The sequence below is a fragment of the Dermacoccus barathri genome (assembly GCF_015070805.1).
Classification (GTDB): Bacteria; Actinomycetota; Actinomycetes; order Actinomycetales; family Dermatophilaceae; genus Dermacoccus; species Dermacoccus abyssi.
This window is the reverse complement of sequence record NZ_JADCTK010000003.1, coordinates 1-114080: the sequence shown is the minus strand read 5'-3', so window position 1 is coordinate 114080 and position 114080 is coordinate 1. Positions and strand designations below refer to the sequence as shown.

Annotated in this window: 102 protein-coding genes, 4 tRNA genes and 1 riboswitch (1 of these 107 running past the window's edge); of the genes, 67 read left to right on the top strand and 39 right to left on the bottom strand. The window is 69.1% G+C overall.

Annotation, left to right across the window (positions count from 1 at the left end; all coding sequences use genetic code 11):
• Positions 1-689, top strand: partial view of a phosphatase PAP2 family protein gene (locus tag IM689_RS06205; RefSeq protein WP_193643324.1) — the 3' portion only. Its footprint begins 244 nt before the window's first position; 689 of the gene's 933 nt are visible here — the last part of the coding sequence; its start codon lies off the left edge, out of view; its stop codon occupies positions 687-689.
• On the opposite strand, the gene IM689_RS06200 is transcribed toward IM689_RS06205, so the two are convergent.
• From IM689_RS06200 to IM689_RS06175, 6 genes are read right to left on the bottom strand one after another with little or no spacing between them, the layout of a single operon-like run.
• Complete coding sequence (locus IM689_RS06200; protein WP_193643323.1) at positions 649-1413, bottom strand: SDR family NAD(P)-dependent oxidoreductase; 765 nt, start codon at positions 1411-1413, stop codon at positions 649-651. The two genes, IM689_RS06205 and IM689_RS06200, sit on opposite strands and share 41 nt — an antisense overlap.
• A 60-nt stretch (positions 1414-1473) precedes the next feature.
• The gene (locus tag IM689_RS06195; RefSeq protein WP_193643322.1) at positions 1474-2544 is read right to left on the bottom strand and encodes an ABC transporter ATP-binding protein; all 1071 of its coding nucleotides are present in this window, start codon (positions 2542-2544) and stop codon (positions 1474-1476) included.
• Complete coding sequence (gene modB / locus IM689_RS06190) at positions 2541-3386, bottom strand: molybdate ABC transporter permease subunit (RefSeq protein WP_193643321.1); 846 nt, start codon at positions 3384-3386, stop codon at positions 2541-2543. The genes IM689_RS06195 and modB overlap by 4 nt, the downstream gene beginning before the upstream one ends.
• A 5-nt stretch (positions 3387-3391) precedes the next feature.
• Complete coding sequence (gene modA, locus IM689_RS06185) at positions 3392-4144, bottom strand: molybdate ABC transporter substrate-binding protein (protein ID WP_227484566.1); 753 nt, start codon at positions 4142-4144, stop codon at positions 3392-3394.
• Positions 4141-5013 carry an SGNH/GDSL hydrolase family protein gene (locus IM689_RS06180; protein ID WP_193643320.1) on the bottom strand — a complete coding sequence of 291 codons (873 nt, stop codon included), beginning with the start codon at positions 5011-5013 and terminating at the stop codon, positions 4141-4143. Before IM689_RS06180 ends, modA begins: the two co-directional genes overlap by 4 nt.
• Complete coding sequence (locus tag IM689_RS06175) at positions 5010-5684, bottom strand: uracil-DNA glycosylase (RefSeq protein WP_193643319.1); 675 nt, start codon at positions 5682-5684, stop codon at positions 5010-5012. Before IM689_RS06175 ends, IM689_RS06180 begins: the two co-directional genes overlap by 4 nt.
• Positions 5685-5886: 202 nt before the next feature.
• Between IM689_RS06175 and IM689_RS06170 the strand changes: the two genes are divergently transcribed.
• The 8 genes from IM689_RS06170 to IM689_RS06135 all read left to right on the top strand — a co-directional run bounded on the left by IM689_RS06170 (position 5887) and on the right by IM689_RS06135 (position 16237).
• Positions 5887-6165 (top strand): DUF3263 domain-containing protein, encoded by a 279-nt coding sequence (locus tag IM689_RS06170; RefSeq protein WP_047312307.1) that lies wholly within the window; start codon positions 5887-5889, stop codon positions 6163-6165.
• A 244-nt stretch (positions 6166-6409) separates the two neighbouring features.
• Entirely contained in the window at positions 6410-8047 is a 1638-nt protein-coding gene (groL, locus tag IM689_RS06165; RefSeq protein ID WP_047312306.1) for a chaperonin GroEL, read from the top strand.
• 398 nt (positions 8048-8445) lie between these two features.
• On the top strand, positions 8446-10071 hold the full coding sequence (locus tag IM689_RS06160) for an ABC transporter substrate-binding protein (RefSeq protein WP_193643318.1): 1626 nt from the start codon (positions 8446-8448) through the stop codon (positions 10069-10071).
• A 4-nt stretch (positions 10072-10075) separates the two neighbouring features.
• The gene (locus tag IM689_RS06155) at positions 10076-11080 is read left to right on the top strand and encodes an ABC transporter permease (RefSeq protein WP_118913488.1); all 1005 of its coding nucleotides are present in this window, start codon (positions 10076-10078) and stop codon (positions 11078-11080) included.
• Positions 11077-12738, top strand: coding sequence for an ATP-binding cassette domain-containing protein (locus tag IM689_RS06150; protein ID WP_193643317.1), 1662 nt, complete (start codon positions 11077-11079; stop codon positions 12736-12738). The genes IM689_RS06155 and IM689_RS06150 overlap by 4 nt, the downstream gene beginning before the upstream one ends.
• Positions 12735-13379 carry an ATP-binding cassette domain-containing protein gene (locus IM689_RS06145; RefSeq protein WP_193643316.1) on the top strand — a complete coding sequence of 215 codons (645 nt, stop codon included), beginning with the start codon at positions 12735-12737 and terminating at the stop codon, positions 13377-13379. Before IM689_RS06150 ends, IM689_RS06145 begins: the two co-directional genes overlap by 4 nt.
• 84 nt (positions 13380-13463) lie before the next feature.
• Positions 13464-14090 carry a PadR family transcriptional regulator gene (locus IM689_RS06140; RefSeq protein ID WP_193643315.1) on the top strand — a complete coding sequence of 209 codons (627 nt, stop codon included), beginning with the start codon at positions 13464-13466 and terminating at the stop codon, positions 14088-14090.
• Positions 14087-16237: an NADPH-dependent 2,4-dienoyl-CoA reductase gene (locus IM689_RS06135; RefSeq protein WP_193643314.1), complete on the top strand. Its 2151-nt coding sequence runs from the start codon at positions 14087-14089 to the stop codon at positions 16235-16237. Before IM689_RS06140 ends, IM689_RS06135 begins: the two co-directional genes overlap by 4 nt.
• A 92-nt stretch (positions 16238-16329) precedes the next feature.
• On the opposite strand, the gene IM689_RS06130 is transcribed toward IM689_RS06135, so the two are convergent.
• Positions 16330-16626, bottom strand: coding sequence for a WXG100 family type VII secretion target (locus IM689_RS06130; protein WP_047312300.1), 297 nt, complete (start codon positions 16624-16626; stop codon positions 16330-16332).
• 280 nt (positions 16627-16906) lie between these two features.
• On the opposite strand from IM689_RS06130, the gene IM689_RS06125 reads away from it, so the two are divergent.
• The 3 genes from IM689_RS06125 to IM689_RS14620 all read left to right on the top strand — a co-directional run bounded on the left by IM689_RS06125 (position 16907) and on the right by IM689_RS14620 (position 20475).
• Positions 16907-17656: an ABC transporter ATP-binding protein gene (locus IM689_RS06125; protein WP_193643313.1), complete on the top strand. Its 750-nt coding sequence runs from the start codon at positions 16907-16909 to the stop codon at positions 17654-17656.
• Positions 17657-17658: 2 nt separating this feature from the next.
• Positions 17659-20199 (top strand): ABC transporter permease, encoded by a 2541-nt coding sequence (locus tag IM689_RS06120; protein WP_193643312.1) that lies wholly within the window; start codon positions 17659-17661, stop codon positions 20197-20199.
• Between the two features lie 72 nt (positions 20200-20271).
• Entirely contained in the window at positions 20272-20475 is a 204-nt protein-coding gene (locus tag IM689_RS14620) for a cupin domain-containing protein (RefSeq protein WP_319803820.1), read from the top strand.
• A gap of 82 nt (positions 20476-20557) precedes the next feature.
• On the opposite strand, the gene IM689_RS06110 is transcribed toward IM689_RS14620, so the two are convergent.
• The 4 genes from IM689_RS06110 to IM689_RS06095 form a co-directional block, all read right to left on the bottom strand.
• A complete protein-coding gene (locus IM689_RS06110; RefSeq protein WP_193643311.1) occupies positions 20558-22699 on the bottom strand; it encodes a HelD family protein in 2142 nt (713 codons plus the stop codon).
• Positions 22700-22839: 140 nt separating this feature from the next.
• Complete coding sequence (locus IM689_RS06105) at positions 22840-24399, bottom strand: S1C family serine protease (RefSeq protein ID WP_227484565.1); 1560 nt, start codon at positions 24397-24399, stop codon at positions 22840-22842.
• A gap of 42 nt (positions 24400-24441) precedes the next feature.
• Positions 24442-25893 (bottom strand): sensor histidine kinase, encoded by a 1452-nt coding sequence (locus IM689_RS06100; protein WP_193643310.1) that lies wholly within the window; start codon positions 25891-25893, stop codon positions 24442-24444.
• 166 nt (positions 25894-26059) lie between these two features.
• Positions 26060-26755 (bottom strand): response regulator transcription factor, encoded by a 696-nt coding sequence (locus tag IM689_RS06095; RefSeq protein WP_193643309.1) that lies wholly within the window; start codon positions 26753-26755, stop codon positions 26060-26062.
• A 131-nt stretch (positions 26756-26886) separates the two neighbouring features.
• Between IM689_RS06095 and IM689_RS06090 the strand changes: the two genes are divergently transcribed.
• Positions 26887-27774: a hypothetical protein gene (locus IM689_RS06090; RefSeq protein ID WP_193643308.1), complete on the top strand. Its 888-nt coding sequence runs from the start codon at positions 26887-26889 to the stop codon at positions 27772-27774.
• 95 nt (positions 27775-27869) lie between these two features.
• Positions 27870-29210 (top strand): MFS transporter, encoded by a 1341-nt coding sequence (locus IM689_RS06085; protein WP_193643307.1) that lies wholly within the window; start codon positions 27870-27872, stop codon positions 29208-29210.
• A gap of 87 nt (positions 29211-29297) precedes the next feature.
• Here IM689_RS06085 and pepN read toward each other — a convergent pair whose 3' ends face one another.
• On the bottom strand, positions 29298-31880 hold the full coding sequence (gene pepN, locus IM689_RS06080) for an aminopeptidase N (protein WP_193643306.1): 2583 nt from the start codon (positions 31878-31880) through the stop codon (positions 29298-29300).
• Between the two features lie 74 nt (positions 31881-31954).
• Positions 31955-33091, bottom strand: coding sequence for a phosphoserine transaminase (gene serC / locus IM689_RS06075; RefSeq protein WP_319803819.1), 1137 nt, complete (start codon positions 33089-33091; stop codon positions 31955-31957).
• Between the two features lie 37 nt (positions 33092-33128).
• Here serC and pdxH point away from each other — a divergent pair, with 37 nt between their 5' ends.
• On the top strand, positions 33129-33806 hold the full coding sequence (gene pdxH, locus IM689_RS06070) for a pyridoxamine 5'-phosphate oxidase (RefSeq protein WP_047312295.1): 678 nt from the start codon (positions 33129-33131) through the stop codon (positions 33804-33806).
• A 241-nt stretch (positions 33807-34047) separates the two neighbouring features.
• Here the strand turns inward: pdxH and IM689_RS06065 are convergent, their stop codons facing one another.
• Positions 34048-34806, bottom strand: a complete 759-nt coding sequence (locus IM689_RS06065) for a DUF305 domain-containing protein (RefSeq protein ID WP_193643304.1) — start codon at positions 34804-34806, stop codon at positions 34048-34050.
• A gap of 14 nt (positions 34807-34820) precedes the next feature.
• On the bottom strand, positions 34821-35474 hold the full coding sequence (locus tag IM689_RS06060) for a DUF3105 domain-containing protein (protein ID WP_047312294.1): 654 nt from the start codon (positions 35472-35474) through the stop codon (positions 34821-34823).
• Between the two features lie 107 nt (positions 35475-35581).
• On the opposite strand from IM689_RS06060, the gene IM689_RS06055 reads away from it, so the two are divergent.
• A complete protein-coding gene (locus tag IM689_RS06055) occupies positions 35582-36283 on the top strand; it encodes a metal-dependent transcriptional regulator (RefSeq protein WP_193643303.1) in 702 nt (233 codons plus the stop codon).
• A 216-nt stretch (positions 36284-36499) separates the two neighbouring features.
• Positions 36500-36673, top strand: a riboswitch (cyclic di-AMP (ydaO/yuaA leader).
• 1 nt (position 36674) lies between these two features.
• Positions 36675-37622 (top strand): C40 family peptidase, encoded by a 948-nt coding sequence (locus IM689_RS06050; RefSeq protein ID WP_193643302.1) that lies wholly within the window; start codon positions 36675-36677, stop codon positions 37620-37622.
• A gap of 74 nt (positions 37623-37696) precedes the next feature.
• On the opposite strand, the gene IM689_RS06045 is transcribed toward IM689_RS06050, so the two are convergent.
• Positions 37697-38461: a hypothetical protein gene (locus tag IM689_RS06045; protein WP_193643301.1), complete on the bottom strand. Its 765-nt coding sequence runs from the start codon at positions 38459-38461 to the stop codon at positions 37697-37699.
• Positions 38462-38770: 309 nt separating this feature from the next.
• Between IM689_RS06045 and IM689_RS06040 the strand changes: the two genes are divergently transcribed.
• Positions 38771-39346, top strand: a complete 576-nt coding sequence (locus tag IM689_RS06040; RefSeq protein ID WP_118913507.1) for a hypothetical protein — start codon at positions 38771-38773, stop codon at positions 39344-39346.
• Here the strand turns inward: IM689_RS06040 and IM689_RS06035 are convergent.
• Together IM689_RS06035 and IM689_RS06030 are read right to left on the bottom strand one after the other, a co-directional pair.
• The gene (locus IM689_RS06035; protein WP_193643300.1) at positions 39330-40535 is read right to left on the bottom strand and encodes an MFS transporter; all 1206 of its coding nucleotides are present in this window, start codon (positions 40533-40535) and stop codon (positions 39330-39332) included. The two genes, IM689_RS06040 and IM689_RS06035, sit on opposite strands and share 17 nt — an antisense overlap.
• 271 nt (positions 40536-40806) lie before the next feature.
• Entirely contained in the window at positions 40807-41316 is a 510-nt protein-coding gene (locus tag IM689_RS06030) for an FBP domain-containing protein (protein WP_193643299.1), read from the bottom strand.
• Between the two features lie 257 nt (positions 41317-41573).
• Between IM689_RS06030 and IM689_RS06025 the strand changes: the two genes are divergently transcribed.
• Together IM689_RS06025 and IM689_RS06020 are read left to right on the top strand one after the other, a co-directional pair.
• A tRNA-Arg gene (locus IM689_RS06025) sits at positions 41574-41646 on the top strand.
• Positions 41647-41739: 93 nt separating this feature from the next.
• Positions 41740-42717: a zinc-binding dehydrogenase gene (locus tag IM689_RS06020; RefSeq protein ID WP_193643298.1), complete on the top strand. Its 978-nt coding sequence runs from the start codon at positions 41740-41742 to the stop codon at positions 42715-42717.
• 22 nt (positions 42718-42739) lie between these two features.
• Here IM689_RS06020 and IM689_RS15015 read toward each other — a convergent pair whose 3' ends face one another.
• Entirely contained in the window at positions 42740-42886 is a 147-nt protein-coding gene (locus tag IM689_RS15015; protein ID WP_319803818.1) for a hypothetical protein, read from the bottom strand.
• Positions 42847-43305: a maltose acetyltransferase domain-containing protein gene (locus IM689_RS06010; RefSeq protein WP_193643297.1), complete on the bottom strand. Its 459-nt coding sequence runs from the start codon at positions 43303-43305 to the stop codon at positions 42847-42849. The genes IM689_RS15015 and IM689_RS06010 overlap by 40 nt, the downstream gene beginning before the upstream one ends.
• Positions 43306-43407: 102 nt before the next feature.
• Between IM689_RS06010 and IM689_RS06005 the strand changes: the two genes are divergently transcribed.
• On the top strand, positions 43408-44043 hold the full coding sequence (locus IM689_RS06005) for an endonuclease (protein ID WP_193643296.1): 636 nt from the start codon (positions 43408-43410) through the stop codon (positions 44041-44043).
• Between the two features lie 15 nt (positions 44044-44058).
• On the opposite strand, the gene IM689_RS06000 is transcribed toward IM689_RS06005, so the two are convergent.
• Positions 44059-44694 (bottom strand): hypothetical protein, encoded by a 636-nt coding sequence (locus tag IM689_RS06000; protein ID WP_147362652.1) that lies wholly within the window; start codon positions 44692-44694, stop codon positions 44059-44061.
• A 562-nt stretch (positions 44695-45256) separates the two neighbouring features.
• Between IM689_RS06000 and IM689_RS05995 the strand changes: the two genes are divergently transcribed.
• The 11 genes from IM689_RS05995 to IM689_RS05945 all read left to right on the top strand — a co-directional run bounded on the left by IM689_RS05995 (position 45257) and on the right by IM689_RS05945 (position 60221).
• Positions 45257-45841, top strand: a complete 585-nt coding sequence (locus tag IM689_RS05995) for a hypothetical protein (protein WP_193643295.1) — start codon at positions 45257-45259, stop codon at positions 45839-45841.
• A complete protein-coding gene (locus tag IM689_RS05990; RefSeq protein ID WP_193643294.1) occupies positions 45838-46167 on the top strand; it encodes a hypothetical protein in 330 nt (109 codons plus the stop codon). The genes IM689_RS05995 and IM689_RS05990 overlap by 4 nt, the downstream gene beginning before the upstream one ends.
• Complete coding sequence (locus IM689_RS05985) at positions 46164-47342, top strand: GNAT family N-acetyltransferase (protein WP_193643293.1); 1179 nt, start codon at positions 46164-46166, stop codon at positions 47340-47342. Before IM689_RS05990 ends, IM689_RS05985 begins: the two co-directional genes overlap by 4 nt.
• A gap of 248 nt (positions 47343-47590) precedes the next feature.
• Positions 47591-48994, top strand: coding sequence for a sugar transferase (locus IM689_RS05980; RefSeq protein WP_193643292.1), 1404 nt, complete (start codon positions 47591-47593; stop codon positions 48992-48994).
• On the top strand, positions 48969-51095 hold the full coding sequence (locus IM689_RS05975) for a glycosyltransferase (protein WP_193643291.1): 2127 nt from the start codon (positions 48969-48971) through the stop codon (positions 51093-51095). The genes IM689_RS05980 and IM689_RS05975 overlap by 26 nt, the downstream gene beginning before the upstream one ends.
• Positions 51092-52537, top strand: a complete 1446-nt coding sequence (locus IM689_RS05970) for an oligosaccharide flippase family protein (protein WP_129665671.1) — start codon at positions 51092-51094, stop codon at positions 52535-52537. The genes IM689_RS05975 and IM689_RS05970 overlap by 4 nt, the downstream gene beginning before the upstream one ends.
• Positions 52534-53799: an O-antigen ligase family protein gene (locus IM689_RS05965; RefSeq protein WP_193643290.1), complete on the top strand. Its 1266-nt coding sequence runs from the start codon at positions 52534-52536 to the stop codon at positions 53797-53799. Before IM689_RS05970 ends, IM689_RS05965 begins: the two co-directional genes overlap by 4 nt.
• A complete protein-coding gene (locus tag IM689_RS05960; protein ID WP_193643289.1) occupies positions 53796-54428 on the top strand; it encodes a hypothetical protein in 633 nt (210 codons plus the stop codon). Before IM689_RS05965 ends, IM689_RS05960 begins: the two co-directional genes overlap by 4 nt.
• Positions 54425-55204, top strand: coding sequence for a polysaccharide deacetylase family protein (locus IM689_RS05955; RefSeq protein ID WP_193643288.1), 780 nt, complete (start codon positions 54425-54427; stop codon positions 55202-55204). The genes IM689_RS05960 and IM689_RS05955 overlap by 4 nt, the downstream gene beginning before the upstream one ends.
• Positions 55201-56232: a glycosyltransferase family 4 protein gene (locus IM689_RS05950; protein ID WP_193643287.1), complete on the top strand. Its 1032-nt coding sequence runs from the start codon at positions 55201-55203 to the stop codon at positions 56230-56232. Before IM689_RS05955 ends, IM689_RS05950 begins: the two co-directional genes overlap by 4 nt.
• Before the next feature lie 62 nt (positions 56233-56294).
• On the top strand, positions 56295-60221 hold the full coding sequence (locus IM689_RS05945) for an AAA domain-containing protein (RefSeq protein WP_193643286.1): 3927 nt from the start codon (positions 56295-56297) through the stop codon (positions 60219-60221).
• A 441-nt stretch (positions 60222-60662) separates the two neighbouring features.
• Here the strand turns inward: IM689_RS05945 and IM689_RS05940 are convergent, their stop codons facing one another.
• From IM689_RS05940 to IM689_RS05925, 4 genes are all read right to left on the bottom strand, one after another.
• Complete coding sequence (locus tag IM689_RS05940) at positions 60663-61022, bottom strand: MscL family protein (RefSeq protein WP_047312278.1); 360 nt, start codon at positions 61020-61022, stop codon at positions 60663-60665.
• 712 nt (positions 61023-61734) lie between these two features.
• Positions 61735-61953 carry an FmdB family zinc ribbon protein gene (locus IM689_RS05935; protein ID WP_047312570.1) on the bottom strand — a complete coding sequence of 73 codons (219 nt, stop codon included), beginning with the start codon at positions 61951-61953 and terminating at the stop codon, positions 61735-61737.
• 93 nt (positions 61954-62046) lie between these two features.
• On the bottom strand, positions 62047-63606 hold the full coding sequence (locus IM689_RS05930; RefSeq protein WP_193643285.1) for a potassium/proton antiporter: 1560 nt from the start codon (positions 63604-63606) through the stop codon (positions 62047-62049).
• 44 nt (positions 63607-63650) lie between these two features.
• A complete protein-coding gene (locus IM689_RS05925; protein WP_193643284.1) occupies positions 63651-64238 on the bottom strand; it encodes a 5-formyltetrahydrofolate cyclo-ligase in 588 nt (195 codons plus the stop codon).
• 19 nt (positions 64239-64257) lie between these two features.
• On the opposite strand from IM689_RS05925, the gene galU reads away from it, so the two are divergent.
• The 7 genes from galU (at position 64258) to IM689_RS05890 (ending at position 69656) form a co-directional block, all read left to right on the top strand.
• Entirely contained in the window at positions 64258-65205 is a 948-nt protein-coding gene (gene galU / locus IM689_RS05920; RefSeq protein WP_193643283.1) for a UTP--glucose-1-phosphate uridylyltransferase GalU, read from the top strand.
• A gap of 102 nt (positions 65206-65307) precedes the next feature.
• Positions 65308-66516: a molybdopterin molybdotransferase MoeA gene (locus tag IM689_RS05915; protein ID WP_193643282.1), complete on the top strand. Its 1209-nt coding sequence runs from the start codon at positions 65308-65310 to the stop codon at positions 66514-66516.
• A 1-nt stretch (position 66517) separates the two neighbouring features.
• Positions 66518-66985, top strand: coding sequence for a cyclic pyranopterin monophosphate synthase MoaC (moaC, locus tag IM689_RS05910; RefSeq protein ID WP_129665692.1), 468 nt, complete (start codon positions 66518-66520; stop codon positions 66983-66985).
• Positions 66978-67472 (top strand): MogA/MoaB family molybdenum cofactor biosynthesis protein, encoded by a 495-nt coding sequence (locus tag IM689_RS05905; protein ID WP_193643281.1) that lies wholly within the window; start codon positions 66978-66980, stop codon positions 67470-67472. The genes moaC and IM689_RS05905 overlap by 8 nt, the downstream gene beginning before the upstream one ends.
• On the top strand, positions 67469-68071 hold the full coding sequence (locus tag IM689_RS05900; RefSeq protein ID WP_193643280.1) for a GNAT family N-acetyltransferase: 603 nt from the start codon (positions 67469-67471) through the stop codon (positions 68069-68071). Before IM689_RS05905 ends, IM689_RS05900 begins: the two co-directional genes overlap by 4 nt.
• Before the next feature lie 84 nt (positions 68072-68155).
• The gene (locus tag IM689_RS05895) at positions 68156-69106 is read left to right on the top strand and encodes a hypothetical protein (RefSeq protein WP_193643279.1); all 951 of its coding nucleotides are present in this window, start codon (positions 68156-68158) and stop codon (positions 69104-69106) included.
• A 265-nt stretch (positions 69107-69371) separates the two neighbouring features.
• Positions 69372-69656, top strand: coding sequence for a hypothetical protein (locus IM689_RS05890; RefSeq protein WP_193643278.1), 285 nt, complete (start codon positions 69372-69374; stop codon positions 69654-69656).
• 410 nt (positions 69657-70066) lie between these two features.
• Here IM689_RS05890 and IM689_RS05885 read toward each other — a convergent pair.
• From IM689_RS05885 to IM689_RS05875, 3 genes are all read right to left on the bottom strand, one after another.
• Positions 70067-70142, bottom strand: a tRNA-Ala gene (locus IM689_RS05885).
• Between the two features lie 135 nt (positions 70143-70277).
• A complete protein-coding gene (locus tag IM689_RS05880) occupies positions 70278-71735 on the bottom strand; it encodes an amino acid permease (RefSeq protein ID WP_193643277.1) in 1458 nt (485 codons plus the stop codon).
• A gap of 105 nt (positions 71736-71840) precedes the next feature.
• A complete protein-coding gene (locus IM689_RS05875; RefSeq protein WP_082128857.1) occupies positions 71841-73532 on the bottom strand; it encodes a dolichyl-phosphate-mannose--protein mannosyltransferase in 1692 nt (563 codons plus the stop codon).
• Between the two features lie 121 nt (positions 73533-73653).
• Between IM689_RS05875 and rsmI the strand changes: the two genes are divergently transcribed.
• The gene (gene rsmI, locus IM689_RS05870) at positions 73654-74490 is read left to right on the top strand and encodes a 16S rRNA (cytidine(1402)-2'-O)-methyltransferase (RefSeq protein WP_193643584.1); all 837 of its coding nucleotides are present in this window, start codon (positions 73654-73656) and stop codon (positions 74488-74490) included.
• On the opposite strand, the gene IM689_RS05865 is transcribed toward rsmI, so the two are convergent.
• The 3 genes from IM689_RS05865 to IM689_RS05855 form a co-directional block, all read right to left on the bottom strand.
• Positions 74491-74895 carry a hypothetical protein gene (locus tag IM689_RS05865; RefSeq protein WP_193643276.1) on the bottom strand — a complete coding sequence of 135 codons (405 nt, stop codon included), beginning with the start codon at positions 74893-74895 and terminating at the stop codon, positions 74491-74493.
• Between the two features lie 2 nt (positions 74896-74897).
• Positions 74898-75506, bottom strand: coding sequence for a DUF4126 domain-containing protein (locus tag IM689_RS05860; RefSeq protein WP_193643275.1), 609 nt, complete (start codon positions 75504-75506; stop codon positions 74898-74900).
• 106 nt (positions 75507-75612) lie between these two features.
• A complete protein-coding gene (locus tag IM689_RS05855; protein ID WP_193643274.1) occupies positions 75613-76584 on the bottom strand; it encodes a PDDEXK family nuclease in 972 nt (323 codons plus the stop codon).
• A 160-nt stretch (positions 76585-76744) separates the two neighbouring features.
• Between IM689_RS05855 and metG the strand changes: the two genes are divergently transcribed.
• From metG to IM689_RS05815, 8 genes are all read left to right on the top strand, one after another.
• A complete protein-coding gene (gene metG / locus IM689_RS05850; RefSeq protein ID WP_193643273.1) occupies positions 76745-78670 on the top strand; it encodes a methionine--tRNA ligase in 1926 nt (641 codons plus the stop codon).
• Between the two features lie 31 nt (positions 78671-78701).
• A complete protein-coding gene (locus IM689_RS05845; RefSeq protein WP_047312261.1) occupies positions 78702-79553 on the top strand; it encodes a TatD family hydrolase in 852 nt (283 codons plus the stop codon).
• Between the two features lie 327 nt (positions 79554-79880).
• The gene (locus tag IM689_RS15010; protein ID WP_193643272.1) at positions 79881-80744 is read left to right on the top strand and encodes a resuscitation-promoting factor; all 864 of its coding nucleotides are present in this window, start codon (positions 79881-79883) and stop codon (positions 80742-80744) included.
• 77 nt (positions 80745-80821) lie between these two features.
• A complete protein-coding gene (gene rsmA, locus IM689_RS05835) occupies positions 80822-81730 on the top strand; it encodes a 16S rRNA (adenine(1518)-N(6)/adenine(1519)-N(6))-dimethyltransferase RsmA (RefSeq protein WP_193643271.1) in 909 nt (302 codons plus the stop codon).
• A 9-nt stretch (positions 81731-81739) separates the two neighbouring features.
• Positions 81740-82666: a 4-(cytidine 5'-diphospho)-2-C-methyl-D-erythritol kinase gene (locus tag IM689_RS05830; protein ID WP_193643270.1), complete on the top strand. Its 927-nt coding sequence runs from the start codon at positions 81740-81742 to the stop codon at positions 82664-82666.
• Positions 82667-82717: 51 nt separating this feature from the next.
• Positions 82718-84541, top strand: coding sequence for an ABC-F family ATP-binding cassette domain-containing protein (locus IM689_RS05825; protein WP_193643269.1), 1824 nt, complete (start codon positions 82718-82720; stop codon positions 84539-84541).
• Positions 84542-84650: 109 nt separating this feature from the next.
• Complete coding sequence (locus tag IM689_RS05820; protein WP_193643268.1) at positions 84651-85316, top strand: TetR/AcrR family transcriptional regulator; 666 nt, start codon at positions 84651-84653, stop codon at positions 85314-85316.
• A complete protein-coding gene (locus IM689_RS05815) occupies positions 85313-86242 on the top strand; it encodes a TIGR01777 family oxidoreductase (RefSeq protein ID WP_193643267.1) in 930 nt (309 codons plus the stop codon). The genes IM689_RS05820 and IM689_RS05815 overlap by 4 nt, the downstream gene beginning before the upstream one ends.
• A gap of 10 nt (positions 86243-86252) precedes the next feature.
• On the opposite strand, the gene IM689_RS05810 is transcribed toward IM689_RS05815, so the two are convergent.
• The 3 genes from IM689_RS05810 to IM689_RS05800 form a co-directional block, all read right to left on the bottom strand.
• On the bottom strand, positions 86253-86657 hold the full coding sequence (locus IM689_RS05810; RefSeq protein WP_193643266.1) for an MmcQ/YjbR family DNA-binding protein: 405 nt from the start codon (positions 86655-86657) through the stop codon (positions 86253-86255).
• 2 nt (positions 86658-86659) lie between these two features.
• A complete protein-coding gene (locus tag IM689_RS05805; protein WP_193643265.1) occupies positions 86660-87181 on the bottom strand; it encodes a MarR family winged helix-turn-helix transcriptional regulator in 522 nt (173 codons plus the stop codon).
• A 76-nt stretch (positions 87182-87257) separates the two neighbouring features.
• A complete protein-coding gene (locus IM689_RS05800; protein WP_227484564.1) occupies positions 87258-87977 on the bottom strand; it encodes a TetR/AcrR family transcriptional regulator in 720 nt (239 codons plus the stop codon).
• A 113-nt stretch (positions 87978-88090) separates the two neighbouring features.
• Between IM689_RS05800 and IM689_RS05795 the strand changes: the two genes are divergently transcribed.
• A tRNA-Gln gene (locus tag IM689_RS05795) sits at positions 88091-88169 on the top strand.
• Between the two features lie 597 nt (positions 88170-88766).
• Here the strand turns inward: IM689_RS05795 and IM689_RS05790 are convergent.
• The gene (locus IM689_RS05790; protein ID WP_193643264.1) at positions 88767-89552 is read right to left on the bottom strand and encodes a hypothetical protein; all 786 of its coding nucleotides are present in this window, start codon (positions 89550-89552) and stop codon (positions 88767-88769) included.
• Positions 89553-89728: 176 nt separating this feature from the next.
• On the opposite strand from IM689_RS05790, the gene IM689_RS05785 reads away from it, so the two are divergent.
• The 3 genes from IM689_RS05785 to IM689_RS05775 all read left to right on the top strand — a co-directional run bounded on the left by IM689_RS05785 (position 89729) and on the right by IM689_RS05775 (position 93723).
• A complete protein-coding gene (locus IM689_RS05785) occupies positions 89729-90583 on the top strand; it encodes a hypothetical protein (protein WP_193643263.1) in 855 nt (284 codons plus the stop codon).
• Positions 90580-90945 carry a GntR family transcriptional regulator gene (locus tag IM689_RS05780; protein ID WP_193643262.1) on the top strand — a complete coding sequence of 122 codons (366 nt, stop codon included), beginning with the start codon at positions 90580-90582 and terminating at the stop codon, positions 90943-90945. Before IM689_RS05785 ends, IM689_RS05780 begins: the two co-directional genes overlap by 4 nt.
• A 219-nt stretch (positions 90946-91164) precedes the next feature.
• Positions 91165-93723: a glycogen/starch/alpha-glucan phosphorylase gene (locus tag IM689_RS05775; RefSeq protein WP_193643261.1), complete on the top strand. Its 2559-nt coding sequence runs from the start codon at positions 91165-91167 to the stop codon at positions 93721-93723.
• A gap of 23 nt (positions 93724-93746) precedes the next feature.
• On the opposite strand, the gene IM689_RS15005 is transcribed toward IM689_RS05775, so the two are convergent.
• The 3 genes from IM689_RS15005 to IM689_RS05760 form a co-directional block, all read right to left on the bottom strand.
• Positions 93747-94475 carry a LuxR C-terminal-related transcriptional regulator gene (locus IM689_RS15005; RefSeq protein ID WP_193643260.1) on the bottom strand — a complete coding sequence of 243 codons (729 nt, stop codon included), beginning with the start codon at positions 94473-94475 and terminating at the stop codon, positions 93747-93749.
• A 147-nt stretch (positions 94476-94622) separates the two neighbouring features.
• The gene (locus tag IM689_RS05765; RefSeq protein ID WP_193643259.1) at positions 94623-95489 is read right to left on the bottom strand and encodes an alpha/beta fold hydrolase; all 867 of its coding nucleotides are present in this window, start codon (positions 95487-95489) and stop codon (positions 94623-94625) included.
• Between the two features lie 186 nt (positions 95490-95675).
• Positions 95676-96014, bottom strand: coding sequence for a hypothetical protein (locus IM689_RS05760; RefSeq protein WP_193643258.1), 339 nt, complete (start codon positions 96012-96014; stop codon positions 95676-95678).
• A 241-nt stretch (positions 96015-96255) separates the two neighbouring features.
• On the opposite strand from IM689_RS05760, the gene glmU reads away from it, so the two are divergent.
• The 15 genes from glmU (at position 96256) to IM689_RS05685 (ending at position 112294) form a co-directional block, all read left to right on the top strand.
• The gene (gene glmU / locus IM689_RS05755) at positions 96256-97776 is read left to right on the top strand and encodes a bifunctional UDP-N-acetylglucosamine diphosphorylase/glucosamine-1-phosphate N-acetyltransferase GlmU (RefSeq protein WP_193643257.1); all 1521 of its coding nucleotides are present in this window, start codon (positions 96256-96258) and stop codon (positions 97774-97776) included.
• A gap of 8 nt (positions 97777-97784) precedes the next feature.
• Positions 97785-98756 (top strand): ribose-phosphate diphosphokinase, encoded by a 972-nt coding sequence (locus IM689_RS05750; RefSeq protein WP_047312561.1) that lies wholly within the window; start codon positions 97785-97787, stop codon positions 98754-98756.
• Between the two features lie 320 nt (positions 98757-99076).
• Positions 99077-99778 carry a 50S ribosomal protein L25/general stress protein Ctc gene (locus IM689_RS05745; protein ID WP_193643256.1) on the top strand — a complete coding sequence of 234 codons (702 nt, stop codon included), beginning with the start codon at positions 99077-99079 and terminating at the stop codon, positions 99776-99778.
• A gap of 113 nt (positions 99779-99891) precedes the next feature.
• The gene (gene pth, locus IM689_RS05740; protein ID WP_193643255.1) at positions 99892-100482 is read left to right on the top strand and encodes an aminoacyl-tRNA hydrolase; all 591 of its coding nucleotides are present in this window, start codon (positions 99892-99894) and stop codon (positions 100480-100482) included.
• Positions 100472-102052, top strand: coding sequence for a hypothetical protein (locus IM689_RS05735; RefSeq protein ID WP_193643254.1), 1581 nt, complete (start codon positions 100472-100474; stop codon positions 102050-102052). The genes pth and IM689_RS05735 overlap by 11 nt, the downstream gene beginning before the upstream one ends.
• A 137-nt stretch (positions 102053-102189) precedes the next feature.
• A complete protein-coding gene (mfd, locus tag IM689_RS05730) occupies positions 102190-105816 on the top strand; it encodes a transcription-repair coupling factor (RefSeq protein WP_193643253.1) in 3627 nt (1208 codons plus the stop codon).
• Positions 105813-106817 (top strand): MazG family protein, encoded by a 1005-nt coding sequence (locus IM689_RS05725; protein WP_227484563.1) that lies wholly within the window; start codon positions 105813-105815, stop codon positions 106815-106817. Before mfd ends, IM689_RS05725 begins: the two co-directional genes overlap by 4 nt.
• A 131-nt stretch (positions 106818-106948) precedes the next feature.
• Positions 106949-108232: a phosphopyruvate hydratase gene (gene eno / locus IM689_RS05720; RefSeq protein WP_193643252.1), complete on the top strand. Its 1284-nt coding sequence runs from the start codon at positions 106949-106951 to the stop codon at positions 108230-108232.
• A gap of 5 nt (positions 108233-108237) precedes the next feature.
• Positions 108238-108819 carry an FtsB family cell division protein gene (locus IM689_RS05715; RefSeq protein WP_193643251.1) on the top strand — a complete coding sequence of 194 codons (582 nt, stop codon included), beginning with the start codon at positions 108238-108240 and terminating at the stop codon, positions 108817-108819.
• Positions 108816-109340, top strand: a complete 525-nt coding sequence (locus IM689_RS05710) for a DUF501 domain-containing protein (protein ID WP_193643250.1) — start codon at positions 108816-108818, stop codon at positions 109338-109340. Before IM689_RS05715 ends, IM689_RS05710 begins: the two co-directional genes overlap by 4 nt.
• Positions 109341-109342: 2 nt before the next feature.
• A complete protein-coding gene (locus IM689_RS05705; protein ID WP_193643582.1) occupies positions 109343-110281 on the top strand; it encodes a Ppx/GppA phosphatase family protein in 939 nt (312 codons plus the stop codon).
• 131 nt (positions 110282-110412) lie between these two features.
• Positions 110413-110488 (top strand) — tRNA-Leu (locus IM689_RS05700).
• Positions 110489-110511: 23 nt separating this feature from the next.
• On the top strand, positions 110512-111432 hold the full coding sequence (locus tag IM689_RS05695; RefSeq protein ID WP_193643249.1) for a Bax inhibitor-1/YccA family protein: 921 nt from the start codon (positions 110512-110514) through the stop codon (positions 111430-111432).
• Positions 111425-111748 (top strand): hypothetical protein, encoded by a 324-nt coding sequence (locus IM689_RS05690; RefSeq protein WP_047312238.1) that lies wholly within the window; start codon positions 111425-111427, stop codon positions 111746-111748. The genes IM689_RS05695 and IM689_RS05690 overlap by 8 nt, the downstream gene beginning before the upstream one ends.
• A gap of 123 nt (positions 111749-111871) precedes the next feature.
• Entirely contained in the window at positions 111872-112294 is a 423-nt protein-coding gene (locus IM689_RS05685; RefSeq protein ID WP_193643248.1) for a VOC family protein, read from the top strand.
• 71 nt (positions 112295-112365) lie between these two features.
• Here the strand turns inward: IM689_RS05685 and IM689_RS05680 are convergent, their stop codons facing one another.
• Positions 112366-113589: an acetyl-CoA C-acetyltransferase gene (locus IM689_RS05680; RefSeq protein WP_193643247.1), complete on the bottom strand. Its 1224-nt coding sequence runs from the start codon at positions 113587-113589 to the stop codon at positions 112366-112368.
• Between the last annotated feature and the right edge of the window lie 491 nt (positions 113590-114080).

Below are 114080 nucleotides of genomic sequence, written 5' to 3'. Positions count from 1 at the left end.
CGCACGAACTGTTCGATCTGGAGAAGGCGCTCCACATCGACGTCGAACTGTGGCTCAACGAGGGCCTCGCCGCAGTGCCGCCGCTCGCCATCGCGGCTGGCTACTACTACGGCATGGTGCTCGCCACCGTGCCCATCACGTTGGCGCTCGTGTGGTGGTTCAACCCCCGGGGTTTCCGGCGACTGCGGCGCCTGCTCATCGCGACGACGCTGCCGAGCCTGCTCGTCTTCTGGCTCCTGCCGATGGCGCCCCCGCGCTTCGCCGTGGCAGGCATCGTCGACATCAACGCCGTCTACAACATCCTCGGGGGAGCGCTCGCGCGCGATCCGTCACGCTCGGCGAACCTCTACGCGGCCATGCCCAGCCTGCACTGTGCGTGGTCGACGTGGGTGGCCTACGCGCTGTGGAGCACGTGGCGTCACACCCGTCCGACGTGGGCGTGCCTCGCGTGGCTGTTCCCGGCCATGACCTACTGGAACGTCATGGCCACGGGCAACCACTTCGTGCTCGACATCGTCGGCGGCGTCGCGCTGTTCCTCATCGCCCTCGTCATCGTCCGGGTGGTCAAGGGCGCCGAGGAGCGCATCTGGCAGCACGAATCGGACGGCCCCGCCAGTTCGCGCGCGACAGTCGCCGCCTCCGACTTCCTTACTTCGGGGGCATCCGCAGAGCCCCGTCGAGGCGGATGACCTCGCCGTTGAGCAGTCCGTTATCGACGATGTGGGCCACGAGCGAGGCGTACTCGTCCGGGCGACCCAGACGCGACGGGTGCGGCACGGCCTGACCGAGCACCTCACGTGCAGCCTCTGGGAGTCCGGCGAGCATCGGCGTCTCCATCGTGCCGGGAGCGATCGTCATGACGCGCACGCCGAGATCGGCGAGGTCGCGCGCTGCCGGCAGCGTGAGGCCGACGACGCCGCCCTTGCTCGAGGCGTAGGCGGCCTGGCCGATCTGCCCGTCGTAGGCGGCCGCGCTGGCCGTCATGACGACGACGCCGCGGTCGCCGTCGACCGGCTCGTTCGTCGCCATCGCCTCCGCGCAGAGGCGAAGCACGTTGAACGTGCCGACGAGGTTGATGTCGATGACCGTCTTGTACTGCTCGAGTGCGTGCACACCCTTGCGGCCCAGGATGCGGCCCGGCGTGGCCACGCCGGCGCAGGACACGGTGATGCGGAGTTCCCCGAGCTCCGTGGCTGCGGTGACAGCGGCCTGTACCTGGGCCTCGTCGCGTACGTCGGCGGCGACGAAGCGGGCGCGCTCGCCCAATTCTGCGGCGAGTGCTTCGCCCTTCGACGAGGGCAGGTCGACGATGACGACGCCCGCTCCGGCGTCGTGCAGGCGGCGGGCGGTGGCCTCCCCGAGGCCCGAGCCGCCACCGGTGACGAGGGCGACGGTGTTCTGCGTGATGTTCATGCCTCGAACCCTATCGACTGGCGAAGCGGCTTTGTGGGCTGCGTCACGCCCGCCCGAACCTCAGTGGTAGAGGGTCACCTCGGTGGCCTTCACCGTGGCGTGGACGGGTACTCCGGGTGCGAGTGAGAGGTCGGCGACGGCGTCGAGCGTCACGTCCGCGACGAGGTCCGCGTCCCCCGTGAGGTGCACGCGCGCCGAGGTGCCGGTGTGCTCGATCTGCGCGACGCGCACCGCCCACGTGTTGCGCGGGGAACCCTCGGGACGGCTCGGCCACAGAGACACGGAGCTCGGCGCGAATGCGGCGAGGTGCTCAAGAACGCCTGCCGGGGGGTGCTCGCCCCCGGCGGCCGTGATGCGTGCACCGTCAGCGGTGACGAGCGTCGCGCCGTCGACGACGTGCCCACGCCACAGGTTGAGCCCCACGAGGCGCGCAGCGAACGGGCTGCGCGGACGGCGTACGACCTCGCTCGGCGTGCCGCCGTCGCTGAGGTGACCGCCGTCGAGGAAGACGAGGCGATCGGCGAGGGTGAGCGCTTCGACGGCGTCGTGCGTGACGAGAAGGGTCACGACATCCTGTTGGTCGCGCAGACGCTCGCCGAGGAGCGCCCGTAGGTCGTCGCGGCCCCGTGCGTCGATGGCGGACAGCGGTTCGTCGAGCAGGAGGACGCTCGGGTCGAGCGCCAGAGCACGCGCGAGCGCGACTCGCTGGGCTTGGCCGGAGGAGAGTACGTCCGGACGTCGCCCGGCGAGGTCAGCGGCAAGGCCGACGCGGCTGAGTTCTTCACGCGCTCTTGCTCGCGCAGCCTCTTTCGAGGCCCCGCGGGCCCGCAGCCCGAACGCGACGTTGTCGAGGGCGCTGAGGTGGGGGAACAGGTCACCGCGAGCCGTCATCATCCCGACGCGGCGGGCGCGTGGCGGCAGGTGCCGTGCGCCGTCGTCCCAACGCTCGCCGCCGACGTGGAGGGCGCCCTCGGCGAGGGGCGTGAGTCCGGCGAGCACCTCGAGCAGCGTCGTCTTGCCGCTGCCGTTCGGCCCGAGAACGCCGATGACCTCACCGGGTGCGGCGTCGAGCGCAGCGTGGAGGACGAAGTTGCCGCGACGGGTGGTGCCGGCAAGCGAGAGGCCGGTCATCGGCGCTCACCTCCCGCGCCCACCCAGTGACCCCGCAGCAGGGCGAGCAGGACAACGCAGAGGGCGAGCATGAGCGCCGCGAGCGCCGTCGCGGCGTCCTGGCTGATGTCGAGGGCTTGGTAGACGGCGAGCGGCCCCGTCTGAGTGCGCCCGGGGTAACTGCCCGCAAACGTGATCGTGGCCCCGAACTCGCCGAACGCGCGTGCCCACGCGAGCGTCAGTCCGGCGAGGAGGCCGGGCAGCGTCATCGGCACGAGGACGTGGCGCAGCGTGAACCAGCGGGAGGCGCCGAGCACTTCGGCGGTGCGGCTCCAGCGCGCGTCGAGGCCGCGGAACGCGCCCTCGGCGGCGAGGACGAAGAACGGCATCGCGACGAACGTTTCCGCCATGACGACGCGGACCCACGAATAGGGCACCGGCTCGCCCGTCACAGCCGTCACGGCGCGTCCGAGCAGCCCCGAGCGCCCCCACGCGTCGAGCAAGGCAACGCCCGCGACCACCGGCGGCAAGACGAGGGGCACGGTGACGACGGCCCGCGTCCAGGCGGCGGCGCGGCCACGCAGGCGGGAGAGCCACCAGGCGAGCGGAGTGCCGAAGAAGGCAGCGAGCAGCGCCGACGTCACGGTGGTGCGCAGCGAAAGCCACAAAGCCTCGCGGGCACCGGCAGTCGTGAGGTCGTCGAGGAGGCTGCCCCAGCGCACCTGCGCGAGCAGCGCGACGAGGGGCAGAACGATGAAGAGCAGAGCGACGACGGCGAGTGTCACGAGCACGACCCCGCCGCGGTCACCCGTGCCTGCGCTCCTGCGTGCAGGCGGGGGAGCGCTTGCAGTCTCGTCGCTCATCGTCGTCAGCCGGGCAGGCCGAAGCCGTTGCCCTGCAGGACTCGTCGCCCTTCGTCGCCACGCACGAACTGCGCGAATCCCTTCGCGTCGGCAGTGTCGCTCCACGCCGTGATCGGCAGTGTCGTCGTGGCGTTCGAGGCCGTCGGTACCTCGACGCCGCTCACCTTCGAGCCTGCGCTCGAGGCGTCGGTGGCGTACACGAGCGCCGCCTCCGCGTCACCGGCGACGACCTTGGCGAGCGTCGCCTTGACGTCCTTCTCGTAGCTGACGACGTGTGGCGCGACCCTCGCCTTGGTGAGGGCCTTGTGGGCAGCGCGACCGCACGGCACCTCCTTGGCGCACAGGACGGTGTCGACCTTCGCGAGGTCGGCGAGACCCGTGACGTGGGCGGGGTTCCCGCGGGGCGTGACGATCTCGAGACGGTTCGTGGCGAACGGCGTCCACGTCTTGCCCTCGGCCACGTCCTTCGGCAGCTTCTTCGGTGCCTCGGTGTCGGCGAGAGCCACCACGTCGGCCGGGGCGTCGTGGGAGAGCTGGGTGACGATCGTCGAACTGGCCGCGAAGCTCACCTCGACGTGGGTGCCGGGGTGGACCTTCTCGTAGGCGCGCGCCAACGTCGTGAACGACTCCGTGAGCGACGCGGCGGCAAGCACCGTGACGGTCTTGTCGTCGCCCTCTGACGCGCCGCAGCCGCCGGCACCCATGGCCAGCGCTGCTGCAACCGGCACACTCATGAGGCGCCATGCCCGTGCCGTCATGCCTCGTCGTCGACCATCAACGAGCGGGCCGTCAGAAGATCCACGGGCGTGAGTTCGGGACGCTTCGGGAGGCGACCGTCACCGGAACTCGTGCCCTTGATACGACGTTCCACCCACGGAGCGAAGTACTGGCGCGCCCACTCGGCGTCCTCGGCGACGCGCTGGCGCACCGGCTTCGGAGCCTGCGCCGGCAGGTGGGCGAGCCACTCGCCGGTCGTCGGAAGCCCGAGCGTCCATGCCGCCTGCTGCGCGACGCGCTTGTGGCCTTCGGCGGAAAGGTGCAGACGGTCGACGGACCACATGCGCGGATCGCGCAAGGGGGTCATCGACCACAGATCGAGCACGTAGCAGTCGTGCCGCTGCGCGATACCCCACAGGTTCGCAAGGTGCCACGTGATGCGCGGGCGCAGGCGCGTCATGATCTTCGACGCGGCGGGGTTGACGAGCGTCGCCAGCAGGACGTCGGAGCCCGCCTCCTTGAGGCGGACGACGGCGTCCTCGATGCCGGCCGCGAGATCGTCGAGGTTGACCGACGGGCGCATGATGTCGTTGCCGCCGCCCACCATGCTTACGAGGTCGGGCTTCATCGCGAGGGCCGCGTCGAGCTGGGGGCCGATGACGTCCGCGAGTAGTCTGCCGCGCACCGCGAGGTTGGCGTACTCGAGCTTCGCGCCCCGCTCCTCCTGCTGCATCGCGATGTCGACGGCGAGGCGATCAGCCCACCCGAGGTAGGCGTCGTCTTCGCGGGGGTCGTGGTCGCTCATGCCCTCGGTGAAGGAGTCACCGATGGCGACGTACCGGTGCCAGAGCAGACCGTGGTGCGTCTGTTCGGATGCCTGAGCCCCGGGCGCGGGGAGGTCGTTCGTCATGCAATACGCCAATCGATCGTGTGGGTTCCGAGCTGCTCCAACAGCTCGTTCGTGCGGCTGAAGGGCTTGCTTCCGAAGAAGCCGCTGCGCGCGGAAAGCGGTGAGGGATGCGCGGATTCGACGGTCGGGGTGTCGCCGAGGTGCGGGGCGAGTGAGCGGGCGTCGCGACCCCAGAGGATGGCGACGAGGGGCTGCTTGCGCTCGACGAGCGCCGTGATGGCCTGCGCCGTGACGTTCTCCCAGCCGTGACCGCGGTGGCTTGCGGGCTTGCCGGGCTGAACGGTGAGGCAGCGGTTGAGCAGGAGCACGCCCTGGTCGGTCCACGCGCTCAGGTCACCGTGTTCGGGCGGCTCGATGCCGAGGTCGTCCTTGAGTTCTGCGTTGATGTTCTGCAGGCTGCGCGGGATCGGGCGGACGTGCGCATCGACGGCGAAGCTGAGCCCGATCGGGTGCCCCGGCGTCGGGTACGGGTCCTGGCCGACGATGAGGACGCGCACGTCCTCGAACGGCTGGGTGAACGCTCGCAGGACGTTCTCGCCCGCCGGCAGGTACCCGCGCCCGGCGGCCACTTCGTCGCGCAGGAACTGCCCGGCAGTGGCGATGTGGTCGGCGACCGGCGCGAGGGGTTCCACCCAGCTGGGATGTACGAGTTCGTCATACGACTGCGGCATGCCGCCAAATCTATCGCGAGTCGATTCACCGCGCGGCGTGCTCCGAACGGGCCAGAGCTCGAGCGTCTTGCACGTGGATGGTCGGTTTGGGTGAAGATGCGCGCGACGTCGGCGTCATCTTCAGCCAAACCCGCCATCCACGCGCCTTTGTCCAAGGCCCTCGTGTTCGGGCGGGCAGGAGGCGACGATCTACCCTGGTCGCATGCCCGTCATCGAGACCCCTGCAGGTGCCCGCGTCCCCGGTGACGACGAGGCGCCCGGGCTGAGTGAACGAGACCGCGCCATGCTCGCCTTCGAGCGCGAGTGGTGGAAGCTGCCCGGCGCTAAGGAAGCCGCCATCAAGGAGCGCTTCGGCATGAGCGCGACGCAGTACTACCAGCAACTCAACGCCCTCGCCGACACGGCCGAGGCGCTCGCGGCCGACCCTCTACTCGTCAAGCGCATCCAGCGCCGTCGCGCCTCACGCCGTCGCACGAGCTGAGCGCCCACCCCGACGTGCGTCTGCCGCTGTGAGCGAACACGGCGGTCGCAGCCCCGTCGCCGTTTGCACTCGCAGGGGGCGAGTGCTAATCATGGCCTTAGCACTCTGAACATGAGAGTGACAAAGACCTGACTGCATGAGTGAGGGTTCGGGGCTCGCGCGACATGACCGCGCGAACGATCGGGCTCGTCCGTCGCGGGCGCTGGTGCGGTCACTACGTACGTCACGTGGAGGAGCCACGCACATGGCCAAGACCATTGCTTTCGACGAGGAGGCCCGTCGCGGCCTCGAGCGCGGCATGAACACCCTTGCCGACGCGGTGAAGGTGACGCTCGGCCCCAAGGGCCGCAACGTCGTCCTCGAGAAGAAGTGGGGCGCACCCACGATCACCAACGACGGTGTCTCCATCGCCAAGGAGATCGAGCTCGACGACCCGTACGAGAAGATCGGCGCGGAGCTCGTCAAGGAGGTCGCCAAGAAGACCGACGACGTCGCCGGTGACGGCACGACGACGGCCACCGTCCTCGCGCAGGCCATGGTGAAGGAGGGCCTGCGCAACGTTGCGGCCGGCGCCAACCCGATGGCGCTCAAGCGCGGCATCCAGCAGGCCGTCGACGCCGTGAGCAAGCAGCTGCTCGACCACGCCAAGGAGATCGAGACGAAGGAGCAGATCGCTGCTACCGCGTCCATCTCCGCCGCTGACCCGCAGATCGGTGAGCTCATCGCCGAGGCCATGGACAAGGTCGGCAAGGAAGGCGTCATCACCGTCGAGGAGTCGAACACGTTCGGCCTCGACCTCGAGCTCACCGAGGGTATGCGCTTCGACAAGGGCTACATCTCGGGTTACTTCGTCACCGACACCGAGCGTATGGAGGCCGTCCTCGACGACCCGTACATCCTCGTCGTCAACTCGAAGATCTCGAACATCAAGGACCTGCTGCCGGTTCTCGAGAAGGTCATGCAGTCGGGCAAGCCCCTCATGATCATCGCCGAGGACGTCGAGGGCGAGGCCCTGTCGACGCTCGTGGTCAACAAGATCCGCGGCACGTTCAAGGCCGTTGCCGTCAAGGCTCCGGGCTTCGGTGACCGCCGCAAGGCCATGCTCGGCGACATCGCCATCCTCACGGGCGGCCAGGTCATCTCCGAGGAGGTCGGCCTCAAGCTCGAGACCACCGAGCTCGACATGCTCGGCCGCGCCCGCAAGGTCGTCGTCACGAAGGACGAGACGACGATCGTCGAGGGCGCCGGCGACGACGAGCAGATCAAGGGCCGTGTTGCTCAGATCCGCGCCGAGATCGAGAACTCCGACTCCGACTACGACCGCGAGAAGCTCCAGGAGCGCCTCGCGAAGCTGGCCGGTGGCGTCGCCGTCATCAAGGCCGGTGCCGCGACGGAGGTTGAGCTCAAGGAGCGCAAGCACCGCATCGAGGACGCCGTTCGCAACGCGAAGGCCGCCGTCGAGGAGGGCATTGTCGCCGGTGGTGGCGTCGCGCTCATCCAGGCCACGAAGGACGCCGAGTCGGCCTTCGCCGGTCTTGAGGGTGACGAGGCCACGGGTGCGAACATCGTGCGCGTCGCCGCTGAGGCTCCGCTCAAGCAGATCTCGCTCAACGCGGGTCTCGAGCCGGGCGTCATCGTCGAGAAGGTGCGCGGTCTGACGCCGGGCCATGGTCTCAACGCCGCCACGGGCGAGTACGTCGACATGATCTCCTCGGGCATCATCGACCCCGCCAAGGTGACGCGTTCGGCTCTGGAGAACGCTGCGTCCATCGCGGCGCTGTTCCTCACGACCGAGGCCGTCATCGCCGACAAGCCCGAGAAGAACGCCGGCGGCGACGCCGCCGGTGCGGGTATGGACGGCATGGGTGGCATGGGCTTCTGACGAAGCGCGCATGCGTAGGTTGAGGGTCGTCCGAGCGAATGCGAGGGCGGCCCTCGGCCGTAGCGGAGTGCGAGGAAGAAGCCCAGATAGACATGGGCTTCTGACCCTGGGAGGCGAAGGTTGGGGGCTCGGCGAGCGAAGCGAGCCCAGCCCCCGGCCGTAGCCGAGCGGGTGTCAGAAGCCCAAATAGACATGGCTTCTGATTCCGGCAAGCCCACCCCTCGCGTGAAGCGGGCGATCACCTTCGGGTGGTCGCCCGCTTCGCTGTGCGCGTCGACCGGCGTGGTGGCGGCACAGTGACGCGTGCCTCACGGCCTATGTGCGACGTCGTCGCACCAGGGCGTTAGGGTAGGCCTGGGCCTCGGCGCTGGGGATTCTGGATCACAAGGAGTACGCACATGGTTCGCACGGCGAACAGGACGACCATCGCTGCGGCAGCGGCCGCGCTCGGAGTGGCTCTGGCGGGGTGCTCGGCGCCCGGGGGCTCCGACGGTGACAAGGCGTCGTCGACGAACCAGATCACGCTGGCAGATGCCGAGCCGGTCGGTCAGTACTACCCGGTAGCCGGTTACGGCGCGACGGGCGTTTCACCTGTGTTCGAGGGTCTCCTGCGTCCGTCGGCGCCGAACGACAAGGAGCTTCCCGACCTCGCGCCCGCGCTGGCCGAGTCGAAGCCGAAGGTGAGCGACGGCGGCAAGACGTGGACGGTGCGCCTCAAGAAGGGCGTGACGTTCCACGACGGCAGCGCCTTCGACTCCAAGGACGTTGCGGCCACCTACCGCGCGGTGCTCGACCCGAAGTCGGCGTCGCCGATCGCCGACGACTACCGCCTCATCGACAAGGTGGAGACGCCGGACGCCTCCACGGTCGTCTTCCGCCTCAAGGCGCCGAACGGCGGCTTCGCCTCGCGCCTGCTCCTCGGCATCGCGCCGAGCGAGAAGGTCACCTCGGGTGACGCGGCGAACTCCGAGCTCAACACCAAGCCCGTCGGCACGGGCCCGTTCAAGCTCCAGAGGCTCGCGCCGAACGAGGCCACGTTCGTGGCCAACGACAAGTACCGCAGCGGCAAGCCCGAGGTGGACAAGGTCGTCATCCGTCACGTCGAGGACGACAACGCCCGCATGCAGCAGGTCGTCTCCGGGCAGGTCGACGGCTCCGCGCTGCCGCCGCGCCTGGCCAAGAGCGTCGAGGGGCGTGACGGCCTCAAGGTCGCCGGTGTGCGCTCCGCCGACTGGCGTGGGGTTTCGCTGCCGGTGTCCGTGCCGATCACCTCCCAGCCCGAGACGCGCCGTGCGCTCAACATCGGGGTGGACCGCGAGGCGCTCGTCGAGAAGGTGCTCGCCGGGCGCGGCACCCCGGAGGTCAGCCCCATCACGAAGGTCTTCCCCCAGCGCGCCGACGTCGACTTCACGAAGGCCAAGGGTGCAGCCCGCAAGGCCGAGGCCGAGAAACTCCTCGACGAGGCGGGGTGGAAGAAGGGCGCCGACGGTGTCCGCACGAAGGACGGCAAGCGCGCCGAGCTGACGCTCGCCTACCCGGCGTCCGACACCCTGCGTCGCGAACTGGCCTCCGCCTTCGCCGACCAGCTGCGCGGCCTCGGCGTCAACGTGAAGCTGTGGGGCGGCAGCTGGGACGACATCGAACCCAAGATGCGCACGACGGCCGTCATGCTCGGTGGTGGCGACAACCCGTACACCGTTGACACCCAGGCCCACCGCGCGCTGCACTCGCGCGGTTCCGCGTCCGGGCCGTTCGACAACCCCGGCAACTACAAGAACGCGAAGGTCGACGCAGCTCTGGAGGCGGCACAGTCGACCTCCGACGAGACCGAAGCGACGAAGCAGTACCGCGCCGCGCAGGGCGAGTACGTCAAGGACCCGGCGTACGTCGTGCTCGCCACGCTGCACCACACCTACGCCTCGCGCGACAAGGGTTTCTCCGGCCCGGCCCCGATCGTCGAGCCGCACTCTCACGGCACGACGTGGGGCCCGTGGTGGTCGCTGGGCGCGTGGAAGAAGAATTGATCGCGTGAAGGAACTTCGTCGTCGGTTCGGGGAACGGCGTCACGAGATCGGCGTGCTCACGGCACGCCGTGCCCTCGCGACGCTGTTCGTCGTGCCCGCGGTGACGCTGGCGACCTTCGCGCTCGCGGCGCTCTCGCCGCTCGACCCGCTCGTCACCTATCTGGGTGACGGCTTCGAGCACACGGGTCGCGCCGAGCGCGACGCGATCAGCGACTCGCTCGGGCTCGATGTGCCGTTCTGGCAGACGTGGTGGAACTGGATGGCGAACGCCTTCACCGGCGACTTCGGTGCCAGCCACAGCCTCAAACAGCCCGTGACGACGGTGTTCGCCGAGCGCTTGCCGTGGACGCTGGGCCTGTCGGTCGTCGCGCTCGTCATCGCGCTGCTCATCGCCTTCGGCGTCGCCGCTGTCGCCGCGTTGCGCCCCGACGGTCTGCTCGACCGCGCGCTCGAACGGGTGACGCTGGCCCTGACGGGCATGCCTCCGTTCGTCATCGGTCTGCTCGCCGTCGCGCTGTTCGCGGTGACCCTGCGCTGGTTCCCGGTCGGCGGGCTCACCGAGCCCGGGCAGCCGGTGACGTTCGGCGGCGTGGTGCACCACATCGTCATGCCCGCGGTCGTGCTCGCCCTGAGCCAGGTGCCCTGGTTCGCCCTGGCCCTGCGCGAGTCCGTGCGTGAGGCGCTCGGGAGCGGCGCTGTGCGCGAGGCCCAGGTGCGCGGCCTCTCGCGCGGTGAGGTGCTGCGCGGCCACATCGCTCCCGTTTCCGCGGCCGCTCTCATCGCTCTCATGGGGGCGCGGTTGCCCGAGCTCGTCGTCGGCGCCCTCGTCGTCGAGGAGGTCTTCAGCTGGCCCGGCCTCGCCGACGCCACCGTGGAGGCAGCGCTGACGGCCGACTTCGCCCTGCTCGCGGCGGTCACCGCTGCCACGACGCTCGTCATGATGCTCGGCTCGTGGCTCTCGGATTGCGCCCTGCTCGTCGTCGACCCGCGAGCGCAGGTGGAGCGATGAGCACCCGAAGCGTCTCTGCTGGTTTGCGGCCTCGGCGCGGCCCGGCGATCGTTCTCGCCCTCATCGCCGCCTACGCCGTGTTGTGGCCGCTGCTCGCGTCGTCGGGGATGCGCGAGTCGAACTACGACACCGCCCGCACGGCTCCCGGCTGGCCGCATGTCATGGGCACCGACACTCTCGGTTTCGACGTGTCGGTCCAGGTGGCCGAGGCGCTGCGGGTCTCGCTCGTCGTCGCGCTCGGTGCGGCGCTCGTCGCGACCGTGCTCGGTCTTGCCGTCGGGACGGCGGCGGCCAGCCTCGGCGGGCGGGCTGATCGTCTGCTCATGCGCGTCACTGACGCCGTGGCCTCCGTGCCGCACCTTCTTGCGGCGATCGTCGTCGTCGCGATGTTCCGTGGCTCCGTCACGGCCATCCTCATCGCGCTTGCGCTGACGCACTGGCCCACCGTCGCCCGCGTGGTGCGGGCCGAGACGCAGGCCGTGCTCGCGTCCGACTACGTCGCGTGCTCCCGCGTCGCCGGAGCATCGTCGACGCAGATCGTGCGCCATCACGTCCTCTCCGCGGTGGCCCCGCAGACGGCGCTCGCCGTGACGATGCTCGTGCCGCACGCGATCTGGCACGAGTCGACCCTGTCGTTCCTCGGCATTGGTCTGCGCCCCGAACAGGCCAGCCTGGGCACGCTCATCGCCACCTCGCGCGCAGGGCTGCTCACCGGGCAGTGGTGGCCGCTCGTCTTCCCGTCGATCTTCCTCGTCGTGCTCACGTTGGCGCTGTCGTCGTTGTACGCCAAGCGCACACGTCGGGCTTCTGCGCCGCCCGCTTTGGTCGAGGCCGAGCAGGCTGGGTCGGCAGAGCCTTCTGACGAGGCGTCCTGCGCTCGCGATTCAGACCACCGCGCTGCGCTGCGCCTCGAGCACGTCAGCGTGCGCCGTAGCCGCGGCGAGCAGACGACGCTCGCGTGCGACGACATCAGCTTCGCGGTCGCGGCGGGGGAGGTGACGGCCCTCGTCGGTGAGTCCGGTGCGGGCAAGTCGACGCTCGTGGCGGCCTGCTGCGGTTTGGTGCCGCGTGACGCGCGCGTCGAGGGGCGCATCGTCGCGGGTGATGTCGTCGTCGACCCGCACCGTCCGGGTTCGGCCTCCGCGCAGGTGGGCCACGTTCCGCAGGACGTCTCGGACGCGTTCACCCCGACCCGGCGCCTTCGGGGGCAGATCGAGGAGGTGCACCGCCGTCATGACGGTGCACGTGACCTGGCCGAGCTCTGCGAGCTCGTGCACCTCGACGAGAACCTGCTCGAACGCTTCCCGCACCAGCTCTCCGGCGGTCAGCTGGCCCGCGCGGCGCTCGTCGCGGCGCTCGCCTCTGAACCCCGGGTGCTCGTGGCCGACGAACCGACGGCCGGCCTCGACCCCGAACTCGCCTCACAACTGCTCGCCGTGCTGCGTGGCATCGCGGACGACGCAGGCGTCGCCGTCCTCGTCGTGACGCACGAGATCGACGCCGTGCTGCGTGGCGACCTCGTCGACCGCGTGGCGGTGCTGCGTGACGGCGTCCTCGTGGCGCACACCGAGCCTGCAGCGTTGGCCACCGAGACGTCCGACGACTACCTGCGGGCACTCACGGCGACGGCGGCGCGCGTCGGGCAGGGGGAGCGATGAGTCTCGTGGCACGCCAGGTGGCGTACACCTACCCGGGCGCGAACGGCGCGCAGGTCGGTCCGCTCGACCTCGAAATGCGCCCGGGTGCCGTCACGGCCCTCGTGGGCCCCTCGGGTAGCGGCAAGTCGACACTCACGCGACTGCTCGCCGGGCTCCTCGCCCCGAGTGTCGGTGAGGTGCGCTGCGACGACGAACCCGTGCGTGCCGGGGGGCGGTTGAGTGGCCACACCGCTCTGCTCACCCAACACCCGCTCGCGGCGGCCGATCCGCGCATGCGCCTTGGCGACGCGATCCAGCTGGCGGCCCGTCTGCGCGGTCGGCAGGTCGATGCCGTGGCGCTCGCGGGGGAGGTGGGCCTCGACGGCTCGGTGCTCGACCGGTTGCCGCGTGAGGTTTCCGGCGGGCAGCTCCAGCGGCTGCTTCTCGCCCGAGCCCTCGCTCAGGGGCCGCGCTACCTCCTCGCCGACGAGGCCACGGCCCACCTCGACCCGATCACCTCGACGGCCATCGCTGACGCTCTCCGGCGTCGGGCCGCTGACGGGCTGGGCATCCTGCTCGTCACGCACGATCACGCCCTCGCCGCGTCGCTCGCCGAGCACCGCTACGCGCTCGACGCCGGCGGCCGCACGCTTTCGGCGTGAGTCGCTGAACCCTTCAACCCAGCCCTTGGGTGGCTTCACGCTGCCCGCGTTGACATGCACCTGTGCGCATATGAAACTAAGTGCATGTCGTTGCAGCACGCGCTCCTCGTCTCCCTCGCGGAGCAGGAGGCCACCGGGTACGACCTGACGCGTCGCTTCGACCGCTCGCTCGGCTTCTTCTGGCGAGCCACGCACCAACAGATCTACCGCGTTCTCGGGCGCATGGCCGAGGACGGCCTGCTCGCCGTCCGCGTCGAACCGGGGGAGGGACGCCCCGACCGACGGGTTTACGCCGTCACCGATCTCGGGCGCGCCGAACTGCTGCGGTGGACGCAGGAGCCCACCCCGAGCGAACAGCTGCGTTCGGAGTTCGCCGTCAAGATCCGCGGCATGGGCTTCGGCGACGAGGACGCCGTCATCGCCGACATCCGCCGCCGCCGCGCCGAGCACGCCGAACAGCTCGCCTACTTCGAGGCGAACCGTGCCAAGCACTACCCGGACGTCGAAGCGCTCACCGACGAGGAGCGCCCCCTGTACGCGGTGCTGCGCGGCGGCATCCTCACCGAGCAGTCCCTGCTCGCCTGGTGCGACGAGATGCTCGCCCTGTTCGGAGCCTCCGCCGCACCCGCTGCCGACACCCCACCGACTGCCATCCGACACGAGACCACCGAGGCGCCCGAGGCGTCACGTACATCGAGGAGAACCGCATGAGTTACGAGCACCTGCTCAGCCCGCTCGAGGTGAGCGGCGTGACGCTCAAGAACCGCGTCATGATGGGCTCGATGCACACCGGCTTCGAGGACAAGAAGCGTGACTTCCCGCAGCTGGCACGCTACTTCGCCGCCCGCGCCGAGGGCGGCACCGCGCTCATGGTGACGGGTGGGTTCGCGCCGAACACGACCGGTCAGCTCAGCCCGTTCGGCTCGATGCTCACCGCGAAGCGTCAGGTCGATCGCCACAAGATCGTCACCGACGCGGTGCACGAGCACGACAGCCGCATCCTCATGCAGATTCTCCACGCGGGTCGTTACGGCTACACGCCCTGGAGCAAGAGCGCCTCGAACAAGAAGTCGCCGATCACGCCGTTCCGCCCCAAGGCGATGACGACGAAGGACGTCGAGCGCACGATCCGCGACTACGCGACGTCGGCGCGCCTGGCGAAGGAAGCCGGCTACGACGGCGTCGAGATCATGGGTTCCGAGGGCTACCTCATCAACCAGTTCCTCGCCGCGCGCACGAACGACCGCACGGACCGTTTCGGTGGAAGCGCCGAGGCGCGTATGACCCTGCCGCGCGAGATCGTCCGTGCCGTGCGTGACGCCGCGGGTGAGGACTTCATCGTGCTGTACCGCATCTCGGTGGCGGACCTCGTCGAAAACTCGCAGACGTTCGAGGAGATCGCGACGCTCGCGCAGCACCTGCAGGCCGACGGCGCGTCGATGTTCAACTCGGGCATCGGCTGGCACGAGGCTCGCATCCCGACGATCGTGACGTCGGTGCCGCGCGCCGCGTTCGCGTGGGCCACCGGCAAGCTGCGCGCCGAGGTCGACATCCCCGTCATCGCGAGCAACCGCATCAACACGCCCGAGGTGGCCGAGCAGCTGCTCGCCGACGGCCTGGCCGACATGGTCTCGATGGCGCGCCCGCTGCTCGCCGACCCGGACTTCGTCAAGAAGACCGAGGCCGGGCGTACCGACCTCATCAACACCTGCATCGCTTGCAACCAGGCCTGCCTCGACCACACCTTCGGCGGCAAGAAGGTGAGCTGCCTCGTCAACCCGCAGGCCGGGCGCGAGGGTGAGCTCGTGCTCCTGCCGGTGCCGAAGCAGCGCACCAAGAGCGTTGCCGTCGTCGGCGCCGGCCCCGCCGGTCTCGCCGCCGCGACGAACCTCGCCGAGCGCGGCCATGCCGTCACGCTGTTCGAGACGCGCGATCACCTCGGTGGCCAGTTCCGTCTCGCGATGAACATCCCCGGCAAGGAGGAGTTCGCCGAGACCCTGCGCTACTTCACGCGTCGCCTCGAGGAGCTCAAGGTCGAGGTGCGCCTCGGCACGAAGGCCGACGCCGACGTGCTGGCCGAGTTCGACCACGTCGTGCTCGCCACGGGCGTCGTGCCGCGTCGCCCGCAGATCGAGGGCCTCGACCACCCGAAGGTCATCATGTACGACGAACTGTTGCGCGGCGAGAAGACGGCCGGCGCGAGCGTCGCCGTGGTCGGCGCCGGAGGCATCGGTTTCGACGTGAGCGAGTTCCTCCTGCACGAGCCGCACGAGACGCTCAAGCACTGGATGGAGCGCTGGGGCGTCACCGACTCCGAAACGGTGCCGGGCAACATCACCGAGAAGGTGATGGAGGATCCGCGCCGCCAGGTCTACCTCGTGCAGCGCAAGCACACGGCGCTCGGCAAGGGCCTCGGCAAGACGACCGGTTGGGTGCACCGGCAGACGCTCAAGGACTCGAAGGTCGAGTTCATCGGCGGCGCCACGTACGACCGCATCGACGATGACGGCCTCCACCTGACGCTCACCGCCGCGCCGCCGCGCCCTGTGGGCCCGGTGACGAAGCTGTCGAAGAAAACCGGCCTGCCGCTCGGCATGGTGCCGCAGCTCAAGGCGCTCGACAAGCGTCTGGGCAAGGTGTCGAGCGAGGCGCAGGAGAAGTTCGACGCCGCCGAGCCGGTCACGCGGGTGCTCGACGTCGACACCGTCGTCATCTGCGCCGGCCAGGAGTCGGTGCGCGACCTCATCCCAGGCCTCGACGAGAGCAAGGTGACCGTCATCGGCGGCGCCGATGTGGCCGCCGAGCTCGACGCGAAGCGTGCCATCAAGCAGGCGACGGAGGTTGCCGCCGCCTTGTGAGCCGGCAGGTCCGAAGCGCGCCCGCACGTTCTTCCACGCTAGGTCGTGGAGGTTCGCGCGGGCGCGCTTCGTGTTCGTGCGTGCGTGGGCTGTCAGGCGCTGATCCAGCGACGCATGTTGGTGTCCTCGGCCGTCGAGTACTCGTTGCTCGTGAGGTGAAGCGTCGAGCTGATCGAGCTGAGGGTGCCCTTGAGCTTCGTCATGTCGGTGTGCCACGTCGTCATGAGGGACGAGAAGTTGGTCGAGGCCGAGCCCTTCCACTGCGTCTGCAGGGTCGTCAGCTTCGTGTTGAGGTTCGTCAGGGACGTCTCGAGCTCGGTGACGAGGGTGGCCGTGTCGGTGCCGTGGGTGGAGATCGCGTCGGAGTCGACGGTGTACTGCGATGCCATGGTGCTGCCTTTCGAACGGGGGAGGCGAGGGGGTTCGTCTCCTCGGGTTCGACGTTAGGCAGGACGCTTAGAGCGGTGCGTTCGGTCATCCACAGGCGCGCCCAGCCGTCACACCTGTGGACGGTGCGCACCCCCGGCACGTGACTGTCCCTACGTTCCCTTGCCCCGGGTATCCCGTTGATGCCGTAGCCATTGCCTTGTCTGTGACCACCGCCAGCTCGTGGTCTCGACGGCGTGACCGTTTCCACCCCTTGTCGGTGCGGCGCGCTAGGTTGGCGGCATGAGCGAACGCACGATCGCGGCGGAGGCCGACGGCCTGACGATGGCGTACGGCGAGGGCGACGCGCGTGTCCTCGCGCTCGACGGGGTGAGCCTCGATCTTTACGAGGGCGAGTTCACCGCCGTCATGGGGCCGAGCGGATCGGGCAAGTCCACCCTCATGCACTGCCTCGCCGCGCTCGAGACGCCCACCGACGGCAAGGCCTACATCGGTGACGCCGAGGTCAGCGGCCTCGACGACAGGCGCCTCACCGCGCTGCGCCGCGACCGCATCGGCTTCATCTTCCAGTCGTTCAACCTCGTGCCGACGCTCACAGCGCGCGAGAACATCCTGCTGCCCGCCTCGATCGCCGGGCGCAAGGTAGACCAGGAGCTGTTCGACGACGTCATCCACGCCGTCGGTCTCCAATCGCGCCTCGGGCATCGCCCCAGCCAGCTCTCCGGCGGCCAGCAGCAGCGCGTCGCGTGTGCGCGCGCCCTCGTCACGCAGCCCGACATCATCTTCGCCGACGAACCCACCGGCAACCTCGACTCCCGCTCCGGCGAAGAGGTCCTGAGCTTCCTGCGTCGCAGCGTCGACCGGCTCGGGCAGACCATCGTCATGGTCACCCACGACGCGTTCGCCGCCGGCTTCACCGACCGAGTCGTCTTCCTCGCCGACGGCCGCGTCGTCGACGAGATGCGCGACCCCACCTCGGAGCGCGTGCTCGACCGCATGAAGCAATTCGAGTCCCGCACCGGGCGGCGATAAGGGTGCTCGCCACCTCGCTCAAGACGGTGTGGGCGCGCAAACTGCGCCTGCTCATGAGCACGTTCGCCATCGTGCTCGGCGTCGCCTTCGTCGCCGGCTCGCTCATGTTCACCGATTCCCTCGGCAAGGCCTTCACCGGCATCATGAACGGCACCGTCGGTGACGCCAACGTCCGTCTCGCGCAGGAGAGCGGCGGTCACGGCTCGCGCCTCGGCGCTCGCATCATCCCGCCGAGCGCGCTCGAGAAGGCCCGAGCCACCGACGGCGTCAAGCAGGTCGACGGAGTCGTCACCTCCATTTCGGCCACCGTCCTGGCCAAGGACGGCAAGGTCATCGGCGGGCAGGGGGCGCCTGCGTTCGGCGTCAACTTCCACACAGCCAAGGCCGCCGAGGGCGCCGAGGGCCTCCACATCACCGAGGGCCGGGCACCGACGAAGAACGGTGAGATCGCGCTCGATCCGAAAACGGCAGAGCGCGGCGGCTACCGAATCGGCGATACCGTGAGCATCCTCACCACCGGTGAGACGCCGCGCTACTCCGGCAAACTCGTCGGCTTCGCCTCCTACGCCAACGGCTCGATGGTCGGCACGACGCTCGCCGTCGTCGACACGAAGACCTCCCAGAAGCTCTTCCTCGACGGGCGCGACGGCTACACCTCGCTGTGGGTCGAGGCCGAGCCCGGCACGTCCCAGGACGACGTCGTCAAGGCCCTCAAACCCACCGTTCCGGAGGGCTTCGAGGTCGTCACCGGCAAGCAGGCCTCAGACGAGGCGGCCTCCGGGATCCAGGACGCGCTGTCGTTCATCACGACCTTCCTCCTCGTCTTCGCGGGCGTCGCGCTGCTCGTCGGCTCGTTCCTCATCGTTAACACGTTCGGCATCCTCGTCGCGCAGCGCAGCAAGGAATTGGCGCTCATGCGCGCGCTCGGCGCGTCGCGGCGTCAGGTCTTCGGCGGCGTCGTCATCGAAGCGCTCGTCGTCGGTTTCATCGGTTCGGTGCTCGGCATCGGCGTCGGCGTCCTGCTCGCCAAGGGCATCTCGGCCCTGCTCGCTCGTCTCGGCGCCGAGATCGACACCGGTGGCCTCACACTCAAGCCCCGCACCATTATCGTGTCGCTCGTCATCGGCCTCGGCGTCACGACGCTCGCGGCCTGGCTTCCGGCCCGCCGTGCCTCCCGCATCTCACCGATCGCTGCCATGCGCGACGACCAGGTCGAGCCCGAGCAGACGGTCTCCCGTCGCGCGTGGTTCGGTGCGCTCCTGTTCGTCATCGGCGTCGCGCTCGTCGTCGCGCAGCTCGTCACCGACTCGAGCATTTGGGTGTTCGTCACCGGCATGGTGCTCATGCTCTTCGGCACCATCGCGGCCACACCCGTGCTGGCGCGCCCGGTGGTACGCGGCATCGGTGCCCTCGCCCGGCGTCAGGGCGTCGTGGCACGCCTCGCCGAGGAGAACTCGCTGCGTAACCCGCGCCGCACCGCGGCCACGACATCGGCGCTCATGATCGGGCTCGCGCTCGTGTCGATGATGACGGTGTTCGGCGCCTCGGCCTCGGGCAGCATCGATGCCCTCATCGCCAAGAGTTTCCGCGGCGACTTCGTCGTGAGCGGCCAGCGCTCGGAGCCGATGTCGCAGAGCATCGCGCCGTCGATGAAGAAGGTCGACGGCGTCCGCGAGGTCTCACGCCAGCGCTACGGCGACGGCACGGCCAACGACGCTCCTGCCACCTTCCTGGCCGTCGACGCGGCATCGCTCGACGACGTTGCGCCGATCACGGTGACGCAGGGTTCGCATGCGCTCGACGACTCGAAGCTCCTCGTCTCGACGGACGTCGCGAAGGCCTTCAGCTGGAAGCCGGGCACTCAGGTGCGCATCACGGTCGACGGCTCGCGCACCCGCACGGTCAACGTCGCGGGTGTCTTCGACAAGGAGGACAACGACCGTCAGGACGACTACGTCGTCACGATCCCGACGTTCGAGGCAATCGGCGGCGGGAAGAAGGACAACATGCTCCACGTCCTCGTGGCCGACGGCGCCGACCGACAGAAGGTGCAGGCCGGGCTCGAGGGGGTCGTCAAGGACATCCCGACGATCACGGTGAAGGACCAGGAGGGCTACGCAGCCGAGCAGCGCGCGCCGATCGACTCGATGCTCACGCTGATCTACGGCCTGCTCGGTCTCGCCATCGTCATCGCGGTGCTCGGCATCATCAACACGCTCGCGCTGTCCGTCATCGAGCGCACCCGTGAGATCGGGCTGCTGCGGGCGGTCGGTCTGAGCCGCCGTCAGCTGCGCTCGATGGTGCGCCTCGAGGCCGTGACGATCTCGCTCATCGGTGCTCTCATCGGCGTTGTCCTCGGCACGATCTTCGGGGTGCTGTTCCAGCGCACGCAGGCCGATTCGGGTGTTGACGTCCTCGTCATTCCGTACGGGCGCCTCGCGCTCTTCCTCGTGCTCGCGGCCCTCGTGGGTGTGCTCGCCGCGTGGTGGCCGGCCCGACGCGCGTCGAAGCTCAACATCCTGTCCGCCATCGCCACAGAGTGATCAATCGAGGGAGAAGGCCGTGAGCGACACCGACCCAGGATCGATGTCCTGTCCCAAGCGAACGTCGAACACGTGCCCGGCCCCGCAGACGTGACGACGGTGCTCGTCACGCTCCCGCCCGGCAGCGCGGGCAGCCCGCCGCACCGCCACCCCGGCCCCGTCTTCGGCTACCTCATCTCCGGAGAGATGCGCTTCGAGGTCGAGGGCGAACCCGAGCGCATCATCCGCGCGGGGGAGGCGTTCTGGGAGCCGGGCGGCGACCTCATCCACTACTAGGACGCGAACAACCTCGACGACACCGAGACCGTCTTCACCGTCACGGCAGTGCTGCCGCCGGGCGCCGACCTGCTCGTTCCCGTCAGCGAGGAAGAACTGGCCGAGCGGGCTCACCTGCGGGCACCGCGCTCGAACTGAGCTGCGGCGGCAGCGCTTTGGCGTGCACGATCGTCAGGGCGCTGACGGCACGCGTCAGGACGACGTAGAGGCGCCGCAGGCCAGTCAGCTCGTCGGCTTCGGCGGCCACGATGTCGGCCGGCTCCACCACGACAACGCGGTCGAACTCGAGGCCCTTCGCCACGTCGGAGGGCACGAGTTCGATCTGGTGATCCTGAGCATCGCCGTGATCGCTGCCCAGTCGTCCGTAGGCCAGCCCTGCATCACGCAGCGCTGATTCGAGTGCGTCGATCGTCGATCCGATGGCGATGACGCCAACCGAGCCCGGCTCGCTCGCCGCAGCGCGGATCGCGTCCAGCGTTCCTGCCGGGAGGGCCTGCGCGCCGTCGACCTTGAGGTGCTCGAGGCGTCCACGGTTGGAGCGCACCGACTCGGGCGCGGCGAGCCCCGCCGCGATCGTCGGCAGGAGGAGCGCTGCGTACTCGATGACGGCCGCCGGCACACGGAATCCCTGACGCAGTTCCTCGAGGTGGAACTCGGGCTTGCCGAGGTGACCCATCGAGGCGTCCCACGAGCCGGGCGCCCACGGCGTCGTCGCCTGCGCGATGTCGCCGAGCACGGTGGCCGAACCCGTCGAGCAGCGACGGCCGACGGCGCGCAACTGCATGGCCGAGAGGTCCTGGGCCTCGTCGACGATGACGTGCCCGAGGCTCGTCGTGCGCTCGATCGCGTCCGCGGCTTCGTCGAGCAGCCCGAGGTCCGCGACGCTCCACCGCGCCGAGCCCTTGGCTCGCGGCGGCTTCGCCCACAGGGCGAGAGCCTGCTTGTCGGCGTCGAGATCCTCGCGCGCGCACTCGCTGAGGAAGTCGGCGTCGGACAGGAGCCGGTGGACGACACCGGCCGCGTCGATCTTGGGCCACAGCGCCTTGATGTACGCCTTCACCGGGGCGCTGCGCGCGATGGCGTCCTGCACCCGGTCGTCCGGCGAATCGCCCGACGCTTCGAGCTTCACCATGACGGCGTGAGCCAGCCGCTGCGCCAGCATGGCGCGGGCCGCTTCGTAACGCACACCCCGCGTACGCAGTTCGTCGACGATCTCCGCCACCTCGTAGGCGGCCACGCGCCACCGACGGGAGCCGCGCGGTACGACGAGCGCTTCGGTCGGTTCGCAGGCGTGTGCCCAGACAGCGCGGTGGATCACGGGCGCCCAGCGCGCGTCCCCCTTGAGCACGGCGACGGCTACGTCGTCCGTGCCGCGCACAGCCCAGCGGCGTTCCTTCGGGGTTTCGGGATCCACGTCGCCCGAGAGGAGGGTCGCGATCGTCGCGTGGCGTACCCGCGCCTCGCCGAGCGACGGGAGCACGGCGGAGATGTGGTCGAGGAACGCCGCGTTCGGGCCGACGACGAGGACGCCGGCGCGATCGAGCCGTGCCCGGAAGGTGTAGAGCAACCACGCGGCGCGGTGCAGACCGACGGCGGTCTTACCGGTGCCGGGCGCTCCCTGGATGCAGACGGTGGTCGTCACGTCCGCGCGCACGAGAGCGTCTTGCTCGGGCTGGATGGTCGAGACGATGTCGCGCATCGGGCCGGAGCGCGGCCGTTCGATCTCTTCGGCGAGGATCGCGCTGCGCAGGTCGCCGTCGACGCGGTCGCCTTCGTCGGGGTGGCTGAGGTGCTCGTCCTCGTAGGCGGTCAGTTCGCCGCGCTCGACGCCGAATCGTCGCCGCAGGCTGACGCCCATGGGCTCGGCGGGCGAGGCCCGGTAGAACGCCGTCGAAACCGGTGCGCGCCAGTCGATGACGAGCGGGTCGCCGTCCTCGTCGGAGACGTGTCGGCGCCCGACGTAGAGCTGTTCCTCGTGGGCCGTGGCCTGCGTCGGGTCGGTGTAGTCGATGCGACCGAAGAAGAGGGTTGTCGACGGGTCGTCGGTCAGGGCCGCCACGCGCCGGGCAAGCGTCGCGCCGAGGGCCTCACCGCTGACGGCGTCGCTCGCCTTCGACGCATCCAGGGCCAGTGTCGCCTCCCGCATCCGGGCGAGGTTGGCGCGCGCCCGGGCGAGGTGTTCGCGTTCGTGGGTGAGGACGGCGTCCGACGTGGGTGCGGGCATGGGTGACTCACCTCGGGTCGCGAGCGATGGGGGAGAGCCAACAATAGCGGGCTCGGCCGCACTGCTCGGTGCCGCTGTCGACGCGCACGGCCCACCCCGATGTTGCCGGGATGGGCCCTGCGAACTGACGCGTCCTCAGGTCACTTCTTGGCGGGCTGGGCTCCGAGCGTGACCTGGACGTTCTGCTGCTTGCCGTCGCGGATGATCGTCAGTTTCACCGTGCTGCCCACCGTGCGTGAGCGCACCTGCGCGACGAGCGCGTTCGCCGACGTGATGGGCTGACCGTCGAGCTCGATGATGGCGTCGTTCTCACGCAGGCCGGCCTTTTCGGCGCCGCTGCCCTTGCTCACGGACGAGACCTTCGCCGCGGTGAGCGTGGCCTTTCCGTTGCTCACCTCTGTGGGCTGAGTGGAGATGCCGAGCAGTGCGTGCTCGGCCTCGCCCTTGTCGATGAGCTGGTCGGAGATGTTCTTCACGACGCTCATCGGGATGGCGAAGCCGATGCCGATGTTGCCGCTCTGACCGGAGCCGCCGCCGGAACTCAACGACGCGATCGAGGAGTTGATGCCGATGAGGCGGCCGCTGCCGTCGACGAGCGCGCCACCGGAGTTGCCCGGGTTGATGGCGGCCGAGGTCTGGATCGCGTTCGTCACGACGGTGTCGTTCGACGTCGACGACCCCCCGGAGTTTCCGCCGCTCGTCGTCACAGGACGGTTCATCGCGGAGACGATGCCCGTCGTCACGGTGCCCGCGAGGCCGAGGGGGTTACCGACGGCCATGACGGGCTGGCCGACGACGAGCTTCTTGTCGTCGCCGATCTCCACCGGGGTGAGCGACGGCACGTCCTTGATACGGATGACGGCGAGGTCGGTGGACGGGTCGGTGCCCACGATGTCGGCCTTGTAGGTGCGGTTGTTGTGCAGCGTCACCTGCACCTCGGCGTCGTCCCCGCGGTCGCCGCCCGCGACGACGTGGTTGTTCGTGACGATGTTGCCCGGCTTGTCGAGGATGACGCCCGAGCCCTGCCCGCCGTTGTCGCCGGAACGGACCGAGATCGAGACGACGCTCGGGTTCACCTTGGCCGCCGTCGCCGACCAGTTGACGGTGCCCGCGTCGGCGAAGTCCTTCGGGTCGGCCTTGATGACGGTGGAGTTACCGCTCGTGTAGCCGGTGCCGTCGTCGCCTGCCTTCACGACGCCGTAGGTGCCTGCGGAGGCGAGCGCCGCTGCGAGGACGGCGGTGGCGCCGACCGCAGCGAACAGGCCCTTGCGACTCTTCGCCTTCTCCTGGTCGGTCGTCGAGAACGCCGAGGCCGCGGGGCCCTGTGCCGCCGGACCGCCGGGGTGGGCGTTCATCGCGGCGTACCCGCCCGCCGGAGCGCCCCAGGGCGCTTGCTGTTGGGGGTTCGGAGCCTGCCCCGGCTGCTGGCGTGGCTGCGGCACGGTGTGTCCGGCCGTGCCCTGGTGGCCCGCTTCCTGGCTGTTCGGGTGGTCACCGGGGCCGTACGGACGTGCCGGTTCGGGACGGATCTCCTGCGTGGCGTCGACGGGGCGCGAGCCTCCCGAGGGAGTGGAGGTGTCGCCCTGGCCGGCACGGCCCGAGTCGGAAGCGCCGGTGGCAGGAGCCTGATGCTGACCGGGCAGCGGGCGCCGCATCCCGCCGTCCGGGCGGTCTGGCGTGGCGTTCGGGTGGTCGGTCATGTCGAGACTCCTGCTGTCGCGTGGTCCTTCTTCGAACCGAGGTTAGTGGGTCGTGGGCGGTGGGTCCGCATCGGTTGAGCGGGCCTGGTCTGTCTGTGGATCCGCTGTGCGGCCGGAAGGCAGACGGAGAGTGAACGTGGCTCCGCCGCCAGGAGTTTCGTCGACCGACGCGGTGCCGTGGTGGGCCGCTGCGATGGCGGCCACGATGGACAGGCCGAGGCCGGTGCTGCCCTGGGTGCGGCTGCGGGCCGGGTCGGCGCGGTAGAAGCGGTCGAAGACGCGCTCGCGCATCGACTCGGGGATGCCGGGGCCGTGGTCGACCACTTGGAGCACCGCATCGCGCCGTCCGTCCGGGCCGGGCAGGTGCCCGACGCGGACGTCGACCTCGGTGCCCTCGGGCGTGTAGCGCTCGGCGTTCGTCACGAGGTTCGTCACGACCTGCCGCAGGCGCTGCTCGTCTCCGCGCACCGTGACGGGCCCGAGCGGTCCGTCGATGCCGCGCACTCGGAAGCGCTGTGAGGTGACGCGGGCCTCTGCGTCGGCGACGGCGTCCGCAGCGATGACGGTGAGATCCACGTCGGAGACGGGGCGTGCGGTCGCGGCCGAGTCGGAACCGACCGTCGCGGCGCGCTGTTCGGTCTCGAGGCGCGAGAGCAGGAGCAGGTCGTCGACCATGGCGCTCATCCGCTTGGCTTCGTTCTCGATGCGCCCGAATCCGGCGGACACGTCGGCCGGGTCGGTGACGGCGCCGACGCGGTACAACTCCGCATAACCGCGGACGGTCGCGAGGGGAGTGCGCAGCTCATGGGAGGCATCTGCGACGAAGCGTCGCATGCTCTCCTCACTGCGATCCTTGACGGCCATCGAGCGCTCGATCTGGCTCAGCATGACGTTGAGGGAGTGCGCGAGGCTCTCCACCTCGTCGGTCGTTTCCGGGTCGGGCACGCGGCGCGTGAGGTCACCGGCGGCGATGGCCGCGGCCGTGTCCTCGATGTCGCGCAACGGGCGCAACGCGCGGCGCACGGCCCACAGGCCTGCGCCCGTCGCGATGAGCAGTGCGAGGGAGCTGACGGCGATCGTCATGATCTGCATGCGGCGTACGACCGTGCGCACGTTCGACAGGCTGACGGCGACCGCATAGGGGCGGCCCGAGGCCTCGTCGATGCCTTGCACCATGCGCCACTTCGTCGTCGACGAGCCCTGGGAGCCGATCGTTTGCGGCGTGCCTTCCGACGTGCGGGCCGTTCGGGCCGAGACGACGGGGAAATCGGGGCGCGGGCCGGTGGCCGGAACGTAGTCGTGGGTGCGCCGGGAATCGACGATGCGTGCCGCGTAGACGTTGAGCGGCACCGCGCGCGTCATGTACGGCTCTTCGGATTCCTGCTGGATCGTCGAGGAGACGAGGGTAGGCGCGGCGGCCTGGAGGTCGGCGTCCTCTCGCTGCACGAGGTAGGTCTCGAGCTGCCAGGAGCCGGCCGTGCCGACGACGAACATCGCAGCACCGAGCAGGCTTGCGAGTACCGCGATGATGCGTGCACGAAGAGGCCAGCGGTGAATGCCGCCCCGCAACCTGGCGTACTGCTCGCGGGCCGTGCGGCCGGGAGTTGAGAGCGTCGACGGCGTCGGACGCGGCGACTGGGAGGGCAGAGCGTGGCCTCGTTCAGCGCGGTTCGCGCAGCACGTACCCGACGCCGCGCTTGGTGTGGATGAGCGGCTCGGAGAAGTCGGCGTCGATCTTGCGGCGCAGGTAGGAGATGTACGACTCGACGATGCCCGCCTCGCCGCGGAAGTCGTAGTCCCACACGTGGTCGAGGATCTGGCTCTTGCTCACGACGCGGCCCGCGTTGAGCATGAGGTAGCGCAACAGCTTGAACTCGGTGGGGGAGACGTCGATGACGCGTCCGGCGCGGCGCACTTCGTGGCTGTCGTCGTCGAGTTCGAGGTCGGCGACGCGCACCGTGGGGCCATCGGCGTCGTCGGCCTTCGTGCGACGCAGCACGGCGCGGATGCGGGCGACGACCTCCTCGAGGCTGAACGGCTTGGTGATGTAGTCGTCACCGCCGACGGTGAGGCCCTTGACCGTGTCGTCGACCGAGTCTCGGGCGGTGAGGAACACGATCGGCAGCTCACGGCCGCCGTCACGCAGCTGCTTCGTCACGGCGAAGCCGTCCATGTCGGGCAGCATGACGTCGAGCACGGCGAGGTCGAAATCCTGCGTGGCAGCAAGGCCGAGGCCTTCGCTGCCGCTGCCGGCAACCGCGACGTCGAAACCGGCGAACTTCATGCTCGTAGCGAGAAGGTCGCGGATGTTTGTGTCGTCCTCGACGATGAGGATGCGTGCCTCGGGTGTGCTCATACCGACCATTCTGATCGTCGAGTCTGGAAGTTTTCTGGATGTCTGCTGGATGGGTTTGCGTGCTGAACGCGACGTTCTGCGGCGCAAGGCGTTCCTAGGATGGGGACAGGACGAACGAAGGGGGAGGTGTCATGAGTCTGCGGTTCTACGCCGACGATTCGGCTCGGCGGACGCGTCAGCTCGTTGCGGACGCGCTGCTCGCGCTGTGGTGTCTGCTCGCCGTGTGGGCGGGCGTCGTCGTGCACGGCCGCGTGCTCGTGGCCGAGGACGGCGCGACGAAGCTGGAAACCGGCAGCGGTTCGCTCGCTCAGAACATGACGGACGCTGCGAGCGCCGTCGCGAAGATCCCGTTCGTCGGCCAGGAGGTGCGCACCCCCTTCGACAACGCGGCGACGACGGGGCGCAACCTCTCCGCGTCGGGCCACGACCTCGCCGACGGTCTCGGCAGGCTCTCGTTGACGCTCGGACTCCTGACGGCGCTCGTGCCCATCCTGTTTGCACTCATTCCGTGGTGCTTCACCCGCCTTCGCTACGCCCTGCGGGCCGGGCGCGTCGCGCGCCTGCGCGCGATGCCGGGCGGTGAACGTCTCCTCGCGCTCGAAGGCCTGACGACGCTGCGTCCCAGCGTCCTCGCATCGCTCGATCCGGACCCCGCTGCAGCGTGGCAGGAGGGCGATCGCACCGTCACCCGGGAGCTCGCGGCGCTCGTTCTGGTCGCGTTCGGGCTGCGCGGGGGAGACGTGAGCCCAGAGAGAAGGCGCGGGGCTGCGCTGCCGACGACGCCGGGTCGCGATGAACCGTCCGACGCAGGGTCGCCGACCACTGAGTCGCTCGATGCTCGGGCGGCCGATGAGCCGGTCGACACCGACCCGCCCTACGACCAGTTGGGCGACGACGATCTCGACGACGACATCACCCTCGTCGACGGCCCTCACGATGACGGGGCCGACGACGGGGCAGAAGACGGGGACGACGACGACTTCGACCCCGAGGGCGAGACGCGCGTCACCAAAGCATAGGTACGGAATATTCCGCGGCATTCCGGCGTTGACGGACGTGATCACCCGCCCGTCCCGCGAGCCGAGGAGGTACCACGAGCCCCACATTCGCCTCGTTGTCCATCCGCAACTACCGTCTGTATGCCGCCGGCGCACTCGTGTCGAACGTCGGCACCTGGGTCGGACGCGTCGCCCAGGACTGGGTCGTTCTCACCGAGCTGACCGACCACGACGCCACTGCCCTCGGCCTCGTCACTGCGCTGCAGTTCGCGCCCGTCGTCCTCCTCGCCCCGCTCGCCGGAGCGTTCGCCGACGCCTACCCGAAGCGTCGCCTCCTCATGCTCAGCCAGAGCGCGCTCGCGCTCACCTCGGCGCTGCTCGCCGTTCTGCTGCTCACCCACACCGCGAGCCTTGGTGCCGTCATGGCCATCGCCTTCGCCCAGGGCATCGCGACCGCGCTCGACAACCCGACGCGTCAGGCTTTCGTCTCCGAGATGGTTCCCGAGAGTCGTCTGACGAACGCCGTCGGTCTCAACTCGGCCTCGTTCAACGCTGCGCGCCTCATCGGCCCCGGCGTCGCCGGCCTGCTCATCGCCAGCATCGGCGCGGGCTGGTCGATGGTCGTCAACACGCTGTCGTTCGTCGCGGTCCTCGTGGCACTCGCCGCGATGAACCCCCGCGAACTACGTCCGGCGCCCCGGCGCAAGGGCCGTGGGGGAGTGCGCGAGGGGCTCGTCTACGTCCAGGGACGGCGCGACCTGCAGCTCATCATGGGGCTCGTCTTCGTGCTCGGCACGTTCGGTATGAATTTCCAGATCACGACGGCCCTCATGGCGACGACGGTCTTCCACGCCGACGCCCGCGCCTACGGCGTCATCTCGTCGGTCATGGCTGTCGGCTCGCTCGCAGCCGCTCTGCTGGCCGCACGCCGCAAGGCGCCGTCGCTGCGCCTTCTCATGCTCGCGCTCGTGTCGTTCACGGTGTTCTCGGCGCTTGCCGCGATCGCTCCGAACGTCTGGCTCTTCGGCATCTTCCTCGTGCCCGTCGGCCTCGCGTCGCTCACGGCGCTGACGACGGCGAACGCCACCGTTCAGCTGAGCGTCGCACCGGCGCTGCGAGGTCGCGTCATGGCGCTCTACATGGCGATCCTCATGGGCGGCACGCCAGTTGGCGCTCCGCTCATCGGCTGGATCGGCAACACGTTCGGCGCCCGCTGGACCATCCTCGTCGGCAGCATTGCCGTCGGCCTTGCAACGCTGGTCGCCGGGGTGGCGCTCATGCACGCCCGCCACTACGACTCGCGTGACGTCATGGCGATGCGTCCGCGGCTGCACCGCAGCGAGCGCGACCTCGACAACACCGACGACGAGCGCGTCAGCGCTGTGGCCAGCGTCTCGGCCGGCCAGAGCGGCGACGCCGCGGTGCGCGAACCCGCAGTGAGAGAATCGGCGGCATGACCCCGAAGACCCGTCGCCTCATCGTTCTCGTCGCGCTCGCGGCTTTCGTGCTCGTGCCGATCCTCGCCCAGCTCGCGAGCCTCTGACTCAGACGGAGGCCGCGGCGCTCGCGTTCTCGCGGGCACGCTCGGCGCGGCGCAACTGGTCGACTTCCTCGACGACGATGCGGCGCAACGCTCCCGGGGCCTCGACGTGCGCGTCGAGCCAGGCCTGAGCGGCCCCGGCATCGGTGACGACACCGAACAGCCCACGGGCGAGTTTCGAGGCGATGACCTGGCTGCGTCCGTTCCACCACCGCTCCAGCGAATCGAGGTAACGCGCCTGCAGGTCGACGCTCTGAGCGCAGTGCACCGACGCAGGGTGCGTGAGGCCGGCGACGAGGGCAGCCACCTCCTCGTTCGTCAGTGACTCGTCATCGGTGCGCTCCCACGCGGTGAGCTTGGCCTGTGGCGTCGCCAGCGCGGCGCGCACGGCAATGGCCTGAGCGATGCCGCGTTTCGTCGTATCGCGCTCGAGTTCGCGAGCCAATTCGGCCCGCACCTCGTCGACCTCGTGCTCGCCGGCGTGTGCCGCGCGCGAGACGAGCAGGGCCCAGCGTTCGTCGGCGTCGGGGTGGAAGAGACCGTCGGGGCCGTCGAGCATCGCGCGCACCTCGTGCTGCGCCGTGGGCGCGATGCCGGCAGCCCACGTGAGGACGCGTCGCCACGCCAGGGCGAGATCGAGGTGTGCGGTCGGTTGTGCGGAGGCGTCGTACAGGTCACCGTCGAGGGCCGTGGTGTAGGCATCTCGCGCGACATGCCACAGCGCGTCGCCCCACTCGGTGCGCATCGGGGTCGGGAGATACGCCGTGACGGCCGTGACGTACTTGAGGCACACGCCGTCGACGACGGCGGGGGAGCGCTCTGCCGGGATGTGCGCGAGCACCGTCCGGCAGAACGTCTGCGTCGGAAGGTGCGCGTCGCGGCACGCGTACCACAGCTGACCCCACGCGACGGCACGCGAGTTCGTCGGCTCGAGCGCCGCGAGATGACCCGTCAACGCGTCGAACGTGGCGGCGTCGGGCACGATGCGCGCGTACGTCCAGTCGTGGTCGTCGACGAGCGTGACGGCGCCCGTGTTGGGCAGGGGAGTGCGTGTGTCGGTGACGTCGATCCACTCCGAATCGAGGGGTGTCCAGCCGTCGTCCGTGACGGAGAACGAGGTCACCTGGAGGCGGTGCGGGCGCGCCGCCGGGGAGGCGGGCGGTTCGTCGGCGCTCCAGTCGAGGCTTTCGCGCACGAGCTCGCCACCGTTCACCGAGAGGGTGTCCGGGCCGGCCGTGCGCAACCACGCCTGCGCCCACGCACCCATGTCACGTCCGCTCGCGGTCGACAGGGCGGTGAGGAAGTCGGTGAGCGAGGCGTTGGCGAACGCGTGGTCCGCGAAGTACGCCGAGACTCCTGCGTAGAAGGCGTCCTCGCCGACGTAGGCAACGAGCTGACGCAGCACGGAGGCGCCCTTGGCGTAGGTGATGCCGTCGAAGTTGGCCCGCGCGGCCTCGACGTCGGGGATGTCCGCGACGATCGGGTGCGTCGTCGGCAGTTGGTCGGCGGAGTAGGCCCACATCTTGCGGCCGAGCCCGAAGGTCACCCAGGCGTCGGCGAACTCGGTGACCTCTTCGCTCGCCTGGGTGCCGATGAAGTCGGCGAAGGACTCCTTGAGCCACAGGTCGTCCCACCACGGCATCGTGACGAGGTCGCCGAACCACATGTGCGCCATCTCGTGCAGAAGCGTGTTGGCGAGGGCCTCGCGCTCGCTGCGGGTGGCGTCGCCGCGCTTGAGGTAGCGCTCGTTGAACGTGACGAGGCCGGGGTTCTCCATGGCGCCGATGTTGTACTCGGGCACGAAGATCTGCTCGTACTTGCCCCAGGGGTACTCACGGCCGAACCGCTCCTCGCACCAGGGCAACCCGGCCTTCGTCCAGCGCAGCAGGTCGGCGCTCGGCAGACGTGACGCCATCGCGGGGCGGCACATGAGCGACAGCGGCACGCGGCGGCCGTCGTCACTCACCCACTCGTCCTCGACGTGGTGGTACGGGCCGGCGATGACGCACACGATGTACGTCGAGATCGGCAAAGTCGGGGCGAAGTCGGTCGTCGTGACGGCGCCCTCGCTCGCGCTGTGCTCGGCTTCGGCGTTGGAACGCACGAGCCACCCTGTCGGTGCGCTCACGCTGATGCGGAACGGAGCCTTGAGGTCGGGCTGGTCGAAGCACGCGAAGACCCGGCGGGCGTCAGTCGGCTCGAAGTGCGTGTAGAGGTAGGTCTCGCCGTCCTCGGGGTCGTGGTAGCGGTGCAGGCCCTCACCCGTGTGGCCGTACACGCACTGCGCGGTGATCGTAACGGTGTGTTCGCGCCCCGGCGTGAGCCCTTCGACGCGCACGCGCGAGTCCGCGTACGTCGCTCGGGCGCGCTCACCGTCGAGTTCGACCTGCGGTTCCCCTACCGCGACGAGGTCGATCTCGACACTCGACTCGCTCAAGACGAGCGTGATCGTCGAGGTCGACGTGAAGGTCGACTGCGTCGAATCCGGCGCCCCCGTCAGATCGAGGTGAATGGCGTGGTCGGCGAGTTCGACGGTCGCGGAACGGTGTTCGGCGACGGCGCGAGTGAGGTTCGCGGCCGAGGGCATGAGCGTCCTTCCTGGGAATGCAGCCTGGGAAATGCTAGCGGCGCGGGCTCGGCCCGCCCGCTCGAGCTGTGACGTCAGAGACGTTCGATGACGTGGTCGATGCAACGCGTCAGGGCCTCGACGTCCGAGGGGTCGACGGCCGGGTACATGCCGATGCGCAGCTGGTTGCGGCCCAACTTGCGGTAGGGCTCGACGTCGACGATGCCGTTCGCGCGCAGCGTCGCGGCCAGCTTGGCGGCGTCCACGGTGTCGGCGAAATCGATCGTGCCGATAACGAGTGAGCGGTGCTGGGCTTCGCTGACGAACGGGGAGGCCAGTTCGTGCGCGTCGGCCCAGGTGTAGAGCGCCTGCGACGACGCGGTCGTACGGCCCACTGCGAAGTCCATGCCGCCGCCTGCGAGGAGCCAGTCGAGCTGCTCCTTCATGAGCGCGTACGTCGCGAGGGCCGGCGTGTTGTACGTCTGGTGGGCGCGACTGTTCGTCACCGCGGTGTCGAGGTCGAAGAACGGAGGAATCCAACGTCCGCTCGCTTTGATGCGCGCGACGCGTTCGAGCGCAGCGGGGGACATGAAGGCGAACCACAGGCCGCCGTCGCTCGCGAACGACTTCTGGGGCGCGAAGTAGTAGACGTCGGTCTCGGTGAGATCGACGGGCAGGCCTCCGGCCGCCGACGTCGCATCGATGACGACGAGTGCGTCCTCGGCGATGCCGTCGGGGCGCTGCACGGGCGCCATCGCGCCGGTCGAGGTCTCGTTGTGCGCCCAGGCGTAGGTGTCGATTCCGGCCGTCGCGACGGGGGAAGCGACACTGCCCGCAGGTGCCTCGATGACGTGCGGAGCCTCGAGGAAGGGTGCCGCCGCAGCACTGGCGAACTTGGCGGTGAATTCGCCGAAGACGAGGTTCTGCTGACGCTTCTCGATGAGGGAGAACGTCGCGACGTCCCAGAACGCGTTCGAGCCTCCGACGCCCATGACGACCTCGTAGCCCTCGGGCATGGAGTAGAGCTCGGTGAGGCCCGCCTGCACGTCGGCTACGAGGTTCTTCACCGGTGCCTGACGATGGCTGGTTCCCATGACGGGCGCCCAGCGCGAAGCGAGGGCCTGCAGGGCTTCCGGGCGGATCTTGCTCGGGCCGGAACCGAAACGTCCGTCGCTCGGCTTGAGCGAATCGGGGATGATGACGGTTTCCGCGGCAGAAGTCTCGGCACTCACTCGGAGCAGTCTAGGTGTGCGGGTGCAAGATGGGGGCATGACTGAGGTGCGAATCGACTACGACGGTGAAGGTCTCGACGAGTCGCAGGTGCCCCCGGCGCCCTACGACCTCGTGCGGCAATGGGTGGGCGACGCGCGCCGCCGCCAGGACGCTTCGGGTGACGTGCCGGAGCCTGAGGCCATCAGCATCGCGACGGCGAACGCTCAGGGCGCACCCCACGTGCGCACAGTGCTCATGCGCTACCTCGAGACCGACGGACCCGGTTTCTACACGAATCTCGAGTCGGCGAAGGCATCCGATCTTGCGGCCAACCCTCAGGTGGCGGGCGCGCTGACGTGGCCCATGATGTTCCGCGCGATCCGGTTCACCGGCACGGCTCGGGAGCTGCCGCGTGACGTCGTGCGCACATACTTCGACTCACGCCCGTGGGGTTCGCGCGTCGGTGCGTGGGTCTCGAAGCAGTCGCGCCCGCTCGACTCACGCGCCGAGCTCGAAGCGGCGAACGCCGAGATGGCTGCGCGCTACCCCGACACCGGCAGCCCCGACGACGTTCCGTTGCCCGACTTCTGGGGCGGCTACCGCATCGACTGCGATGAGATCGAGTTCTGGGCGGGTCGCCACTCGCGCCTTCACGACCGTCTTGTTTTCGTGCGAACCGCCGAGGGGAACCTCGACGACCCTTCGGCATGGCGTCTCGAACGTCGTTGGCCGTGAACGAGATTCGCTGACGCGAAATCCCCTGCCGGGTTGATGCGACCTACCTCACGCGCGGTGGGTGTTTCTTCGGGAAGGAAGTCGACCCGTTGTAGCGTTGACCATGACGAAGCGCGCCGCGTTCCCTCCCCCTGGTGGCGTGCTTCGTTCTGTTCGGCCGCAGCGCCTTCGGGTGCGCGCTGAACGGCGAAGGGCCGGACTCCCACGTGGCGTCCGGCCCTTCGTTTTTGTGTGCTGATGGCTATTTCTGACCCGCTTCGGCATCGCTCCACGGCTTGGCGCCGCGCTTGGCGAGCATGCTCGTCATGAGGTTGATCTCGCTCTTCTGGCCCTCCACCATGGTTCTGGCCAGACGGACGGTCTGTGAGTCGCTCGCCGCAGCCTGAGCGGCCTCTGCCATCTCCACGCCGGCGCGGTGGTGGACGATCATCAGCCGCAGGTAGAGGATCTCTGCTTGCTTGCCGCGGCTCTCGCGTAGCTTCGACAACTGCTCGCCGGACGCCATGCCCGGCATCCGGCCGTCCGCGAGGAGCATTTGTCCCTTCGGAAGACCAGCGTGCTGGTGGCCGGTCCGCGCCATCCACGCCATGCGCTCACCGGACACCGCGAGGGGCAGCTCCCATTCCTGCAGCCACGCCATCATCTGGCCGCGCTGGTTCTCCTGCGTCGTCGCGATGTCGTAGGACAGCGTCTGGATGTCGGCTGCGGTGCTGCGCGAGCGCACCGTCATCGACATGTCGACAGCCTGCGCGTGGTGCGCCGACATGTCGCGCGCGAACCCGGCGTCGACGCTGTCGGCTCCCGGGTGACGTGGCTGCGCCGACCACATGCCGACGAGTGCGGCGAGGACGAGGGCCACGAGTGCGACCAGCGTGATGGCCGCCGGGCGGCGTACCTGTGCCCAGGTGAGGTCGTCGCGACGCTCGTCGTCCGACGCGGGCTCCGGGCTTCGATGACGCTCGGGGCCCCCACCGTCGTGCGGTTTCTCTTCGTCCGTCATGGAAGGCCCGAGCGTCACATCTGGCCGGCGAGCTTGCCCGTGTTCGGGTCGTACGCGCCGCTGCAGGCTGCGCCCGGCTCAGGCGTCTGGGGGCCCTGCAGGTAGGCGTCGATGAACTTCTTGATGCGCGGATCCGAAGCGTTGTCGACCTTGAGCTGGTGGCCCCAGGCCGTCAGGACGATCTTCGAGCCCTGACCCGGGTACTGACTCATGAGCATGTAGTCCTGGCCGGCCAGCTTCTTCAGCTTGGAGATGTCACCGCTGCTCGCCTTGTCGGTGGTGATCCACACGGCGCCGTGTTCGAGGCTGTGGACGGCGTACTTGTCCGGGATCTTCTTGTCGTAGACGCCGCAGTTGGCCCAGGCCTGGTTGTGGTTACCGCCTGCGGGCGGCGTCATGGGGAACGTGGGGTCGCCCTCCACGTGGTCGCGGCCCAGGTTGCTCCACGTCTTCATGCCCTTGATGTCGGAGCTGGCGGTGCCGCCGTCGCCTCCGTCGCCAGAGTCGCGCGTCGCGAGGAAACCCACACCTCCACCGAGCGCGACGACCGCGGCGACTCCGCCCGCGATCAGGGCCATGCGCTTCTTCTTCTCCGAGCGGCGCTGTTCGGCCTGCATCTGGGCGAGGCGCTCGCGTCCACTCGCCGTATCGCGATCGCTGCGTGCCATGGGGGTACTCCTCGTGGGGGTCGTGCTGTGCGGTCGGCGCTCATTATGGCCGTACAACCTTTGCGCACGGCTACGCAGGAGGCCGTGGAGGTGGCACTCTTGTCCTCGTGAGTGACCTCATCGATACCACCGAGATGTATCTGCGCACGATCTATGACCTCGAGGAAGAGGGCATCCCTCCGCTGCGCGCACGTATCGCCGAGCGCCTCGGCCACTCCGGCCCGACCGTCTCGCAGACGGTCGCGCGCATGGAGCGTGACGACCTGCTGCACGTCGGTGACGGTCGGCGGATCGAGCTGACGAAGAAGGGGCGCACGCTGGCGACCCGCGTCATGCGCAAGCATCGCCTCGCCGAGCGCCTGCTCGTCGACGTCATCGGGCTCGAACTCGAGTTCGTGCACGACGAGGCATGCCGCTGGGAACACGTCATGAGTGAGCGCGTGGAGCGCAAGATTCTCGAACTCATCGCCGACAAGGGCCTGTCGCCCTACGGAAACCCCATTCCGGGTCTCGCAGAGCTGGGATGGGAAGGGGAGGCGATCGGCTTCCGTGACGGCGTGCAGTCGCTGGTCGAGGTCGCCGGCCAGGAGCCCGTCGAGGTCATCGTGCGGCGCATCGGTGAGCCAGCCCAGGCGGACGCCGAGTCGCTCGCTGTTCTGACGAGCGTCGGCCTCGCGCCGCAGGTGGCCCTGATCGTGCGCGCCGAGGGTGAGCGTGTGCACGCTGCGGTGCTCGACCGGCCGGACGACGCGGTGTCGCTTCCGCACGACCTCGCGTCCCACGTTTTCGTGGAGGTTCGTCAGGGCTGACGCGTGTGATGTTTGTCACATAATCTGCCTGTAACAGTTTTGCGGATTTCGGCGGTGGCGGGGAGCGTCATGCCCCCACGGGTGGAGTTCGCGTTTGCCGCGCCGTGACGCGGCGAACACCAACTCCACGTGCCCGTGATCTTTCCGTTACGGTCGGTTGCGGTTCGGTTCGAGAACACTCGTTCGCCCTTCGCGCCCAGCCCTGTCGGGGCGTACGAGTCTTATCCGCGAGATTGCAGTGACAGGGGCGGGGGACCCACTTTTCGTCCGAGGCCATGAGCCACGGACTTGGGGTGAAGTCACGCACGAGACCGCACAGGTCGGCGTGACCGGGCTGAGCAACTGGCCCGAACCCGACAGCTCACCTCGTAGGCGCTCGAGAGGTTGCACATTGTCCACCCAGAAGACCATCGGTCGTCACGCCCAGTCGAAGAACCCCCGTAGCCTGACCCGCGTCTCCGCGGCCGTCACTGTCACCGGTGGTCTCGTCGCAGGCCTCGCCGCGACGGGCTCGTCCGCAGGCGCTGCTCCGACGACGCCGCGTCAGGAGGCCGTGCGGGCCGCCACGACGCCGCTCGAGCTCAAGACGGTCACCCCCGCCAAGTCGCTCGTCGTGAAGCAGGCCAAGAAGGCTGCGGCTACCAAGAAGTCCACTCTCAAGAAGGCCTCGCGCACGCAGGTCCGTCAGGCCCTGACGCAGCGCAACGAGCGCGCCACGCAGGCCCTCGCCGCTCAGCGCAAGGCTGCGCAGGAGCGTCGTGAGGCTCGCGCCGCCGCGAAGGAGCGCGAGGAGCGTCAGCAGCTCAACCGCACGCAGGTGCGCCGCACCGTCACGCAGCACCGCACGCCGAACCAGCGGAACGCCTACGGCCAGCAGCGTCAGCGTCCGGCCGCTACGGCGACCACGCAGCGCACGCGTCCGGCCGCTACGGCGACCACGCAGCGCACGCGTCAGTACACGGTCAACACGGCCGCGACGCGCATGACGAACCAGAAGGCCTCGGCTGCCACGCCGTCCCGCTCCGGTGTCGTCGCCATCGCGTCGCGATACACGGGCATCCGTTACACGTGGGGCGGCAGCACGCCGGCCACGGGTCTCGACTGCTCCGGTTTCGTCGCCTACGTGTTCAAGCAGATCGGCGTCAACCTTCCGCACCAGTCCGGTGCCATCCGGGCCATGACGACGCCGGTCTCGAACCCGCGTCCGGGTGACCTCGTCTACTCGCCGGGCCACATCGGCATCTACGCCGGTAACGGCATGTCGTACGAAGCCCGCCAGGCGGGCATGCCGTCGGGTCTCTACCCGGTGGTTCGCGGATCCTCCTACGGCCGCCTCTGACAGAACCGGTCGCACGACAAAGGCGCCGCAAGCCCTCGGGCTTGCGGCGCCTTTGCGCGTTGGTGGACCCGGGCTTACTTGAACTCTCGGAAGAACATGGCCGCTGCGCCACCGACGCCGAGGAGGACGACGCCGAGTCCGATGGCGAGCGTGAGGTTGCTCGGGCCGTCGGAGTCGTCGAACGCGGGCGCGGCGAGGCTCGACGCGCTGCTGCTCGGCGTCCGTGACGACGTCTTCGAGCTCGAGGGGGACGTGGAGGACGACGACGAGGAGGACGCGCTGCTGCTCGGCGAGGAGGTCGCCGTCGGGCTCATCTCGTTGGAGCGGGTGGTGGAGGGCTCCGTCGGTGCCGGAACGTCGCTCGTCGCGCTCGGCAGGCCGGGTGCGGGCACGTTGTCCGTGGTCGGTGCGGGAGCACTGTGCGTTCGCGTCGGCGTGGAGGTCGGGGTGGACGACGACGGCTCCGGCGCCGGAGCGCACTGGTCGAGCGGGAGGGAGCCGACGCCGACTCCGCCGGCATTGATGTAGACGGCGCCGGCGCCCGACGGGATGGACAACGTCACCGTCGTCGACGCGTACGGAGCCACGGTGGTGGCCGCCGGGGAGACGGGGGAGCCTCCCGCTGAGGCGGTGAACGTCTGGACGAGTTCGCTGCCGTTGGTCAACGTGACCGTGACGAGCGTTCCGTTCGCGCCGCAGGTCGGCGACTGGAAGATGGCGCTGCTGCCTCCCGGCGCCATGGGGAGCGCGGACGCGGCGGACGCGCCGGTGACAGCGATGACGCCGAGACCGGCGGCGCCGGCGAGAGCGCGGGCGGAGGAAAAGGGGCGTGCAAGCATCGGGAGCGACCTTCGGAAGACGTCGAGCGGCGTGGTGCCCGTCGATTCTTCCACGAACCGAGCCGAACAGCAGGACGATCGGTCTTCGATTGCCCGGCTGGGGTCGACGAATCAGATGAAACTCGAGTGCAACCAAATACTCGCCTCGTGCGTCTTTCCTCGTGAACGCTCGAAAACGGAGCGGTCCGTCACATTTGCGCCGCAGCGCACATGGGGCAGAACGCTCGCGGTAGCGGGGTCGGTGGGGTCTTGGGGGCTCGATCGCCCCCGCACCGGCGAGCGGGCGTTAGGTCTGATTGACTTGGCGCCGTGACGATCAACGCAGCTGCTGTGGCCTACCTGCGCCACCACCTGTGTGAATTTCTCCTCTTCGTCGTACTGGCCACGCCGGTGCTCGTCATGCGTCCGTTCCTCGGCAACGTTGTCGTCGTCGTCCTCTTTTTCGTCATGTACTTCGGTTTCTCGTACCAGAGTGAGCGCGCGGTTCGTCTGCGCGTGGACGACGACGGTGTGCAGTACCTCGCGGGCGGGCGGGATCGCTCGTTCATCGCCTGGAGCGAGATCGGAGCGATCGTGCCGCGTCGGTTCCGCGGATGGCCCGCCGAGGATGCTCTCGTCGTCCTCGATCACGCGGACAAGCCGCTTCTCGTGGCTGGTGTCGCGATGTTCGGTGATGCGGACCTGCGGCGGGTGAAGGCCTACGCCGGGCAGCGCGTCGAGGTGCGTGAGCCTGTTGTTCTGTCGGCGCTCACGGGTCGAGCGGGCGGACACCGTCGGCCCGATCTCGTGCCGGAGCGCACGTCGGAGCGGTTCCTCGCGTCGTCGATCGGCGGCATGGTACTCGCCGCGCTCGTGGCGGTGGCGCTGTTCAGCTTCGTGCGCTGAGGCTCTGTTCGCGTCGATCGGAGAGGACGACGACGGCGAGGCACGCGGCGGCCATCGCGGCGCCGAAGAGGAACATCACGGAGTAGTGGATGCCCGCCTGTTCCGCGACCCACGCCATGATGGCCGGCACCGCGAAGCCGAGGTAGGTCACGGAGTAGAAAACGGCGGTGAGGCCGGCGAGGTCGCGCGGGCCCGCGATGCGCTGCACCTCGAGCAGGCCGCTCACCATGGCGAGGCCGTAGCCGGCGCCGAGGACGAAGCTACCGAGAACTGCGGTGGCGATGGCCAGCTCTGACGCGGCGAGAGCGCCGAGCAGCATTCCGGCGACGAGAACGACGAGCGCCGCCGTCACGGCCCGTGCGGAGCCGGGGCGGTCGATCTTGCGCCCGAGGGATTGCACGAAGAAGCCGCAGGTGAGGCCGACGACGCACAGGAGCGCGGAGAAGGCGATGGGTGCGTTCGTCACGCGGGAGCTCATGAGGGCGGGCAGGACGGCGTACGCGCAGGCGGCTGCGCCGAAGACCCAGGGCGCGACCGGCAGGACGACGGTGAGGAAGCGTCGGTGGCCGAGCGCGGGGATGCGCAGGTCGTCGCGCAGGCGCCCGGTGTTGCGGTTCGTCAGGTCGATGGTTTCCGGGGTGCCGCGCAGGCGGATCGCTGCGCTCAGCGTGACGAGGATGTTGACGACGTACGCGAGTTCGTCGGGGTAGGGCGCCCACTGAGCGAGGCAGCCGGCGACGCCCGCACCGATGCCGAATCCGGCGGTGAGCGACATGGCGGCGCGCTTGGCGCCGGTGCCGTCGGGTACGTCGTCGTGGGGGCGGGAGGAGAGTTCTTTGACCCATGACGTGCCGACGGCCATGACGAGGCCGAGCGCGATGCCGGACAGGACGCGTCCGGCGAAAAGCGCCGCGACCTGACCGTGCGCGAGCGCGAGGGTGGCACTGCCGGCCATCGCGATCCAGGGGGCCGGAGCGAGGAGCTTGGCTCGCCCGTACCGGTCGGAGAGCGGGCCGCCGATGAGCAGCGACGGGATGATGCCGAGCACGTAGGCGAAGAGCAAGATGTCGACGGTTACCGCCGGCAGGTGGTGCTGCGACTTGTACATGACGAGCAGGGGAGTGAACTCGTTGCCACCCCAGGCCACGGCGAGCATGGCGTGGGCGGGGCGGGTCCACGGCTTCGTCATGGGGCTTCCTCCAGGTGCTCGGCTACTGGCAGGTACCCATGCAATCACGCGGCTTGGGCGGTGGTGCGGTGTGTTTCGGGGAGTGAGCGACGTCATCGTGAGCGGCGTGTGGTGAGGGGGTGCGGGCCTCGCGCGGTCGGGCGTGTGTGGTGCCGAACTGACGCGGTGCCCCGATGTGTTCTGACGGGGTCCGGTTCAGGTGCGCAGGCGGCGTGACGACGCGCTGAGTGCCGGGTGACCGCGAGCCTGCTCGACCCGGTGAACCGGACGACTACGCCGTCTCGCTGATGAGGTCGAGAAAGTGTCGGGAGCGCTCGCGCAGTTGGGCGACGCGCAGTTCTTGCCAGGCGACACGTTCGGCTTCGTCCTGAACCTCCATGGCGTTGGGGACGCGGCGGGCGTTCCTCGAGCAGGAGAAGTCGGTGCAGATGGACGTGCCGACGGTGTTGCCGACGCGGCCGCTCGTTCCGGCGCGCGGCGCGACGTAGAGGGTGACGTTGTCGGTGGCGGTGATGTCCTGACACCAGGAGCACAGCAGCTTGCGGCGCTCCTTGGGTGGGGTGGCGCGGCGCAGGAGGAGGGTGCGCACGGCGTCGCCGTCCTCGGTCTCGACGACGAAGGTGGCGTACGACTGCTGCTCGCGCTTGGGGTCGATCCAGCCGAAGTAGTCGCGACCGTCCCACTCGATGCCGTCGAGGTCGGGCAGGTTGGCGCGCTTCGCCTCACCCTTGGAGGCGTTGACGAAGGACGCACGGATCTCTGCTTCGGTGACGGCTCGCATGGGTTCCATCCTCTCGGAGCGCTTCTGCGGGCCGCAAACGAATTCAGTCGGGGAGCAGCAGTCGCGCCCGCTCGGGCCAGAACGTGACGGGTCAGTGGCCGCACAAGGGGGCGCCGCGCAGGCGCGGCGCCCCGCGACTACAGCAGCCCGCCCGACAACAGTTAGGCTGACCGCTGCGCGTGCAACCCCTCGGGCGGAGCACGTCGCGACGTTCACGCGAGTGCGTCACCGCCTGGTCGGCGCGATGCGAGGACGACGCTCCCGTAGCTCAGGGGATAGAGCACCGCTCTCCTAAAGCGGGTGTCGCAGGTTCGAATCCTGCCGGGAGCACCGATCGGCCCTCGGGCAAGAATGTGTGGGGCCGGCCAACCTCGGCATCCGGTTCGGCCCACGTCGGGCGTTGGTGATGCCAGGATCGAAGGCATGATCGCTACTGTTGCCGTGTCCCAGAACGCCGACGACCCGCTCGCGGGCCTCGAAGTGCGTGAGATGCCCAAGCCCGACGTCCCGCAGGGATGGTCGCTCGTCAAGGTCGTCACGAGCTCCATCAACATGCACGACGTGTGGACCCTGCGCGGCGTCGGCCACCCGCCTGAGCTGCTGCCGCGCATCCTCGGTTGTGACGCCGCGGGCTACGACGAGGACGGCAACCGCGTCGTCGTCCACGGGATCATCGGCGACCTCGACCGCGGACGCGGCGACGAGACCCTCGACCCCAAGCGCTCCCTGCTCTCCGAACAGTACGAGGGCACCTTCGCGGAGTACGTCGCGGTGCCCGCCCGAAACCTCGTCCCCCTGCCCGACGGCATCTCTTTCGAGGACGCCGCCTGCCTGCCCGTCGCGTGGGGCACCGCCTACCGGATGCTTGCCACCCAGGCGACGCTGCGCGCTGGCGACACCGTGCTCGTGCAGGGCTCGGCCGGGGGAGTGAACTCGGCCGCCATCAAACTCGCCGTCGCCATGGGCGCCACCGTGTACGCCACCTCGCGCACCGACGAGAAACTCGCCCTCGCCGAGAGCTGGGGCGCTCGCGGCATCGCCGACGGCGCGCGCCTGCCCGAGCAGGTCGACTACGTCATCGACAACGTCGGCGAAGCCACCTGGTCGCACTCCGTCAAGTCACTGCGACCCGGCGGCGCCATCGTCACGTGCGGCGCCACCACCGGCATGAACCCCTCGGCCGATCTCGGCCGCATCTTCTACCAGCAGAAGCGCGTGCTCGGCTCCACGATGTGCACGCTCACCGAACTCCAGCAGCTCGTGCGGGTCATGGAGAACACCGGCGTCCGCCCGCTCATCGACTCCACCGTCTCGCTCGAGAACATCCGCGACGGCTTCGAGACGCTGCTGGGCGGCGACGTGCGCGGCAAGATCGTCGTGCGAGTGGCCGAGGACGACTGACGCGGCGGTCAGGGGAAGCGGTTCAGAGTTCCTTGATGACGCGTGCCGGCGAAGCGACGGCGACGACGTTCGCGGGCAGGTCCTTCGTCACGACAGCCCCCGCACCGACGACGGTGTTCTCACCGATCGTCACGCCCGGGCAGACGACGACCCCGCCGCCGAGCCACACGTTGTTCTCCAGCGTGATCGGCTCGGCGGCCTCCCACTTGTCGCGCCGCTGATCGGGGTCGAGCGGATGCGTCGCGGTGGCAACTGGACGTTCGGGCCGATCTGCACGTCGTCACCGATCGTGACGCGGGCGACGTCGAGCGACGTGAGGTTCCAGTTCGCGAACGTGCGCGCCCCGATCGTCGTGTTGTAGCCGTAGTCGTAATGGAACGGCGGGCGCACCTCGGAATCCTCGCCGAACGCGCCGAGCAGTTCCTCCATGACGGCGCGGCGCCCGGCAGAGTCCGTCGGGGCCATCGTGTTGTAGCGGTGTGACAGCGACTGGGCGCGCGCCGACTCCTCGCCGAGCACCGGATCGTCCGCGATGTACAGCTCGCCGGCGAGCATCCTCTCGCGCATGGTCTTCGTCGATTCCGTCATGGCGTCCAGGCTAGGGCGCCTCATCGATCGCACGTTGCCCCTGTCCATGCGCAGGGGTCGCCCGGCGGCCGCGGGCACCGGGAGGGGGCATAACGTCGAGCCATGAGCTCTACACAGCAGGAGACGGTACGGCAGCTCCTCGAGGAGCACGGCACGACCTTCGCGGCCGACGCCGACATCACACTGCGTGACGAACCGGCATGTCTGTGGCAGCTCCTGGTTCTCGCCCAACTGCTCTCGACCCGGATCAGCTCCGACATCGCCGTGGCCACCGCGCGCGAACTGTGGAAGGCCGAATGGCGCACGCCGGCGAATCTGCGCAGGAGTACCTGGCAGCAGCGCGTCAACGCCCTCGGACGTGGCGGGTACCGCCGTTACGACGAGTCGACGGCGACACGACTCGAGGCCAACGTCGTCCTGCTCGACGAACGGTGGAACGGAGACCTACGCGAGTTGCGCGACGAGGCGGACGGTGACGCCGCAGGCATCGCAGAGCTCCTTCAGGCGTTCGCCGGCATCGGTCCCACGGGAGCGGACATCTTCCTTCGCGAAGTTCAGGATGTGTGGCCGAGCGTCGCGCCGTACGCGGACAAACTGGTCGTGCGCGGAGCGAAGGCTGCAGGCCTCCCGACGACGCCGGACGAACTCTTCGCGCTCTGCCCGAGCGTCCGCGCAGCCCATCTCGCTGCAGCGCTCGTCCGCGTCGCCCGCAAGCCGAGCATCCTCGAGCGCTCGTAAGACGGGTGGACGGCGTCAGCTGACGCCGTCGTCGGGCCAGGTCCAGCGGATGCCGACGAGGCCCGGCCCGACGTCCTGCACCATGAGTTGGAGCAGTCGGTTCGGGCGGACGTCGAGGCGATGGCCGATCTCGCCCTCGCCGAGGTCGACGTACTCCTCGGCAGTGGCGGGCAGCTCGCCTGCGAACTCAACCTGGATGAGCACCTCGCGCGTACGCCGCGGGACGCTGTAGGTGGCCTCGACCGCGCGTAGCGCGCTCGGAGGTAACTGGATGCGGTGATCGACGACGGCGATGTCACCCCGACGTGCGTCCTCGGCCAAGATGAGTTCTGCGCCCATGAGCCCGTGCTCCGGCCACAGCACCGTCCGTCCGAGTTTGCACCCCGCGACCGCCTCGAAGTGATCCTCGATCGACGTCGAGAACGCGGCCGGGTCAACTTCGTCGACGACATGGATCGACGGCAGTCGGATCGGGCCGGGGGAGAGAGCGCGCACGATGTGACGAAACTCAAGCGTCCGCTCCACGCCGACGGCGTCGACGAAGAGCTTTTCGTGGACCGTCTGCTCGTACGGCAGTTCGTCGTGCTGCATGAACCCCAGCTCGCCCAAGGCCTTGGCCACGAGGCCGGTCTCCGGCATTGCCTGCGACACCGGAACCACCCGGGGATTGCGCCCACGCGGGCGCGGGGGCCCAACGAGATCGGTGAGCTCACCCGACCCCAGGCCCAGCAGGTCTTCGAGAACCGTGAGGGCCTCGATACTTCTGGCCTGCTCAGGCTGTCGCCTGCCCGAAGACCAATGGCTGAGCGCCGACACACTGACAGGAGTGCCGTTGGCGCTCAACTGATGCGACAAGGCCGAGAGCGTGATTCGTCGGGCCGAAATGGCCGATCGTAACGTAGTCGAGAACGGAGTTGCGGTTTCTCCATGGCTGGGCGCCACGATGTCCCCCTCCTTCCACCCCTTCATGCGGACACACCGCCCGTCAGGCTAGGCAGTGGCTGTTTACGCATTTGATTTAAATACTGGAAAAGGCGGCTTCTATCGTCAAAACGCTCCACATTTATGGGCCAAGGCGTAAATGTCTGCCCCATTTGTCGCCGCAGAGCATTGGACGGTCGTCCGGTTTCTCGAGTGCCTTGGAATTCACCTCGTGCTGACGAATCGCGTGGAGCGATACAGACATGATCCTTTCCGAAAGGGTGGGCCGACGATGGCACCTTCACTGATCAACTGGGGCGAGGGCGAGGCACGTGCCTGGGGGGAGCGCACCCACGTTGCCCGCCATGACCTCGACGGCCTCGACATCTTCGCACGAAAGGGTATCGCCCGCATCATCGATGCGATGCCGCGTTCAGCGGTCCATGCCTACACCATGGGTGACGACCCCTGTGACGGCGCGACGTGGCGTCGTGGCGACGTGGCAGATCTCACGGGTCTCCAACTGCTCGACATAGTCGACCAAGGCCGCCTCTGGCTGAATATCGTCGGGGCAGGCCATCATGTGCCAGAGCTCGGAGCAATTGTCGACGAACTCTACGGAGAAGTTTCGTCCACTGTCGGTGACGCCTGGAGCACGCTCAAGGCGACCCTCCTCGTGTCCTCTCCGTCCGCGCAGGTTTTCTATCACGCCGACAATCAGCCGAACGCTCTGTGGCATATCCGCGGTGAAAAAAGGTATTCGTCTATCCCCGTCGCGAGCCGTACGTTTCTGTGCGCCAACTGGATTCAATCGCGGCCGGGTATGCGGACGAGCAACTGCCGTACGACCCTGCGTGGGATGCGTCCGCCGAGGTGATCGACCTGAAGCCGGGCGAGGTTGCGTGGTGGCCGCAGAACAGCCCGCACCGTGTCGTGAACGCGCCCGGCGAGCCGAGTGTCTCGCTCTCCGTCGAGCACCGGACCACTGCCTCCACGCGCACCGAGCGTCGCCAACGGGCCGACTTCCACCTTCGGCGAACCTTCGGGCTCACCCCGCCCCCCGGCAAGTGGCTGGATCCGGTGACCCTCGTGGCCGGCTCCGCCCTCGCGAAGGTGGCACCCAAGCAGCGGGCTCGCAACGAGCGTGCCGTCTCCTTCGTCGTCGATCCTGAGGCGGAAGGCGGGGTGAAGAGCCTCGCATGAGCACACTTCTCGCCGTCCGAGGCCATTACACGGCCCACCGTCTCGACCATGACGAACTCGGCTACACATCCCTGAGCGACGACGTCGACGCCGTTCTCAGGAGCGAAGCTCCCGTCACCCACCTGCCGATCGACGAACTCGCGAAGCAGGCGCGTGCTCGGCACGCGGACCTCGTGGTCATCGTCGTCGGTCGCCAAGGGGAAGAATCGTTCACCCGGCCACTCGGTTTTGCGCTCCTCGAGCGCCGACCAGCCAGCCCGTGGCGACCGGTCGACATCCGCCTCGCGGGTGAGGGAAAGCTCGACCGTCAGAGTTTCCACCTCGTGGAGCCCGAGGTCGCTGCCACGCTGGCACTCGGTGTCGCCACCTTCGTGCGCCGGCACCGCGTGTGGCGCCTGCACCTCGACCAGGTCTCGCCGAACGATCCGACCCTCGCCTACCTCGTGCGATGCCTACCGCGGCTGCGGGCGCAGGCCGGTGACCCGATCCCACTGCTCCGCTGGCCCGACGAGCGTCGGCCCGGCCGGTGGGCGTCGAAGAAAACCCGTGCCAAGCACCGCACCGCATGCCGGAGGCTCGACGAGTCCGGCTCTGCCTGGCGGGTACACCGGTTGCGGAACGCCGGCGAGATCCGCGCAGCTCTGCCCAGGACGCTCGAGGTGCGCGCAGCTCGCGAGCGTCAGCTCGCCCGGCGCGACGCGTTTGCCGATGCGGCAGGGCAGCGTCACGTGCAGCGCGTTCTCGATCTTGCCACCGAGGGCAATGCCGAGGTGTGGCTCCTCACTCTCGACGGCACGCTCGTCACCTATGTCGTCGTCGGGTGTGACGACGGCAAGCGCGTCCTCGTCGACAGCAGGATGCGACCGGGCTACGAGCGCCGCTCACCGGGGCTCGTGCTCTTCGGCCACATGCTCGCCACGTGGTACGTCGACGAGGCCGTCCGGGTCGTCGACTTCGGACGTGGCATCAACGACTTCAAGCGCGGCCTGCGCAACGAGGTGGAGGAACGCCTGTGCGTGCGTGCGTGGTCGAACCCTGCCCTTGAGTACGCGGACCGCGGCCGGCACGTCGCCGACGCACGTCTTCGAGCGTGCGCCCGATCAGTGCGTGATCGATCACCGCTTGTCGCGGGGGTCGTGCGCCGCTGGCGCGCTCACCCCTTCACGCATCCCTGACCCCGAGGACGACCGGCCGAAGCGCCGTAGGAAAGCAGGAAAGCATGTCCACCCGAGCACCCGAGGAGACGACCACACGGTGCGTCGCCCACGTGTGCGACTCCGTCGCGGCCGCGGAGGAGTGCGCCTCGCGACATGCGTGCCACGGGCGGAGTGCGCTTGCGGCCGGTCGCCCACCTGCGTCGCGGCGGGCCGCGCGTCATGCCGCAGGCCGACACGACCGCGTCGAACCGAGGCGTCGACCCTCGATGTCGCGCGGCGCCGGCGCCGCAGCCGAGGACGCCCGTGCGGCCCGTGACCGCCGGGCGCGCACGCGCCGGGCCCGGGACGTCAGTGGATTGCTGGCCATCGACCTCGCCGTCCCCGCAGGCATGGAGTTCGCGACCCCGGTCAACCCGTTGGCCGTACTGGGTCTCGCATTCGGGATGGTCACCACCTACCGCTGGGCCGGGTTGTACCGACGCCGATTCAGTCAATCGGTGCTCGACGAACTGCCGTATCTCGTGCTCGGAATCCTCGTCGGTTTCGGCGTCGGTGCCCTCGCGCTTCTCGTCGACGACGCCCCGACGTGCGGCGAGTTGTTCGCGGGGCTCGTGCTGACCGTGACCGTCGTCATCGCCGGACGCACGCTCGTGTACCGCCTACGTCGCCGCCGCGCGCCCCGTCACGCCCAACGTGGCGGCACCCGGGTCCTCATCGTCGGTACGGGCGCCGGAGCCCGCGAGTTGGCCCGCCGCATCACCACAAGCGGTCAAGGCGCGGCGCTCGTGGGATTCCTCGGCGCCGAGCCGGACGACGGTGCGCTCGACGAGCAGACGATCACCGCTCCCGTCATCGGCGACTACGCCGACTTCGGCGAGGTCGTCGAGACGTTCGGCGTCAACATCGTCGTCTGCGCCTTTCCCGAACTGCAGGAGTGGCAGCTCGCACACCTGCTGCGCCGCGATGCGCCGCCCGACGTCGAGGTGTACACCGTGCCGAACGGGTACAGCATGCGTCGCTGGGGCGGGCCGTGGGCCGACCACATCCGCGGTATCCCGATCATCCCTGTCGCCCCGGCCCAGATGCGGTGGGTGGACGTCGTCAGCAAGCGGGTTCTCGACATCGTTCTGGCGCTCGTCGCGCTCGTTCTTCTCTCGCCGGTACTGCTGGCCGTGGCGCTCGCGGTGCGCATCGAGCTCGGACGCGGAGTCATCTTCCGCCAGGAGCGCATCGGCAAGGGCGGAGCAACGTTCACCATGCTCAAGTTCCGGTCCATGCACCCGGCGCGCGAGGGGGACTCGCAGACCCGCTGGAGCATCTTAGGCGATCAACGCATCGGTGCCGTCGGCCGTTTCATCCGCGCCACGTCGCTCGACGAACTGCCGCAACTGTTCAACATTCTGCGCGGCGACATGAGCTTCGTCGGCCCGCGTCCCGAGCGCCCCTACTTCGTGGAGCGCTACTCGCAGATCTACCCCGACTACGAGGACAGGCACCGCGCGCCGGCCGGGCTCACCGGCTACGCGGCGGTGCAGGGCCTTCGCGGCGACACCGACATCGCCGAGCGGGCGCACTTCGACAACCTCTACATCGACAACTGGTCGATGTGGCAGGACCTCAAGATCATCGTGAGGACGGTGGGCAGTGTTTTCGGACGCCACGGCAGTTGACGACGACGCGCGTTTCCCACGCCCCCTGCGGGTCGGCATCGTGTTGCCGACGCGCACCCGCGGCGGCGCCGAGGTGTGGCAGGAGCGGCTCGTCCGGGAAGAGGCGACGGCGGATGTCACGGTTCTCGCACCGCATGGCAGCGACGCCCTGCGCCGCTGGCAGGAACGGTCGGCGCGCACGCTCGACCTTCGCGCGGGGCGCCGCTTCCGCGGTGCTGCGGCGAGCGTCGTCGACCTGCGTGAATACCTGCGCACCTCCCGTCCCGACGTCGTCGTCGCGCACGGCGTGAAGGCCGCGCTGCTCACCCTGACCGCGGCCGCCGGCGCTGGAGCGCGCGTCGCCTGGGTGCGCCACGACGACAGTTTCCCGCGCCTCTCGCGCATCGTGAACACGCTGGCGGACGCTCGGCTGCTGGGCTCCGAGGGGGCCCGGCTCGCAGGTGACACCCGTGCGGTTGCCATCCAGGGGCCGCTTCCCGGTGCGCCACTGACGCGGGCGGCCGCGCGGCGGACCCTCGGGTTCGACGAGGGCTCCAGCGGCATCAGGCGTGCCGTCATGGCCACGCGACTCGCGCCCTACAAGGGGGTCGATGTCGCCATCCGTGCCCTCGCGTGCCTGCCGACGTGGAAGCTGCACGTCTTCGGCGTCGTCGATCACGCCTACCCGCAGGAGGCCGAGCGACTCACCGCACTCGCGGAACAACTCCGCGTGGGGGAACGGTTCGTGCTTCACCCTGCCCGTGACGACGCCTGGTCCCTCCTCGGTGCCTTCGATGCTGCGCTGATGCTCACGCGCACCGACGCGGGAGCCCACCTCAGCCGCGAGGCGTTCGGGTTGACGGCGTACGAGGCGGTGCGCGCGGGAGTGCCGGTCGTCGCGGCGTCACCTGTCGCCGAACAGCTCGGCGCTGCAGGCATTCTCGTCGGCTCCGAGGACGTCGACGCCGTCGTTGCCGCCCTGCGTGACTGCGTACGACCCGAGCGCCGCCGTGAACTGCTCGCCGCAGGCCCCGGTGTGCTCGCGACCACCGTTCTCGAACCCGACGAAGCCGCCGACCGCTTCACCCGCCTCCTCGCGGGGACCGCCCGCCGACCGGGGGCGGGCGTGCGAGGCGCCGAGCCGATGTCGGTCGTCACGACGGTGCTCGACGAGGCCGAGGCTCTCGCGCGCCTCCTCGACGACGTGGTGCCGCTGCTCGGTCCTGACGACGAACTCGTCGTCGTGGACGGCGGCTCACGCGACGGCACGTTCGAGGTGGCGCAGGAGGCCGGCCGCCGTGACGCACGGGTACACGTGTTGCGGGCCGAGGGCGCCGGAATCTCCGAGGGCAGGAATGCCGGGATCGCCGCCGCCGCCCACGAGCTCATCGCGTGTACCGATGTAGGGTGCACACCGGCCCCGACGTGGCTCGAGGCCTTCCGCAGCGCAGCGAGCGAGCACCCCGAGGCCTACCTCTTCACGGGTGTCTACACCGCGACGGCGAGGAATGCCGTCGATGACGCGTTCGCCGCCTGCGGCTACCCGGACGTCGCTGAACTGCACCACCCGAGCGCCGGTCAGCGCCTCCACGCGCGAGCGTTCGGCCGCGCGTTCCGCCCCGAGATGCCCACGGGGCGTTCCGTCGCCTTCAGGCGAGCCGCCTGGGCCGAGGTCGGCGGTTTCCCCGAGAACCTCCCGACGGGTGAGGACGTCACGTTCGGCATGCGGATCGCGGCCCGCCACCCGGCGCTGCTCGTCGCCGATGCCGCCGTCGAATGGGAGCAACGACCGAGCGTGCGCTCCACCCTGCGCATGTACTACCGGTACGGGCAGGGCTCGGCCGACTCGGGCAACACCCGGCTCGTCGTGCGTGACGGCCTGCGTCTGCTCGCCTACGGGGGTGGCGCCGTTCTCGTGACCAGAGGGCCCCTTGCCCGAACGGCACTCGCCGTCGGTGCGGTGGGCTATCTCGGCGTGCCGGTGCGGCGCGCGCTGCGGCGTCCGCGCGGCGTTCGCGCCGCAGCGCTCGTGCCCTTCGCGACGGCGGCTCGCGATGTCGCGAAGGTTGCCGGAGCACTCGAAGGCATGACGCGCCAGGCAAAGCGGGGCGCTCACTCGTGAATCGTGCACCCGCGACGCGCAGCTCGGCGCGGCGCCTCACCGTCGGAGCGCTCACCCTGAGCGTCGGCGAAGTCGTCGGCAAGCTCGGCACCCTCGGCATGCTCGGGCTGATGGCCCGGCAGCTGGGCGCGGCCGACTTCGGCCTCTTCAGCCTCGGCCTGGGCCTCGGACTGTTGCTCGCGTCGGTCGTGACGCTCGGCTTCGACCAGCGCCTCGTGCAACTCGTCGGCGCGGAACCGGAGTCGCTCGACGCCCGCCTGTCGGCCCTGCTGACACTGCGGATGGCGCTCGCGATCACCGTCGTCACCGTGTCTGCGATCGTCCTCATGACGCTCGACGAACCGGCCGCCTCCCGCGAGGTCATCGCCGTGCTTGTGGTCGCGGGATGTAGCGACACGCTCGTCGAGGCCTTCCGTACGGCTGCGAACGTGCGTGCCGTCCAGGTCGTGCCCGCCGCGGTGCTTGTCGTGCAACGGCTGCTGGCGCTGGGCCTCGTCGCCTGGGTCCTGGCCGAGGGACACGGGGTGGTCGCGGTCGCGTGGGCCTACTGCGCCGCGTCCCTCGGGAGTCTCGTCGTCATGGCGGGGGTGAGCCGTGTCGTGGCCGACGTCCGGCCGCGGGCGGCTCTCGTCACGCGCCACCACCTCGGCGACTTCCTCCGCGCCGTGCGGGTCACCGGGATCAATGACCTCGTCTCCATGACGCTCTTCCGCCTCGACGTCGTGTTGCTGGCCGTTCTGGCCGGTGAGGTCGCCGTCGGCCACTACACCGCGGCCTACCGGCTGCTCGAGACAGTGCTCTTCGTCAGCTGGTCGCTGTGCCGCGTCGTGCAGCCGAGCCTCGCCGACACCTCGGCCCCGATTGCGTCGCGCGCGGGCATCGTGCGCGCCTGCATCGTGCTGGTCGCAGCGGTCTACGTGCCTTACACCGCGCTCCTCGTGGTGCGCGGCGAAGACCTCATGCACCTGCTGTTCGGCGCCGAGTTCGCCTCGGCCCACGTGCTGTGGGGTCTGTGCCTCGCGCCCCTCGCATTCGGACTGGCACAGGTCGGTGCCACCGCGCTACTCGCCCTGCGTCCCGATCCCGCTGTGCTGTGGGCCAGCACCGCAGCCCTCGCGACCAACGTCGGGCTCAACCTCGCGCTCATTCCCGCGTTCGGCGCCGTGGCCGCCGCCGTGACGACGAGCCTGTCCTACGTCGTCCAGGCAGGCGTGACGGTGACGGCGCTGCGCCGTGTCATGCCGGTGCGTAGCGCGAGTCGGCCCCTCGCAGTCGTCGCGCTCGCCGCGTTCGTGGCGGCCGCGGTCATGCTCGTCCCCATGGCGCCGCTCGTCGCGATGGCGTTCGGCGTGGGCGTCTACGTCCTCGTGTGGGGCGTCCTGACGTCGGTGTGGGATCGCCCCACGCTCGGTTTCCTCCGCTCTCTGGCGAGGCCGGCATGAGCGCCCAGCTACGAACCCGGCGCGAGGCACGCGAACACCGCACCGCAACCCGCCTGCGTAGCCTGCTTGCCGCGGCCGTCGCGACGACCCTCGCCGTCGCTCCCTGGTCGGAGCGGGCCGTGGCGCCCCTCATGGCTCTCGTCTGCGTTTTCGCCGGAGTCGTGGTGCTCTTCGAGCGTCACGTGCACGTGCCCATGACCCTGCGCGCGTGCGCACTCGTGCCGATCGGCCAAACGCTCACGCTGCCGTTCGCCCCCGATCTGCCGTGGTCCTGGCGTCTTGTGGCCATGAGCTGGATGGGGTGGATCTGCGCGCTCGGTGTCGCCCAACTCGACGCGCGCCGCCGTGCCTGGATGCTCGTCGCTGTGAGCGCGTCCGCCGCCGTCGTGGCACTCGGGTCGCTCGCAGATCTCGGCGCGCTCTCGAGCCACGAGGGCGGCGGCGTCATCAACGGCCGCCTCCAGGGGCCGCTCGCGCAGCCCAACGAACTCGGTTCGCTCATGCAGATGGCCTTGCCGTTCGTCCTCCTCACGACGTTCGCCGCCTGGGCCCCGCGTGACGGCCGCATTCGTGCCCGGACGTGGCGAGTCACGAGCGTCGTCGGCCTCGCCGGCGTCGTCGCGGCACTCGTCTTCAGCCTCTCGCGCGGTGCTTGGATCGGAACGCTCGTCACGCTCACCCTGGTGGCGCTCGTGCGTCCCGCCGCCCGCCGCGGACTCCTGACGTTCGGGCTCGCGCTCGTCCTCGGGGGGGCGCTCGCAGCCGCAGCGGGGGGATCGTTCGTCAGCGCCGTCAGCGCGCGGTTCGACTCCCTCACCTCGCCGACGCGCAGTGCGTCGGACGAGCGCCCGGCGATCTGGGCGTATGCCGGCGAGCTCGTCGACGGTCGTCCGTTCACCGGGGTCGGCGTCGGTGGCCTACCGGAAACCGCCGGCGACGCAACCTTCGGCATGACGAACGTCGCGCCGCTGCACGCGCACAGCATCGTGCTCACTGCGCTGGCCGAAGGCGGACTACTCGCACTTGCGACCCTCAGCGTGCTGCTCGTCGTCGGCGTGCGCGTACTCGCGCGCATGAACGCGCGTGGTGCGCCGGTGGTCGAGGTGGCCGCCGCAGCCGCGCTCGCCGGCGCCTTCGTGCACGGCGTCATCGACTTCCCTTGGCGTGCACCGGCACTCACCGCCACCACCTGGCTTCTTGTCGGGCTTCTCCCGGTCGGCGTGACGCGCTCGCGCCGTTCCTCGACGAAAGGAAACCCATGACCGACCATCGCGACCCGACGGACCTGCCCGCTGCGGAAACCCGCGGCTCAGGTTCGTCACCGACCTCCACGGACACTGATGGCGCGTCCCGCACGGGCATCGGACGGTGGCGCCTGCCGCTCGCCATCGTCGTCCTCGGCACTCTGGTCGTCGCTCTGACGGCGCTGCTCCTACCGGGTCGCTACGACGCGACATCCGTCGTCGGGCTGCGCGCCGCATCCGAGGGCGGGAACCAGGCCGACATCGCGGCCAGCGCCGACAGCCTCAAGCAGGTGGCCCAGCAAGAAGTGGTGGCGAGCGGTGCGCCCGGACACGTCGAGAGCATCGGTCGCTCCATCCCCGTGTCGCGTGACGCGAAGGCCACGGCCAACCTCGACCCCGACTCGACGACGATCCGCATCGTCGCGCAGGGCGTGAGCGCGCGTGAGTCCTCGGCTCTGGCCAACGCGCTCGCCGATGACGCCGTCAAGCGCATCGGACGTGACGGCACGGCGCGCGCGGTGATCCTCGAACGGGCTGAGCCGACCTATGCCGAGAAGAAGCCGAACCGCCTGCTCGTGGCCGGGGCGGGGGAGGCGGCCGTCCTTGCAGCGGCCGCGCTCGCCGGTGCAGCGAGGGGGCGGCCATGACGGGCCCCACGCCGCTCGTGCTCATGTACCACGGCGTGGCCCAGGTGCCGCGCTCGCTGGATCCGGCGAACATCTTCGTGACGAAGGAAGCGATCTCCCACCAGATCGCACGCCTCACCGAGCGTCACGGGTTCCGTCCGCTGACCGAGGCGCAGTACCTCGCCGCGCTGGCCGGTGAGCGCAGCGTGCCCTCGAACAGCTGCCTCGTCACCTTCGACGACGGCTACACCTCCGTGCTCGACGAGGCGGCGCCGTTGCTTGCCGCCGCGCGTGTCCCGGCCATCTGTTACGTCTCACCCGGGTTGCTCGGCGCGCAGCCCGACCGCAGTGAACCGGCCGCCTCGGCCCGCCTCGATCGCGACGGCGTGCAAGCACTGCGCGAGTACGGGATCGAGATCGGTTGCCACAGCGACCTGCACGCGTCCATGCGCGGGATGAGCGCCGAGCTGCTCCGTGCTGCGACGAGCGTCGCGCGTGAGGAGATGAAGGCGCTGTTCGGCCACACCCCGCGCACGTTCGCCTACCCCTACGGCGATCACGACGCGGCGGCGCGAGCTGCTGTGCGCGAAGCCGGCTTCGAGTGCGCCTTCGCGACCTACGAGGGATACGGACGTTTCGCCCTGCCACGGGTCGACATCAACGCCACCGACACCCCGTTCACCTTCGACCTCAAGCTGCGGCGGCTGTACCCGTTCGTCCGTCGTTCGCTGGGGCGCGTTCCCGTGGTGCGACGAGCGACGCACCGCGTCGTCGGCTACGCCCCGAGGCAGCCGTGACCCGGATCCTTCACGTCACCGAATGCTTCAGCACCGGAGTTTCGCGCGCCATCCGCACGATCGCGCAACTCGCGCCGGAGCACGAACACCACCTGCTGTACACCGGCCTCGACGAGCCGGGCGAGTCCACGTTCGCCTCCTGCCGCGAGCTGCCGGACGGAACCTCGGCGCGCATTCGGGCGGTGCGTGAGGTTGCCGGCGCGCTCGGTGCCGATGTTGTTCACGCACATTCGAGTTGGGCCGGCGTCTACACGCGGGCGCTGCCGTTGTCGGCCCGCGTCGTCTACCAGCCGCACGGGTACAAGCTCTCCGACACGAGTGCGTCACGGCCGGCGCGTTTCGCTGTGGCAGCCGCCGAGAGCCTGCTGGGGCTGAGAAGCGATGCCGTCGTCGTTCTCTCACCGCAGGAGGCACGGCTCGCCCGACGGCTGACGCCGAGGGCGCAGGTCGTCGTCGTGCCGAACGTGCCGACACTGCCGGTCCGTGAGGGATCACCGGAGAGCTCGGAGGCCCCGCGGGGCGGTGGCGAGATGGCCCATCCGACGATTGTCATGAGTGGCCGGGTCAGCCGGCAGAAGGATCCGGAGTGGTTCGTCGCCGCCATCGAGCTCGTGCGTCGAGAGCGTCCGGACGTGCGGGCGGTGTGGCTCGGCAGCGACGACGACGAGGGCTTGACCGAGCGCCTCATGGCCGCCGACGTGACGGTGACCGGTTGGGTCGACGCCGACGAGGTGCGGCGCTTGGTGGGTGCGGCGGGCGTCTATCTCCACACGGCGCGGTACGAGGGGTTCCCGCTCAGCGTTCTCGACGCGCTCGCGCTCGGTACGCCGACGCTCGTGCGTGACATCCCCGCGTTCGAGGGAACACCGCTGTGGGCCGTCGACTCACCGGCGGTGGCCGCCGATCGTGCCCTGGCCCTGCTCACCTCGCGTGAACAGAGGGAGGCCAACCGTCGTGCGGGAGCACAACTGCTAACCACCATGTCGCCGGACGCCCAGCGGGCGGCCCTGGCCCAGCTCTACGGGTGAAGTCGCACCCCGTCACGGCGAGGCGAGGCGAAACAGACCTTTCGTCTCGATAGCCTTCCGGGGTGACGAACGACGACCGCAGCGCTCCCGAGGCCAACGCGAGCGCGCTCGACACCGAGCGCGCCCAGGCCGTGCGTGACGCTGCCGCTCTTTGGCAGCGTCACCTCGTCGACCTCGGCGGACGCAACTCGCTTCTGTGGCAGCGCACCGACGACACGGTCGAGCTCGACCTCACGACGGCGCACCCGGCCGGCGTCGCGAAGTTGCTCTCCGGCCGCAACGTGCTCTTGTCCGAGATCGTGCGCGAACCCAGCGCCTACCGTGCCGCGTACGAGCGGGCCATCGCCGTGCGCGATCTCTCGCGTGAGCTGCTCGAGGAGCGCGGCATCATCAGTTGCTTCCTCGCCCTCGGGCGTGCGACCTGGCAGCTCAGCGGTGACGCCGTCCCCGCCGCCCCGATCCTCCTGCGCCAGTGCGACATCCACTTCGGTGGTCGCGACGGTGACGACCTCGTGCTCGAGGTGTCGCGCACCGTCGAACTCAACTCGGCGCTGTCGACCTATTTCGCCTCGCGCGGCATCAACATCGACCAGGACTACCTGACGTCGCTCGCGTCCGGCCCCCACGGCTTCGACCCTGCTCCGACCTACGACATGATGCGCCGGGCCGGCGCGAGCATCCCCGGCTTCCGTGTCGACGACCGTCTCGTCGTCTCGACGTTCAGCTACGCCAAGCTCTCCATGGTCCGCGACGTCTCCGACCAGTCGGCGTGGTTGCACCAACACCCCGTCATCGCTGCCATGGCGGGTGACGAGCAGGCCACCTTCGACGTCGGCGCGCAGATGCCCGAACCCGGCCTCGACGCCGACCCGCGCGATGAGTTCCTCGTCCTCGACGCCGACGCGCAGCAGCAGGCGGCGATCGACGCCGTCATGGGCGGCCAGCACCTCGTGCTCATGGGCCCGCCCGGTACGGGCAAGAGCCAGACGATCGCCAACCTCGTCGCCACGCTCACCGCACACGGCCGCAGCGCCCTCTTCGTCGCGGAGAAGCGCGCCGCGATCGATGCGGTCATCGGCCGGCTCGAGGGTCTCGGGCTGCGTGACCTCATGCTCGACGCCCACGCGGGCTCCGGCACCGCAGCCGACCTCGTCGACGCTCTCGCGCGCCGCCTCGTCACAGCGCCTGCCTCGGGGGCACCGCACGTCGGTGATGCCCTTCGTTCGAGTCACGACACCGGCCCGGGCCAGGACGCTCCTGACGAGGCCGTCATCGAGACGCTCGAGGAGCACCGCATCACCCTGCTCGAGCACGTGCGCGCGCTGCACCGCGTGCGCGACCCGTTCGGCGTCAGCGCCAACGACGCGCAAGATCGCATCGCCGAACTCAACGCCCTGCCGGTGGCGCCGCGTTCGCGCGTGCGCCTCGAAGGCGAGCCGTTGCGGCGCCTCGACGAACAGGGCCGTGACGAGGTGGGCCGCCTGCTGAGCGACCTCGCGCGCCGCAACGCCTGGCGTGACGACGGGCAGCCCGACCCCTGGTTCGGCTCGCGCGTGCGCGGACGTGACCACATGGAGCGCGCGAAGGCACTCGTCACCCGCCTCGCCGGCGAGAACGGGAACGACGGCGATCTCGCCGCTCACCGATCCCAACTCGACGAACTCTTCACGAAGGCGGGCCTCCCGCTGCCGGAATCGGCCACGCGTGCGGCCGAGGTCCTGGATCTCATGGAACAGGTGAACAAGACGCTCGACGTCTTCACCCCCGAAATCTTCGGTGTTCCGCTCGACATCGCCGTCACGGCGAGCGCCACCCGCGCCCAGCGCAAGGAAACGGGCGAGGCTCCCGGCGTCCTCGAACGACGCCGTGTACTCAAGCAGGCCCGTGCCACGCTGCGGCCGGGACGGCCCCCGGCCGATCTGCACGCCGCGCTCGAGCGGGCGTGTGTGCAGCAGACCCGCTGGAAGGAGCTCGGCGGTACCGGGCGCCCCAACGTTCCCATCGGTACGGAGGAGGCCTGCAGCGCCCACGCCCGCCTCACCGAGGAGCTCGACTGGCTCGGTGTGCGGCTCGAGGGCACGGCCGGCGCCACCGAACTGCTCACCACACACTTCGACGAGCTCGCGGAGCGAGTTGCCGATCTCGCCGCCAATGTCGATCGACTCGAGATCGTGCCGACCGTCGGAGGCGACCTCGAGCGCCTGCGCGCCCAGGGTCTCGGCGCCGTCATCGACGACTTCGCCACTCGCGGTCTCGGCCCTGACGCGGTCGGCCCCGAGTGGGAGTTCGTGTGGTGGACGAGCGTTCTCGGTCGTGTGCGCCGTCACGATCCGGCCTACGAGCAGCACCGCGGCAACGAACTGCGTGCGTCTGCGGTAAAGTTCGCCGACGCCGATCGCCAGCACCTTGCTGCAGCCCCCGAGCGTGTGCGCGCCCGCGCCTACCGGCGCATCGACGCCGTCGCGGAACACTTTCCCGAGCAGGTCGAGGCGATGGAATCGGCCCTCGTCTTCGGTCATCACGCAGGCAGCGCCGACGCGCTGCGCCACGCGTTCGCCGGCGCCCCCGACCTCATGACGGCGCTCGCTCCCTGCTGGGCCATGAGCCCCCTCGTCGTTGCGCAGACACTCCCGCCGGGGCAGTGGTTCGACGTCGTCATCTTCGACGAGGCGAGCCAGATCCCGCCGGCCGAGGCGATCTCCGCCATCAGCCGTGGTGCACAGGTCGTCGTCGCCGGAGACACCCAGCAGCTTGCGCCGACGAGCTTCTTCCAGCGCACGGCCGCGGGTGAGGACACGGCACACACGGGGGAGTCTGTGCTCGATGTGCTCTCCGCACTCCTGCCGGTGCGCCACCTGCGTTGGCACTACCGCTCGCTCGACGAGCGCCTCATCGCGTTCTCCAACGACGCGGTCTACGACGGTGAACTCGTGACGTTCCCGCGGGCACGTACCGAGAACGTCCTACGCTTGCACGTCGTCGGCGCGAACGCCGTGGCCTCCGACGACGTCCCGGTCGCCGCAGCTCAGGCAGCCTCGGTCGACGAGAACGCACCGGAGGTCGCGGCCGTCGTCGATCTCGTCTCACAGCACGCCCGTCAGCGGCCCGAGGAAAGCCTCGGCGTCATCGCGCTCGGTCTCACGCACGCACGCCGCGTCGAGCGCGCCGTGGCGGCGGCAGCCCGCACCGACGAGGCGCTCGCGGCCTACCTCGAGGCGCACGTCGACGAGCCGTTCTTCGTCAAGAACCTCGAACGCGTCCAGGGTGACGAGCGCGACGCGGTGGTCCTCACCCTGGGTATTGCCCCGACGAGTGGCAGCCTCGTGCGCCGCTTCGGGGCGCTGAACCACGTGGGTGGCGAACGACGCCTCAACGTTGCCATCTCGCGCGCCCGTCGCCGCATGGATGTCGTGAGCACGTTCGCCGGCGAGGACCTGGAACCCACGACTCTGCGCTCGCGCGGGGCGACGCTGCTCCGCGATTTCCTGCTCTACGTCGCCGAGTGCGACGAACGCCTCGAACCTCGTGCCGAGGACGTCGACGGGGTCACCGTGGTCGGCGGCAAGCGTCGCCGTGCCGCAACGTCCGGATCCGTCGCGTTGCGCCGGGTCGGGGCCGACGCGGAGATCGTGCCCGTGCCGTTCGTCGTCGAGGACTTGGCGCGGCGCCTTCGCGCCGAGGGGCTCAGGGTGCACACCGGCTACGGCCATTCGCGCATGCGCGTCGACCTCGCGATCGAGCATCCGCGCGAGCCGGGGCAGATGCTGCTCGCCGTCGAGAGCGACGGCGAGCACTACGCGGCGATGAACAGCGTGCGCGAACGCGACCGGCTCCGTCCCGACGCGCTGCAGCGTCTCGGCTGGGCGCACGACAGGGTGTGGACCGTCGACCTGTTCCGTGACCCGGCGCGCGACACCGCCCGCATCGTCGAGTTGGTTCACCGTCTCGCGGCGCAGGTCGACGTCGCAAGTGAAAGCGTGCCGCAGTGACCGACGTGTCAGGGCCCGACGGCGCTGACCGCCCGAAGGCTGCGGGAGGCGAGCGGCAGGGGAGTGGGCGGCCACCGCGTCGCGGTCCTCGTCGCGCCACGGCTGCCCAGACCGGATCGGTCGTGCCCGCCGCCTCCGCCACGCCGGAGGCGGATTGGGCCGAGTGGCTCGCTCGCCGGGAACCCGAGACCCAGACGCCGCCTTCGCCCGTGAGCGCGGACGAATCCGAGGCGAAGGGGGCAGCCGGGATGCCGCGCCTGAACGAGCGGGATCGGTGGTTCCTCGAGCAGCGTCCACCGCACTGGGACTGAGTGGCCCGGGCGTCGCGAACGAGTCGCGAAACGATCCGAGCGCGCGGTCACGAGAAAGGGCGTCGACACCGTGATGGTGTCGACGCCCTTTCGCGTCAGAGGGTCAGTGACCTCGGGATGAGCGTGAAGCTCAGACGCGACGCTGCGCGCGCAGCTCGTCGCGGATCTCGGCGAGGACGGAGATCTCCGTGTCCTCGACGTCGGCCGGCTTCTCGAAGCGGGCCTTGGCAGCCTCGTACGGCTTGACCATGAAGAAGTACACGACGAAAGCGAGGATGAGGAAAGCGACGAGAACCGTGAGGAACGCGCCCACCGGAACGTCGCCCGGCTTCCAGTTGTTGAAGTCCGGCGTGCCGCCGAGCTTGCCGATGAGGCTCATGACGACGTTGACGAAGGCCTCGACGACCTTTGCGAAGGCGCCCGCCATGATGAACGCGACGGCAAGCTCGATGAGGTTGCCGCGCATGATGAAGTCCTTGAAGCCCTTCATGGCTTCTCCTTACTACTCAGTACCAGTGAAAAGGTGCGAGGTGAGCGTACCCATCCAGGTGAGACACAAAGAAATGCGGGAATCCCCCAGCGTGTCGGAATTCATGATAAGCGGGCGGGTCAAGGACTGACCGTGAGGAACAGATCTGACCAGGACGAGTGTCCATCATTGGTATGACGCGCGACTTTCATCACGTCGGGCGGCGTGAGTGCCACGAGAACAGGTGCTCGATCGACTCGATTCGACACATCCGCGCTGCGGGACTTTGTCTCGAATGGTGGTACGACTGGCGCCGCCGAGGTGAGGCGCGTGCCGTCGGGTGCCCAGACGTCGACGCGTGAGGTGCGAGTCAGTCGGTCCGCTAGTGCGGCGTCCGCGTCGATCGTCACGAACTGTCGGCCGCGCAGCTCAGGGCGTTCGGAGTTGTCGGTTGTCGACGCGCCGGACGAGGGCGACGAGGAGGCAGGGACGTCGTGGGTTCCACCGCCGGTGGCCACGAGTGCGGCAGCGGCGAGGCAGACGCAGGCGCCGAGTTTGCGGAGTCGACGTCGCCTCGTGGCGGCGGCTCTGGTGGGCGCATTGAGGCGGTGGACGACGTCGAGATCGCGCAGGCTGGGCATATGTCGACGCTAGGCGCGTGGCAGTTGCGCGTCACGCGGGACGCCCCGTGCCCTGTGGAAGAGGCCCACCGGCCGTCAGGGTTGGGGAGAAGTCAGTCGCTGGACGAACTCGACGAACCACTGTCGGCCGAGCCGGAACGGCTGTCCGTGCGGTAGAAACCGCTGCCCTTGAACGTCACGCCGACGCCGTCGAACACCTTGCGCAGGTCGCCCGAGCACACCGGGCACGTCGTCAACGCCGGGTCGGAGAAGGACTGCCGCTCCTCGAAGCGGTGGCCACAGTTCTTGCAGGCGTAGACATAGGTGGGCATGGTCTCCTCCAACAGGGCGAACGGCGGGCGCTCGTTCTTTCGAGCGTCATCGTAGGGCAGGGGGCGGGGGTGGCCGCTCTCGCCCCGCGAAGCTCAGGAGTGACCGGTCCCGGCATGCTCGGTGTCCGGGCCGGTGTCGATACGCCAACCGGCCAGGCGGCCACCCGCGCTCACTTCACGAATGCGCTGGGCGGCGAGACCACGCACCGACTCCTTCGTCACGACGAGGAGTTGGTCGCCGGCGCGCAGGACGCTGCGCTCGTTCGGGACGTATCCCTCGTCACCGTTGACGACGAGGGTGACGTTGGCTCCGACCGGCAGGCGCAGTTCGTAGACGCGCACGCCGATGAGGCGTGAGGTCGGGCCCACCTTGACCTGGAGCATGTCGGCACCGAGGTCCGTCAGGGGCGTGTTCTCGACCTCCAGCTCGACGGTGTGGGCTTGCTCGTCGATGCCGAGGCGTTTGGCGACGAAGGGCAGGGTCGGGGCCTGCAGCAGGGTGAAGACGATGACGAGCACGAAGACGAGGTCGAAGATCCATCGCGTGTCGGACGCGCCGAGCGTCAGGGGCACGGTCGCGAGAACGACGGGTACCGCGCCGCGCAGTCCGGCCCAGGACAGGAAGACCTGCTCGCGCCACGAGAAACCGAACGGCGTCATCGACACGAGAACAGACGCCGGGCGCGCGATGAGGAGGAGGACGAATCCGACGACGATCGCCGGCACGAGCTGGTCGGCGAGGCGTGACGGCGATGCGAGCAGCCCGAGGAGAACGAACAGACCGATCTGTGCGAGCCACCCGAGGGCCTGACCGAACCCGCGCACCGCCTGACGGTGTGGGATGTTCATGTTCCCCAGAACGAGCGCGGCGAGATAAGTGGCGATGAAGCCGCTCGTGTGGACCGTCGCGGCTGCGGCGTACGCGAAGACGCCACCCGCGACGACGCCGATGGCGAACAGGCCGGACGAGCCCGGCGCGATGCGTTGCGAGAGTGAGCCCAGCACCCAGCCGACGAGCAGGCCGACGAGCGCGCCGCCAGCAAGTTCGAAGACAGCCGTTCCGGCGGGTTCGAGAATGGTGTGGTGCTCGCCGCCGGGTACGACCTCGCTGGCCAGCGCCACCACGAGGAGGACGACGGGGGCGTCGTTGAAGCCCGACTCGGCTTCGAGCACGCCGGTGAGGCGGTGCGGGAGAGGGACCTTGCGCAGCACGGAGAAGACGGCCGCGGCGTCTGTGGAGCTGACGATGGCGCCGAGCAGGAGCGAGGTCGACCACCCCAGGTCGAGCAACCAGTGGGTGAGTGCGCCGACCACGCCGACGGACACGAGGACGCCGAGCGTCGACAGGAGCAGTGCCGGGGCCACGGACGAGCGGATGCTGCGCCATTCCGTCGTCAGGCCGCCCTCGATGAGAATGAGCACGAGTGCGGCGTAGCCGAGAACCTGAGTGAGGTTGTCGTTGGAGAAGTCGATGCCGAAGCCGCCCTCGCCGAGCACGACACCGATCGCGAGGTAGATCAGCAGGGTCGGCAGCCCGGAGCGGTTGGCCAGGCGCACCGCGGCGACCGCGACGAGGAGAACGAGGGAGCCGACGAGAAGAACGAAGGGAAGGTCGTCGGTACCGAAGCCCGTGCCGGCCGCTGATGCGATCATGCGCCGCCCCCTCCTACCCGCTCACCGTTCGTCGTCGCTCGGCATTATCTCAGGGGCTCGCGCAACCACGTGAGCCCGTTCACGGTGAGCACGGCGTCGACGCGCTCGTCGTGGGCCTGCGTGGGGAAGTCGACGCCGAACTCGTCCGGAAAGACGACGGCGATCACGGGAGTGCCCTCACGGCGTCGGGGGAGCGCTCGGTCGTAGCAGCCGCCTCCTTGTCCGAGCCGTTCCCCGCGCGCGCCGATCGCAAGGGCGGGTGCCACGACGACGTCGGCGAGCGCGATGGCGTCCTTGCCAAGATCCTCACCGGTGGCGAGGTCGCGCCAGGAGAGATCGAGGTCCTCGAGGGTGATGGGGACGATGACTCGGCCGTTCTCCAGCAGGCGCGCGTTGAGCGGTTCGAGATTCGACTCGGTGTCGAGCGGCTCGAAGGTGGCGACGCACGACGCGGTGCGCAACGCCGGCTCCGCGAGACGGAGCAACCGCTGCCCGTCGGCCTCACGCTCGGACGTCTCACCCCTGTCGCGGCGGGCGCGTCGCGCCGCGCGCAACTGCCGCCGGACGGCACGTTTACCCTCCCGTGACGCCGCGTTCACCCCCGGCCCCGTGGAAGCGTCGTTGTCACCCATGACGAGTAGCCTAGGAGACATGACTGAATCGACGACGCCCGCCGTCCGACGCCGTGCGCGCAAGGCCGTCATCCCGGCCGCCGGCCTCGGTACCCGCTTCCTGCCCGCCACGAAGGCCATCCCGAAGGAGATGCTGCCGGTGGTCGACAAGCCGGCCATCCAGTACGTGGTGGAAGAAGCCGTCCGTGCGGGGGTGCCCGACATCGTGACGATCACCGGCCGTTCCAAGGCCTCCCTCGAAGATCACTTCGACCGCCACTGGGAGCTCGAGCAGGCCCTCGAGCGCAAGGGCGACGAGAAGCGCCTCAAGCGCGTGCGCAAGTCCAACGATCTGGGCGACGTGCACTTCGTCCGTCAGGGCGAGCCGAAGGGGCTTGGCCATGCCGTGCTCGTCGGCAAGAACCACGTGGGTGACGAGCCGTTCGCCGTGTTGCTCGGTGACGACCTCATCGACGAGGGCGATCATCTCCTCGAGGAGATGATCGAGGCGCAGCTCAAGCACGGCGGTTCCGTCGTGGCCCTCATGGAGGTTCCGGACGAACAGATCAACCTCTACGGCTGTGCCGAGGTGGAGCAGATCGACGGTGAGACCTCGGGCGTCGTGCGCGTCAAGGGCCTCGTGGAGAAGCCCTCGCCCGAGGAAGCACCGAGCAACCTGGCCATCATCGGCCGGTACGTGCTCGACCCGTCGATCTTCGAGGTGCTCGAGCGCACCGAGCCGGGCCGCGGCGGCGAGATCCAGCTCACCGACGCTCTGCAGGAGCGTGCGAACGCCACGGGTGAGGGCGCGGGCGTGGTCGGCGTCGTGTTCAAGGGCAACCGCTACGACACGGGTGACCGTCTCGACTACCTCAAGGCCGTCGTGCGACTCGGCGTTCGTCACCACGACTTCGGTGACGACTTCCGGTCGTGGCTGCAGGAGTGGGTCACCACGGACGAGGGCATGGGCAACGAGAAGCGCGCCTGACCCCATGCTTCGAGCCGCCCCGGCAGCGCCCCCGCGAGGGACGCTGCCGGGGCGGATCTCGTCGTGTGGCCGGTTGTCGGTGATGAGCGGCACAATGTCGGGGTGATCTCCCACGACGACCATCGCGCGCGCATCCTCGCGGCGGCGCCTGCGCCGCGGGTGGAGCGTCTCGCTGTGTCCGGCGGATCGTTGCTCGGACGCGTGCTCGCTGCGGACGTGACGAGTGCCGTCGAGCTCCCGGCGTTCACCAACTCGGCGATGGACGGCTACGCCGTGCACTCCGCCGACGTGAACGAGCCCTGTGAGCTGCCCGTCGTCGGTGACATCGCTGCCGGAGACACGCGCTCCCCGAGCTGTGAGCCCGGCTCGACCTGGCGCATCATGACGGGCGCACCCATGCCCGAGGGAGCGGACGCCGTCGTGCCGGTGGAGCTGACCGACGGTGGCGTGGAGCGTGTGCGGTTCGAGGCGGCGGCCACGCCGGGCAACCACATCCGTCATGCCGGCGAGGACGTACGGGTGGGCGACCTGCTCCTGCCGCAGGGTACGCGCGTGGCGCCGCACCACGTGGCGGTGCTCGCATCGAGCGGCGTCGCGCAGGTCGATGTCGTCGCGCGGCCGCGCGTTGTCGTCGTCTCCACCGGTGACGAACTGCGGGCGGCCGGAAGCGAACTCGCCCACGGCCAGATCCACGACTCCAACGGCCCGATGCTCGCCGCGCTCGTCGAGGCCGCGGGGGCGCAACTCGTCGAACAGGTTCACCTGCCCGACGATGCCCGGGCTGTCTCGCAACTGCTCGAGCGGGCCGTGGAGAGCGCCGACGTCGTCATCACGACAGGCGGCGTGAGCGCCGGCGCGTTCGACGTCGTCAAGGAGGCACTCATCGAGGCCGGCGACGTGACGTTCGACAAGGTTGCGATGCAGCCGGGCAAGCCGCAGGGGTTCGGGCTGCTCGGCGAGCGCCGCGTGCCCGTCTTCACCCTGCCCGGCAACCCGATGAGCACGCTGGTCTCCTTCCACGTCTTCGTCCTGCCGACGCTCGACGCCATGGGTGGGCGCCCTCCCCGCGAGTGCGAGCGCGCCGTGGTCGAGCGCGGCTGGACGTCGCCGCCCGGGCGTGCGCAGTTCGCGCGGGTCGCGGTGCGTCGTGACGATTCGGGGCGCCTCGTCATCCGCCCGAACTCACGCCAGGGCTCGCATCACCTCGGCGAACTGGCCGAGGCGAACGCGCTCGCCCTCGTACCTGCCGACGTCGACGTGGTTCAGGCGGACGACGAGCTCGACATCCAGATGCTGCTGACGAAGGAGTGACATGAGCGATCTCACGCACGTGCGGGCCGACGGCAGCGCGCACATGGTCAACGTGGCGGGCAAGGCCGTGACGCAGCGCTCTGCCTCGGCCGCCGGGCGGGTGCTCCTGCACCCCGACGCCATTGCCGCTCTGCGGGACGGCGCAGTGCCCAAGGGTGACGCCATCGCCGTCGCCCGCATCGCGGGCCTTCAGGCGGCCAAGCGCACCCCGGAGCTCATCCCGCTCGCGCACCCCATCGCAGTGCACGGCGTCGAGGTCGATCTGGACGTGGCCGACGACGGCGTCGACATCCGCGCCACCGTGGTCACCGCGGACCGCACCGGAATCGAGATGGAGGCGCTCACCTGCGTGAGCGTCGCGGCGCTTGCGCTCATCGACATGGTCAAGGCGGTCGACAAGCACGCGCGCATCACGGACGTGCGGGTCGTCGCGAAGTCGGGCGGCCGAAGCGGTGACTGGCATGAGTGACGCCCGCGCTGTCGTCGTGACGTGCTCCACGCGCGCCGCGGCTGGGCAGTACGAGGACGAGACGGGGCCGGCCATCGTGAACTGGTTCGAGGGCCGGGGATTCGAGGTCGCCTCCCAGGTCGTTCCCGACGGCGACGCGGTGGGCACCGCGATCGGCGCGGCCCTCGGCGTGGGCGCCGACGTCGTCATCACCACGGGTGGCACCGGCGTCGCGCCGAGCGACGCCACCCCGGAGCAGACGCGCCCCCACCTGTTGGCCGACCTTCCCGGTCTCGCCGAGGCGGTGCGCGCTCGCGGTGTTGCGGCGGGCATCCCGACGGCGGTGCTGTCGCGCGGTCTCGCCGGCGTTGCCGCGTCGGCCAACGCGACGGGACGGGCGCTCGTCGTTAATCTGCCCGGGTCGAAGGGCGGCGTGAAGGACGGTCTCGCCGTGCTCGACGGCGTCCTCGACCACGTTCTCGACCAGTTGCATGGCGGTGCGCATTGAGCCGACGTCCGTGGCCTGTGACGATCGGTGGCGCCTGGAGCGGTTCGCGCATCGAGTTGCGGCCCCTGCATCCTCGTCGTGACCGCGAGGAGTGGAGCGCGTTGCGCCGCGAGAGCAGCGCGTGGACGGGGCCGTGGGATTCGACGAACCCCTATCCGCAGGAGGCGTTGAGTTACCGCAAAGCCATCGCCTTCCAGGACGCCGAAGGACGCGCGGGACGACTGCTGCCGTGGGTCCTCACCGTCGACGGGCGCCTGGCGGGGCAGGTGCACGTGTTCAGCATCGTGCGCGGCGCCCAGCAAGGCGGCACCATCGGGTACTGGATTGCCGAGCGGTACGCGGGCCGGGGTATCACGCCGGCCGCGGTGGCCATGGCGATCGACCACTGCTTCGGTGTCGAGCGGCTGCACCGCATCGAGATCAACGTGCGCCCCGAGAACGTGAATTCGCTTCGGGTGGTGGAGAAACTCGGCCTCCGCGACGAGGGCGTGCGCCGTTCTTTCCTCCACATCGCGGGGGAGTGGCGTGATCACCGCACGTTCGCCGTGACGGCCGACGAGGTCGGTGCGGGCGGTCTCGTGGGGCGACTTTCGGGCTGATACCCGAAACCCGTCAGGAGCGAGGCGCGACACGCCCGGCGTGTCTCACTCGTTGTGATGTGTTCGACCCATAGCCTTTGTGACGTGAGATCCAGCAGCCTGATTTTCTTCGTCATCTTTGCCGTGTGGGCTGCCTACATGCTCCAGCACTGGGTGCGGCGCCGCGAAGACCTCGCAACGGCCCGCACCGTCGACCGATTCTCGGAGGCGATGAGGATGCTCGAACGTCGAACGCCGGTGAAGGCGCAAGCGACTCGTCGCGACGAGGAGGCGAAGCCGACGCTGCTTCGCCCCCAGGTCTCGGTCAAGGGTGCCAAGCCCGCTGCTGACGCTGCTGGCACCGAATCGGTCGCTCCTGCTGCCGCTTCCACGACGAAGGCGACGAAGCGCCTCGGTGGTCTTTCCCTCTCTTCCCCGGAGGTAAAGGCCGGCGCGCTCCTCGCCGCTCTGGCACTTCTCGTGCTCACGGTTGTGCTCGCGCCGTTAGGTGTCGTGCCGGCGTGGACGCCGCTGCTCGGTCTCGCTGCTGTCGGTGGCGTCGTCGTGTGGCTGCGCCGCAGCGCCATCGCGGCACGTCAGGCTCACGCGGCCAAGCCGGCCGCTCGTCCGGTGCACGCGCCCGAGGCGTCCGCCGAGGGTGCGCCGAAGTCCGCTGCCGCGGCGCCGACCGCGAAGGCTGCCGCTCCGGCTGCCACCTCGACGAAGCGTTCGCCGCTTGTTGCGCAGACGCCGGTCGAGCGTGAGGAAGCTGTCGAGGTCGTCGAGACCGAGACGCACACGGACGCCGTCGCGAAGGCCGAGGCCGAGGTGTTCGACGCACGCCAGTGGGCGCCGGTCGACGTCCCGCGTCCGACGTACACGATGAAGGCCAAGGCCGAGCGCGAGGAGGTTGCGCCTGCGGCCACGGTCGACGAGACCGACACCCGCCCGCTCGCCGCCCGCTACGAGAACGCACCCGTCGACGAGATTCCCTTCGATGGCATGGCCCTCGACGAGGACTACGACGAACTGCCCGAGGTCTACCGCGCCGGCTGACCCCGCCGCAACGTCCTGACGAAGGCGCCCATCGCTGTGAAGCGGTGGGCGCCTTCGTCTGTCGCGGGCTGGCTGCTGCGTGGGTCGCCCTGTGGCGGCGAAAACCTCCCAAGGTTGGGCGTTGTGCGCCTGCTGACGGTCGTGTTGGCCGCACAAGGCCCAAGGTTGGAAGTTCTGTGCGGACGAGGGGTGCCTGAGTCGGGCCGCCGCGTCCAGGATTCGTAGAAATTCCGTCATGGCGACCCGCGGGACGAAACACCCACCGATGAAGCGATCGGCCGCAGTGTTCCTCATCGGGTTGCTCGCCTTCGCCACCGTGGCGTTCTGCGGCATCGGAGCGATGGCCTGGCGTCAGGCCGTGCAAGACCGCGCCACCGAGCCGCTGAAGGTGCACGGCGTGGTCACGGACCGGTTCTCGGGCGGTGGGGCAGGAAAGTCTCCGCGGCTGGCGATCTATTTCGATGATCGCCGGCTGGGGTTCATCGAGGGTGACAGGCGGGTGGGGGAGGAAGTCGAGGTGTACCGCCTCGGCTCCGGCCAGTACAGCTAGGACCGACCCAGTCCGTACGGTCACCTGCTTCATCCCGCTGGCGCTGCTCGCCTGGCTGATTCTTGTGACGTTCGCCGTGAGGAGCATCGTGCGCGGCCAGCGCGGGGCGGCGTCCACGCGAAGATGGCGCGGGTGTCTCGGCGATGTCGACCGGGTGCCTGACGCTCGCCCTCGCAGCTCCTGCGCAGGGAGGGAAGGATCCTTCCCTTGTGGTGTCCAAGGGGCCGGGTTGCGCGCAAGAAGGGAAGATTTCGTCCCTTCGCGCGGGAGGCGACCACTGGGGTGGGTTCCCCTCCGCGAGCTATGGGGACTCCGCCGTCCTCGCTCCGCTGCGGCGGCTCCTCGAATCACAGAGTTCGATAAACGTCAGAACGGCCAGGACGAAAAGCGTGTCCTGGCCGTTCTGACGTTGGTGGAGCTATGGGGATTCGAACCCCAGACCTTCTCATTGCGAACGAGACGCGCTACCAACTGCGCCATAGCCCCTTGAAGCGAGTGACACGTTACCACCGAGGTGAACACTCGGCCAACCGGTCTCGGCGAGCCGAAACCTCGCGCACACAACGGGGCCCGCCCTCAGCGAACGAAGAGCGGGCACGCCCGAACGAGCAACCCCGAGCGTCAGGCCCTCGGCGGCCCGGACGTCGCGACGTCGTCGGCCACCTCGGCAGTATCGGCCGACTCGACGGCCCTGATGATCTCGTCCTCGCTGCCCCCACGGAAGCCGTGCTTGGTCACACCGACCCCGATGACGACGGCCGCGAGGCCGAGCGTCAGGAACAGGTTGAGCTGTTGGTCCTCGCGCAGCGCCATCGCGCCGAGCGTGAAGACGATGAACGCGATCGTCACGTACGTCAGCACCGGGAACGCCCACATTCGGACGGCCGGGCGTGCGCCCGTCTTGTCCATCGCCGCACGTGCGCGCAGCTGCGTCACGGCGATGACGATGTAGACGAACAGTGCGATCGCACCGGACGTCGACAGCAGGTACGTGAAGATCTTCTCCGGCAGCAGATAGTTGCCGAACACGGCCAGGAAGCCCACGGCGACCGACGCGAGAATGGCCACCTGCGGCACGCCGCGCTTGTTCGTCGACGCGAACGCCTTCGGTGCGTCGCCGCGCTGACCCAGGCTGTAGGCCATGCGGCTGGCCGTGTAGAGCGCCGAGTTCAGACACGACGCAACCGCCGTCAGGATGACGAATGCGAGCACCGTCGCCAGCTTGCTCAACCCCATGTTGTTGAGCGCCTCCTGGTAGGAACCGTTCTCCTGCAGCGAAGCGCTGTTCCACTTCGTCAGGGCGATGACGACGAAGATCGAGCCCAGGTAGAACAGCGAGATACGCCAGATGACGGAGTTCACGGCCTTGCGGATGCCCTCGACGGGGTTGTTCGACTCCGCCGCGGCGATCGTCACGATCTCGGTGCCCATGAAGGTGAACATCGTTGTGAGCATGGCCGCGAGCACGCCGCTCCAGCCGTCGGCGAAGAAGCCGTAGTCGGTGAAGCCGCTCAAGCCGGATGTGTGTGAACCGGGGAGCAGCCCGAGAATCGCAAACATACCGAGGCCGATGAACCCGACGATGGCGAGCACCTTGACGAGCGCGAACCAGAACTCGAACTCGCCGTAGTTCGCGACCGAGAACAGGTTCGTCACCGTGAGGAGCGCCGTGATGATGAGCGCGAACACCCACTGTGGCCAGTCGATCCAGCCGGAGAGAATCTTCGCTCCGGCCGTGGCTTCGACCGGGATGACGAGCACCCAGAACCACCAGTACAGCCAGCCGATCGAGAAGCCGGCCCAGCGCCCGAGCGCGCGGTCGGCGTAGACGGAGAAGGAACCCGAGTCGGGGTTCGCCGTCGCCATCTCGCCGAGCATGCGCATGACGAGGACGACGAGCGTCCCGGCGAGCGCGTAGGAGATGAGAACGGACGGGCCGGCGAGCTTGATCGCTGCGGCCGAACCGACGAAGAGGCCGGCGCCGATGACGCCCGCGATCGAGATCATCGTGACGTGCCGCGGCTTGAGGCCGCTGCTCAGGGCCGACGGGCCGTCGGAGTCAGGCTGGGGTGCGTTCATGCGTCGCACTCTGCACCCGGCACCTGCCCCACGGCAATATGCACAATCGAAGTTTCGGCGATCGTGCCGGGATCGTGACCTGACGTGCCGAGGCCCCGACGTGCGTCAGATCCAGGACGGCAGCCACATCCGCCAGCTCCAGTGACTGTGCGGGATGACCTGCGCCGTGTAGATCGGCCAGAAGAAGATGAAGACGCCGACGGCCAGCACGACGTACGCGCCGACCACCCCCGCGCCGATACGTCGACGCTTGAGCGAGGCGTGCGCCGGGCCGAGGATGAGGCCGAGACAGTACGTCACCGCGAGGATGACGTAGGGCGCGAAAACGACGGCGTAGAACGTGAAGATCGTGCGCTCCTGGTAGCCGAACCAGGGCAGCCAGCCGGCCGCGATGAGGGCGAGCAGGACGCCGGGGCGCCAGTCGCGGCGCAACGCCCACATGAACAGGCACACGAGGATGGCGCCGATACCGGCCCACCAGATGCTCACGTTGCCGAGCGACGTGATGGCCTTCGAGCACTCGTTGACGCCGCACCCCTCGACGCCCCTGGCCGGGCTCTCGTAGAAGAACGACGTGGGGCGCGTCTGCGCCATCCAGGTCCACGGGTTCGACTGGTAGGTGTGCGGCGAGGTGATGCTCTTCGCCGAGTCGTACATCTGGATGTGGTACTGCCACAGGCTCCGCAGGGCGTCCGGCATCCACCCGAAGAGGCTCGAGTCGGGCGAGAAGCCGGTGTCCTTCGTCGCGGGGTTCTGTTCGGCCCAGTGACGACCCCAACCGTCGGTGGAGCGCAGCCAGCCGGCCCAGGTGACCAGGTACGTCAGGCAGGCCACGGGCACCATGATGAGCGCGCCGGTGAAGCCGTCCTTGACGATCGTGCTCGAGAACCAGCGGCGCGCCCCGATGGCGCGGCGGGCGCCCAGATCCCAGAAGACGCTCACGAGCCCGAGGGCGACGAGGTAGAAGCCGTCCGACCACTTCGTCGCCATGCCGAGGCCCAGGCAGACGGCGGCGACCCAACGCCACGGACGCAGACCGAGCGACGGCCCGCCGAGGCGCAGCCGCTGGCCGATCTTGTCGTCGCCGTCCCATGTGCCGTCGTTCTTGAGCGTTGCGACCTTGTGGGCGAGCAGGCGACGGGTGCGGTCGCGGTCGGCGAGGATCGCGACGAACGCGGCGAGCGCCCAGAAGCTGACGAGCCCGTCGAGCACCGACGTGCGCGACATGACGAACTCCATGCCCTCGAACGCGGTGAGGATCGCGGCGATCGTCGCGAGGGTGGCGGAACGGAACAGGTGCCAGGCGGCACGCCCGACGAGGAGCACCGCAAGCGTGCCGGCGAGCGCGACGGAGATGCGCCACCCGAACGACGATGTGATGCCGAAGAGGTGCTCACCGGCGCCGATGACCCACTTGCCGAACGGCGGGTGGACGATGAAGTCCGGCTCCGGCCCGTAGACGGTGGCGACCTGGTTGTGCGTGAAGAACGCGTCGGGCTCGGGCATGTTCTCGGGCACCTTGCGCTCGTGCCCGTAGAGCATCATCGACCAGCCCTGCTTGACGTAATACGTCTCGTCGAACACGAGCTGGTGCGGTCGCCCGAGATCCCACAGGCGTAGGAACCCGGCCAGAACGGTGACGATCAGGGGACCGATCCAGCCCCACAGCTTCGCCTTCGCGGTGAGCGGTTCGCCGAGCAGACGGCGGCGCAGATCGAGTTCTTCGCGCGAAACGTCGGTGGCGGGCTCGGCAGTCGCCGATTCGTCGTCGGGCTCGACGCTCGTGCTCGCATTCACCGTGGGCCGTCCTCAGAGGTCGTCCGGCGGCGTGCGCCGGGCGTGGAACCTTGCGCCCCGAGCCTAATCGGTGCGACCGGAGCGCGTGCACGAGCCGTGACACGATGGGCCGGTGAAGCAGATCTCGTCGTCCGAGGGCGCCCTCGTCTTGGCCGCCACCCCGATCGGTGACCCCGCAGACGCCGCGCCGCGCCTCGCGCAGGAACTCACCGATGCGCCGGTCGTCCTGGCCGAGGACACGCGCCGCACGAAGCGTCTGTGCGACGCCCTCGGCGTCACGCCGAGCGGCACGATGCTGAGTTACCACGAGCACAACGAGGCCCGACGCACGCCGGAGATCGTCGAGCGCATCGCCGCCGGCGAGCGCGTCCTGCTCGTCACGGACGCCGGTATGCCGAGCGTCTCCGACCCGGGGTATCGCCTCGTCGCGGCGTGTGTCGAGCGCGACCTCGCGGTGACGTGTGTGCCCGGGCCGTCGGCCGTGCTCATGGCGCTCGCGGTGTCGGGCCTGCCCGTCGACCGGTTCTGCTTCGAGGGATTCCCGCCGCGCAAGGCGGGGGAGCGTTCGCGCATGCTGGCGGGCCTCGCGGACGAGCAGCGCACGATGGTCTTCTTCGAGGCGCCGCACCGGTTGGCCGCGACGCTCGAGGCGATGGCGGAGGCGTTCGGCGGCGAGCGTCGCGCCGCCGTCTGTCGTGAGCTGACGAAGACCTACGAGGAGGTGCGCCGTGGCGGTCTCGCGGAGCTCGCCGAATGGGCCGTTGAGGGGGCACGGGGTGAGATCACCGTCGTCGTCGAAGGCGGTGCTGCGAAGGAGGTTTCGCTCGAGGACGGCGTCGCCACCGTGCTCGATCTCGCGAGTGGCGGCGTGCGCCTCAAGGACGCGTGTGCCCAGGTCGCGGAGGCCACGGGCCTGTCGAGGAAGGCGCTCTACGACGCGAGTATCGCGGCTCGCTGATCAGTCGAGGTTTTTGACGAAGTTCGTGCAGTCGGGATCGAGCGGAGTGCGCAGTTCACCACGGTCGGGGTCGCTCGGTGGGTAGCAGGCCCACAGCACTTTCGTCAGGTTCCACGTCGACGCGGGCACGACGCCCTCGAGTTCGTGTGAGGTGCCTGCGGGGGACGGCGCGTCGAGGCGGGCGCGGACGTGAACGTCGTCGCCCTTGCGCTCGGCGGAGATGACGGTGACCGTCTTCGTCGCCACGTGCGCCGTCGACTTCTCGTGGGTGACGTTGCGCCACGTCTGCACACCGGCGATGACGGCGACCGCCAGAACGGCCCCAATGAGGAAGTTACGGATACGCCGACGGCGTCGGATGCGACCTTCGATGTCAGGGTCGCGGTCGAGTCGGGGGAAAGCCATCGTCAGACCACCCCGGCGGCGCGGCGTCGATCGGCTCGACGCTCACGCATCCGCACGACGCTGCGCCAGGCGCGCCACAGCATCCACGCGACGAGGAGCAGCAGGACGAGGGCCAGCACCGGCGCGAAGACCGCGGCAAGGCTCAGGGTGACGGCGGCGGCGTCCTCGGCGGTCGACAGAACAGGGGCGGCGAAGCCCGCCGTTCCGGCGTTGGCGACCGGTCGGGCCGCAGCCTTGCCGGTGTGGAAGATGCCCGCGACGATGGCGCCGCCGATGAGGCCGACCCACGGGTGATCGGTCATCCAGGCGGAGCTGTCAAGGTCGGCGGCCGCGGCAGTGGCGGCGAACACGACCGCGCCGGACGCGGGACGCACGACGGTGCCGAGGGCGTCATTGACGGAGTCGAGGGCCGGGATCTTGTCCACGACCACCTCGCCGATGAGAAGGACCGCCCCGATGACGATGGCCCACGTGCTCTCGACCCACTCGAACCCGGCCGGCAGGTTGGCGACGTCCGTGAAGCGCGCGAGGAGCGCCACGAGGAGGAACGGAATGTAGGCGTTGAGGCCTGCCGCAGCGGAGAGTCCCGCACCGGTCAGTGCAGCGAACATGGGCGTCCCTTGTCGTCAAAGCGTCAAAACATTGCGACAACTGTGGCACACGCACCCCTATTCCCCGATTCTGTAGACGTTCGGCGACATATGTGACGCGCAACGTCTACAGAATCCCTCGGTCCGTGAGGATCCGTTCGATCTGGGCGAAGAACGGTTCGGGATTGACCCGGAGCGCCAGGCGCGGGATGCGTAGCACCGTGAGGTTCTGGAGCGTCACGTCGTTCTGACGCAGCGCGTCCGCAATCGGGGCGTCGCCGACGAAGTGGTGCGCGCCGTCCACCTCGACGACGAGACCGGCCTCCTCCCAGAAGACATCGAGGTAGATCCGGCCGCCGGCGCCGTGACGCGTGACCTGACGGCTCGGCACGGGCAACCGTCGGCGGCGGCACTCGCGGACGAAGTCGAGCTCACCCATCGATTCACTCCCGCCCGTGATGTCGGCAAGGACCCCCGTGATGAGCGCACGACGCGGCAGCTTCGGTAGGAGCGTGAGGGCGTCGAGGAGCTGATCGGCGCGGACGATGCGCTGCTGCACCGTCATCGCGAGGAGCGTTGCGGCTTGCCGATCGCTCGCAGCCCACGCTGCAGCACGGAGTGCGGCAACGGACGGGTGCGCCCGGGCGACGGGGTGCGGCAGGAGTCGCGGAACGGCTGCCAGGCAGTGGTGGTGGATCGTCGCGCTGCGCGGCCCGCCGCGCGAGAACCCGGACTCGACATCCGGCGGAACAGCGCCCTCGGCGCGCCCTCGTGAGCCTCGCGGAAGCCCGACATCAATACGCGACGAGCGCCATCCCTCGAAGCCCGCGAGGACGAGGGCCGCCTCACCGTCGGCCCACGCCGAGGCGCCGGCATTGAGAACGCTGCTAATGATCACGCTCCGCACCGGGCACCACGGTGCGTCGTGGATTCGAAGGGCGTGGGCGCCGTGGGGTGCCCACCGCCCGGCACGAACCTGCGTCCGTATCGCGTGACGATCGATGCCGGCGGCGTTCAGTTGCCGCCGCGACACGACGCCGAACGTCGGCGTCGCCAACTCACGCGCGAGTTCGGCGACCAGCCGGGACGAGGGCTCCATGCACCCCAGAGTGACCCGAGCAGCGGCCCGCCCGCAGAGCCCCTGTGGACAACCCGATTCTGTAGACGTTCGGCGTCATATATGACGCGAAACGTCTACAGAATCGGCCTGTCGTGAACGCCACGGAGCTGATTTGTCGGCGCCTCCTAGACTGGCCCGCATGACCAAGGTGCTTTCCGCTGTTGCCTGGCCGTACGCCAACGGCCCCCGTCACATCGGGCACGTCGCCGGTTTCGGTGTGCCCTCCGATGTCTACAGCCGCTACATGCGGATGGCCGGCCACGACGTCCTCATGGTGTCGGGTACGGACGAGCACGGCACCCCGATCGTCATCATGGCGGAGAAGGCGGGCAAGACCCCGCAGGAGTTCGCGGACGAGAACGCGAGCATCATCGTCGACGACCTCGTCGGCCTCGGCCTGTCGTACGACCTGTTCACCCGCACGACGACGGCCAACCACTACGACGTCGTGCAGAAACTGTTCCTCGCCCTGCACGAGAACGGCTACATGGTCGAGCAGACGACGAGCGGCGCCATCAGCCCGTCGACCGGCCGCACGCTACCCGACCGCTACATCGAGGGCACCTGCCCGATCTGCAAGTACCCCGAGGCGCGCGGCGATCAGTGCGACAACTGCGGTAACCAGCTCGACCCCACCGATCTCATCGACCCGAAGTCGAAGATCAACGGCGAGACGCCGGAGTTCATCGAGACGCAACACTTCTTCCTCGACCTTCCGGCCCTCGCCGACGCCCTCGCGGCGTGGCTCGACGGCCGTGAGGCGGAGGGCTCGTGGCGCCCGAACGTCATCAAGTTCAGCCAGAACATCCTCAAGGAGATCCGTCCGCGCGCCATGACGCGCGACATCGACTGGGGCATCCCGGTGCCGCTCGACGGCTGGCGCGACCTTCCGACGAAGCGCCTCTACGTGTGGTTCGACGCCGTCGTCGGCTACCTGTCGGCGTCCATCGAGTGGGCGCGCCGCCTCGGCGAGCCCGACAAGTGGCGCGAGTGGTGGAACGCCGACGTGGCGCGCCAGCTCGTCGACCAGACCGCGGCCGCGAGCGAAGCGAGCACCGGTGACGCGACGAGCGCAGCGAGGAGCGGCGCCCAGAAGACATCAGAAGGACTTCGCGATGATCGCGACGAAGGAGCGATCATCTCGAAGTACTTCATGGGGAAGGACAACATCACCTTCCACAGTCAGATCTGGCCCGCGGAGCTTCTCGGTGCGAACGGTGAGGGCTCGAAGGGCGGTTCGGTGAGCGAGTTCGGTCGCCTGGAGTTGCCCAGCGAGGTCGTGAGTTCCGAGTTCATGACGATGGAGGGCAAGCAGTTCTCCACGAGCCGCGGGCACGTCATCTACGTCAAGGACGTCGTGGAGCGTTACGGCCCGGATCCGCTGCGCTACTTCATCTGTGCGGCCGGGCCGGAGGCGCAGGACGCCGACTTCACGTGGGCGGAGTTCGTGCAGCGCAACAACTCCGAGCTCGTCGCGGGCTGGGGCAACCTCGTCAACCGCACGGCGAACATGATCCACAAGAACTTCGGTGAGATCCCGTCCCCGGGCGAGCTCGAGGACGTCGATCGCGCCGTGCTCGAGCAGGTGCGCGGCGGCTTCGCCACCGTCGGATCGCTCATCGAGCGCAACCGACTCAAGGCGGCGCTCACGGAGACGATGCGCCTCGTCGGTGAGGCCAACCGCTACGTCACCGTGACGGAGCCGTTCAAGCTCAAGGGCGACGATCAGCGCGAACGTCTCGCGACGGTGCTGCACACGCTGGCTCAGTGTGTCGTCGACCTCAACACGATGATGGCGCCGTTCGTGCCGTTCTCGGCCAACCTCGTGCACGAGGTCATGGGCGGCGAGGGCGAGTTCATGCCGATGCCGGTGGCGAAGGAGGTCACCGACCTCGACGACGGCCGCCCGTACCGCATCATCACGGGCGAGTACTCGAACACGCCGTGCTGGCAGCCGCGCGACATCACGCCGGGCACGCCGGTCGCCAAGCCGAAGCCTGCGTTCAAGAAGTTCGACCCGTCGGTCGTCGACGAGGAACTCGAGCGGATGAACGCCTCGGCCTGAGCCGAGGGCGAACACCCCGCGAGGAGGGGCGATGAACGACGAGAACCGCACGTACCGCGACAAGCCGGAGGCGCCTCAACCGTTGCCGCTGGCCGTCGTCGACAACCACACGCACCTCGACATCAGCCGTGACGGGGCGCCGACGCCCGACGTTCGCCGCACGATCGACGAAGCGGTGGCGGTCGGCGTCGACCGCATGGTGCAGGTCGGGTGCGATCTCGACGGAGCGCGCTTCACCGAACGCGTCATCGACGAGCACCCCGAGCTTCTCGGCGCGGTCGCGCTGCACCCCAACGAGGTGCCGAAGCTCGCGGAGGCGGGCGAGTTGGACGCGGCGTACGTCGAGATCGAGCGCATCGCCCAGCACTCCCGGGTGCGCGCGGTGGGGGAGACGGGCCTCGACTACTTCCGCACCGGCCCCGACGGCATCGCCGTGCAGCAGAGCGGTTTCCGCTGGCACATCGCCCTCGCGAAGAAGCTCGGCAAGGCACTGCAGATCCACGACCGTGACGCGCACGACGACGTCATGCGCATCCTCGCCGAGGACGGCGCGCCGGACGTCACGGTGCTGCACTGCTTCAGCGGTGACGTCGAGATGGCGCGCGAGTGCGTCGAGCGCGGGTACTACGTCTCGGTGGCGGGCGTCGTCACGTTCAAGAACGCGCGTGATCTGCGCGACGCCCTGGCCCAGGTGCCGCTCGAGAACCTGCTCGTCGAGACGGACGCTCCGTATCTGACGCCGTCGCCGCACCGCGGCGCGACGAACGCCCCCGCGCTCGTGCCCCTCACGGTGCGCGCCCTGGCCGAGGTCAAGAACGTCGACGTCTCGACGCTCTGCGCGGCCCTGAGCGAGAACTCGGAGCGCGTCTACGGACCGTGGTGAACGCCTCGTACCCAGGCAGGTCCGAGTTGATCGCGGCGCCACTATGAGCCGGTGGTGTGACGAACGCCACACGCACGGCTTTTCGCCTGCGATAGCGCGCGTTTCAGAGTGGCCCCGCCTGCCTCGCGTTACATTTTCGTTACCTTGGTTTGATCCGTGCCCGTGCTTTCGGCAAGGTGTATCGGGTTCGCCCGAGTCTGGATCACCGGACGCGCCGCCCCTCGAAGGGGGCTTCGGCCACGTTCTCATCAGGAACGTCAGCCTCTTCCCGCTGTTACCGCAGCGTGCGCGTGCGCCCAGTGCCGGGACCTACGACATCGGAGCATGATGACCAACCTCACCAGCCGCACCACGTCCCGCTCGCTCGCCGCCGTCGCTGCTGTTGCGGCCGCCTCGACGCTCGCTGCCTGCGGCACGTCCGACTCGAACACGGCGTCCGACGTTCCCACGATCAGCTCGAGCTCGTCGAGCACCTCCTCCACGCCGTCCCCGAGCACGTCCTCGGCGAAGCCGTCGGAGAGCGCCACGTCCAAGCAGACACAGGCCACCAAGAACGACTCGAAGCGCGCTTCGCGCTCGCAGGCCCGCCAGGCCGCCCCGGCTCTCACGTACGTGAACTGGACCCAGGTCGAGGCCGTCCCGAACAAGACGGTTTACGTCTACAGCAAGGACATGCCCAAGGGCACGTCCAAGGTGACGCAGGCCGGCCGCGACGGCGCCGCCACCGTCACGTACCGCTCCGCCAAGAAGGGCGAGCGTGTCGTCTCCTCGAAGTCGATCGACTCCAAGGTGACCAAGAGCGCCGTGCGCCGCGTCATCACGATCGGCACGGGTCAGGCCCAGGCCGCCCAGCCGCAGGCTCAGAAGCAGGTCTCGCGCTCGCAGGCCCGTCAGGCAGTGACGCAGCAGTCCGCACCGAAGAAGCAGCAGTCCGCTGCTCCCGGCGGCAGCTCGCGCTCCGGCTACTGGAACCGCATCGCCTCGTGCGAATCGGGCAACAACTGGAGCATCAACACCGGTAACGGCTTCTACGGTGGTCTGCAGTTCACGCAGCAGACGTGGGCCGGCTTCGGCGGTACGGCGTACGCGCCGCGCGCCGACCTCGCCACCCCGGCGCAGCAGATGGCGATCGCCGACAAGGTCCTCGCCGTGCAGGGCCCGGGCGCTTGGCCGATCTGCCACAAGGGCTGACCAACAGGTCGTTCGTGACGAAGCGGTCGTCTCCTTCGGGAGGCGGCCGCTTCGCGCATGCCCGATAGGGTGGGCGCATGGTTGACGATGCCGCGCAGGCTGCACGTACCGAGCCCGGCGAGACGCAGGGGTTGCTGTCGGCCGCTGACATTCGGGCGCTCGCCGAGCGTCTCGGGGTTCGCCCGACGAAGACGTGGGGGCAGAACTTCGTCATCGACCCGAACACGGTGCGCAAGATCGTGCGCCTCGCCGGGGTGGGCCCGGGCGACCACGTCGTCGAGGTCGGCCCGGGGCTCGGGTCCTTGACGCTCGCGTTGCTGCCGCAGGTCGCCGGCGTCACGGCCATCGAGGTGGATCCGAACCTCGCGGCGCAGCTACCCGCCACCGTCGAGACATTCGCGCCGGCCGATGCCGACAAGCTCACCCTCGTCCAGGCCGACGCGCTCACCGTCACGTCGTTGCCGCACGAGCCGACGGCGCTCGTCGCGAACCTGCCGTACAACGTGTCGGTGCCGGTGGTGCTCAACTTCCTCGAGTTCTTCGCCTCCCTCGAGCGCGTGCTCGTCATGGTGCAGCTGGAGGTGGCGCAGCGCCTCGCGGCCGAGCCAGGCAGCAAGGTCTACGGTGTCCCGAGCGTCAAGGCGGCTTGGTACGCCGACGTTCGCCTCGCCGACCGTGTCGGACGCAACGTATTCTGGCCCGCTCCCAACGTCGACTCCGGTCTCGTCGCGATGGCGCGCCGCGAGCCGCCGACGACGAGCGCGTCGCGCGAGAGCGTCTTCGCCTGCATCGACGCGGCATTCGCGCAGCGTCGCAAGACGCTGCGGGCGGCGCTGGCGGGGTGGGCCGGTGGTGCCGACAAGGCCGAGGCGGCGCTCGTCGCGGCCGGCATCGACCCGCGTACCCGCGGTGAACGCCTCGGCATCGAGGAGTTCGCGGCCATCGCCGCAGCGCGAGAGGCCATGGGCGACACGCCGCGTGCATAGGGTGGGGGCATGACCGCTGAGATCGCACGTGCCACCCGGGTCGTCGTTCGGGTTCCCGCCAAGGTGAATCTCGAGCTGCGGGTCGGTCCGTTGCGCGACGACGGTTTCCACGACCTCGCCACCACGTTCCACGCCGTCGACATCTTCGACGAGGTGACGGTGACGCCGGACGCCGAGTTCTCTGTCAGCGTCACGGGCGTCGGCGAGGACAAGGTGCCCACGGACGAGACCAACCTCGCCTACCGCGCGGCGGCGCTGCTCGCCGAGCGCTTCGACGTCGAGGAGCGGTGCGCGATCAGCATCGTCAAGGCCATCCCGGTGGCGGGCGGCATGGCCGGCGGTTCGGCCGACGCGGCCGCCACCCTCGTCGCGTGCGACACCCTGTGGGGGCTCGGCCTGCGCCGACACGAGCTCGAGGAGATCGCCGCCGAGCTCGGATCCGACGTGCCGTTCGCCCTCACCGGGGGCACCGCGCTCGGTACGGGCCGCGGCGAGCAGATCGTCCCGGTGCTCGCCACCGGTACCTTCGAGTGGCTGTTCGCGCTCACGCACGAGGGGCTCTCGACGCCGTCCGTGTACGCCGAGTGTGACCGGCTGCGCGAGGGTGAGGACGTGCCCGAGCCGCAGCCGTCCGACAGTTTGCTCGCGAGCCTGCGTTCGGGTGACGTGCACGGCGTTGCGCTCGCCATGCACAACGATCTCGAGTCGGCCGCAATGTCGCTCATGCCGTCACTGCGCCCGCTCATGGAGATGGGCCTCGAGATGGGGGCGCTGTGCGCGCTCGTGTCGGGCTCGGGCCCCACGGTCGCGTTCCTGCTCAAGGATCGGCAGGACGCCGTCGCCCTGCGGCGCGTGCTGGAAGCCGGTGGCCTGGCGGACGACTTCGTCCACGCCAGTTCGACGCCCCACGGCGCCCAGGTGCTCGTCGTCGACTGACGCAGGCCCTCAGGTTTGGGCGGCCCGCCGCGGTGGGGGAGAATCGCGGCCATGGTCAACCTCGTCTCCGCTGAGAAGATCTCACTCGCCCTCGGCACCCAGCAGTTGCTCGACGACGTGTCGCTGGGCATCTCCGGCGGCGACCGCATCGGCATCGTGGGCCGCAACGGTGGAGGCAAGTCGACGCTGCTCAAGGTGCTCGCGGGCGTGCACGCCGTCGACGGCGGCCGCCTCACGCGCACGAACGGCCTGACGCTCGGCATGCTGACCCAGACCGACACGATTCCGCCGGAATCGACCGTGCTCGACGCCGTCGTCGGCGACCGCGCGGAGCACGAGTGGGCCGGTGACGCGCGCATCCGAGACGTCATCAACGGACTCATTCCGGGCATGGAGCTCTCCGACGTCGTCGGCCCGAAGTCGGGTGGTGAGCGCCGCCGCATCGCGCTCGCGCGCCTCCTCGTCGACGACCCCGACCTCCTTCTGCTCGACGAGCCCACCAACCACCTCGACGTCGAGGGCGTCCAGTGGCTCGCCACGTTCCTGTCGACGCGCCGCAACCGGCCCGGTACGGCGCTCGTCACGATCACCCACGACCGGTGGTTCCTCGACGCCACGAGCACGAACACGTGGGAGGTCATCGACGGCCGCGTCGAGCAGTACGAGGGTGGGTACGCCGCCTTCGTCCTCGCGAAGGCCGAGCGGGCGCGCATCGCCGCCGTCACGGAGGAGCGTCGGCAGAACCTCCTGCGCAAGGAACTCGCGTGGCTGCAGCGCGGGGCGCCGGCGCGCACAAGCAAGCCGAAGTTCCGCATCGACGCCGCGAACGAGCTCATCAAGAACGAGCCGGACCCGCGCAACGACGTCGAACTCGTGCGCTTCGCGACGACGCGCCTGGGCAAGGACGTCGTCGACCTCATCGACGCGTCGATCACCGTCGGCGGGCGGGAGCTGCTCGCCAAGCAGACGTGGCGCCTCGCTCCGGGTGAGCGCACGGGCATCGTCGGGGTGAACGGTGCGGGCAAGTCGACTCTGCTGCGCGCGATCGCCGGGCAGCAGGAGCTGTCGGCGGGCAAGCGCAAGGAGGGCAAGACCGTCAAGATCGCGTACCTCACGCAGGAGGTGCGCGAACTCGACACGGTCGAGGGCTGGCGCGTCATCGAGGCCATCACTGACGTGGCGAGCTACATCGTGCTCGACGGCAAGGAGACCTCCGCCTCGCAGCTGGCGAAGCGGCTCGGGTTTTCGGGCGGGCGTCAGCAGTCGCGCGTCTCCGAGCTGTCGGGTGGTGAGCGTCGGCGTCTGCAGTTCCTGCGCCTGCTCATGGCCGAGCCGAACGTCCTGTTGCTCGACGAGCCGACCAACGACCTCGACATCGAGACGCTGACGTCGATGGAGGACGTGCTCGACGGCTGGGCGGGCACCCTGCTCGTCGTCTCGCACGACCGGTACCTCCTCGAGCGCATGTGTGACCGCCAGGTCGCGCTGCTCGGCGACGGCAAGATCCTCGACCTCGTCGGTGGCGTCGAGCAGTACCTCGAACTGCGCAAGCACCACCTCGAGGCGCAGGCGGCGTTCGAGCGTCAGGGCGCCGCGGCCAAGGGCGTCGACGCGACATCGCTCGCTGAGGGCGACCCCGCCCCAGCGCGCCAGGTCTCGGCCGCCGAAGAGCGCGAGGCGCGCAAGACGGTGGCGCGCATCGAGCGTCAGCTCGCGAAGGTGGCCGACCGCGAGGCGAAGCTTCACGACGAACTCGCCGCTGCGGCGAGCGACTACGGCAAGGCCGCCGAGATCAACATGAAGTTGCAGGCCGTGCTCGAGGAGAAGGAGGGCCTCGAACTCGAGTGGCTCGAGGCGGCCGAACTCCTCAGCTGACGACGGCGCACGACGGCGATGCCCGGTCAGACCCCACGGTCCGACCGGGCGTTCGCGTGTTCGGGCGTATTGGTTTTGAACGTGTTCAAAAAGGCGTAGTGTGCTGCCCATGACGACGAAGTCGGAAGCCACACAGGAGGTGCTCGTCGAAACAGCGCTGCGCCTGTTCCGGGAACGGGGTTACGAGAAGACGACGATGCGCCTCATCGCCACGGAGGCGGGTGTCTCGCAGGGCAACGCGTACTACTACTTCGAGGGCAAGGACGCCTTCGTCCAGGAGTTGTACCGGCGCATCCAGGTCGAGCACCGCCGCCTCGCGGAGCCGCGTCTGCGCGAGGGGGCGCCGCTGGCGCAGAACCTGCGGGTGCTGTGGGAGGCGGGCATCGAGGTCAACGCGCCGTACCACGACTTCGGTTCGACGATGCTGCACGTCGCGCTGCGTCCGGGCGCCGGCGTCAGCCCGTTCTCGGCCGAGTCCGCGTCGCCGCGTGACGAGGCCATCGCCCTCGTGCGCCACGTGCTCGTCATCTCCTCCGAGGTGCCGAGGGGGCGACTCGGCGAGCAGTTGCCTGTGCTGCTGTGGACGGCCTACCTCGGCGTGGTGCTCTACTGGGCCGTCGACGACTCGCCCGGTCTGCAGCGGACACAGACCCTCGTCGCGGGCGCTCCGCCCATCGTGGGCAAGCTGCTGTCCTTCGCGCGCCTGCCTTTCGCCCGGGGCGTCACGGGCGACCTCACAGATCTCATCGCCCGGCTGTCTAAGGAGCAGAAATGAACTCAGGCGTGATTGTCATGGCAGGGGCCTCGGGCTTCATGGGCCGACGGCTTCAGGAGGCGTTCCGGCATGACGGGTTCGAGGTCCGCACGATCGGGCGCGGCACGCAGAACGACGCGCAGTGGGACGACGACCTCGCGGCTGTGCTCGACGGTGCCGACGCGCTGCTCAACCTGGCCGGCCGCTCCGTCAGCTGCCGGTACACGAAGAAGACGGCCGACGAGATCTTCTCCTCGCGCACGGAGACGACGCGCAGCCTCGGCGAAGCATTGGCGCGGTGCCCGAACCCGCCGAGCGTCTGGCTGAACGCGAGCACGGGCACGATCTACCGCGACGCCCGTGACCGGCCGCAGGACGAAGTCGACGGCGAGCTCGGCACGGGATTCTCGGTGTCGGTGGCCCGCGCCTGGGAGCGTGAACTCTTCGACGCCCCGACGTCCGTGCGCAAGGTGGCGCTGCGAACGTCGATCGTGCTCGGCGCGGACGGCGGTGCCCTCAGCCCGCTCATCAACCTCGCGCGGCTCGGGTTCAGCGGGCCGCAGGGTGACGGCGACCAGGTGTTCAGCTGGATCCATCTCGACGACGTGTACTGCGCGGTGCGGCACATCATGGCCGACGAGCGAATCGCCGGGCCGGTGAACCTGGCCTCGCCGCATCCGGTGACGAACCGGACGCTGACGGCGGCCGTGCGTCGTCACTTCGCGGGCCGCCTCCCCGATCGTGGGGTGCCGCTGCCGCGGTGGTCGCTCGAGTTCGGCGGACGCGTCATCCGCACGGAGCCCGAACTCGTGCTCAAGAGCCGGTGGGTGGAGCCCGGCGTTCTCACCACGACGGGGTACGAGTTCGCGTTCCCGGGCCTTGATGAGGCGCTCGCCGACATCGCGAAGGAAACGCCAAGGGGGCTGTTGCGGGTGCAGCTCGGCTGAAGTCTTCGCGTCAGCGGGCGTCGAGCTGGGCGATGAGCCGCTTGCCAGCCGTCGCGCGGTAGGAGGAATCGATCAGCTCGTGCACCTCGCTCCAGTCGACCGGGCCGCCGAGGCGACCGCTGAGGTCGTAGGCCAGCCAGCCGCGGGTGCCGAGGTAGGCGGGGACGAGGAAGCGGCCGTCGGCGAGGAGGGCGTCGCGCTCGTCGGGGCTGGGCAGGAACGTGATGGCCTGCGCGAGGGTGTCGTCAGGGACGCCGCGGGCGCGGTCGTCGCGGTGGACGTGGCCGGCCCACCAGCAGAACGTCTTCGTCGTGTAGAAGACGGGCGAACCGTGGGAGGTCTTCTCCTGGGCGCCGGGGAACGAGAGGCAGATGTCGCGGACGCGGGCGAGGAGGTGCGCGGAGTCGGCGGTCATCGTCAGGTCTCGACGGCGGCGAGAAGGGCGCGCAGGGAGTCGGCGAGGTCGGCGCGGCCCCGTTCGTCCATGCCGGACAGGAGGCGCCGCTCGTGGGCGAGTAGGGCGTCGAAGGCGGCGTCGACGACGGTGAGGCCGTCGGGTGTGAGGCGCACGAGCACGCCGCGGCGGTCGCTGGGGGAGGGCTCGCGGGCGACGTAGCCGCGCTTCTCGAGGCGGTCGACGCGGTTCGTCATCGTGCCGGACGTGACGAGGGTCTGCTGGACGAGGGCGCCGGGGGAGAGCTGGAAGGGCTCACCGGCGCGGCGCAGCGCGGACATGACGTCGAACTCCCAGCCTTCGAGCTGGTGCTCGGTGAAGACCGAGGAGCGGGCCTGGTCGAGGCGACGTGCGATGCGGCTGATGCGCGAGAGGACGTCGAGCGGGGTGACGTCGAGATCGGGACGCACCGTGTTCCAGGCTGTGACGATCGCGTCGACCTCGTCGCCGCGCGTCTCGGGCTGGGGTCCGCGGTGGCCTGTCATGCGTGCAGTCTACCGACGCATCAAGAAACTTGACGTCGAGAGATTCTGGCGCGGTGCCGGCCGAGCTCGCGCCGGTTCAGGCGTCGGCCGACGCGGCGCCGTCCGCACCCTCGTCATCGAGACGCGTGACGAGCGACGAGTTGCCGCGCGGCGGCGCGGTGGCGTCGATGGCCGTGGTCTCGAGGCGGGGTGAGGCTTCGAGGCCGGTGAGGCCGTTCCAGCCGAGGTTGACCATGTGCGCGGCGATTTCTTCGGCGGTGAACTCGTGGCCGTGTTCGAGCCACCAGTCGCCGGTGAGGGCGACCATGCCGACGAACATCTGCGCGTAGATGGGGGCGAAGCGCTCGTCGATCTCGCGGCGGCGCATGACGCGGGCGAGGTAGGTCTCGATCTGCGTTGCGAGGTCGGACATGAGGCTCGACAGCGGGCCGGTGGAGTGCCAGGACGGGGCGTCGCGGATGAGGACGCGGAAGCCGTCGGGGCGCGTGCTGATGTAGTGCAGTTCGGCGACGGTGGCGCGTTCGAAGAACTCGCGCGGGCTCATGTCTTCGGTGATGGCGTCGGCGATGGTTTCGAGCAGGGCGCGGGTCTCCCGATCGACGACGACGGCGTAGAGGCCCTCCTTGCCGCCGAAGTGCTCGTAGACGACGGGCTTCGTGACGCCGGCCGCGGCCGCGATCTCCTCGACGGTGGCGTCGGCGACGCCGCGCTCGGCGAAGACGCGCCGCCCGACGCCGATGAGTTGCTCCCGACGCTCGGTGCCGGTCATGCGGATCTTCGGCCGTGACGTCGTCATTCCCTCATTGTGCCCTGCTCGCAGGCGAGTTCGGCGCTCGCGGGTCGGGCCGTGCGCCGATGTGCCGCAGGTGCGGGCGGTGAACTACTCTGGGGCGGTCCGTTCGCGGACGTTCCCCGGTTGCTCTGCTGGCAGGGGCCGCCTGACTTTGAATCAGGATTAGCGACGTTGGTTCGATTCCAACCCGGGGAGCCCGCCCAAGCTAGTTTGCGAATAACTGCCCTCTACGTTTGCGAATCTGCGGTTCGCAGCGATTTCGGCGGCTGATTTCTCCCCGAGCGTGTCGAGATGAAGTCCCATCCGGCACTTCGGGCCTAGTGTGGGCGCCGGCGGATCGTCGGTGTGGTGATGGGGCACGCAAAATGCCCCGCTCGGTGGTGAGCGAGGCATTGCAATGTGGATTATCCACGGTGAATACGGTTCAGGTTCTCCACTCGGTGGGACTTCCTTTTACGCCGCCCTCGTATAACTCGGGCTCCAGTGTTCCAGTGTGGGTTTCCCTGCTAGTCGGTGTTCTTGTGCTCGTTGGCATCGTGGTCACGCTCATGCGTAGGCGCCAAGACACTCTCCAAGGCTGCAGTATGGATGCGGGTTTGCCCTGTTCTTGGAACACCGGATGGGAAGCCACGAGCCGCCGGGAACCGAGACGAACGTCGCGCGAACCTGCCCTGCAGCGTGGGTGACGGCGAACTGGCTACGTTTCCTGCGGTTGGCTGCGATCCGCCGTCACCAACCGCAGGAAACGTAGCCAGCTGAGGGGCTGTGCGTTCCTGCGGAGCGCAGTGTGGTTCAGCAGTAGTTGCTGCTCGTGAACGTCATGTCGCTCACGTAGATGGCCTGGGACCGATCGACGCCGGAGAAGCTCGTCTGGGCGTTCCAGTACGTCATCGTGAACCCCGTGATCGGTCCCGCGTAGGTGACCGTGATGTTGCCGGACGATGACAAGTTCGCCAGGGGGGTGCTCGTGCCCGACTGCTTGGCAGGGGCGGCTTCTGTGGCAGAACCGATGACGGTCGAGCCGCGCGATGTCACCGTGAAGGCCCCCGAGAGTTCGACGACGTCCCAGAAGTCGCCGCTCTGACTGTCGATGTCCGTGATCGTGAACGTCAGGCCCTTCACAGCGACCGGTCGGCCATTCGCGGTGAAGGAAAACGTGTACGTGCCACGCGCATTGCGCTGGTAGCTGGAGTAGGTGCCCGTCTGCGACTGCAGGATGGTGAGGCCGCCCGCGTAGATGCCGCCGACCACCCCGGCCTCGACCGTGAGGTTGCGGTTCTCGCCAGTCTCGGCGCCGGACTTCATGTTCCCCGTGTAGGCGGCGTCCACCGTCACGCTGATGGGCGGAGCTGCTCCCGCGGGGTCGCTCGACGTCAGCTTCCCCTGCGTTCCACTCGTGCGCGTGTAGGTGTTGGTGCCCCAGTCGAGCGTGTAGGCGACGCTCGGGCAAGGGGAGGCAGCCAACGCTGGGGCGGCAGCGCCGACGACGAGCGTCGGAGCTGCCCACGCGGCGGCCGCAGCAACGCGACGCCGGGAGAGGCCGTCGGTGGTCGCGGACTCGGGGGTCGTCTGAGTCATGGCAGTGCCTTCCGTCTGTTGTTTCCCTCGTTCTGGTGACGCATGTGCGACGCCCCTAGGGCTCGTGAGCGTCAGGTGGCGGGTCGTGGTCTCACACCCTTGTTCCAAGCCATTGACACAAATGGTTGCCGGGTCGCACACTGCTTGTATCAATCACTTGAAACAAGGAGTCCGGTATGCCCATTCTGTTCATCGGCGCGGTCATGCTCGTCGTCGGCATTCTGGTTGTCGCCCTTTCTGCGCGGCGCGGTGACGACTCGGGCACATCCATCGAACGACGCGCAGGGCGGCATCTTCGCGCCACTCGCCTCGTCGCCCTCGTCTGCGGGGTCGCGGCCTTCGCCGGGAGCGTGACCTTCGGCGGTTCGCTGGGGCGTGGCCTTGTCGTCGCTCCCGCCCTCGCGGGCGCGGTGGCCATCGTCGTCATGGCGGTCGGCGAAATGAGCGCGCCGCGCGAAGGAGCGGTCGAGCGTTCGGCGTCCCTGGCACGCCGAAACCCGTCCGACTTCGTCTCGCGTGCGGCAGCCACAACAATGCTCGTCACGCTCGGGGCGCTGGTCGGACTGCTCGTGCTCGCCGGCCTCACCGCGTCGGCGGACGACATGGGCCGCGATGGCCGCGCCGTCGAATGGGCGACGGCCCTCGGGGGCGAAGGCCGCAGCCCATGGCCGGGGGCTTACTACGGGGTGCCGCTCGGAGTCAGCCTGCTCGTCCTGTGCGTCGGCCTGCTCGTAGGACTCCGCGCGGCCGCTGCGCGTCCGCAACTCAACGCCGATCACGCCGAAGCCGTCAGCGACGACGCTCTGCGTCACCGCAGTGCTCGCTCGCTCCAGTGCATTGCCCTCCTGGCGCTCGGTCTCAGCCTTGCCGGCGTCGCGCTCCTCGTGACGGGCGGCACCCGAACGACCCAGCCTGGTGCGCCGACCTGGGTCCCCGTGGCGCACTGGTGCGGCGTCGCAGGGCTCTTGATCGCGCTCGTCGCCTGCCTCGTGGGCGTGCGCACCCAGCTCGCTCGGGCGGCCACGCGATGAGTGCACTGCGCGTCGACGCTGCCGATCCCACCCCGCCCTACGAACAGATCCGGCGGCAGCTGGCCCTCCTCATCGACACGGGCGAACTCGGGCAGGGCGAGCGTCTGCCGACGGTGCGACAACTCGCCGGCGACTTGCAGGTGGCCCCCGGCACGGTCTCGCGGGCGTTCAAAGAGCTCGAGGCCGCGGGCTACGTCGAAACACGCCGCGCCGCAGGAACTCGAGTGAAGGCCCGACAACGTCCGAGTGACACGAGCGAACTCGACTCCCTCGCCGAAGGCTTCGCCGCTCGCGCGAGGACGCTGGGCGCCGACTCCGACGACGTGCGCGCTTCCCTCGAGAGGGCTCTGAGGAGAAGTTGATCGCCTGGCCGGCGTCCCGGTTGCGGCGATGCCGCGGCTGCTGCTGTCCGCCCGCGATACGGACGAGTAGCTGTCCGCGGGGGAGTGCTGCCGGAGAATCGATTTCGGCGAGACATCACGGCCACCGTCACGCGTGGATCGGGCACCCAGCAGCCACGACCTAGGATCGGAGTGCCGCACGAGCGGGCCCGACCGACCTCGATTTCCCCCGGAGAGTTCATGTCCCACGACCCGTCCGATCGTCCCAGCGCAGGCTGGCTCGCCGACGAGACCCCGCGCCTCGACAGCTCCGTCAAGGGCTCGGCGTTCGAGCCCACAAGCCCCCGGGCCACCGAGCCCGTTGTCGGCCCCGAGCGCACGGTCGACGGCTTCGCCAAGGCGTTCCTCGACGAACTCAACTTCGAGGCCGGCGTCGCCCTCAAGCGCTCGACGACCACCGACCAGTACCTCGCGCTGGCCCGCACCATCCGCGGCTACCTCATGGCCGACTGGCTGCGCACCGCGGAGCGTCGTCGTCAGAACCCGACGAAGATGGTCGGCTACCTCTCGGCCGAGTACCTGCTGGGCCGCCAGATGGGTAACTCGCTGCTCGCCACCGACCTCGGAGACATCGCCGAGCAGGCCATGACGTCGCTCGGCCTCGACTTCAACCTCCTGCGTGCCCAGGAGATCGAGCCCGGCCTCGGCAACGGTGGTCTCGGCCGCCTCGCCGCCTGCTTCATCGACTCGCTCGCGTCGATGGACGTGCCGAGCATCGGCTACGGCATCCGCTACGAGTACGGCATCTTCCGTCAGACCTTCGAAGAGGGGCGCCAGGTCGAGGTGCCCGACGCGTGGCTCTCCCTCGGCGCCCCCTGGGAGTTCCCGCACCCCGACCGCGCCGTCCAGGTCAACTTCGGCGGCACCACCGAGCAGTACATCGACGGCGATGGCCGCACCCGCCGCCGCTGGCTGCCGGCCTGGAACGTGCAGGGCATCCCGTACCACTACATGGTTCCCGGCTACCAGAACGGCGTCGTCAATACACTGCGTCTGTGGAGCGCCCGCGCCACGCAGGAGTTCGACCTCAAGATCTTCAACTCCGGCGACTACGCCGAGGCCGTGCGCGCTCAGACCTTCGCCGAGAACATCTCGAAGGTGCTCTACCCGGAGGACTCGACGCCGCAGGGGCGTGAACTGCGCCTGCAGCAGCAGTACTTCTTCGTCGCGTGCTCGCTCAAGGACTTCATCGACCGCACGCTCGAGGAGGACTTCGACCTCACGAGGCTCGACGAGCGCATCATCTTCCAGCTCAACGACACCCACCCCGTCATCGCCATTCCAGAGATGATGCGTCTGCTCATGGACGAGCACGACATGGAGTGGGCCGCCGCGTGGGAGGTCACGAGCAAGTGCTTCGCCTACACCTGCCACACCCTGCTGCCCGAGGCCCTCGAGGTGTGGCCCGTCGAGCTCATGACGCGCCTGCTGCCGCGCCACATGGAGATCATCTACCGCATCAACGAGGAGTTCCTCGACACCGTTCGCGAAGCCTTCCCCGGTGACGAACTGCGCGTTCGCCGCATGTCGGTCATCCAGGAGCACCCCGAGCGGGCCGTCCGCATGGCCAACCTCGCGACGGTCGCCGGCGTCAAGGTCAACGGCGTCGCAGCGCTCCACTCGGAACTGCTGCGCGACAAGCTGCTTCCCGATTTCGCGGCCCTGTGGCCGAACAAGTTCACGAACGTGACGAACGGCGTGACGCCGCGCCGCTTCATTCGCCTTGCGAACCAGCAGCTGTCCACTCTCGTCACCGACACGATCGGCCCCGGCTGGGAGACCGACCTCGAGCGTTTGCGCGAACTCGAGCCCTACGCCGACGACGCCGCGTTCACCGAGAGCTTCCGCCAGGTGAAGCAGGCCAACAAGGATCGCCTGCGCTCCATCCTGAGCCAGCGTGACGGCATCGAACTGCCCGAGCACGCGATGCTCGACGTCATGGTCAAACGCCTGCACGAGTACAAGCGTCAGACGCTCAAGCTGCTGCACATCGTCTCGATGTACGACGACATCACGAGCGGGCGTGTGCACCGCGAGGACGTCGTGCCGCGCACCTTCGTCTTCGGCGCCAAGGCGGCGCCGGGCTACTTCATGGCGAAGGAGATCATCTTCCTCATCAACTCGGTGGCGAAGACGATCGCGCAGGACCCGCGCGTCACCGACCTCATGGCCGTCGCGTTCCCCGCGAACTACAACGTGACGCTCGCGAACAAGCTCATCCCCGCCGCCGACCTCTCCGAACAGATCTCCCTCGCCGGCAAGGAGGCCTCCGGCACGGGCAACATGAAGTTCGCCCTCAACGGCGCGCTGACGATCGGCACCGACGACGGCGCGAACGTCGAGATCCGCGAACTCGTCGGCGACGAGAACTTCTTCCTCTTCGGCATGCTCGAGCCCGAGGTGGCGGCGCTCGCGGACCGCGGCTACACGCCGTCGTCCTTCTACGAGTCGAACCCGGCGCTCAAGCGCGCCATCGACCTGCTCGCGAGCGGCCACTTCACCGGTGGCGACCGCTCGCTCGCGGCGCCGGTGGTCGATGATCTGCTCTACAAGGACAGGTTCATGGCGCTCGCCGACTTCCAGTCCTACCTCGACGCGCAGGCCCGCGTGGACGCTGCCTACCGGGACGTCGACGGCTGGACCGGCTCGGCGGTGCTCAACGTCGCGCGCTCCGGCTTCTTCTCATCCGATCGCTCGATGCGCGACTACCTCGACCGCATCTGGATGCCGAAGAGCTGACGCACGAAACGCGGACGCCCGCGTCACCTGGCCGTTTCGGCCGGTGACGCGGGCGTGGCGCTGTTGGTGACGTTCCCGCTGCTCTCGATGGGTCGCGGCGTCCAGCAGTCTGCGGACGTGTCCGGGGTGCTCGGCGGCGTCATGTGGAAGCCGTAACCGACTCCCCACAGCACGGCTTCGGAGCGCGTCGTGACGCCCATCTTGCGGTAGGCGGTGCGGATGTAGCTCTTGAGGGTGTTGAGCGTGAGGTGCAGGTGCACAGCAATGATGTCGTTCGGCATGCCCTGGCAGATGAGCGCGACGACCTCGCTCTCACGCTCGGTGAGGCCCTGACGGCGCCCCGGCCACGTGCCGCGCTCGAGCTCGATGGAGAGCGAATCCGACACGACGTGCTCGCCGGAGTCGATGGCGCGCAGGGATCGCACGAGTTCCTCGCCGCCCAGCGCCTTGGACAGGACGCCCGTGACCCCCATGTCGAGCATCCGGTCGACGAACGACTGTGGAATGCTCTTGGTGAACACGGCGATGCGCTTGACGTTCTCGTCGGCGCTCAAGACGTTGAGGGTCGACCAGCCGCGGTCGGCCATGGCGAAACAGTCGTACAACGCAATGTCGACGCCCTGGCTGATCTGGGTCTGCGGCACGAGCTCGACCTCGTCCGCGTACGGCCTGAGGAGAGCGTCGAGGCCTTGGACGACAATCTCGAAGTCGTTGATGAGCGCAACGCGCAGTTTCTTGTGCTGGGTTGACACCTGTTGTCCTCCAACCCGATTCGCCCGAGGGCCCGACGATGGTTCTCGCGGGAGTCTATCGACGCGCCGACCGCTCGGGCGCAGGACCGGGTAGAAGGTCGATTTCACGCTTGCCGCGCGAGGGTGATCCGGGCTGGCGGAACGAGGTCAGCCGGCAGGTGTCATCCGGCCCAGGAGACCGTTGAGCGCGCGCACGAAGCCGTCCGGGTCCGCCACCATCGACAGGTGCCCGGCGTTCGCGACGGTCGCCGAAGGCGGGTGGCCGAGGTTGCGCTCGGCGCCCTCGCGTGAGCCGCCACCGGTGGCGTCCTCCTCGCCCCACAGGACGGCGCGCGGCACCCGAATCGCGCGGACCTGCTCGGGCGTGAGGTGGAGCATCGGTCGATCCGCCGTGTCGAGCATCGCCTCCTCCGCGACGCGTTGCCGCAGCGGGCGGATCCACGCGTCGACGAGGGCATCGCCCTTCGCGCCCTGCAGGCCGTGGCAGACACTTCCGCACTGTGCGTCGAAGATGCGCCGAGGGAACCAGTTCCAGTGCGTGCCGAGGCGGTACAGCGACAGGGCGTACGGAGTGCGTGCGATGAACGACGCGACGGCCGGCGGTTCGCCCTCGCGTCCGTCGAACGGGAGGGCGTCACCGTCGGCGAAGACGATGCCGGAGATCCGATCGGGGTGCTCGAGGGCGACCGCCCCGACGACGGCGGCCCCGAGTGAGTGCCCGACGAGCGTCGGCTTGTCGAGCTGCAGTGCCTCGACGACGCCGAGGACGAGGTCGCTCTGGTCGTCGAGCGAGTAGCGCCCCGAGTGCTGCGAGTTACCCCGAGCCCGCCAGGTCGACGGCGACGACGGGCCGGTCCTTCGCCAGCTGCGGTGCGACGAGAGACCACGACACGGTCGACTCGGCGAAACCGTGAACGAGAACGAGCGGAGTCTGCGTCGAAGCTGCGTCGCCCCAGCGTTCGTAATGGACGCTGACGGTTCGCCCGTCGCGCAGTTGAACGTCGACGTCGGCACCTGTCGGGGCGTCGAGGCGTTTCGGGGGAGTGGTGAGTGCGTTGAACGTCAGCGACAGCACCGTGACGACGAGAAACGGCGTGACCACGCCGCGCAGCACCCGGCGGCCGACGGAGCGCACACGCGTACGACGGACGGGTTGCTCGGCCGGTTCGGCCGACGAGGGAACAGACGCGTGGCTCATGCTCAGCCGAGCTCGCCGTTGCCGACGCTCGGCTCTGTCGTGCGCTTGGCCGCCGCGCCCATCCGCTCCTCAAAGCCACCCGATTCGACGAACGCCGTGATGCGCTTCGCGCCCATGGCCTGCAGAACGATGTTGGCGACAACGTAGGCGAACAGCGTCACGAGGACGATCCACGGCACCCAGTGGTCACCGAAGACCCAGACGACGGCCACGGGCACGTAGAACACGAGGGCCTGGGAGACACCGGCAATGGCCTGACCGATCGAGGGCTTGGCAGCTCGAGCCAGCCGACGCGCTGATGCAGGACGGCGGGCTTCGCGCCGGTGTGCTTCATTCCGCAAGTATGAAGGACGCCGAGTCCCCCTCTCGCGCTCCAACGAGCGCCGCCCGGATGCCGGAACGGCGCCGCACGACACGCTGGACGCAAGACGCCCATGGCGCCTTGCGTCCAGGCCGGGACAAGCGTTCCCCGGGGCGAGGCGGGAAGTGGGGCGGTAGAGTCGCTGTGCTACTGCTGCCCGTTCGTGATCCAAGGCGGGCCGCAGCTTCCAGACATCACCGAATCGCAGGGGAGCTTCACACGTGAGCGCACCGCGTCCCGCAGCCGTCATCGTCCTCGCCGCCGGCGAGGGCACCCGCATGAAGTCAGACATCCCCAAGGTGCTGCACACGATCGGCGGACGTTCCCTCGTCGGGCACGCCGTCGCGGCCGCCCGGGGCACTGAGCCGTCGCACCTCGCCGTCGTCGTGCGCCACCAGCGTGAGCGGGTCGCGGCGCACATCGCAGAGATCGCTCCCGACGCGACGATCGCCGACCAGGACAAGGTCAAGGGCACCGGTCGCGCTGCGGAGTGCGCGCTCGAGATGCTACCGAACGATCTCTCCGGCACCGTGCTCGTCACCTACGGCGACGTGCCGCTGCTCGCGACGCAGACCCTCACCGAGCTGACGACGGCGCACGAGCAGGGCGGCAACGCCGTCACCGTGCTCACCGCCGTCGTGCCGAACCCCACCGGCTACGGGCGCATCCTGCGTGACGCCGCGGGTTCCGTCGCGGGCATCATCGAGCACAAGGACGCGCTGAAGGCCCGCGAGGAGGGCACCGAGCACAAGGACGCCGTCGAGATCCGCGAGATCAACTCCGGCATCTACGCGTTCGACGCGGCGGTGCTGCGCGAGAGCCTCGCGAAGGTGACCACCGACAACGCCCAGGGCGAGAAGTACCTCACCGACGTCCTCGGGCTTGCCCGCGAGGCGGGCGGCCGCGTCGAGGCGCACACGATCGACGACCTCATGCAGACCGAGGGCGTCAACGACAAGGTGCAGCTCGCCGCCATGGGCCGCGAGCTCAACAAGCGCATCGTCGAGCAGGCCATGCGTGACGGCGCCATCGTCATCGATCCGGCGACGACGTTCGTCGACGTCGAGGTGACGATCGGGCGCGACACCGTCGTCCACCCGAACACGCAGCTGCGCGGCGCCACGACGATCGGCGCGAACTGCGAGATCGGCCCCGACACGACGCTGGTCGACACCGAGGTCGGTGACGGCGCGAGCGTCGTGCGCACCCAGGCCCAGCTCGCCAAGGTCGGCGACGAGGCGACGGTCGGTCCGTTCAGCTTCCTGCGTCCCGGCACTGAGCTCGGCGCCAAGGGCAAGATCGGTGGCTTCGTCGAGACGAAGAACGCCCAGATCGGCGACGGCGCCAAGGTGCCGCACCTCACCTACTGCGGCGACGCCGTCATCGGTGAGGGCGCGAACATCGGCGCGGGCACGATCTTCGCCAACTACGACGGCGTCAACAAGCACGTGACGCACGTCGGCGCCCACAGCTTCGTCGGCTCCGACTCGGTGCTCATCGCACCCGTCACCATTGCGCCGGGCGCATACGTGGCCGCCGGTTCCGCCGTCGACGGCGACGTCAACTCCGGCCAGATCGCGGTCGCCCGCGGCCGGCAGCGCAACATCGACGGGTGGGTCGAGCGCCGCCGCTCGGGCACGAAGACGCACGAGGCCGCCCAGAACAACGCCCGGGCCGCCACGAACGCCGACCCGTCAACTACTGTTGCTCCGGAATCCGCTGACGAAGGGACCTCGAAGTGAGCCTGTCCATGAAGCGCACGACCGAGAAGAACCTCATGGTCTTCTCCGGACGGGCCAACCCCGAACTCGCGCAGGCGGTGGCTGAGGGGCTCGGCACCCAGCTCGTGCCGACGCAGGCCTACGACTTCGCCAACTCGGAGACGTACGTGCGTTTCGACGAGTCGGTGCGCGGTTGTGACGCCTTCGTCATCCAGAGCCACACCGCTCCGGTGAACCAGTGGATCATGGAGCAGCTCATCATGGTCGACGCGCTCAAGCGCGCCTCGGCCAAGCGCATCACCGTCGTCGCGCCGTTCTACGGCTACGCACGTCAGGACAAGAAGTCGCGCGGCCGTGAGCCGATCTCGGCCCGCCTCGTCGCCGACATGTTCAAGACGGCCGGCGCCAACCGCCTCATGGCGGTCGACCTGCACACCGACCAGATCCAGGGCTTCTTCGACGGTCCCGTCGACCACCTGCAGGCCCTGCCGGTCATCACCGACTACGTCGCGAGCAAGTACGGCAACGAGAACCTCGCCGTCGTCTCGCCGGACGCCGGCCGCATCAAGGTCGCCGAGGCCTGGAGCAAGCGCCTCAACGGCGCACCGCTCGCCTTCATCCATAAGACGCGTGACGTGACGCGCCCCAACCAGTCGGTCGCCAACCGCGTCGTCGGCTCGGTCGAGGGCCGCACCTGCCTGCTCGTCGACGACATGATCGACTCGGGTGGCACCATCTGCCACGCGGCCGACGCGCTGATGAACGACGGCGCCGCGTCCGTCGTCATCGCCTCGACGCACGCGATCTTCTCCGACCCGGCCGTTCAGCGCCTGAACGACTCGGTGGCCCGCGAGGTCATCGTCACGGACACGCTGCCGATCACGCCGGAGAAGAAGTTCGACAAGCTGACGGTGCTGTCCATCGCGCCGCTGCTGTCGCAGGCCATCCGTGAGGTCTTCGAGGACGGCTCGGTCACGAGCATGTTCGACGAGGCGCAGTAAGCACCTCGCCCGATGACGGCCTCGAACCCCGCACGTGCGGCGGTTCGGGGCCGTTTCGCGTCCGTGGCGTCGCTCGTTTAGACTGGTCGACGTTGCCTCGGCGAGGGACGCTGCACGGGCGCGCGACGAAAGTCGCCGTTCGGATCCAGGGTCCGTGATCGACGCGGTGGTTCTCCGTTCGACGTCCGCTCTGTGTGAGCGTGTGACGAAGTGGCGTACCCGCGCGAACTCGTGCCCGTACATCGCCCCGCGTCGAGGCCACCGCACCCGATACGTCGGTTCGCGCGCAAGCGCGAGCCCCTTCCGCTTGGAGGCCAGCCATGGCACAGGAGAAGACCTACCTCGACGCCACCATCCGCACGGAGTTCGGCAAGGGCGCTGCCCGCCGCATCCGCCGTGAGGACAAGATCCCCGCCGTTCTCTACGGCCACGGTGAGAAGCCGGTTCACCTCGAGCTCGAGGGTCACGCCACGATGCTCGCCGTGAAGAACCCGAACAACCTGCTCACGATCCGCTACGACGGCAAGGAAGAGCTGGCGCTCGCCCGCGACGTCCAGCGCGAGATCCTGCGCCGCAACATCGAGCACGTCGACCTCGTCATCGTGAAGCGCGGCGAGAAGGTCGTCGTCGACGTCGCCGTCCACGTCGAGGGCGAGGCCGCTCCCGAGACCGTCGTCACGACGGAGAACGCGACGCTGTCCGTCGAGGCCCCGGCCACCGACATCCCCGAGTTCTTCACGGTTTCCGTCGAGGGCCTTGAGGCCGGCACGCAGATCCTCGCGAAGGACATCACGCTGCCCGAGGGCGTCACGCTCGACTCCGACGAGGAACTGCTCGTCGTCAACATCACCGAGCAGATCTCCGCTGAGGCTCTCGAGGCCGAGCTCGCCGACGCCGAGGCCGAGGCCGGCATCGAGCACGACGAGTCCGACGAGGCCGAGGCCGCCGAAGGTGCCGAGGGCGCTGAGGGCGAGTCCGCCGAGGGCGACGCAGCCGAGGGTGACGACTCCGAGCAGGAGTGATCCCCGGTCCGAACAGGACTTTCTGACGAGGCCCCTCGTCGCCGTCGCAGGCGGCGGGGGGCCTTCGTCGTCACCGCCCTGCGGCATACTGGTCGCTCGTGGAAAGGACGCCCATGGACCCCTGGCTCGTCGTCGGCCTCGGCAACCCCGGCCCGAAGTATGCGGGCAACCGCCACAACGTCGGCGCCATGGTGGTCGAACGCATGGCAGCTGACGCAGGCGTCACGCTGCGCGCCCACAAAGCACGGGCCGCCGCAGCCGAAATCCGCCTCGGCACCATGCCGGGCGGCATGCCCGGGCCTAAGGCCGTCATTGCGGTGCCGAGCAGCTACATGAACGAGTCGGGTGGACCCGTCAGCGCGCTCATGAAGTTCTTCAAGATCCCGCCGGAGCGTCTCGTCATCCTGCACGACGAACTCGACGTCGACTTCGGCGCGGTGCGCCTCAAACTCGGCGGCGGAGAGGGCGGCCACAACGGCCTGCGTTCCATCAGCAAGAGCATCGGCACGAAGGACTACCTGCGCGTGCGTCTCGGCATCGGTCGTCCGCCCGGGCGCATGGACGTGGCCGACTTCGTGCTCAAGGATTTCAACGCGAGCGAACGCAAGGAACTCGACTTCCTCGTTCCCGCAGGCGGCGACGCCGTCGAAGCTCTCGTCCACCGTGGGCTCACCGACGCGCAGAACATCGTGCATGCCCACTGAACGCGTCACCGAGCACGTCAGCCGACGTCTCGCGCTGCACGCCTGGTCCGCGACGGCCGTCGTTGCCGTCGGGGGCCTGCTCTTCGTCCTCATCGCGCCCGGAGTGGGCGATATGTGGGCCGCCCTCGCACGCGCCCAGGCCGCTCGTGCCGGTGTGACGCTAGGGTACTGGTTCAGCTGGTACTCCGGAGCGCATCCGCCCGGCGGCTACTCGGTCATCGTGCCGTGGCTGTCGGCGCTGCTCGGCGCGCACCTCGTCGTCGCGCTTGCGGCCCTCGCGATTCCGTGGGCCGTGGCCCTCACTGTGACCCAGGTTCGCCGACCGATCGTCGCCGTCTGGGTGGCCACGATCAGTGCCCTCCTCACCCTCGGTGCCGGCCGGACGACGTTCCTCGTCGGTGCGGTCATCGCCATCGGAGCCCTCGACGCTGCCATCCGCGATCGGCGCTGGCTCGCGTCGTTCCTCGTCGTCCTCAGCGGCCTGGCGTCGCCAGTGGCCGTGGCGTTCGTGCTCGTCGGTCTGGGCGCGGGATTCCTCGGCAAACGCCTGTCGATCGTGCCGATCCTCGCGGGGCTGGCCTTCCTCGGTGTTTCGTCGTGGCTGTGGGGCAGCAGCGGCCCCGAAGGCTACGGCTGGGCTCGCGCGCTCATCTCCCTCGCCCTGCTCGCGGTCTTCCTCTTCGCGAACCCGGCGCGTCCGGTCAAGGTCGCCATCGTCATCGCGACGTTCGCCATCGTCGTGTTCTCGGCCGTGCCCAACGCGATGGGGTCGAACCTCGCGCGGCTCGTGTTCGCCGTCCTGCCCGTAGCAGTGGCCGCGACGGCCCGGCGCAGCAACCGCTTCACCGCGCTCGCCGTCGTCCCGGCACTCGTCTGGTCCGCCTACTTCACCGCGCACGACCTCGCGGATTCGCGCGCTTCGGCGTCGTCGGTCACGGTGTACCAACCGCTCGCGGACGCCCTGAAGCGCCAGCCCGGTATCGAGACGAGCCGCGTCGAGGTGGTCGCCGACGGCACGCACACCTCGGCCTTCGTCCTCGCCAAGGACTTCTGGCTCGCCCGCGGTTACGAGACGCAGGCCGACCGCAGCCTCTCCGATGCCTTCGTCGACCGGGAGGCGAGCATCTCGCCGGAGCACCTCAACGGCTGGCTGCGCGACTCGAGCGTCCGGTACGTCGCGCTCAACAAGCACCCGGTCAAGCGCACGGGGGAGTGGCGCACCGCCAACGCGCAGCCTGAGGGATGGCGCGAGGTCTGGTCGAACCGTGACTGGCGCCTGTTCGAGGTCTCGGGCACGAAACCGCTCATCGGTGACGGCGCCACGCTGCGCGGCAAGAGCGCCTCGCACCTCGTCCTCAACGTTCAGCCTGGGCGCGACGTCGTGGTGCGCGTGCGCTGGTCGTCCTACTTGCACAGCCGCATCGTCGAGGAGAAGGGCCCGGGTGACGCGTCCGGTCACCCGGACGAGACGCCGCGCGTCATCCTCGAGCCGTCGGGTGACGGCTGGACGCTGCTGCGCCTCGAAGGCTCGTCGGTTGCTCGTGACGTCGAACTGTTCGGCCGCCCGTGAGCGGGATGATTCCGCGCCGTTCCGGGGTTGTCGCAGAGCGCACCTAGACTGAGGTCACGCCTTCGTCCGCCCCGGCGGCGCGCGAAGGCGTCACGGCTGCGCGCCCTGATCCAACCGCCCGCGAAGGAGTTCCGCGAATGCCCGAGGCCACCAATCTGCCGCTCATGCCGCTGCTCGAGCGGGTGTGCGCGGACGCCTCGGTCGGCAGGCTGCTCACGTTGCGCGGCGAGGAGGGCCTCGTCGATGTCGCGGCCGCCTCCGGCCTGCGCGGACCGATCGCGGCGGCGCTCGCCGGCGCCTGCGCGCCCGGTGAGGGTGGCGTTCCGTTGCTCGTCGTCACGGCCACCGGTCGTGAGGCCGACGACGTCACGGCCGTCCTGCGCAGCTTCCTCGACTACGACGCCGTCGCCGACTTCCCGAGCTGGGAGACGCTCCCGCACGAGCGGATGTCGCCGCGCTCCGACACGGTCGGCAAGCGCCTGGCGGTGCTGCGACGCCTCGCACACCCCGAATCCGGCGGCACCTACGGGCCGATCGAGGTCGTCGTCGCCTCCGTGCGGGCGCTCATGCAGCCGCTCGCCAAGGGGCTCGGTGATCTCGAACCGGTCAGCCTCGCGGCCGGCGACGAGCGCCCGCTCGAAGACATCGTCCAAGCCCTCGTCGGTGCTGCGTACACGCGCGTCGACATGGTGGAGAAGCGCGGTGAGTTCGCCGTGCGCGGTGGCATCCTCGACGTCTTCCCGCCCACCGAGGACCACCCGGTGCGCCTCGAGTTCTGGGGCGACGTCGTCGAAGAGATCCGCTGGTTCAAGGTGGCCGACCAGCGTTCGCTCGAGGTCAACCCGCACGGGCTGTGGGCGCCGCCGTGCCGTGAGCTGCTGCTGACGCCCGAGGTCCGTGAGCGCGCCGCCGAGCTCGCCCCGACGCTGCCCGGCGTCACCGACATGCTCTCCAAGGTGGCCGAAGGCATCGCCGTCGAGGGCATGGAATCCCTCATGCCGGCACTTCTTCCCGCGGGGATGGAGACGCTCGTCGACGTCGTGCGCCCGGGAACCCACGTCGTCCTGCTCGACCCGGAGCGTGTGCGCACCCGCGCCCACGACCTCGTCAACACCTCCCAGGAGTTCCTCGACGCAAGTTGGAACAACGCGGCTGCCGGCAACGCCATTCCGGTCGACCTGCGCTCGATCCTCGACGGCGGTTCCTACTGGGCGCTGTCGGATCTGCGAGACAAGGCGCTCGCCGGCGGGCGCGCGTGGTGGTCGTTCAGCTCCTTCGCTGCCGACAACGACCTGCAGGAGTTCCTCGAGGACGAGTTGCCCGGCACTCGCGTCACCATCGCGTCGGAGGACGTGCCCAACTACCGCGGTGACACGGAGAAGGCCTCGGCCGACATCAAAGCCCACGTCGACGCCGGGCGATCCGTCGCCGTCGTCACGGACGGGCCCGGCTTCGCCAAGCGCGTGACGCAGGTGCTCGGCGAGCACGATGTGGCCTCGCGCCCGATGACGCAGGTGCAGGCCGGCGTCGAGGTGGCCACCGGCGCGCTCGGGCACGGCTTCGAGATGCCCGACCTCGGTCTCGTCGTCCTCACCGAGGCCGACCTCACCGGTTCGGCCGGGGCGAGCACGAAGGACATGCGACGCATGCCGTCGCGCCGCCGCAACGTCGTCGACCCGCTGCAGCTCAAGCCGGGCGACCACGTCGTCCACGAACAGCACGGTGTCGGCCGCTTCGTCGAGATGATGCAGCGCACCGTCGGCGGAGCCACCCGTGAGTACCTCGTGCTCGAGTACGCCTCGAGCAAGCGGGGGCAGCCGGGCGACCGACTCTTCGTCCCCACCGATCAGCTCGACCAGGTCACCCGGTACGTCGGCGGCGAGATGCCCACCCTGTCGAAGATGGGTGGTTCCGACTGGGCCGCCACGAAGTCGAAGGCGCGCCGTCACGTCAAGCAGATCGCGGGTGAACTCATCCGTCTCTACTCCGCGCGCCAGGCCACGCCCGGTCACGCGTTCGCACCGGACACCCCATGGCAGCGTGAGTTGGAGGACGCATTCGCCTACGTCGAGACGCCGGATCAGTTGAGCAGTATCGACGAGGTCAAGGCCGACATGGAGAAGACGGTTCCGATGGACCGCCTCGTCTGCGGTGACGTCGGCTACGGCAAGACCGAGATCGCCGTGCGCGCCGCGTTCAAGGCGATTCAGGATTCCAAGCAGGTCGCCGTTCTCGTGCCGACCACGCTGCTCGTCAAGCAGCACTTCTCCACCTTCTCCGAGCGGTACGCGGGCTTCCCCGTCACGGTGCGTGCGCTCTCGCGCTTCCAGAGCGACAAGGAGGCCCGCGAGGTGCTCGCGGGCCTGAAGGACGGCTCGATCGATCTCGTCATCGGTACTCACCGCCTGCTGAGCAAGGAGGTCCAGTTCAAGGATCTCGGCCTCGTCATCGTCGACGAAGAACAGCGATTCGGTGTCGAACACAAGGAGCAGCTCAAGCAGCTGCGTACGGCCGTCGACGTGCTCGCGATGTCGGCCACGCCGATTCCGCGCACGCTCGAGATGGCGGTCACCGGCATCCGTGAGATGTCGACCCTGGCCACGCCGCCGGAGGAGCGCCACCCTGTCCTCACCTTCGTCGGTGCGTACGACGAGAAGCAGATCACGGCCGCCATCCGGCGCGAGCTGATGCGTGAGGGTCAGGTCTTCTACGTCCACAACAAGGTCGGCAGCATCGAGAAGCAGGCTGCTCGCATTCGCGAACTCGTGCCTGAGGCGCGTGTCGCCACGGCCCACGGAAAGATGGGCGAGGCCCGTCTCGAGGAGGTCGTCGTCGACTTCTGGGAGCGCAAGTTCGACGTGCTCATCTGTACGACGATCGTCGAGACCGGCCTCGACATCAGCAACGCCAACACGCTCATCGTCGAGCGGGCCGACCAGCTCGGCCTGAGCCAGCTGCACCAGTTGCGTGGACGTGTCGGCCGTGGCCGCGAACGCGCCTACGCGTACTTCATGTTCCCCGCGGAGAAGCCGCTCACGGAGACGGCACACGACCGACTCCAGACGATCGCGAGCCACACCGACCTCGGGGCGGGCATGCAGATCGCGATGAAGGACCTCGAGATCCGCGGCGCCGGAAACCTCCTCGGCGGTGAACAGTCCGGTCACATCGCCGGCGTCGGGTTCGACCTCTACGTGCGCATGGTGGGCGAGGCCGTGGCCGACTACCGCGGCGACGAGGGCAACACGATGCCGGTCGAGATCAAGATCGAACTGCCCGTCGACGCGCACCTGCCGCACGAGTACGTGCCGGGGGAGCGTCTGCGCCTCGAGGCGTACAAGAAGCTCGCGAGCGTCGAGGACGAGGCAGCTCTCGACGAGATCATCGCCGAGCTCAAGGACAGGTACGGCGAGCCGCCGCAGCCGGTGCTCAACCTCTTCGACGTGGCACGCCTGCGCACCGTCGCGCGCAAGGCGGGCATCAGCGATATCGGTGTGCAGGGCAAGTACGTGCGCTTCGGGCCGGTCACCGAGCTGCGCGAATCGCAGCAGCTGCGCCTCGAGCGGCTCTTCCCGGGCACCCTCGTCAAGAGTGCACAGGAGCGCCTGCTCGTGCCCACGCCCATGACGAAGCCCGTCGGCGGCAAGCCACTGCGCGACGAGGCGATCCTGCAGTGGGCCACGCAGCTCGTTCAGGCGGTGCTGCTCGACGACATCGCGGCCGCCGCTGCGGCGCAGGAACTTTCCCGAGGAGGACGCCGATGAGTGCCGACATGAACGCCGGATCGATCGGCCTCGTCGTCGTCAGCCCGCGCGTGCCGGCCGGGCTCATGACACGTGACGCTTGGAGCCGCATCGAGTCCGCGGGCCTCGTCCTCGGGCGTGACGCGGAGGAGCCGCTCGTCGAGGCCGTCACCGAGGCGGGCCTCGAGGTCGAACTCGTCGTTGACGTCGCGGCGCCCGATCTGGCCCGGCGCCTCGTCGACGCGGCCGACGAGCAGGATGTCGTATGGCTCGGATCGTCGGACGCCGACCCAGGGCTCACCGACGCGCTCGCCGGTGAGCTGACGCGCCTCGACTCGCCGCCGCCCGTCGAAGTCGTCGTCGGGTCGTGGGACGCTCCCGGCGCCCGGCTGCTCGACGCCGTCGCCGTCATGGACACGCTCCGCTCGCCGGGTGGGTGTCCGTGGGATGCAAAGCAGACGCACGCGAGCCTCGCGCCGTACCTCGTCGAGGAGGCCTTCGAGGTCGTCGAGGCGATCGGTGAGCAGGACAGCGCGCATCTCGAGGAGGAGCTCGGTGACGTGCTCCTCCAGGTGCTCTTCCACGCGCGCGTCGCGTCCGAACGCGCCGATGACGGCTTCGACATCGACGCCGTCGCGGGGCGCCTGGTGGACAAGCTCGTCCGCCGCCACCCGCACGTGTTTGCCGACGGCGCCGCGTCCTCGCCCGAGGAAGTCGAAGCGGAGTGGGCCCGCATCAAGGCCGACGAGAGGCCCGAGCGCGACGCCGACGACCCCTTGGCCGGTGTCCCGTCGGGTTTGCCGCCGCTCGAGCGCGCCACGAAGTACGTCTCCCGCCTGACGAAGGCCGGCCACGGCGATCTCGTCGCGGACGTGACGAGCGGCGACGCCCTCGGCCCGGCACTGCTCGACCTCGTCGTTCAAGCTCGCGAACTCGGCGTCGATCCGAGCGTGGCCCTGGCCACGGCGTTGAGCGATCTCGACGCCCGCGCGGGCGCTCGACGCAGCGATGCGTCCACATGAGCTTCACCACGGCATTGCTACCGGCCAGTTCCGGCTCGGTTCGTTAGGCTCGGAGGTGAGCGGCCATCGCGTCGCACACAGCCCGCGGTCGAACGACGTGACCGTTCCCCTCACTGCATCGGAGAGATTCTGTGGCAACCATTGAAAGCATCGGCGCATTCGAGATTCTCGACTCGCGCGGCAACCCGACAGTGAGCACGGTCGTCGTGCTCGACGACGGCTCCGTCGGTGAGGCGGCCGTTCCCTCCGGCGCTTCCACCGGTCAGTTCGAGGCCGTCGAGCGTCGTGACGGCGACAAGGGCCGCTACCTCGGCAAGGGTGTCCAGGACGCGGTCAACTCGGTCATGGAGGAGATCCAGCCCGAGCTCCTCGGCGCCGAGGCCGACGACCAGCGCCTCATTGACGCCGAGATGATCGCTCTCGACGGCACGGACAACAAGGGCAAGCTCGGCGCGAACGCCATCCTCGGCGTATCGCTCGCCGTGGCCCGCGCGGCCTCCCAGTCGGCAGGCCTGTCGCTCTACCGCTACGTCGGTGGCCCGAACGCCCACGTCCTGCCGGTTCCGATGATGAACATCCTCAACGGTGGTTCGCACGCCGACACGAACGTCGACATCCAGGAGTTCATGATCGCCCCGATCGGCGCCGAGTCGTTCAGAGAGGCGCTGCGCATGGGCACCGAGGTCTACCACGCGCTCAAGGCCGTGCTCCACGACAAGAAGCTCAGCACCGGCCTGGGCGACGAGGGCGGCTTCGCTCCCGACCTCGACTCCAACCGCGCTGCGCTCGACCTCATCGTCGACGCCATCAAGAAGGCCGGCTACGTCCCGGGTAAGGACGTTGCGCTCGCGCTCGACGTCGCCGCGTCCGAGTTCTGCGAGAAGGGTAAGTACACCTTCGAGGGCAAGAAGCGCGACGCCAAGTGGATGACGGACTACTACGCCGACCTCGTGAAGTCCTACCCGCTCGTCTCCATCGAGGACCCGCTGGACGAGGAGGACTGGGAGGGCTGGGCCCACATCACCGAGACCCTCGGTGACAAGGTTCAGCTCGTCGGTGACGACCTCTTTGTCACGAACCCTGAACGTCTCCAGCGCGGTATCGACACGAAGACCGGCAACGCGCTGCTCGTCAAGGTCAACCAGATCGGTTCGCTCACCGAGACGCTCGACGCCGTAACGCTCGCGCAGACGAACGGCTACCGCTGCATGATGTCGCACCGTTCCGGTGAGACGGAGGACACGACGATCGCAGACCTCGCCGTCGCCACGAACTGCGGCCAGATCAAGACGGGTGCGCCGGCTCGTTCCGAGCGCGTCGCGAAGTACAACCGTCTGCTGCGCATCGAGTGGGAACTCGACGACGCCGCGGTGTACGCCGGTCGCAGCGCCTTCCCGCGTTTCGCAGGTAACTGAGCGGTTTGAAGCCGAAGAAGTCCCGCCCCTCCCGTTCCGCCGCACGCGGTGGAACGGGAGGGGCGCGTCCTGCCCCGAACAGCCGCCCGGCACGCTCCGGGCGTGACCGTTCGCGCCCGAGCGGCTCGACGCGCCCCAGCCTGCGTCAGCAGTTCGATGCACCCATCGAGCGTCGGCGTCGGGCGAACCCGCGCACGGTCCGCCGTGCTCTTGCCCTGGGAGCGCTCTTCGCGCTCATGCTCGTCGTCCTGACGCCCACGCTGCGCAGCTACCTGCAGCAGCGCAGCGAGATCGCCGACCTGCGCCAGCAGAAGATCGATGGCCAGAAGCGGGTCGAGGCGCTCGAGGCGCAGAAGAAGCGCTGGGAGGACCCGGCGTACATCAAGAAGCAGGCGACGCAGCGCCTCGGCTACGCCATGCCGGGGCAGAAGGTGACGGTCTACGTCGACGACCGCAACAAGCCGCATGCGGTGACGAACTCCACGGGCGTCGCGAACGCGACGACGTTGTCGAGTCACCCCTGGTACGGCCAGCTGTGGGGTTCGGTGAAGATGTCGTCCGACGAGAGTCAGCAGGGGAAGAAATGAGTGAGATCAGCTCGTCTGTGAGCGCCAGCGACACCGCGGCCATCGAGCGCCAGTTGGGGCGTGTGCCTCGCGGAACCGTCGAGGTCTCGGCGCGTTGCGCGTGCGGTTGCCCGACGGTGGTGCGCACCTTGCCGCGTCTGCCGGACGGAACCCCGTTCCCCACCTCCTTCTACGCCACGTGCCCGCGCCTGACCGGTGCCATCTCCACGCTCGAATCGCAGGGCGTCATGAAGGAGATGACCGACCGTCTTGCCGAGGACGAAGAATTCGCGGCCTCCTACCGTCGCGCCCACGAGGACTACCTGGCGCGCCGCGCCGAGCTCGGTGACGTGCCCGAGATCGACGGCATCAGCGCCGGCGGCATGCCGACGCGCGTCAAGTGCCTCCACGTGCTCGTGGCGCACTCGCTCTCTGTCGGCCCCGGCATCAATCCGCTGGGTGACGAAGCCATCGCCTTGCTCGGCGACGACTGGTGGAAGAACGGCTGCTGCGGCGCCGTGCCCGCCGAAGAGGGGAAGTGACGATGCGCGTCGGTGCGATCGACTGCGGTACCAACTCGATCAGGCTCCTCGTCGCCGATCGTGACGGTGAGGACCTCACCTACCTCGCTCGCCGCACTGAGATCGTCCGCCTCGGCCAGGGTGTGGACGTGACCGGACGTATCGCCGACGAAGCGATGGCGCGCACCCTGCTCGTCGCGCGTGAGTACGCCCAGATCTGCCGCGAGCACAGCGTGGACGCCGTGCGCTTCGTCGCGACGTCGGCTTCGCGTGACGCCGCGAACGCCGGCGAGTTCGTCGACGGCGTGCAATCGGCGTTCGGTTCCTACGACGTCGTGCCCGAGGTCGTCTCGGGGCACGAGGAGGCGTCACTCAGCTTCACCGGAGCCACAGGGCCGCTGCGCGCGCAGAACGCGGAAGCGCCCTTCCTCGTCGTCGACCTCGGGGGCGGCTCGACGGAGCTGGTGCTCGGTACCGACGACGTCGAGCAGTCGATCTCGCTCGACATCGGATCGGTGCGCATGACGGAGCGCCATCTGCGCTCCGACCCACCGACTGCCGCAGAGATCGAATCGGCTATGGTCGACATCGACGCCGCGCTCGACGAGGCCGAGAAGGTCGTCGACCTGTCTGCGGCGAAGACGTTGGTCGGCCTGGCCGGGTCGGTCACGACGGTCACAGCCCACGCGCTGGGCCTGTCGTCGTACGACTCGTCGCGAATCCACGGAGCGGAACTCACGCTCGAGCAGGCGCTCGCCTCGTGTGACGCACTGCTCGGCGCCGGCCGCGACGAGCGGGCGGCATACGGATTCATGCACCCCGGGCGCGTCGACGTCATCGGAGCGGGAGCTCTTATCTGGCGAGCCGTAGTGCAACGCGTTGCTGCACGAGCAGGCCTCACCGAGGTGCGCACGAGCGAGACCGACATCCTCGACGGCATCGCCCTCAGCATCACGGCCTGAGCGCTCACTCCCTCGCGCGGAACGGGAACAACCGATTCGCAGCGTTCGTTGACGCGGTCAAACATCTCGACGGCTATTTGCCCGACAGCTCCGCCTTACGGCTCCTGAACACCTTCTCGCTACGATGGGGTGCCCTCGTAGCCCAACGGCAGAGGCAGGCGACTTAAAATCGCTGTGTTGCGGGTTCGACTCCCGTCGAGGGCACCATTCATTCCGTCCCTGGAGGGCACATGGCCGGTAATCCGGTTTTCAGCAACTTCGACAAGAACCTGCGTTCTGGTCAGTACGCCGGCTTCGGCTCCCAGCAGCAGGGTGCCCAGCCGGGTTACGGCCAGCAGCAGTTCGGCCAGCAGCCGGGTTACGGCCAGCCGGGCTTCCAGCAGCAGCCCTACGGTCAGCAGCCGTTCGGTCAGCAGGGCTTCGATCAGCAGTACGCGCCGCGGGCGCCGATGCAGCAGAGCAGCGGTCGCAGCATGACGATGGACGACGTCGTCATGAAGTCGATCGCCCTCTTCGGTCTGCTCATCGTCGTGGCAGGTGGCTCGTGGGTGTTCGCCCAGCGCGCCATCGACTCGCAGCAGAACACCACCGTGCTCGGCCTCTGGGCCGGTGGCGCCATCGTCAGCCTCGTCCTGTCGCTCATCATCGCCTTCCGCAAGACGATCTCGGTGCCTCTGATCATCGCCTTCACCCTCGCTGAGGGTGTGTTCGTCGGTGCCGTCAGTGCGTTCTTCAACACGGCTTACCCGGGCGTCGTCGTCCAGGCTGTTCTCGCCACGCTGTGTGTGTTCGCCGGTGTGCTTCTCGGCTACAAGACGGGCCTCATCCGCGTCACGGCTCGAAGCCGCCGCATCTTCATGTACATGCTCATCGGTTACATGCTCTTTGCGCTCGTCAACTTCGTGCTCGTCCTGACGGGTCTGCAGGAAGGCTTCGGCATCGGCGGCTCGGGACCGCTCGGCATCGCGATCTCGATCTTCGCCGTGGCTCTCGCGTCGTACTCGCTGGCCATCGACTTCGACTCCATCTCGGACGGTGTGCGCGCCGGCGTCCCGGAGAAGACCTCCTGGCTGCTGGCCTACGGCCTGCTCGTCAGTGTCGTCTGGCTCTACATCGAGATGCTGCGCCTCCTGGCGCGTCTGCGTGACTGACACCCAGGCTGTGAACGACCCGTTCGAGGTGGAACTCGAGCGGGTCGTTCGGCGTTTGCGCGCCCTCAGCCCCGGTGACGAGGCTGGGCAGCGCAGCTCTTGGCGGAGTTCGCTGGGCTCGCTTGTCCAACGCCTGGGCGATGCCCACGCAGATGCGGCGGGCATCGAGCGTCGTGAGGTCCCAGGCGCTGGGGGAGCCGACGTGGCCCCTGCCCTCCTCGCCGAGATGCTGCGCGCCGTCTCGTTCGACGCTGCGCAGGTCACGGACATCCACGGCTTCGCAGCGGAGCTGGCCGCCGTCCGACGCTCGCTCTGACGCGAGTCCCCGATCGGCGGGCTCTCGTGGGCTCGCGAGGGCAAGGGGACCGAGGGTCGACACGCTTATGCTGTGGCCGATACGGCGCTCGCCGTTCCCTTTTGGCACTCTCGAGGAGTAACCATGGCTTCGCGCCTCAGCCCGTACCTGCAGTTCCGTGACACCGCCCGTCAGGCGCTGGAGTTCTACCACGGCGTCCTCGGTGGAGACCTCACGCTCTCCACCTTCGGCGACATGGGCGTCGAGGGCCAGGAAGCGCACAAGATCATGCACGGCATGCTGACGACGACGGACGAGTTCGTCCTCATGGGCTCCGACACCCCTGAGCAGATGGAGTACACGCCGGGCGGCAACATCTCGATCAGCCTCACCGGCGACGACGCCGAGTCGTTGCGACGCTACTTCGCCGGCCTCTCCAAAGGTGGCGACGTGACGATGCCGCTCGCCGTCCAGATGTGGGGCGACGAGTTCGGCATGTTCACCGACAAGTTCGGCACCCGCTGGATGGTCAACATCGCCACGTCCGAGCACCGCGACCAAGCCTGAGCCTCACGTCACGAGAGAAGTGGCCGGCGCCCCATCGGGGACGCCGGCCGCTTCTGTCGGTATCAGAGCGATCAGTTGAGGCGCTCGTAGATGATGGCCATGCCCTGGCCGCCACCGACGCACATCGTCTCGAGACCGAACTGGCCGTCGCGGGCTTGCAGGCCGTTGAGCAGCGTCGTCGTGATGCGTGCACCCGTCGAACCGAAGGGGTGACCGAGCGCGATGGCGCCACCGTTGACGTTGAGCTTGTCGAGGTCCATGCCGAGGTCCTGGGCGCTCGGCAGAACCTGGGCGGCGAAGGCCTCGTTGATCTCGTAGAGGTCGATGTCACCGATGCTCATACCGGCGCGGGCGAGTGCCTGCTTGCTCGCCTCAACCGGGCCGAGGCCCATGATCTCGGGGGAGAGGCCGGAGACGCCCGTGGAGACGACGCGGGCGAGCGGCTTGAGGCCGAGATGCTGTGCCTTGACGTCGCTCATGACGACGAGGGCGGCAGCACCGTCGTTGAGGGGGCAGCAGTTGCCCGCAGTGACGGTGCCGTTCTCGCGGAAGACGGGGTTGAGGCCCTGGAGCGCCTCGAGCGTGACGCCGGCGCGGGGGCCGTCGTCCGTGGAGACGACGGTGCCGTCCGCAAGCGTGACGGGCGCGATCTCCCGGGCGAAGAAACCGTCTGCGATGGCCTTCTCCGCACGGTTCTGCGAGCGGACGCCCCACTCGTCCTGCTCCGCGCGGGAGACACCACGGTAGGTGGCAACGTTCTCGGCAGTCTGGCCCATGGCGATGTAGACGTCGGGCAGGAGACCCTGCTCGCGCGGGTCGCTCCAGGTTGCGTTCGTCTTCGCGGTCTCCGCCGTGCGGGCCATGGCGTCGGCGAACTTGGGGTTGAGGTCGCCCGAGTCCGACTCACCAGCGCCGGAGAAGTTCGTGTACTGCGAGACGCACTCGACACCGGCTGAGATGAAGACATCGCCCTCACCGGCACGGATGGCGTGTGCGGCCATGCGGGTCGTCTGAACCGAGGAGGCGCAGAAGCGGTTCACCGTGGCGCCGGGAACGTGGTCCATTCCGGCGAGAACGGAGACGACGCGCGCCATGTTGTTGCCCTGGCGGCCCGACGGCTCGGCGCAGCCGAGGTAGAGGTCCTCGATGAGTGCACGGTCCAGTTCGGGAACCTTGGCCAGGGCAGCCTCGACGACCTGCGTGGCCAGGTCGTCCGGGCGGACGTCCTTGAGGGAGCCCTTGAAGGCTCGTCCGATCGGGGTGCGTGCGGCAGAGACGATCACTGCTTCGGGCATGAAAACTGCTCCTTTGCATGGCGCCCCACAGGGCGCGCTGACGGGCATGCGCTGTCTCCGCGATTGTAGGCATTGGCACCGCCGTAGGCGCCCGAACGAGGTGGACGGACGGTGCCGCGAGGGGTTGTGCCGACCCGATTTGCAGAGACGCGGCTCGGTCGCCTAATGTTTACGGAGTCAGCCCGGAAGGGCATCGCGGCAGGAGCCGCTCACACTGACTGTTTTGGTTGGTGGTTGAGTGTGCGGGTCGGGTGCTTGGGTTTGATGGATTTGTCTGGAGCCAAGTGCGCGAGATGAAGATCTTCACTGGTCACGGTTGTGGCGGTGGCGGGTTGGATTTGACGCCCAAGAGCCGGATGGATTAAGTTTGAGAAGTTGCCCCGGAAACGGGCCGCCACTCAGTGTGGGGCTTGTTGATGGTGTGTGATGGTGTTTTGAGAACTCAACAGCGTGCCGATGTGATCATCGCCAAACAACAATTTTTGCTGGCC

What these genes read in the sequence shown, in the direction of transcription:
- IM689_RS06020 (WP_193643298.1), top strand. Translation starts at nt 41,740, where the DNA reads ATGATCGCTACTGTTGCCGTGTCCCAGAACGCCGACGACCCGCTCGCG.
- IM689_RS06045 (WP_193643301.1), bottom strand. Translation starts at nt 38,461, where the DNA reads ATGCTTGCACGCCCCTTTTCCTCCGCCCGCGCTCTCGCCGGCGCCGCC.
- IM689_RS05925 (WP_193643284.1), bottom strand. Translation starts at nt 64,238, where the DNA reads ATGGGTGACAACGACGCTTCCACGGGGCCGGGGGTGAACGCGGCGTCA.
- pth (WP_193643255.1), top strand. Translation starts at nt 99,892, where the DNA reads ATGGACCCCTGGCTCGTCGTCGGCCTCGGCAACCCCGGCCCGAAGTAT.
- groL (WP_047312306.1), top strand. Translation starts at nt 6,410, where the DNA reads ATGGCCAAGACCATTGCTTTCGACGAGGAGGCCCGTCGCGGCCTCGAG.
- IM689_RS05995 (WP_193643295.1), top strand. Translation starts at nt 45,257, where the DNA reads ATGGCACCTTCACTGATCAACTGGGGCGAGGGCGAGGCACGTGCCTGG.
- IM689_RS05955 (WP_193643288.1), top strand. Translation starts at nt 54,425, where the DNA reads ATGACGGGCCCCACGCCGCTCGTGCTCATGTACCACGGCGTGGCCCAG.
- IM689_RS05985 (WP_193643293.1), top strand. Translation starts at nt 46,164, where the DNA reads ATGAGCACACTTCTCGCCGTCCGAGGCCATTACACGGCCCACCGTCTC.
- IM689_RS06170 (WP_047312307.1), top strand. Translation starts at nt 5,887, where the DNA reads ATGCCCGTCATCGAGACCCCTGCAGGTGCCCGCGTCCCCGGTGACGAC.
- IM689_RS06150 (WP_193643317.1), top strand. Translation starts at nt 11,077, where the DNA reads ATGAGCACCCGAAGCGTCTCTGCTGGTTTGCGGCCTCGGCGCGGCCCG.
- IM689_RS05860 (WP_193643275.1), bottom strand. Translation starts at nt 75,506, where the DNA reads ATGTTCGCTGCACTGACCGGTGCGGGACTCTCCGCTGCGGCAGGCCTC.
- IM689_RS06100 (WP_193643310.1), bottom strand. Translation starts at nt 25,893, where the DNA reads ATGTTCGTCGTCGGCACGGCCGGCTCCTGGCAGCTCGAGACCTACCTC.
- IM689_RS05785 (WP_193643263.1), top strand. Translation starts at nt 89,729, where the DNA reads ATGCCCATTCTGTTCATCGGCGCGGTCATGCTCGTCGTCGGCATTCTG.
- IM689_RS05805 (WP_193643265.1), bottom strand. Translation starts at nt 87,181, where the DNA reads ATGACAGGCCACCGCGGACCCCAGCCCGAGACGCGCGGCGACGAGGTC.
- IM689_RS06175 (WP_193643319.1), bottom strand. Translation starts at nt 5,684, where the DNA reads ATGCCGCAGTCGTATGACGAACTCGTACATCCCAGCTGGGTGGAACCC.
- IM689_RS05830 (WP_193643270.1), top strand. Translation starts at nt 81,740, where the DNA reads ATGACCGCTGAGATCGCACGTGCCACCCGGGTCGTCGTTCGGGTTCCC.
- IM689_RS06060 (WP_047312294.1), bottom strand. Translation starts at nt 35,474, where the DNA reads ATGGCACGCAGCGATCGCGATACGGCGAGTGGACGCGAGCGCCTCGCC.
- IM689_RS05980 (WP_193643292.1), top strand. Translation starts at nt 47,591, where the DNA reads ATGTCGCGCGGCGCCGGCGCCGCAGCCGAGGACGCCCGTGCGGCCCGT.
- IM689_RS05845 (WP_047312261.1), top strand. Translation starts at nt 78,702, where the DNA reads ATGAACGACGAGAACCGCACGTACCGCGACAAGCCGGAGGCGCCTCAA.
- modB (WP_193643321.1), bottom strand. Translation starts at nt 3,386, where the DNA reads ATGAGCGACGAGACTGCAAGCGCTCCCCCGCCTGCACGCAGGAGCGCA.
- IM689_RS05735 (WP_193643254.1), top strand. Translation starts at nt 100,472, where the DNA reads ATGCCCACTGAACGCGTCACCGAGCACGTCAGCCGACGTCTCGCGCTG.
- IM689_RS05905 (WP_193643281.1), top strand. Translation starts at nt 66,978, where the DNA reads ATGAGTGACGCCCGCGCTGTCGTCGTGACGTGCTCCACGCGCGCCGCG.
- IM689_RS05890 (WP_193643278.1), top strand. Translation starts at nt 69,372, where the DNA reads ATGAAGCGATCGGCCGCAGTGTTCCTCATCGGGTTGCTCGCCTTCGCC.
- IM689_RS05780 (WP_193643262.1), top strand. Translation starts at nt 90,580, where the DNA reads ATGAGTGCACTGCGCGTCGACGCTGCCGATCCCACCCCGCCCTACGAA.
- IM689_RS05775 (WP_193643261.1), top strand. Translation starts at nt 91,165, where the DNA reads ATGTCCCACGACCCGTCCGATCGTCCCAGCGCAGGCTGGCTCGCCGAC.
- IM689_RS06030 (WP_193643299.1), bottom strand. Translation starts at nt 41,316, where the DNA reads ATGCGAGCCGTCACCGAAGCAGAGATCCGTGCGTCCTTCGTCAACGCC.
- IM689_RS05965 (WP_193643290.1), top strand. Translation starts at nt 52,534, where the DNA reads ATGAGCGCCCAGCTACGAACCCGGCGCGAGGCACGCGAACACCGCACC.
- IM689_RS05930 (WP_193643285.1), bottom strand. Translation starts at nt 63,606, where the DNA reads ATGATCGCATCAGCGGCCGGCACGGGCTTCGGTACCGACGACCTTCCC.
- IM689_RS05710 (WP_193643250.1), top strand. Translation starts at nt 108,816, where the DNA reads ATGAGTGAGATCAGCTCGTCTGTGAGCGCCAGCGACACCGCGGCCATC.
- IM689_RS05790 (WP_193643264.1), bottom strand. Translation starts at nt 89,552, where the DNA reads ATGACTCAGACGACCCCCGAGTCCGCGACCACCGACGGCCTCTCCCGG.
- IM689_RS06005 (WP_193643296.1), top strand. Translation starts at nt 43,408, where the DNA reads ATGAGCTCTACACAGCAGGAGACGGTACGGCAGCTCCTCGAGGAGCAC.
- IM689_RS06130 (WP_047312300.1), bottom strand. Translation starts at nt 16,626, where the DNA reads ATGGCATCGCAGTACACCGTCGACTCCGACGCGATCTCCACCCACGGC.
- IM689_RS05960 (WP_193643289.1), top strand. Translation starts at nt 53,796, where the DNA reads ATGACCGACCATCGCGACCCGACGGACCTGCCCGCTGCGGAAACCCGC.
- IM689_RS05750 (WP_047312561.1), top strand. Translation starts at nt 97,785, where the DNA reads ATGAAGCGCACGACCGAGAAGAACCTCATGGTCTTCTCCGGACGGGCC.
- IM689_RS05855 (WP_193643274.1), bottom strand. Translation starts at nt 76,584, where the DNA reads ATGGAGCCCTCGTCCCGGCTGGTCGCCGAACTCGCGCGTGAGTTGGCG.
- IM689_RS06140 (WP_193643315.1), top strand. Translation starts at nt 13,464, where the DNA reads ATGTCGTTGCAGCACGCGCTCCTCGTCTCCCTCGCGGAGCAGGAGGCC.
- IM689_RS06200 (WP_193643323.1), bottom strand. Translation starts at nt 1,413, where the DNA reads ATGAACATCACGCAGAACACCGTCGCCCTCGTCACCGGTGGCGGCTCG.
- IM689_RS05815 (WP_193643267.1), top strand. Translation starts at nt 85,313, where the DNA reads ATGAACTCAGGCGTGATTGTCATGGCAGGGGCCTCGGGCTTCATGGGC.
- modA (WP_227484566.1), bottom strand. Translation starts at nt 4,144, where the DNA reads ATGACGGCACGGGCATGGCGCCTCATGAGTGTGCCGGTTGCAGCAGCG.
- IM689_RS06095 (WP_193643309.1), bottom strand. Translation starts at nt 26,755, where the DNA reads ATGAGCACACCCGAGGCACGCATCCTCATCGTCGAGGACGACACAAAC.
- IM689_RS05680 (WP_193643247.1), bottom strand. Translation starts at nt 113,589, where the DNA reads ATGCCCGAAGCAGTGATCGTCTCTGCCGCACGCACCCCGATCGGACGA.
- IM689_RS05865 (WP_193643276.1), bottom strand. Translation starts at nt 74,895, where the DNA reads ATGGCTTTCCCCCGACTCGACCGCGACCCTGACATCGAAGGTCGCATC.
- metG (WP_193643273.1), top strand. Translation starts at nt 76,745, where the DNA reads ATGACCAAGGTGCTTTCCGCTGTTGCCTGGCCGTACGCCAACGGCCCC.
- IM689_RS05820 (WP_193643268.1), top strand. Translation starts at nt 84,651, where the DNA reads ATGACGACGAAGTCGGAAGCCACACAGGAGGTGCTCGTCGAAACAGCG.
- IM689_RS06035 (WP_193643300.1), bottom strand. Translation starts at nt 40,535, where the DNA reads ATGACGAAGCCGTGGACCCGCCCCGCCCACGCCATGCTCGCCGTGGCC.
- IM689_RS05810 (WP_193643266.1), bottom strand. Translation starts at nt 86,657, where the DNA reads ATGACCGCCGACTCCGCGCACCTCCTCGCCCGCGTCCGCGACATCTGC.
- mfd (WP_193643253.1), top strand. Translation starts at nt 102,190, where the DNA reads ATGCCCGAGGCCACCAATCTGCCGCTCATGCCGCTGCTCGAGCGGGTG.
- IM689_RS06160 (WP_193643318.1), top strand. Translation starts at nt 8,446, where the DNA reads ATGGTTCGCACGGCGAACAGGACGACCATCGCTGCGGCAGCGGCCGCG.
- IM689_RS06135 (WP_193643314.1), top strand. Translation starts at nt 14,087, where the DNA reads ATGAGTTACGAGCACCTGCTCAGCCCGCTCGAGGTGAGCGGCGTGACG.
- IM689_RS06105 (WP_227484565.1), bottom strand. Translation starts at nt 24,399, where the DNA reads ATGACCGACCACCCGAACGCCACGCCAGACCGCCCGGACGGCGGGATG.
- IM689_RS05745 (WP_193643256.1), top strand. Translation starts at nt 99,077, where the DNA reads ATGGCACAGGAGAAGACCTACCTCGACGCCACCATCCGCACGGAGTTC.
- IM689_RS05800 (WP_227484564.1), bottom strand. Translation starts at nt 87,977, where the DNA reads ATGACGACGTCACGGCCGAAGATCCGCATGACCGGCACCGAGCGTCGG.
- IM689_RS05705 (WP_193643582.1), top strand. Translation starts at nt 109,343, where the DNA reads ATGCGCGTCGGTGCGATCGACTGCGGTACCAACTCGATCAGGCTCCTC.
- pdxH (WP_047312295.1), top strand. Translation starts at nt 33,129, where the DNA reads ATGACTGAGGTGCGAATCGACTACGACGGTGAAGGTCTCGACGAGTCG.
- IM689_RS06125 (WP_193643313.1), top strand. Translation starts at nt 16,907, where the DNA reads ATGAGCGAACGCACGATCGCGGCGGAGGCCGACGGCCTGACGATGGCG.
- IM689_RS06195 (WP_193643322.1), bottom strand. Translation starts at nt 2,544, where the DNA reads ATGACCGGCCTCTCGCTTGCCGGCACCACCCGTCGCGGCAACTTCGTC.
- IM689_RS06065 (WP_193643304.1), bottom strand. Translation starts at nt 34,806, where the DNA reads ATGACGGACGAAGAGAAACCGCACGACGGTGGGGGCCCCGAGCGTCAT.
- IM689_RS06010 (WP_193643297.1), bottom strand. Translation starts at nt 43,305, where the DNA reads ATGACGGAATCGACGAAGACCATGCGCGAGAGGATGCTCGCCGGCGAG.
- IM689_RS05880 (WP_193643277.1), bottom strand. Translation starts at nt 71,735, where the DNA reads ATGAACGCACCCCAGCCTGACTCCGACGGCCCGTCGGCCCTGAGCAGC.
- IM689_RS05935 (WP_047312570.1), bottom strand. Translation starts at nt 61,953, where the DNA reads ATGCCCACCTATGTCTACGCCTGCAAGAACTGTGGCCACCGCTTCGAG.
- IM689_RS06180 (WP_193643320.1), bottom strand. Translation starts at nt 5,013, where the DNA reads ATGACGAACGACCTCCCCGCGCCCGGGGCTCAGGCATCCGAACAGACG.
- IM689_RS06110 (WP_193643311.1), bottom strand. Translation starts at nt 22,699, where the DNA reads ATGCCCGCACCCACGTCGGACGCCGTCCTCACCCACGAACGCGAACAC.
- IM689_RS15010 (WP_193643272.1), top strand. Translation starts at nt 79,881, where the DNA reads ATGACCAACCTCACCAGCCGCACCACGTCCCGCTCGCTCGCCGCCGTC.
- IM689_RS05725 (WP_227484563.1), top strand. Translation starts at nt 105,813, where the DNA reads ATGAGTGCCGACATGAACGCCGGATCGATCGGCCTCGTCGTCGTCAGC.
- pepN (WP_193643306.1), bottom strand. Translation starts at nt 31,880, where the DNA reads ATGCCCTCGGCCGCGAACCTCACTCGCGCCGTCGCCGAACACCGTTCC.
- IM689_RS05825 (WP_193643269.1), top strand. Translation starts at nt 82,718, where the DNA reads ATGGTCAACCTCGTCTCCGCTGAGAAGATCTCACTCGCCCTCGGCACC.
- rsmA (WP_193643271.1), top strand. Translation starts at nt 80,822, where the DNA reads ATGGTTGACGATGCCGCGCAGGCTGCACGTACCGAGCCCGGCGAGACG.
- IM689_RS06090 (WP_193643308.1), top strand. Translation starts at nt 26,887, where the DNA reads ATGAGTCTGCGGTTCTACGCCGACGATTCGGCTCGGCGGACGCGTCAG.
- moaC (WP_129665692.1), top strand. Translation starts at nt 66,518, where the DNA reads ATGAGCGATCTCACGCACGTGCGGGCCGACGGCAGCGCGCACATGGTC.
- IM689_RS05685 (WP_193643248.1), top strand. Translation starts at nt 111,872, where the DNA reads ATGGCTTCGCGCCTCAGCCCGTACCTGCAGTTCCGTGACACCGCCCGT.
- galU (WP_193643283.1), top strand. Translation starts at nt 64,258, where the DNA reads ATGACTGAATCGACGACGCCCGCCGTCCGACGCCGTGCGCGCAAGGCC.
- IM689_RS05940 (WP_047312278.1), bottom strand. Translation starts at nt 61,022, where the DNA reads ATGAAGGGCTTCAAGGACTTCATCATGCGCGGCAACCTCATCGAGCTT.
- IM689_RS06145 (WP_193643316.1), top strand. Translation starts at nt 12,735, where the DNA reads ATGAGTCTCGTGGCACGCCAGGTGGCGTACACCTACCCGGGCGCGAAC.
- IM689_RS05695 (WP_193643249.1), top strand. Translation starts at nt 110,512, where the DNA reads ATGGCCGGTAATCCGGTTTTCAGCAACTTCGACAAGAACCTGCGTTCT.